The sequence below is a fragment of the Campylobacter concisus genome (genome assembly GCF_003048605.1).
In the GTDB taxonomy this organism is placed as follows: domain Bacteria; phylum Campylobacterota; class Campylobacteria; order Campylobacterales; family Campylobacteraceae; genus Campylobacter_A; species Campylobacter_A concisus_BM.
Map to the genome: position 1 here is coordinate 1 of NZ_PIRX01000006.1, position 115,343 is coordinate 115,343.

At 39.6% G+C, this 115,343-nt stretch carries 113 protein-coding genes, 2 tRNA genes and 1 pseudogene (1 of these 116 running past the window's edge); 47 read left to right on the forward strand and 69 right to left on the reverse strand.

Annotation, left to right across the window (positions count from 1 at the left end; genetic code table 11):
* The 7 genes from CVS86_RS05750 to CVS86_RS05780 form a co-directional block, all read left to right on the forward strand.
* A partial coding sequence (locus CVS86_RS05750; protein WP_107791269.1) for a DUF5675 family protein occupies positions 1–719 on the forward strand: 719 nt, incomplete at its 5' end.
* Positions 703–1,410 carry a hypothetical protein gene (locus CVS86_RS05755; RefSeq protein ID WP_087582868.1) on the forward strand — a complete coding sequence of 236 codons (708 nt, stop codon included), beginning with the start codon at positions 703–705 and terminating at the stop codon, positions 1,408–1,410. The genes CVS86_RS05750 and CVS86_RS05755, both read left to right, overlap by 17 nt.
* Positions 1,334–1,942 (forward strand): hypothetical protein, encoded by a 609-nt coding sequence (locus tag CVS86_RS09910; protein WP_199906525.1) that lies wholly within the window; start codon positions 1,334–1,336, stop codon positions 1,940–1,942. The genes CVS86_RS05755 and CVS86_RS09910 overlap by 77 nt, the downstream gene beginning before the upstream one ends.
* A gap of 201 nt (positions 1,943–2,143) precedes the next feature.
* The gene (locus tag CVS86_RS05765; RefSeq protein WP_107791270.1) at positions 2,144–4,006 is read left to right on the forward strand and encodes a hypothetical protein; all 1,863 of its coding nucleotides are present in this window, start codon (positions 2,144–2,146) and stop codon (positions 4,004–4,006) included.
* Between the two features lie 104 nt (positions 4,007–4,110).
* The gene (locus CVS86_RS05770) at positions 4,111–9,411 is read left to right on the forward strand and encodes a hypothetical protein (RefSeq protein WP_107791271.1); all 5,301 of its coding nucleotides are present in this window, start codon (positions 4,111–4,113) and stop codon (positions 9,409–9,411) included.
* A gap of 127 nt (positions 9,412–9,538) precedes the next feature.
* A tRNA-Phe gene (locus CVS86_RS05775) sits at positions 9,539–9,614 on the forward strand.
* Positions 9,615–9,644: 30 nt separating this feature from the next.
* Positions 9,645–9,735 (forward strand) — tRNA-Ser (locus CVS86_RS05780).
* A 446-nt stretch (positions 9,736–10,181) separates the two neighbouring features.
* Here the strand turns inward: CVS86_RS05780 and CVS86_RS05785 are convergent.
* Together CVS86_RS05785 and tupA are read right to left on the reverse strand one after the other, a co-directional pair.
* A complete protein-coding gene (locus tag CVS86_RS05785; protein ID WP_234399237.1) occupies positions 10,182–12,425 on the reverse strand; it encodes a molybdopterin oxidoreductase family protein in 2,244 nt (747 codons plus the stop codon).
* Positions 12,426–12,684: 259 nt separating this feature from the next.
* Positions 12,685–13,503, reverse strand: coding sequence for a tungstate ABC transporter substrate-binding protein TupA (tupA, locus tag CVS86_RS05795; RefSeq protein WP_002941321.1), 819 nt, complete (start codon positions 13,501–13,503; stop codon positions 12,685–12,687).
* A 72-nt stretch (positions 13,504–13,575) separates the two neighbouring features.
* On the opposite strand from tupA, the gene tupB reads away from it, so the two are divergent.
* The 10 genes from tupB (at position 13,576) to CVS86_RS05850 (ending at position 23,196) form a co-directional block, all read left to right on the forward strand.
* Complete coding sequence (tupB, locus tag CVS86_RS05800; protein ID WP_107791273.1) at positions 13,576–14,268, forward strand: tungstate ABC transporter permease TupB; 693 nt, start codon at positions 13,576–13,578, stop codon at positions 14,266–14,268.
* 9 nt (positions 14,269–14,277) lie between these two features.
* On the forward strand, positions 14,278–15,231 hold the full coding sequence (tupC, locus tag CVS86_RS05805) for a tungstate ABC transporter ATP-binding protein TupC (protein ID WP_107791274.1): 954 nt from the start codon (positions 14,278–14,280) through the stop codon (positions 15,229–15,231).
* Positions 15,232–15,476: 245 nt separating this feature from the next.
* Positions 15,477–16,172, forward strand: a complete 696-nt coding sequence (locus CVS86_RS05810) for a molecular chaperone (protein WP_103587428.1) — start codon at positions 15,477–15,479, stop codon at positions 16,170–16,172.
* Positions 16,162–16,335 (forward strand): twin-arginine translocation signal domain-containing protein, encoded by a 174-nt coding sequence (locus CVS86_RS05815; protein ID WP_021085020.1) that lies wholly within the window; start codon positions 16,162–16,164, stop codon positions 16,333–16,335. Before CVS86_RS05810 ends, CVS86_RS05815 begins: the two co-directional genes overlap by 11 nt.
* Positions 16,336–16,365: 30 nt before the next feature.
* A complete protein-coding gene (locus tag CVS86_RS05825) occupies positions 16,366–19,191 on the forward strand; it encodes a formate dehydrogenase subunit alpha (RefSeq protein WP_234399238.1) in 2,826 nt (941 codons plus the stop codon).
* Position 19,192: 1 nt separating this feature from the next.
* A complete protein-coding gene (gene fdh3B / locus CVS86_RS05830) occupies positions 19,193–19,834 on the forward strand; it encodes a formate dehydrogenase FDH3 subunit beta (protein ID WP_107791277.1) in 642 nt (213 codons plus the stop codon).
* Positions 19,835–20,055: 221 nt separating this feature from the next.
* Positions 20,056–20,838 (forward strand): formate dehydrogenase accessory sulfurtransferase FdhD, encoded by a 783-nt coding sequence (gene fdhD / locus CVS86_RS05835; protein ID WP_107791278.1) that lies wholly within the window; start codon positions 20,056–20,058, stop codon positions 20,836–20,838.
* Complete coding sequence (locus tag CVS86_RS05840) at positions 20,831–21,574, forward strand: winged helix-turn-helix domain-containing protein (protein ID WP_012140320.1); 744 nt, start codon at positions 20,831–20,833, stop codon at positions 21,572–21,574. Before fdhD ends, CVS86_RS05840 begins: the two co-directional genes overlap by 8 nt.
* 25 nt (positions 21,575–21,599) lie before the next feature.
* Complete coding sequence (locus CVS86_RS05845) at positions 21,600–21,788, forward strand: hypothetical protein (protein WP_002941192.1); 189 nt, start codon at positions 21,600–21,602, stop codon at positions 21,786–21,788.
* Between the two features lie 82 nt (positions 21,789–21,870).
* Entirely contained in the window at positions 21,871–23,196 is a 1,326-nt protein-coding gene (locus CVS86_RS05850; protein WP_107791279.1) for an aminotransferase class V-fold PLP-dependent enzyme, read from the forward strand.
* A 659-nt stretch (positions 23,197–23,855) separates the two neighbouring features.
* Here CVS86_RS05850 and hisG read toward each other — a convergent pair.
* The 5 genes from hisG to CVS86_RS05875 are packed head-to-tail and all read right to left on the reverse strand — an operon-like array spanning position 23,856 to position 26,982.
* Entirely contained in the window at positions 23,856–24,470 is a 615-nt protein-coding gene (gene hisG / locus CVS86_RS05855) for an ATP phosphoribosyltransferase (protein WP_012140323.1), read from the reverse strand.
* Positions 24,467–25,096: a type III pantothenate kinase gene (locus CVS86_RS05860; RefSeq protein ID WP_107791280.1), complete on the reverse strand. Its 630-nt coding sequence runs from the start codon at positions 25,094–25,096 to the stop codon at positions 24,467–24,469. Before CVS86_RS05860 ends, hisG begins: the two co-directional genes overlap by 4 nt.
* Entirely contained in the window at positions 25,083–25,415 is a 333-nt protein-coding gene (locus CVS86_RS05865) for a hypothetical protein (protein ID WP_012140325.1), read from the reverse strand. The genes CVS86_RS05860 and CVS86_RS05865 overlap by 14 nt, the downstream gene beginning before the upstream one ends.
* Entirely contained in the window at positions 25,412–26,419 is a 1,008-nt protein-coding gene (locus tag CVS86_RS05870) for an L-seryl-tRNA selenium transferase (protein ID WP_107791281.1), read from the reverse strand. The genes CVS86_RS05865 and CVS86_RS05870 overlap by 4 nt, the downstream gene beginning before the upstream one ends.
* Positions 26,419–26,982 (reverse strand): hypothetical protein, encoded by a 564-nt coding sequence (locus tag CVS86_RS05875; protein ID WP_103599528.1) that lies wholly within the window; start codon positions 26,980–26,982, stop codon positions 26,419–26,421. Before CVS86_RS05875 ends, CVS86_RS05870 begins: the two co-directional genes overlap by 1 nt.
* A 124-nt stretch (positions 26,983–27,106) precedes the next feature.
* On the opposite strand from CVS86_RS05875, the gene gatC reads away from it, so the two are divergent.
* The 10 genes from gatC to CVS86_RS05925 are packed head-to-tail and all read left to right on the forward strand — an operon-like array spanning position 27,107 to position 35,195.
* A complete protein-coding gene (gene gatC / locus CVS86_RS05880; RefSeq protein WP_021087429.1) occupies positions 27,107–27,394 on the forward strand; it encodes an Asp-tRNA(Asn)/Glu-tRNA(Gln) amidotransferase subunit GatC in 288 nt (95 codons plus the stop codon).
* Between the two features lie 3 nt (positions 27,395–27,397).
* A complete protein-coding gene (locus tag CVS86_RS05885; protein WP_002941386.1) occupies positions 27,398–28,531 on the forward strand; it encodes a type IV pilus twitching motility protein PilT in 1,134 nt (377 codons plus the stop codon).
* Positions 28,531–29,148: a CvpA family protein gene (locus CVS86_RS05890; RefSeq protein WP_021085046.1), complete on the forward strand. Its 618-nt coding sequence runs from the start codon at positions 28,531–28,533 to the stop codon at positions 29,146–29,148. Before CVS86_RS05885 ends, CVS86_RS05890 begins: the two co-directional genes overlap by 1 nt.
* Complete coding sequence (locus CVS86_RS05895; RefSeq protein ID WP_002941362.1) at positions 29,145–29,612, forward strand: Fur family transcriptional regulator; 468 nt, start codon at positions 29,145–29,147, stop codon at positions 29,610–29,612. The genes CVS86_RS05890 and CVS86_RS05895 overlap by 4 nt, the downstream gene beginning before the upstream one ends.
* A 4-nt stretch (positions 29,613–29,616) precedes the next feature.
* The gene (lysS, locus tag CVS86_RS05900; RefSeq protein WP_223154912.1) at positions 29,617–31,125 is read left to right on the forward strand and encodes a lysine--tRNA ligase; all 1,509 of its coding nucleotides are present in this window, start codon (positions 29,617–29,619) and stop codon (positions 31,123–31,125) included.
* Positions 31,122–32,366 carry a serine hydroxymethyltransferase gene (locus CVS86_RS05905; protein ID WP_103611679.1) on the forward strand — a complete coding sequence of 415 codons (1,245 nt, stop codon included), beginning with the start codon at positions 31,122–31,124 and terminating at the stop codon, positions 32,364–32,366. The genes lysS and CVS86_RS05905 overlap by 4 nt, the downstream gene beginning before the upstream one ends.
* Positions 32,366–32,908 (forward strand): DUF1882 domain-containing protein, encoded by a 543-nt coding sequence (locus tag CVS86_RS05910; protein ID WP_002941307.1) that lies wholly within the window; start codon positions 32,366–32,368, stop codon positions 32,906–32,908. Before CVS86_RS05905 ends, CVS86_RS05910 begins: the two co-directional genes overlap by 1 nt.
* Positions 32,909–32,917: 9 nt before the next feature.
* Complete coding sequence (locus tag CVS86_RS05915; RefSeq protein ID WP_103611678.1) at positions 32,918–33,775, forward strand: SPOR domain-containing protein; 858 nt, start codon at positions 32,918–32,920, stop codon at positions 33,773–33,775.
* Entirely contained in the window at positions 33,772–34,560 is a 789-nt protein-coding gene (locus tag CVS86_RS05920) for a shikimate dehydrogenase (RefSeq protein ID WP_107791282.1), read from the forward strand. Before CVS86_RS05915 ends, CVS86_RS05920 begins: the two co-directional genes overlap by 4 nt.
* 38 nt (positions 34,561–34,598) lie before the next feature.
* Positions 34,599–35,195: a hypothetical protein gene (locus CVS86_RS05925; RefSeq protein WP_107791283.1), complete on the forward strand. Its 597-nt coding sequence runs from the start codon at positions 34,599–34,601 to the stop codon at positions 35,193–35,195.
* Between the two features lie 57 nt (positions 35,196–35,252).
* Here CVS86_RS05925 and CVS86_RS05930 read toward each other — a convergent pair whose 3' ends face one another.
* The 7 genes from CVS86_RS05930 to gltX all read right to left on the reverse strand — a co-directional run bounded on the left by CVS86_RS05930 (position 35,253) and on the right by gltX (position 42,184).
* Positions 35,253–37,088: an aryl-sulfate sulfotransferase gene (locus CVS86_RS05930; RefSeq protein WP_103573127.1), complete on the reverse strand. Its 1,836-nt coding sequence runs from the start codon at positions 37,086–37,088 to the stop codon at positions 35,253–35,255.
* A gap of 294 nt (positions 37,089–37,382) precedes the next feature.
* Positions 37,383–38,057, reverse strand: a complete 675-nt coding sequence (locus tag CVS86_RS05935; protein ID WP_107791284.1) for an MqnA/MqnD/SBP family protein — start codon at positions 38,055–38,057, stop codon at positions 37,383–37,385.
* Positions 38,054–38,326: a barstar family protein gene (locus CVS86_RS05940; protein ID WP_107791285.1), complete on the reverse strand. Its 273-nt coding sequence runs from the start codon at positions 38,324–38,326 to the stop codon at positions 38,054–38,056. The genes CVS86_RS05935 and CVS86_RS05940 overlap by 4 nt, the downstream gene beginning before the upstream one ends.
* Entirely contained in the window at positions 38,323–38,829 is a 507-nt protein-coding gene (locus tag CVS86_RS05945) for a ribonuclease domain-containing protein (RefSeq protein ID WP_107791286.1), read from the reverse strand. Before CVS86_RS05945 ends, CVS86_RS05940 begins: the two co-directional genes overlap by 4 nt.
* 9 nt (positions 38,830–38,838) lie before the next feature.
* Entirely contained in the window at positions 38,839–39,465 is a 627-nt protein-coding gene (gene upp, locus CVS86_RS05950) for a uracil phosphoribosyltransferase (protein ID WP_004317747.1), read from the reverse strand.
* Between the two features lie 89 nt (positions 39,466–39,554).
* On the reverse strand, positions 39,555–40,808 hold the full coding sequence (locus tag CVS86_RS05955) for a malic enzyme-like NAD(P)-binding protein (protein WP_107791287.1): 1,254 nt from the start codon (positions 40,806–40,808) through the stop codon (positions 39,555–39,557).
* A complete protein-coding gene (gltX, locus tag CVS86_RS05960; protein ID WP_107791288.1) occupies positions 40,805–42,184 on the reverse strand; it encodes a glutamate--tRNA ligase in 1,380 nt (459 codons plus the stop codon). The genes CVS86_RS05955 and gltX overlap by 4 nt, the downstream gene beginning before the upstream one ends.
* A gap of 70 nt (positions 42,185–42,254) precedes the next feature.
* Here gltX and CVS86_RS05965 point away from each other — a divergent pair, with 70 nt between their 5' ends.
* Positions 42,255–43,085 (forward strand): peptidylprolyl isomerase, encoded by an 831-nt coding sequence (locus CVS86_RS05965; protein WP_107791289.1) that lies wholly within the window; start codon positions 42,255–42,257, stop codon positions 43,083–43,085.
* Between the two features lie 18 nt (positions 43,086–43,103).
* Here CVS86_RS05965 and CVS86_RS10250 read toward each other — a convergent pair whose 3' ends face one another.
* The 16 genes from CVS86_RS10250 to ileS form a co-directional block, all read right to left on the reverse strand.
* Positions 43,104–43,352 (reverse strand): hypothetical protein, encoded by a 249-nt coding sequence (locus CVS86_RS10250; RefSeq protein ID WP_234399239.1) that lies wholly within the window; start codon positions 43,350–43,352, stop codon positions 43,104–43,106.
* A gap of 18 nt (positions 43,353–43,370) precedes the next feature.
* Positions 43,371–43,712, reverse strand: coding sequence for a hypothetical protein (locus tag CVS86_RS10255; RefSeq protein WP_234399240.1), 342 nt, complete (start codon positions 43,710–43,712; stop codon positions 43,371–43,373).
* 81 nt (positions 43,713–43,793) lie between these two features.
* Positions 43,794–44,885, reverse strand: coding sequence for a succinyl-diaminopimelate desuccinylase (gene dapE / locus CVS86_RS05975; RefSeq protein ID WP_107791290.1), 1,092 nt, complete (start codon positions 44,883–44,885; stop codon positions 43,794–43,796).
* On the reverse strand, positions 44,885–46,795 hold the full coding sequence (locus tag CVS86_RS05980) for an EAL domain-containing protein (protein WP_107791291.1): 1,911 nt from the start codon (positions 46,793–46,795) through the stop codon (positions 44,885–44,887). The genes dapE and CVS86_RS05980 overlap by 1 nt, the downstream gene beginning before the upstream one ends.
* Before the next feature lie 90 nt (positions 46,796–46,885).
* Positions 46,886–49,087: an endonuclease MutS2 gene (locus CVS86_RS05985; RefSeq protein WP_199906526.1), complete on the reverse strand. Its 2,202-nt coding sequence runs from the start codon at positions 49,085–49,087 to the stop codon at positions 46,886–46,888.
* On the reverse strand, positions 49,084–49,428 hold the full coding sequence (locus tag CVS86_RS05990; RefSeq protein ID WP_103642542.1) for a hypothetical protein: 345 nt from the start codon (positions 49,426–49,428) through the stop codon (positions 49,084–49,086). Before CVS86_RS05990 ends, CVS86_RS05985 begins: the two co-directional genes overlap by 4 nt.
* Complete coding sequence (locus CVS86_RS05995) at positions 49,422–49,739, reverse strand: hypothetical protein (protein ID WP_107791293.1); 318 nt, start codon at positions 49,737–49,739, stop codon at positions 49,422–49,424. The genes CVS86_RS05990 and CVS86_RS05995 overlap by 7 nt, the downstream gene beginning before the upstream one ends.
* Positions 49,739–51,046 carry a UDP-N-acetylmuramate--L-alanine ligase gene (murC, locus tag CVS86_RS06000; protein WP_103621072.1) on the reverse strand — a complete coding sequence of 436 codons (1,308 nt, stop codon included), beginning with the start codon at positions 51,044–51,046 and terminating at the stop codon, positions 49,739–49,741. Before murC ends, CVS86_RS05995 begins: the two co-directional genes overlap by 1 nt.
* Before the next feature lie 86 nt (positions 51,047–51,132).
* A complete protein-coding gene (locus CVS86_RS06005) occupies positions 51,133–51,486 on the reverse strand; it encodes an MmcQ/YjbR family DNA-binding protein (RefSeq protein ID WP_107791294.1) in 354 nt (117 codons plus the stop codon).
* Between the two features lie 3 nt (positions 51,487–51,489).
* Positions 51,490–52,050, reverse strand: a complete 561-nt coding sequence (locus CVS86_RS06010; protein WP_107791295.1) for a DNA-3-methyladenine glycosylase I — start codon at positions 52,048–52,050, stop codon at positions 51,490–51,492.
* A complete protein-coding gene (locus tag CVS86_RS06015) occupies positions 52,047–52,841 on the reverse strand; it encodes a carbon-nitrogen hydrolase family protein (protein ID WP_107791370.1) in 795 nt (264 codons plus the stop codon). Before CVS86_RS06015 ends, CVS86_RS06010 begins: the two co-directional genes overlap by 4 nt.
* Complete coding sequence (xseB, locus tag CVS86_RS06020; protein WP_004317712.1) at positions 52,834–53,025, reverse strand: exodeoxyribonuclease VII small subunit; 192 nt, start codon at positions 53,023–53,025, stop codon at positions 52,834–52,836. Before xseB ends, CVS86_RS06015 begins: the two co-directional genes overlap by 8 nt.
* A 3-nt stretch (positions 53,026–53,028) precedes the next feature.
* Complete coding sequence (gene metX, locus CVS86_RS06025) at positions 53,029–54,135, reverse strand: homoserine O-acetyltransferase MetX (protein ID WP_107791296.1); 1,107 nt, start codon at positions 54,133–54,135, stop codon at positions 53,029–53,031.
* Complete coding sequence (gene guaB / locus CVS86_RS06030; RefSeq protein WP_107791297.1) at positions 54,135–55,583, reverse strand: IMP dehydrogenase; 1,449 nt, start codon at positions 55,581–55,583, stop codon at positions 54,135–54,137. The genes metX and guaB overlap by 1 nt, the downstream gene beginning before the upstream one ends.
* A gap of 4 nt (positions 55,584–55,587) precedes the next feature.
* Complete coding sequence (gatA, locus tag CVS86_RS06035; RefSeq protein WP_107791298.1) at positions 55,588–56,946, reverse strand: Asp-tRNA(Asn)/Glu-tRNA(Gln) amidotransferase subunit GatA; 1,359 nt, start codon at positions 56,944–56,946, stop codon at positions 55,588–55,590.
* Positions 56,947–57,045: 99 nt separating this feature from the next.
* The gene (gene ileS / locus CVS86_RS06040; protein ID WP_107791299.1) at positions 57,046–59,802 is read right to left on the reverse strand and encodes an isoleucine--tRNA ligase; all 2,757 of its coding nucleotides are present in this window, start codon (positions 59,800–59,802) and stop codon (positions 57,046–57,048) included.
* Between the two features lie 95 nt (positions 59,803–59,897).
* Here ileS and CVS86_RS06045 point away from each other — a divergent pair, with 95 nt between their 5' ends.
* The 3 genes from CVS86_RS06045 (at position 59,898) to CVS86_RS10265 (ending at position 62,092) form a co-directional block, all read left to right on the forward strand.
* Positions 59,898–60,995, forward strand: coding sequence for a CinA family protein (locus CVS86_RS06045; protein ID WP_107791300.1), 1,098 nt, complete (start codon positions 59,898–59,900; stop codon positions 60,993–60,995).
* A 243-nt stretch (positions 60,996–61,238) separates the two neighbouring features.
* Complete coding sequence (locus CVS86_RS10260; protein WP_413784223.1) at positions 61,239–61,856, forward strand: hypothetical protein; 618 nt, start codon at positions 61,239–61,241, stop codon at positions 61,854–61,856.
* Complete coding sequence (locus tag CVS86_RS10265) at positions 61,766–62,092, forward strand: hypothetical protein (protein ID WP_413784224.1); 327 nt, start codon at positions 61,766–61,768, stop codon at positions 62,090–62,092. The genes CVS86_RS10260 and CVS86_RS10265 overlap by 91 nt, the downstream gene beginning before the upstream one ends.
* A 222-nt stretch (positions 62,093–62,314) precedes the next feature.
* On the opposite strand, the gene CVS86_RS06055 is transcribed toward CVS86_RS10265, so the two are convergent.
* From CVS86_RS06055 to CVS86_RS06165, 23 genes are all read right to left on the reverse strand, one after another.
* Entirely contained in the window at positions 62,315–64,543 is a 2,229-nt protein-coding gene (locus CVS86_RS06055) for a hypothetical protein (RefSeq protein ID WP_107791301.1), read from the reverse strand.
* A complete protein-coding gene (locus CVS86_RS06060) occupies positions 64,540–65,058 on the reverse strand; it encodes a LolA family protein (RefSeq protein WP_107791302.1) in 519 nt (172 codons plus the stop codon). The genes CVS86_RS06055 and CVS86_RS06060 overlap by 4 nt, the downstream gene beginning before the upstream one ends.
* The gene (locus CVS86_RS06065) at positions 65,055–65,483 is read right to left on the reverse strand and encodes an acyl-CoA thioesterase (RefSeq protein WP_103643012.1); all 429 of its coding nucleotides are present in this window, start codon (positions 65,481–65,483) and stop codon (positions 65,055–65,057) included. The genes CVS86_RS06060 and CVS86_RS06065 overlap by 4 nt, the downstream gene beginning before the upstream one ends.
* Positions 65,480–67,090 carry a glycosyltransferase family 2 protein gene (locus tag CVS86_RS06070; protein ID WP_107791303.1) on the reverse strand — a complete coding sequence of 537 codons (1,611 nt, stop codon included), beginning with the start codon at positions 67,088–67,090 and terminating at the stop codon, positions 65,480–65,482. The genes CVS86_RS06065 and CVS86_RS06070 overlap by 4 nt, the downstream gene beginning before the upstream one ends.
* Positions 67,087–68,643: an AMP-binding protein gene (locus CVS86_RS06075; protein ID WP_103643014.1), complete on the reverse strand. Its 1,557-nt coding sequence runs from the start codon at positions 68,641–68,643 to the stop codon at positions 67,087–67,089. The genes CVS86_RS06070 and CVS86_RS06075 overlap by 4 nt, the downstream gene beginning before the upstream one ends.
* Positions 68,633–69,178, reverse strand: coding sequence for a hypothetical protein (locus CVS86_RS06080; protein WP_107791304.1), 546 nt, complete (start codon positions 69,176–69,178; stop codon positions 68,633–68,635). Before CVS86_RS06080 ends, CVS86_RS06075 begins: the two co-directional genes overlap by 11 nt.
* Positions 69,168–69,413, reverse strand: coding sequence for an acyl carrier protein (locus CVS86_RS06085; protein WP_103573561.1), 246 nt, complete (start codon positions 69,411–69,413; stop codon positions 69,168–69,170). Before CVS86_RS06085 ends, CVS86_RS06080 begins: the two co-directional genes overlap by 11 nt.
* Positions 69,414–69,415: 2 nt before the next feature.
* Positions 69,416–69,673, reverse strand: coding sequence for a phosphopantetheine-binding protein (locus CVS86_RS06090; protein ID WP_012140381.1), 258 nt, complete (start codon positions 69,671–69,673; stop codon positions 69,416–69,418).
* A complete protein-coding gene (locus CVS86_RS06095; protein ID WP_234399241.1) occupies positions 69,657–70,457 on the reverse strand; it encodes a lysophospholipid acyltransferase family protein in 801 nt (266 codons plus the stop codon). Before CVS86_RS06095 ends, CVS86_RS06090 begins: the two co-directional genes overlap by 17 nt.
* On the reverse strand, positions 70,393–71,061 hold the full coding sequence (locus CVS86_RS06100) for a beta-ketoacyl synthase chain length factor (RefSeq protein WP_107791306.1): 669 nt from the start codon (positions 71,059–71,061) through the stop codon (positions 70,393–70,395). Before CVS86_RS06100 ends, CVS86_RS06095 begins: the two co-directional genes overlap by 65 nt.
* On the reverse strand, positions 71,061–71,477 hold the full coding sequence (locus CVS86_RS06105; protein WP_107791307.1) for an excinuclease ABC subunit A: 417 nt from the start codon (positions 71,475–71,477) through the stop codon (positions 71,061–71,063). The genes CVS86_RS06100 and CVS86_RS06105 overlap by 1 nt, the downstream gene beginning before the upstream one ends.
* Before the next feature lie 12 nt (positions 71,478–71,489).
* Positions 71,490–72,743, reverse strand: coding sequence for a beta-ketoacyl-ACP synthase (locus CVS86_RS06110; protein ID WP_107791371.1), 1,254 nt, complete (start codon positions 72,741–72,743; stop codon positions 71,490–71,492).
* Entirely contained in the window at positions 72,743–73,462 is a 720-nt protein-coding gene (gene fabG / locus CVS86_RS06115) for a 3-oxoacyl-ACP reductase FabG (protein ID WP_103617250.1), read from the reverse strand. The genes CVS86_RS06110 and fabG overlap by 1 nt, the downstream gene beginning before the upstream one ends.
* Positions 73,455–73,898, reverse strand: coding sequence for a thioester dehydrase (locus tag CVS86_RS06120; RefSeq protein ID WP_107791308.1), 444 nt, complete (start codon positions 73,896–73,898; stop codon positions 73,455–73,457). Before CVS86_RS06120 ends, fabG begins: the two co-directional genes overlap by 8 nt.
* Positions 73,895–75,061, reverse strand: a complete 1,167-nt coding sequence (locus CVS86_RS06125; RefSeq protein ID WP_107791309.1) for a beta-ketoacyl synthase N-terminal-like domain-containing protein — start codon at positions 75,059–75,061, stop codon at positions 73,895–73,897. Before CVS86_RS06125 ends, CVS86_RS06120 begins: the two co-directional genes overlap by 4 nt.
* Complete coding sequence (locus tag CVS86_RS06130) at positions 75,048–75,425, reverse strand: hypothetical protein (RefSeq protein ID WP_234399242.1); 378 nt, start codon at positions 75,423–75,425, stop codon at positions 75,048–75,050. Before CVS86_RS06130 ends, CVS86_RS06125 begins: the two co-directional genes overlap by 14 nt.
* Before the next feature lie 25 nt (positions 75,426–75,450).
* Positions 75,451–75,972 carry a 4'-phosphopantetheinyl transferase family protein gene (locus tag CVS86_RS06135; protein WP_103639099.1) on the reverse strand — a complete coding sequence of 174 codons (522 nt, stop codon included), beginning with the start codon at positions 75,970–75,972 and terminating at the stop codon, positions 75,451–75,453.
* Positions 75,953–76,636: an ABC transporter substrate-binding protein gene (locus CVS86_RS06140; RefSeq protein ID WP_107791310.1), complete on the reverse strand. Its 684-nt coding sequence runs from the start codon at positions 76,634–76,636 to the stop codon at positions 75,953–75,955. The genes CVS86_RS06135 and CVS86_RS06140 overlap by 20 nt, the downstream gene beginning before the upstream one ends.
* 639 nt (positions 76,637–77,275) lie before the next feature.
* The gene (locus CVS86_RS06145) at positions 77,276–78,130 is read right to left on the reverse strand and encodes a TPM domain-containing protein (protein ID WP_107791311.1); all 855 of its coding nucleotides are present in this window, start codon (positions 78,128–78,130) and stop codon (positions 77,276–77,278) included.
* Entirely contained in the window at positions 78,130–78,723 is a 594-nt protein-coding gene (locus tag CVS86_RS06150) for a LemA family protein (protein WP_107791312.1), read from the reverse strand. The genes CVS86_RS06145 and CVS86_RS06150 overlap by 1 nt, the downstream gene beginning before the upstream one ends.
* Positions 78,724–78,832: 109 nt before the next feature.
* Positions 78,833–83,962, reverse strand: coding sequence for a retention module-containing protein (locus CVS86_RS06155; RefSeq protein WP_107791313.1), 5,130 nt, complete (start codon positions 83,960–83,962; stop codon positions 78,833–78,835).
* Positions 83,963–84,255: 293 nt separating this feature from the next.
* Entirely contained in the window at positions 84,256–84,663 is a 408-nt protein-coding gene (locus CVS86_RS06160) for a pyridoxamine 5'-phosphate oxidase family protein (RefSeq protein WP_107791314.1), read from the reverse strand.
* Positions 84,664–85,032: an L-arabinose ABC transporter gene (locus tag CVS86_RS06165; RefSeq protein ID WP_234399243.1), complete on the reverse strand. Its 369-nt coding sequence runs from the start codon at positions 85,030–85,032 to the stop codon at positions 84,664–84,666.
* A gap of 84 nt (positions 85,033–85,116) precedes the next feature.
* On the opposite strand from CVS86_RS06165, the gene CVS86_RS06170 reads away from it, so the two are divergent.
* Positions 85,117–85,638: an ATP/GTP-binding protein gene (locus tag CVS86_RS06170; RefSeq protein WP_107791315.1), complete on the forward strand. Its 522-nt coding sequence runs from the start codon at positions 85,117–85,119 to the stop codon at positions 85,636–85,638.
* Between the two features lie 17 nt (positions 85,639–85,655).
* Here the strand turns inward: CVS86_RS06170 and CVS86_RS06175 are convergent, their stop codons facing one another.
* Together CVS86_RS06175 and CVS86_RS06180 are read right to left on the reverse strand one after the other, a co-directional pair.
* Entirely contained in the window at positions 85,656–86,396 is a 741-nt protein-coding gene (locus tag CVS86_RS06175; RefSeq protein WP_107791316.1) for an EI24 domain-containing protein, read from the reverse strand.
* Entirely contained in the window at positions 86,393–87,088 is a 696-nt protein-coding gene (locus CVS86_RS06180; RefSeq protein WP_103569077.1) for a dUTP diphosphatase, read from the reverse strand. The genes CVS86_RS06175 and CVS86_RS06180 overlap by 4 nt, the downstream gene beginning before the upstream one ends.
* Before the next feature lie 129 nt (positions 87,089–87,217).
* Between CVS86_RS06180 and CVS86_RS06185 the strand changes: the two genes are divergently transcribed.
* Positions 87,218–87,406, forward strand: coding sequence for a hypothetical protein (locus tag CVS86_RS06185; RefSeq protein ID WP_103617241.1), 189 nt, complete (start codon positions 87,218–87,220; stop codon positions 87,404–87,406).
* On the opposite strand, the gene CVS86_RS06190 is transcribed toward CVS86_RS06185, so the two are convergent.
* Positions 87,403–89,772 (reverse strand): EAL domain-containing protein, encoded by a 2,370-nt coding sequence (locus tag CVS86_RS06190; protein ID WP_107791317.1) that lies wholly within the window; start codon positions 89,770–89,772, stop codon positions 87,403–87,405. The two genes, CVS86_RS06185 and CVS86_RS06190, sit on opposite strands and share 4 nt — an antisense overlap.
* Positions 89,773–89,836: 64 nt before the next feature.
* Here CVS86_RS06190 and CVS86_RS06195 point away from each other — a divergent pair, with 64 nt between their 5' ends.
* Complete coding sequence (locus tag CVS86_RS06195) at positions 89,837–90,376, forward strand: hypothetical protein (protein WP_107791318.1); 540 nt, start codon at positions 89,837–89,839, stop codon at positions 90,374–90,376.
* Between the two features lie 18 nt (positions 90,377–90,394).
* Here CVS86_RS06195 and CVS86_RS06200 read toward each other — a convergent pair whose 3' ends face one another.
* Together CVS86_RS06200 and ciaB are read right to left on the reverse strand one after the other, a co-directional pair.
* Positions 90,395–92,755, reverse strand: coding sequence for a putative bifunctional diguanylate cyclase/phosphodiesterase (locus tag CVS86_RS06200; protein ID WP_107791374.1), 2,361 nt, complete (start codon positions 92,753–92,755; stop codon positions 90,395–90,397).
* On the reverse strand, positions 92,748–94,592 hold the full coding sequence (gene ciaB / locus CVS86_RS06205) for an invasion protein CiaB (RefSeq protein ID WP_107791319.1): 1,845 nt from the start codon (positions 94,590–94,592) through the stop codon (positions 92,748–92,750). Before ciaB ends, CVS86_RS06200 begins: the two co-directional genes overlap by 8 nt.
* 90 nt (positions 94,593–94,682) lie before the next feature.
* Between ciaB and CVS86_RS06210 the strand changes: the two genes are divergently transcribed.
* Positions 94,683–95,096 (forward strand): acyl-CoA thioesterase, encoded by a 414-nt coding sequence (locus tag CVS86_RS06210; RefSeq protein ID WP_009295346.1) that lies wholly within the window; start codon positions 94,683–94,685, stop codon positions 95,094–95,096.
* A 149-nt stretch (positions 95,097–95,245) separates the two neighbouring features.
* Positions 95,246–95,884 carry a Crp/Fnr family transcriptional regulator gene (locus CVS86_RS06215; RefSeq protein WP_087582938.1) on the forward strand — a complete coding sequence of 213 codons (639 nt, stop codon included), beginning with the start codon at positions 95,246–95,248 and terminating at the stop codon, positions 95,882–95,884.
* Between the two features lie 7 nt (positions 95,885–95,891).
* Here the strand turns inward: CVS86_RS06215 and CVS86_RS06220 are convergent, their stop codons facing one another.
* The 3 genes from CVS86_RS06220 to CVS86_RS06230 are packed head-to-tail and all read right to left on the reverse strand — an operon-like array spanning position 95,892 to position 97,028.
* On the reverse strand, positions 95,892–96,359 hold the full coding sequence (locus CVS86_RS06220) for a molybdate transport repressor (RefSeq protein WP_107791320.1): 468 nt from the start codon (positions 96,357–96,359) through the stop codon (positions 95,892–95,894).
* Positions 96,360–96,370: 11 nt separating this feature from the next.
* Complete coding sequence (locus CVS86_RS06225) at positions 96,371–96,805, reverse strand: molybdopterin synthase catalytic subunit (RefSeq protein ID WP_009295363.1); 435 nt, start codon at positions 96,803–96,805, stop codon at positions 96,371–96,373.
* A gap of 1 nt (position 96,806) precedes the next feature.
* Positions 96,807–97,028 (reverse strand): MoaD/ThiS family protein, encoded by a 222-nt coding sequence (locus CVS86_RS06230; protein ID WP_107791321.1) that lies wholly within the window; start codon positions 97,026–97,028, stop codon positions 96,807–96,809.
* Positions 97,029–97,112: 84 nt separating this feature from the next.
* Here CVS86_RS06230 and nspC point away from each other — a divergent pair, with 84 nt between their 5' ends.
* Positions 97,113–98,252 (forward strand): carboxynorspermidine decarboxylase, encoded by a 1,140-nt coding sequence (nspC, locus tag CVS86_RS06235; protein WP_107791322.1) that lies wholly within the window; start codon positions 97,113–97,115, stop codon positions 98,250–98,252.
* A 283-nt stretch (positions 98,253–98,535) separates the two neighbouring features.
* Here nspC and CVS86_RS06240 read toward each other — a convergent pair whose 3' ends face one another.
* Positions 98,536–99,132, reverse strand: a complete 597-nt coding sequence (locus CVS86_RS06240; RefSeq protein ID WP_107791323.1) for a DJ-1/PfpI family protein — start codon at positions 99,130–99,132, stop codon at positions 98,536–98,538.
* A gap of 234 nt (positions 99,133–99,366) precedes the next feature.
* Between CVS86_RS06240 and CVS86_RS06245 the strand changes: the two genes are divergently transcribed.
* From CVS86_RS06245 to CVS86_RS06290, 10 genes are all read left to right on the forward strand, one after another.
* A complete protein-coding gene (locus CVS86_RS06245) occupies positions 99,367–100,314 on the forward strand; it encodes a formate dehydrogenase subunit gamma (protein WP_107791324.1) in 948 nt (315 codons plus the stop codon).
* 146 nt (positions 100,315–100,460) lie between these two features.
* Positions 100,461–101,063 (forward strand): sulfurtransferase-like selenium metabolism protein YedF, encoded by a 603-nt coding sequence (gene yedF, locus CVS86_RS06250; RefSeq protein WP_103570650.1) that lies wholly within the window; start codon positions 100,461–100,463, stop codon positions 101,061–101,063.
* The gene (selD, locus tag CVS86_RS06255) at positions 101,060–102,082 is read left to right on the forward strand and encodes a selenide, water dikinase SelD (RefSeq protein ID WP_199906527.1); all 1,023 of its coding nucleotides are present in this window, start codon (positions 101,060–101,062) and stop codon (positions 102,080–102,082) included. The genes yedF and selD overlap by 4 nt, the downstream gene beginning before the upstream one ends.
* Before the next feature lie 115 nt (positions 102,083–102,197).
* The gene (locus CVS86_RS06260) at positions 102,198–102,827 is read left to right on the forward strand and encodes an NAD(P)H-dependent oxidoreductase (protein ID WP_107791325.1); all 630 of its coding nucleotides are present in this window, start codon (positions 102,198–102,200) and stop codon (positions 102,825–102,827) included.
* A gap of 120 nt (positions 102,828–102,947) precedes the next feature.
* Entirely contained in the window at positions 102,948–107,000 is a 4,053-nt protein-coding gene (locus CVS86_RS06265) for a diguanylate cyclase domain-containing protein (RefSeq protein WP_234399244.1), read from the forward strand.
* Positions 106,993–107,853 carry an ATP phosphoribosyltransferase regulatory subunit gene (locus tag CVS86_RS06270; protein WP_107791327.1) on the forward strand — a complete coding sequence of 287 codons (861 nt, stop codon included), beginning with the start codon at positions 106,993–106,995 and terminating at the stop codon, positions 107,851–107,853. Before CVS86_RS06265 ends, CVS86_RS06270 begins: the two co-directional genes overlap by 8 nt.
* A 2-nt stretch (positions 107,854–107,855) precedes the next feature.
* The gene (locus CVS86_RS06275) at positions 107,856–109,106 is read left to right on the forward strand and encodes an adenylosuccinate synthase (RefSeq protein WP_021086041.1); all 1,251 of its coding nucleotides are present in this window, start codon (positions 107,856–107,858) and stop codon (positions 109,104–109,106) included.
* On the forward strand, positions 109,103–109,525 hold the full coding sequence (locus CVS86_RS06280) for a flagellar export protein FliJ (RefSeq protein WP_107791328.1): 423 nt from the start codon (positions 109,103–109,105) through the stop codon (positions 109,523–109,525). The genes CVS86_RS06275 and CVS86_RS06280 overlap by 4 nt, the downstream gene beginning before the upstream one ends.
* The gene (locus tag CVS86_RS06285; protein WP_107791329.1) at positions 109,525–110,088 is read left to right on the forward strand and encodes a MotE family protein; all 564 of its coding nucleotides are present in this window, start codon (positions 109,525–109,527) and stop codon (positions 110,086–110,088) included. The genes CVS86_RS06280 and CVS86_RS06285 overlap by 1 nt, the downstream gene beginning before the upstream one ends.
* A 71-nt stretch (positions 110,089–110,159) precedes the next feature.
* The gene (locus CVS86_RS06290; RefSeq protein ID WP_107791330.1) at positions 110,160–110,771 is read left to right on the forward strand and encodes an NAD(P)/FAD-dependent oxidoreductase; all 612 of its coding nucleotides are present in this window, start codon (positions 110,160–110,162) and stop codon (positions 110,769–110,771) included.
* Positions 110,772–110,885: 114 nt separating this feature from the next.
* Here the strand turns inward: CVS86_RS06290 and CVS86_RS06295 are convergent, their stop codons facing one another.
* From CVS86_RS06295 to CVS86_RS06325, 7 genes and pseudogenes are all read right to left on the reverse strand, one after another.
* Positions 110,886–111,077, reverse strand: a complete 192-nt coding sequence (locus CVS86_RS06295; protein ID WP_107791331.1) for a hypothetical protein — start codon at positions 111,075–111,077, stop codon at positions 110,886–110,888.
* A 127-nt stretch (positions 111,078–111,204) separates the two neighbouring features.
* A pseudogene (locus CVS86_RS06300) lies at positions 111,205–111,492 on the reverse strand (hypothetical protein); the annotation flags it as partial.
* Between the two features lie 307 nt (positions 111,493–111,799).
* Positions 111,800–112,438 (reverse strand): HAD family hydrolase, encoded by a 639-nt coding sequence (locus tag CVS86_RS06305; protein WP_107791332.1) that lies wholly within the window; start codon positions 112,436–112,438, stop codon positions 111,800–111,802.
* A 72-nt stretch (positions 112,439–112,510) separates the two neighbouring features.
* On the reverse strand, positions 112,511–113,524 hold the full coding sequence (locus tag CVS86_RS06310; protein WP_107791333.1) for an OmpA family protein: 1,014 nt from the start codon (positions 113,522–113,524) through the stop codon (positions 112,511–112,513).
* A gap of 154 nt (positions 113,525–113,678) precedes the next feature.
* Positions 113,679–114,068: a 30S ribosomal protein S9 gene (gene rpsI / locus CVS86_RS06315; protein ID WP_021084780.1), complete on the reverse strand. Its 390-nt coding sequence runs from the start codon at positions 114,066–114,068 to the stop codon at positions 113,679–113,681.
* Positions 114,069–114,070: 2 nt separating this feature from the next.
* Positions 114,071–114,499, reverse strand: coding sequence for a 50S ribosomal protein L13 (gene rplM / locus CVS86_RS06320; protein WP_002939292.1), 429 nt, complete (start codon positions 114,497–114,499; stop codon positions 114,071–114,073).
* Positions 114,500–114,579: 80 nt separating this feature from the next.
* Positions 114,580–115,343, reverse strand: partial view of a RecB-like helicase gene (locus tag CVS86_RS06325; RefSeq protein ID WP_107791334.1) — the 3' portion only. It continues 2,056 nt past the right edge of the window; 764 of the gene's 2,820 nt are visible here — the last part of the coding sequence; the start codon falls outside the window, past its right edge; its stop codon occupies positions 114,580–114,582.

The window sequence follows — 115,343 nt, forward strand, 5'->3', positions numbered from 1 at the left end:
ATTCCGCAAACAATCAAAACCCAAGCAACACAAACCAAACAGGTCAAACAAAGATAAACCAAGATACCAAGTATGGTATCAACCTACTAAGCAAAGATAATATGAATAGCTTTATAAACTCTTTTAACGAGTCAAAGAGCATAACAAGAGTAGATAAAGGTATGTGGGTGGATGGGGATGAGGGGGTTGGGGTTATTATCACAAATAGTAATGTAATTCGGATTACTAGAAAATGGGAATATAAAGCGCCTACTCACTCATCCAGTTCTACAGTAAGTGAATTTAAAATTAGCGATAGCGATTTAACGGGCTATATATTAGAACCATATGGCGAAACTACAAAACAATCTGGTCAGGACAAAAGAATACCTACAGGAAAATATAATCTAACGTGGCATGTTTCTACAAAATATTCAAAAGACAAATACTCTAAAAATAAGCGTGGAAATTTTTTAGAAAATGGATTTCCAAAATTATATAATAATGATGTTCCTAAAAGTAGAGCCATATTAATACATGTTGGTAGTAAAGGAGAGCATTCTGAAGGATGTTTACTGCCAGGGAGTGATATCGTTGTTAGTGAAATAAATAGGAAAAAGTATGTTACAGGTGTTTCTGGTAGCATAAACAAATTCTATCAGCTCATAGAATATATTGAGAGCAATGGAATAGATAATGTAAAAGTTATAATTGAGGAAAAATATGAAGACTATCAATAAAATAATTCTTTTTTATCTAGTGCTATTTATGTCGCCAGCTCTTTTTGCAGAACAAACTGCTAAACACTGTTTCAACGAATATTTAGATAGCAAGGCTCGTTTTATAAATGAAAACAAATTTGACAAATTTGATTTTTCTGGCATTATAGCTGACACTCGTACAAAATTTTTGGGCTATATCGGAGCTGATTATCAAAGACTTCATATAAATTTTAGTAGCGTCAAAAAGGTCTCAAAGACAAGATATATCGTATCTGGTGAGTACAAAATAACCACAGAGGCTCGCCCATTTAACGGCGAAATTCAAATAACCAAGATAAAAAAGTATGCAAATTTAAACTACGGCGTTGATGACTTTATGAAAGGCAAGATCAATGCCCAAGGCATAGCCTTAGCGAGCTATTTTTTAAAAGGCGATGGAGGTTTTCAAGCCAAAGGTCAAATGCTCATAAAATGGTACATTAATAGCGATCAAAGGCTAGCGTATGACGATATATCAGAAGATGAGGATATGTACGCAAATGATTTATTTTGCGGAGAGTGTAAGGTGGGCAAGGCGCAAACAAAACCATGCGCGTGGGGGCATTATAGGATACCAAACAGCGGCGATCTTGATGTGGGAGCTGGGGAGTTTAGTCCTAGTCCAAAATATCTTAACAACGGCTGGAGCGACTTTAACAAGGATGAGTAAATTTTCTATAAAAAGCTTTTTAATACTATCTCTAGTTTTAGGCTTTCTAAATTTAATAGCTAGCGAAAATTTGCCGCACATAACGAGTGTTGATGATATCAAGGTTGGTAAAAATTTGACTTTACAAAACGTCAAATACTTCTTAGACGGCGAAAAGGCAAGCTTTGTAAATTTAGACAAAACACAAATAATGACGCTTAATTTTTGCTGTGGAGGTAACGGCGAAATTCAAAGAATAAATGTCAAATTTTATGATAAAAATTTGACTAAAGACTATATAAATTTCAGCAAACTCAAAGAATTTACTACAAATTCTGGTATCAAGCTTGGCGACAAACAAGAACAAATTTTAAAAAAACTTGGCAAGCCAAACAACCTACTAGAGAAAAGTGACACAACTACTGTTACCTATACCACTGAACAAAATGAAAGCAAACTCTTGCAAGAATTTGACATGCCGCTCTACTATGAGAAATTTATCTTTTATGGCGGTGTTTTAAAAGAATATGAATTTGGCTTTGAGTATCCGTGATTTATATAGTTTTTAAAAACCAAAATAACCTACAAATAGTCCAAATACTCACCAAACAAGGATGAGTTTAAAGGTATCACTTTGACATAAAACAATGATAATATCTGGCGTGTCTTGCTACAATCCCCAAAAAAATAATACTTTAGCTATATATGTTTTAAAAATTTGTCCGATATGGCTTAGACTAAAACAAGGAAAGATATGAAAGAAAAAAAGCTGATCATAAAAGACATTCAGGGTGAAATTTACGTCATAAGCCAAGATGGAAGCATAAAAATGCTAAAAGATGGCGATGAAATTTACGCTGATCAGAAAATTTTTACTAAAAATTTAGATGCCAAGATCACTTTAGAAAATGGCGAGCAGGTAAATTTAAGCGCTCATCAAAGCATAAATTTAGATGAAATTTTAAAAATCTCAGCAAAAGCAGCCGAGGAGCAAAGCGATCACTCTAATGGCTTTGGCGCGAGCGAGGGCATATCTTTGAGCGCGGCTAGCTTTGTCACAAGCGGACATAGCGCAAATATCCATCAAATTTACAACCAACACAGATCTTTAGAGCCAAACGTAAGTAGCGCCCAGCCAAGCGAGCTAAAAAGCATCTCAGGCGCTTCTAGCACGCTGGTAGAAAAAAGTAGCACCGCTGTGGAGCCAAAAGAAGAGCCATTTATAGACACGATAAATAAGATGACTATCTCAAATCGTGGCTTAGATGCAAACATTTGGCTTTATGACTCAGCTAAAAACCATGGACGAGGGCTTGACTTTTACAATACAGAACCAACAACCAAAACCATGCTAAAAGAGTGGAGTGCAAATCACCACGTAAGTGCGACAAGTACATTAGATGACTTACGATACGGTACAAAAAGCGACGACACTATTTCTACTAAACCAGCAGATAAACGAGCAATACTAATGGACCGCACACCACTGGCAAATGAGCTCGCCATCATAGGACGATCCCCAGATAGTAATGCAACCACAGATAGAATAGGAGATACCATTGGAAGCTATAAAAATCCAGATAGAAAAAATGGTAATTATAATCTATATGAGTCAAAGATAGTAGCCGATGGCATAATCGCTAGCTTCGATGGTTGGATATATATTAGAAATCACTCACTTGTTAATGCATTTACTTTTTTTGACCTAAAAGAAAGACAAAACTATAAAATTGAATTTGATGGTAGAGAAATTTTTTGGAAAGCTTTTGCAGATTTAACAGGCACTTATGAAACTCCATATATAAATGATCTAGGCAGTAATGTTAATTTAACACAAGATGGAGGTTTTTATAAATTTCATGTCGAAACATCTGATGAGTTGTTTGAATACTCACTAAAGCTCAGTATAAATAATAATAGAGGTGGTTTTCTTTATACAGACGATGGTTCTATAAAACTAGTCAGCAACGCCTACATGGAGGCTCTTGCTCAAACTGGTCTTGTGACAAAAGAGAGCGATACCTTCTATAAGGCGATCAAAAGGACTGACGGTACGAGGTTTGGCGACAATGCAAGCGACTTTGATAAGCCATTTGATCTAAAATTTGAAGGCACAAAAGATGTTGGCAGCAACGATGATGATAGATTTATCTTCAACTCACACGATATCGACGCAAAAGGTGGCATAGACACGCTAGTTTTTACCCAAAACGTAGATCTAACAAAGATAAGTGAGCTAGATAAGCGCCTTGAGAGCTTTGAGCGCATCGAGCTTGACGGCACAAAGGCAGTGAAACTAAGGCTAAATGGCCAAAACATAAGCGACATGATAGACTCCAACCCTACCGAGGGGCCTGATGGTAAAGTAAGCCTAAATACCATCCTTAAAATTTCAGGCGATAGTGACGACGTGGTGCAGCTCGTTGGAAATTTCATAAAAGCTACAAGCGCCGAGGTAGCTACGCTAAATACAAAAAATAGCGTAATCGGAGCTGGTTATAACAAACTCGATGAAGTTGGGGGCGAAGCGGTCAATCAAGTCTATAGAGGCGAAAACAACGCTGGACAGACATTTTTCGTAGAGATAGATAAAAACGTGCATGTCGAGGTGATGTAGTAAATTTACAAGAGCTAAAGACCTCATCCCAAAAAGCCACCAAACTATATAAATTTTAAGAGATTTTCCGATATTACAATACACACTTTTACAGGGATGAAAAAATGCCAAATTTTGACGCCATAAGGATCGGCGTTATCAAAAAAATCAAGGGTGAAGCCATCGCCATAAGCAGGGACGGCACTATGAGAGTGCTGCACAAAGGCGATGAAATTTACCTTGGTGACGATATAAAAACGAGCGAAAACTCGAACCTTACCATTGTTTTTGATGACGGCGAAAAGGCTTATGTCGGCTTTAGCTCGGTATTTCACACGGTAAATGTCTTTGCTGAGCATAAAGGCGAGCTAGTCATCCCAAAAAATGCAAACATCCTTGAAAATCACAAAGAACACGCAAATGACGATGATCAAATCTCCCATCAAGAGCTATCTTCTCACGGCTCATCACCACATAACTTCGCCTCTGCTAGCAGTGGCGGCATCAAATTTGAACTAGGTGGCCACTACTCAAATATCTACGACTTCTACACTGGTTTGCGCGCTCTTGAAGCTAGGCATGACGAGGTCAAATGGCCAGTTGGCGAGGCAAAAATCGGCGGGGTCTCTTACGCTGGATTTGGCGGTCAAAACCTAAATTTTACACCTCCAGAGCCAAACATCGTGCTAAATTTTAACCTCACAAGCGACACTGGCGAGAAAAAGGGCTTTTTAGGAGGAGCTCAGCTAAACTCGCTACCAAAAACTCCTGATGGCAAAAAGATCATCACAAGCATAGACGCCCATATCCCAGACGTTGCTAAAAATGGCGACATCATCACGATAAAGACAAATATGAAAGGTGGCGGCAAAACTAGCAACTACAAAGTAAATACGATAACAAACGAGCTAATCCCAGTTGATAGCACTGGCACGCCCACTGGAGCGCCTGCTACACCTATCGTAAATGGCAAAGCAGAGATCACTGGAGTTGAAATTTTAAACCATGGCAAAACAACCGTGACAAGCTCATACACCACTGGTGGCAAGACATTTACCGCGCCACCAACTGCTTATGAGCTAAACGACACGCCAGCCATCTCAAAAGTGACAGCCACGCTTGATCTTGATAAAAATGGCGACGGCGTGATAGATGCGACCGAGCTAGGATATGGCAATGGCACGAAAACTAGCGGCATGAAATTTGTAGTGCCTGATGAGCTTAGCACTGGAGATAAGATCACGTTTAAGCTAAATGAGCCAGGCAAACCGCCAGTTGAGAAGAAATTTACACTAGATAAAGAAAATGGCACAGCCACTGACGAGGACGGCAATACCTATACATTTACGACCGATGAAAATGGCGCAGTTAGCTTTAGCGTGCCAAATATCGCAAACATCACAGCAGGAAGCAGCATAGAAACTGGCGTAGTTGATAAATTTGGCAACGTCTCAGCCACAAGCACTACGCCAAGTAGCAGCGTAAGTGACACAGTCAAAGTGACGCTAACAGCTGATAAAAACGGCGATGGGCTGATAAGTAGCGACGAGATAGGAGACGGCACTTCAAAGGTTGAGATAAATTTACCTCGCACTATAAAACCAAAAGAGAGCGTCACTATAAACATAGGTGGCTCGCCAAAAGAATTTGTCGTAAGTGACAATGGCACAAGCGTTTATGATAAAAATAACCCAAGCATAGTAGTGCCAATAGTTAATGGTAAATTTGAAGTGCCAGGCGTAAGCGTACCAGTGACACCTGGCTCAAGTGTATCTATAAACACAACAGTTAATGACGAGCATGGCACGCCAAAACCAAATGGCTCAAGCAACCAAACCACTCCAAGCGTCGTAGTAGCTCCTCCTGTAAAATCAGCCAAGATAAGCTTTGATAGTGACTTGGGCTCTAGCAATAGAACACCAGATGGCAAGATAGATACCTCAGAAAACAGATACAATGACGGCGACCCAACAAAGACAGAGGCCTCTATAAAAATCCCAAGCGTGATAAAAGAAGGCGATAAGATAGCCATCGATGTCACCAACCCAGACGGCAGTAAAACGCACAAGGTCTACACATACACTAATGGCAAGATAATCGCCCCTGATCACAATGAAGTGCCACTAAATGATGGTAAATTTAAGATCACAGTGCCAATAGAGCATGGCAAAACCACAAGCATAACGACGACCATGATGGACAAGGCTGGCAACAAAGGCGAGAGCGACACAAATGAGATAAAATTTAGCGACAGCCCAGTGGCGAAATTTGTCAAAGATGCTGACGGAGACGGGCTCATAGATGACACCACTGGAGCCATAACGACCTCTGATGTAAAGGTCTATCTCCCAAGTAGCGCGGTGCCAAAAGATGAGCTAAAGATAAGTATCCTAAATCCACTTACCAACAAACAATCAACCGTGAGCTACATCCTAGACGATGATGGCGTACATATGATAAACAAAAAAGATCCAAGCGATATAAAAGTGATAAGTGACGGCGCTATCACCATACCAGACGTGACGGTAAGTAGCAAGCGTCCGACCTTAGTCGATGCGACCCTTATAAAAGATGATGGAAGCGCAATCTCTGGCACTTCAAGTGGTAGGCTATTTGCCTTTGGAGTGCTTGACTATATAGACGATGTAAAGCTTGTTACAAAGATAGATAATGCTGATATCCACTCCGCAAAATACCTAAACGAAGAGGACTACGAGCACATCATCTCGACAAGCCAGTATGAGTCAAATCTGGCCCAAAAGATAAACTATAGCATCGCCCTTACTAATGACGAACAGCCATACATTAAATTTGGTATAAATAAGCCCGATACCACAAGCGACGGCAAAGGCTACGTGCTAATCGAGATAAAAGACGAAAACGCAAATGTAAGCGACAGCTTTATAGCCAAGATCGAAAACAACACCGTCATAGCAGACTTTGAAAAGGTTGGCAAAAAGCTAGATAGAACTCACCACATCATAGACGCCACCTACGTGGGAACTGACGGCGTGCCTCAAAGAGATGATAACCTAACTATCACAGTCGATCTTGACTCAAAGCCTGATAAGCTAATAGAATCTGACTTTGATAATATAAAAAACAGCTCTGGCAACTACGCTATAAATTTTAGCGGCAAAGGCGAAGCTGCAAACAATCCACACGATGAAAAATCAAAAGATGTAGAGGTCATAGACGCTGAGACGTCTGAGAAGACGACACTGACACTTGATAGAAATTTAAGCTACTCTGGAAGCTTTAACGTAGCGCAAAACACCGGTAGCAAAAACTACATAGTAGAAAGACTAGATGATGCAGGAAATTTAGCTGTTCAAACCGTGACTATGGTGGCAAACAAAGGGCTTGACGTTGATATGTGGTTTTTTGACTGCACAAATACAGAATTTTGGTCATACGATCCAGCAGTTACGACTGGTCCAAGAGCGGACAATATCTCTCCTGGAGGATATGGATACCACGTAGCAAATCACTATGAGGCATGGACGAAATGGGCAGGAACTGGCGTAAGTGCAACTACAACTTATAATGAGCTTTCTTTTCAAGGAGGCAAAGACTGGAAGCTAAAATCAACAAGACCACACGCAGGTGAGCTAAACACAAACGATATAGCAAAAGTAGGACACTCTCCAGAAGCAAGCGACACTGATCACACTGGGGCGCATTACAACCTAAATAAAACTGGAAACTACGTCCTTGAGGAGGCGGAGCCTATAGGAACTGATCTGATCATGAAAATGAAAGGTTGGATATACATAAAAGAAGATGGCCAATACAACATAGCAGCAAAGCACTTTCAAGATATGGTAGATGTAAAAATAGCAGATGAAAGTTTTGGAAAGTGGGCATATTGGTTTGGCTCAGGAGACAATGGCCCTCACGGAGGCAATCATATTTATAATCTAAAAAAAGGATTTTATAGGATAGAGGTTGATTATGTTGATAGGACGCAAGATACATTTTTAGACATAATGATAAAGAAAAGGTCACAAAATGCTAGCGACTATAAAATCATAGGCTCACAAGGAAGCGGCACGCACCTTTTTAGTGATAGCTACGTAAAAGCCCTACATGATAAAGGATATGTTAGCGATGAAAAAGATGGTCTTATAGCTGGTAAAAAGGGGTATAGAAGCTTAGTAAATCAAGAAAAAGATACAAGCAAGCCAGCAAAATATTTTGGTGATGACACGGATGACTTTAACAAAGTGATACATCTCAAACACAATAACGATAGCCTTGAAGGTAGTAACCTAAACGATGTATTTATCTATAATGGCAAGAATATAGACGCAAAAGGTGGCGTTGATAAGCTGATATTTGTTGAAGATACAAAACTAGAAAAGGTGAGTAATTTAAATGATAACCTAAAAAGCTTCGAACGCCTGCAGCTAGGCACAGAAAACCAAGCTGTTTCAATATCATTTAACACAAAAAATGTTCTTGACATAATAGACTCTAGAACAACAAAGATCACAGAGGGCGAATACTCAACTTTAACAACCGTATCTGGCACTGAAAGCATAAATACAGTTTTAAAGATACTAGGAGATAGCAACGATATCGTAAAACTAATAAACGATGGCACAAATAAATTTGAATTAGCAACAAACGAAGAGGTCACTTTGCTAAACTGGAAGCACAGCAAAGCCATAGGTGGCAGCTACAACAAAGTAGAAACTGATGGTAACGGACGTGTAAGAGAATTTCAACCAGATCCAACGCATAACCCAGATGTATGGAAAACATATAAAGATGCAAGTGGCAAACCGATCATCGACTCCTACGACACTCCAGTAAATCACGTCTATAAGGGCACATACACCGATGGAACTAGCACAAAAACATTTTTCGTTGAGATAGATAAAAATATCAAGATCACTCACGAAGGAGATGATCAAAACAATACCTTTACCTACGAAGGCAACAAGATAGACGCAAAAGGTGGCGTTGATACGCTCATCTTTACTGAAAATATCGATCTTAGCAAAGTGGCTGATCTAAATGATAAACTAAAGAGCTTTGAAACTTTACAGCTTGGTAGCAAGAGCACTCAGGCGGTCTCCATAGGACTAGATGCCAAAAGCGTGCTTGATATCATAGACGCACAAGTAACAGATGGTGGTCTAAAAAGCGTAAATACCGTGCTAAAGATCAAAGGCGACAATAATGACAAAGTGGCGCTAGAGGGCAAAGGCACTATCTTCACGCAAGCAACAGACAGCGAAGTGGCAGCACTAAATTTAAAGCATAGCGCTTCAGGTGATACGTACAACCAAGTGGCGATTGATGGTAGCGGACATGCGCTAAATCAAGTCTATAAAGGCGTATATGGTAGTGGAGCTGGCGCACAAACATTTTTTATCGAGATAGATAAAGATGTAAGTGTAGTAAATTTGGTGCATTAAATTTAACTTTTTTCAGGCTAAAATTTATAGTTTTATATTTAAATTTCTTAAAAACAAAAGCTTCTTGTAGATTTTTAAACTTAGTTTAAATATTTAAAATGTATAATCCAATTTCTTTTATCAAGGTGGTTGGATAGCTCAGTCGGTAGAGCAGCAGACTGAAAATCTGCGTGTCGGCAGTTCGATTCTGCCTCTAACCACCATTTCTTTTTAATAAAATTTTTCTTGAACGTGGACAGATGGGTGAGCGGCTGAAACCACACCCCTGCTAAGGGTGCAGCTCTTAATCGGGGCTCGAGGGTTCAAATCCCTCTCTGTCCGCCACCACTTATAAACAATCACAAACTTTTACCAACTTTTGCAAGCATTGAGCCACGATTTTAACGTTATTTTAAAGCCTTTATTTATAAAATTACAAACTATTATTATCATAACTTTTTAGCTGACTATTTGGCTGACTAGCTCAAAAAACAGCCAAAACATTCTGTCTTAGTCAGCTAAAAGAAAAACAACACCTAAACTCTCACGCCAGCTAGTGATCACAGAATTTAAAAGTTAAAGCCAACAAAGCTTTTAGCCGACGCATACAAGCTTTAAAAGTCTAAGAGCCTTGATAGATGTAAAAAATAGTGATAACACTTCATAGCAATTTTATATAACCCATTCTTACTATGAAATTTCATCTAGAAACAATAGAAAATTTTAGTTAATAAAAGTTGATTTGCTATGAAAATTTGAATTAAAAATTCAAGGGCATTGCGCCCTTGAAATTATGATCTAACAGGTGAAAGATAAGGTTTTTCAGAGTGCATAGACATCTCGTTTTGTTGTCTAAATGCTATATACTCTTCTTCGCTTAATTTTTTTATGTTAGCTATAGTGATCTTAAGAGGTGTGATACCTGAGAGCGGGTCGTGGTCTTGTGCGTTTGCAAGCTCGTTGCCGTCAGCCTCACTATAGTGGAAAGTCGTAAATATCGTACTTTCTCTAAGGTCAGGATTTACGCGAAGTTTAGCTGCGATCCTACCACGTTTATTCTCTACCATTGCGTAGCAGCCATCTTCTAACTCCCTCTCTCTTGCGATATCAGGGCTTACTTCGATTAGCGGACCTTCGATGCCAGCACCATACTCTAGCGGTGGGCACTCTCTTGTCATCGTACCAGTGTGGTAGTGATATACTTTTCTACCTGTTGTAAATAGGCAAGGATAGACCTCATCTGGTACTTCGCTCATCGCGCCTGAGCCTACTGGATAGCCATCAGGTATATGCATTTTGGCTTTAAATTCAGCCTCCATACTTGCACGCTTATCTTTATCGTCAGCGTAAAGTACTGGAGCTAGGCGGAATTTACCATCAGGTAGCATTGATTTGTGATCGGTATAGAGATCAGGTGTGCCTGGGTGATCTTCATCAGGGCATGGCCAGCTGATGCCACCTAGTTTTTCAAGCCTATAGTAGCTGATACCACCAAAGAATTTAGGCATTAGCTTTCTAAGCTCATCCCAAACCTCTTCTGCGCTTAAGAAGTCAAATCCCTCAAGTCCCATAGCTTTTGCGATGTTGCAAACTACTTTCCAGTCAGGCTCTACGCCAGCTACTGGTTCGCTTGCTTTTCTAGTTCTTTGAACGCGGCGAGATGTGTTGATAAATGTTCCATCTTTCTCACCCCAACCAGCTGCAGGTAAAACAACGTCAGCTTTTTGAGCACTTTCAGTAAAGAATAGATCTTGTACGATAAAGCAGTCTAGGTGGTGTGTAGCATGCACAAAGTGCTCTGTCCAAGGGTCACTCATAACAGGGTTTTCGCCGTAAACATAAAGCACTTTTAGCTCGCCACTATCCATCTTATCAGGTGCGTATGTTAGTTTAAAGCCAGGCACTGGATTAAGCTCGAAGTGCCAAACTTTTCGAGCTTGCTCTTGTGCGTAAGCGCTATTTACTGCACCTGCTGGGATGACATTAGGTAGTGCGCCCATATCACATGAGCCTTGAACGTTGTTTTGTCCACGGAGTGGATTTACTCCAGCGCCTTTTTTACCTAAATTTCCTGTTAGGATCGCTAAATTTGAAAGCGAGAATACATTTGATGTGCCGTCGCTAAACTGAGTGATACCCATAGTGTAGCAAATAGCAGCACTGCCAGCTTTTGCATACATCCTAGCAGCCTCAGTGATAAGCTCTTTTTTGACACCAGTCTCACGCTCAAATCTCTCAGGCGTGAAGTCTTTTACCGCCTCTTTTAGGTACTCAAAGCCCTCTGCATATTTTTCGATAAATTCACTATCTTGTAAATTTTCAGAGATGATGACGTTCATCATTGTGTTTAGTGTTTTGATGTTTGAGCCAACTGGAATTTGCAAGAATATATCGGCTTTTTTAGCCATATCGGTGCGTTTTGGATCCACGACGATCATTTTTGCACCACGCTCTAAGCCTCTTTGCATCTGCATAGCGATGATAGGGTGGCATTCGCTTGTGTTTGTGCCTATTAGTAAAAATACATCTGTATCAGTCGCAAATTCAACAAGATCGTTTGTCATTGTTCCGTTTCCAAGGGTGCTGGCAAGACCTGCCACTGTTGGAGCGTGTCAAAGACGAGCGCAGTGATCTACGTTGTTGCTTCCTAAAGCACGAAAGAATTTTTGAAATACATAGTTGTCTTCGTTGTTTGAACGAGCTGAACTAAAGCCCATGATAGAGCTTGGACCATATTTTTCAACGCTATTTTTAAAAGTCTTTCCTAAAAATTCATAAACCTCTTCAAAGCTAACCTCTTCAAGTTTGCCCTCTTTGTTAAACTCTCCGTTTAGTTTTCTCATCATTGGTTTAGTTAAACGTTTTGGAGAATTTACAAATTCCCAACCAAACATACCTTTTAAGCACAACTCGCCATCATTTACATGATGGTTCTCAGTCGGCTTTGCATCGACTATCCTACCGTTTTCTACGATAAGGTCTATGCCGCAACCAGTTCCGCAATACGGACAGGTTGTTTGAACAATCTTTTGCATAGATTTCCTTTCAAGTAATATTTCTAATAGTTCGGTTATTATATACCTTATAAAATAAAAGTAGTTTTAAAATTAATTATTTTATTTAAAAAAATTTTAAGTAATATGCAAATTTTGCATATTACTTTGACGCTGAATTTACGGAGCTTTTTATAGTTTTTTACCATATTTTAAATTTGATTTTTAGCTTAAGTGATTAAAAATAAATTTAAAAAATATGAAAATTTATAAAAAGATGGGCGATTGCTCGCCCTTTGAATTAGTTTTTGCGTGTGTTTGCGTCTGGAGTGAAAAGTGGCTTATCAAGAAGCTTGAAGTCGCCTATAAATTTCTGACCCTCTTCGCTTGTCGCCCATTTTATAAATTTCTCTGCATTTTCGATGTCAGTTTTAGGGCAGTGTTTTGGATTTACTGCGATTAGAGAGTAGAAGTTTTTAAGGTCGTTGTCGCCCTCGTTGATGATGACCATCTCAGGATGACCTTTTTGGTTTGCTTCATATTTAATGTAAGTACCGCGATCAGTAAATGTGACGCCTTTTTGCTCAGCAGCAGCATTTATCGTAGCTAGCATGCCTTGACCTGTTTGCATATACCAGCTATCTTTTTCAGGGACTTCGCCAGCGATCTTTTTCCAGATGCCTTTTTCTTTATTGTCTGTGCCTGATTTGTCGCCACGTGAAAAGAATTTGATACCATCTTTTTTGATAAGCTCGAAGCTTTGTTTGATATCTTTACCTTTAAATTTATCAGCGATTGATTTATCAGCGATAACGACGAAGTCATTGTACATTACGGCATTTCTTTTTAAGCCAAAGCCTTTTTCTACAAATTCTTTCTCAACTTTTGGTGAGTGAACGAAAAGTATGTCAGCGTTACAGTCTTCGCCAAGCTTTAGAGCTGCACCTGTACCAACAGCTGTCCATTTTATATCAACACCTGTTTTTGCTTTATAAGCTGGATAGATCGCATCAAGCAAGCCAGTGTTGTCTGTACTTGTTGTAGTCGCCATGATTAGTTCATTGTCAGCGCCAAACGCCAAAACTGCGGCTGCTAGTGAGCCTAAAATAATCTTTTTCATTTTTTCTCCTTTTTAGAAAATGTGGTATTATAGCATATTAAAATAATATGAATAAAAAAATAGGAATAATATTTGGATTTTTTACTTAATGGCTTTGCAGAAGCTTTTAATCTACTTTTAAACGGCAATCTTGAAACATATTCAGCCATCAAGGCTACCCTTTACACATCAAGCGTGTCGATACTTTTTGCTGTTATTGTGGGCTTCCCACTTGGTTTTATACTTGGCTTTTATGACTTTAAAGGTCGCAAAATTTTACGCCTTCTAAGTGACACAGCTCTTGCCATGCCAACGGTTGCGATCGGTCTTATTTTATACGCATTTATCACTAGAAACGGCCCGCTTGGTAGTCTAAATTTACTCTTTACACTAAAAGCGGTCATGCTAGGCCAGTTTGTGCTTGCCCTTCCTATCATCATCTCGCTTACTGCAAGCGTGGTTGAAAATATGGATAGAAAACACTATCTAACTATCCTAAATTTACGCCTTGCGCCAGCAAAGCTAGTTTTTTGCGTGCTTTATGAGCTACGCTACGCTCTCATGGTAGTTATCGCCACAGCCTACGGCAGGATCGTGGCTGAAGTGGGCGTTGCGATGATGATAGGTGGCAACATCAAGTATTTTACACGCACGATCACAACAGCCGTTTCGCTTGAAACAAACAAGGGCGAATTTGCCATGGGTATAGCACTAGCTATGGTCTTGATACTTATCGCATTTTTAGTAAATTTAGCGATCTTTGCGCTAAGAAAACTCGACAAATAGGAGCAAATTTTGATAAAGATAAGAAATTTACACCTAAGCTACGGCAAAAGCGAGATCTTAAATATCCCAAGCCTTGATATAAATACTAAAAAAATAACTGCTCTAATGGGTAGCAACGGCAGCGGCAAAAGCACGCTCATACGAGTGCTCTCACGCTTGCAAAGCCCAAATAGTGGGGAAATTTCACTCTGGGGTGAAAATAAACCAAGCCTTGAAATGCTGCGTAAAATTTGCGTTTTACTGCCTGAGCCTGCCCTTTTAAAAAGAAGTGTTAGAGAAAATTTCAAAGTCATCTTAAAAAGTAGAAATTTACTAAGCGAATTTGAGGAGCGAACTAGCGAAGCACTCGCTCTTGTAGGACTTGATGAGAAGTTTTTAAACAAGCGCCACTTTGAGCTAAGCTCAGGGCAGACGCAGCGCATCGCATTTGCTTTGGCACTTTCTTTAAGAGCGCCATTTTATCTGCTTGATGAGCCGACAAATAGCGTTGATATCGGCACTTCAAAGCTCTTTAGTAAGGCTATAAATTTGATGCACGAGAAATATGGCTGCGGCTTTGTCATCGCAAGTCACGACGAGAAGTGGCTTAGCATGCTAGCAAACGAGTGCGTGTTTTTGCACAAAGGCAGAGTCTGCGAGTTTGAATACAAAAATATCTTTGAGATAGAGGGTGGCGTGCTAAGCTTTGGCGATGATGCGAAGCTAAATTTACCTTCAAATTTTAAAGGTAAAAGCAAGATCACGATCAACCCAAGCAAGATAAAAATTTCTAAAACAGGTGGTGAGGGTCAAATTTCAGGGATTTTGCACTCGGCCTCGCTCTACATGGGCAATGAAAAGCTATTAAAGGTCAAAGTTGGCGACTTTTTGATAAAAATTTTTAGCCACAATGATGAAATTACAAAGATCGGCGAGCGAGTATTTTTAAAATTTAAAGATGGCTCGATGCTAGCTTTGGAGTAAAATTTACTCTCACTTTTTAAATTTAGCCCAAAAATAAAAATGGATATCAAAAAAGAGCTAAATTTTAATAATCCTGCTAAAAAATCATATCTTATATAACTCCCTAAAAATAGCATTTTTAAATATGCAATTAAGGCATATTTAAGCTTTTTTTAACTTTTCTAATTTATTTTATTTTAAGCCACATTAATAAGGCAATTAATTGTATAGTTTCAGTGTCGTTAAAAAACTATTTAAGGAAAAAGGTGAGCACAAAAGAAGAATTTGCAGCTGGCAGAAAACTTTACTACGCTACTTTCTCTAAATTCTTCGTATTTAGTGAAGATGAAAAGAGATTTGATGGCCTTAGTAAAATGCTTGATCTCATAGAAGAATACAGCCTAAACGATGAAGTCTCGCATGCTGTTGCAAAGATAAAAAGTAAATTTAATGAAAAAAGTCCAGAGAATTTGATCACCGAATTTGATGACATTTTTCACACTCCGCCAAGTCCGCTTCGAAACTCGCTCTCTTTTTACGATGAGGGTTATGAAGTGGGGCATGCTTGCGCTGATGTGCGTAAAATTTTGGCTAAGACAAACATCAGAAGAGATGAGAGTAAATTTAAAGAGAATGAAGATAACGTGGGCTTTGTCTTTACGCTTATGAACGAGTTTATCGGTAAATTTGACGAGTGCGAAGAGGAGCTTTTTAAAAATATTATAAATCCAAACATTGATGAGTTTATAGAGAATTTATATGAGCATAAAAATAGTGAAATTTACAAGGATGTGGCCGTTTTGCTAAACGAATTTATCGCGTTTGAGCGCGTGGCACTAAACTCACCAAAACCAGTCAAGATAGACCACAAAAAGAGCGATGGTCTTTCAAGATCTGAAAGTATAAGAAGAGAAAAAAATAGGATAAGAAAACTAAGAACGGAGGGTACATATGCAAAATAGACGCGAATTTCTAAAAAAAGTCGGTCTAGTTGGCGCTGTGGCAGCAAGTGGTGCGGTAGCAGCAAATGCTAATGAAAATTTAAAATCAGGAAAGAGTAAAAAGACCGAAGTGCTTTACAAAAGAAGCAAATACTGGGAACTTTACTACAAACAAGCAAAATAAAATTTGATAGAAATTTAAGAAAGGATGAAAATGTCTGAAGCTAGATTAAACACTACGCCAAACAACATCGGCCGTAGATCGTTTTTAAAAATGGCTGCATTAGCAAGTACTTGTGGCGCAGCCGGCTTTGCAGCAAGCAATGTCACAAGAGAAGTAACAGCTCAAGAGATGGCAAACCCATTTCCAGACTCAAAAATAGTAAAAACTGTCTGCACAGTTTGCTCTGTAGGATGCGGAGTACTAGCGGAGGTAGAAAATGGTGCATGGGTACGTCAAGAAGTAGCACAAGATCACCCAGTAAGTGCTGGTGGTCACTGCTGTAAAGGTGCAGACGTTATCGATATGGTGCGCTCACACTGCCGTGTAAAATATCCGATGAAAAAAGTTGGTGGCAAGTGGCAACGCATCTCTATGACGCAAGCACTTGACGAGATCGGCGCAAAGTTAAAAGCTTACCGCGAGAAAAACCCAGAGCAAGTAATGTTCTTAGGATCAGCAAAAGATAGCAACGAGCAGAGCTACTATATCAGTAAATTCTCTGCGATGTTTGGGACGAACAACCTAGATCACCAAGCAAGAATTTGACATAGCGCAACAGTCGCCGGTGTGGCGAATACGTGGGGTTATGGAGCTATGACAAATCACCTTGGAGATATCCAAAACGCGAAGTCTATCTTTATAATCGGCGCAAATCCAGCGGTAAATCACCCAGTTGGCTTTAGACACTTTTTAAAAGCAAAAGAGAATAATGGCGCAAAACTAATCGTTGTCGATCCAAGATACACAAGAACAGCTGCAAAGGCTGATTATTTCGCACAAATTCGCCCAGGCACAGACATACCATTTATGTATGGCATGATGAATCTCATCTTTGAAAATGGCTGGGAAGATAAGAAATTTATAGATGAGCGCACATACGGCATCGATGAGATCCGTAAAGAGGCTGCAAAATGGACACCAGAAGTCGTTGAAGATGTGACTGGAGTGAGCGCTGCAACGCTAAAAGAGATTACAGAAGTCTATGCTAAAAACCGCCCTGGTTCAGTCGTTTGGGCGATGGGTCTAACTCAGCACACAATAGGTAGCTCAAACACTCGTATAGCTCCAATCTTACAACTAGTTCTTGGCAACATGGGCGTAAGTGGCGGCGGATGTAACATCCTAAGAGGCCACGACAACGTTCAAGGCGCTAGCGACATGGCAAACGCACCTGATAGCTTGCCTGGATACTACGCTAAAAACGAAGCTACATGGAAATATTTTGCCAAAATGTGGAAGGTGGATTACGAGTGGTTACAAGGAAATTTCGTAAAACCAGAGTGGATGATGAAGCCTGGATTTACCCTAGCTCGCTGGTGGGCTGGTGTGCTTGATGGCAAAAATGGCAACGACGCTATTGAAAACGCAGGCGATAGCCTAAAAGCTCTTGTAGTTATAGGTAACGGCATAACATCTACTGCACAACAAGCAAAGGTTCAAGAGGGTCTTGATGGGCTTGAGCTTTTAGTGCTTATGGATCCATTTGTAAATGATGCTGGCGTTGTCACTAATAAAAAAGATGGAGTTTATCTTCTCCCTGCAGCAACTCAATACGAAACTAGCGGCACAGTCGTAGCTACAAACAGAAGTGGTCAATGGAGAAGCCAAGTATGTAAGCCACTTTATGAGAGCATGCCAGATCATGAAGTTTTATTTGAACTAGCTAAACGCATAGGCTTCTATGACGAGCTAACTCGCACTATAAGGGACGCTGATGGCAAGATAGAGTGGCCAGAAGCTGCTACCCGCGAGATAGCAAATATCGTAAAAAGCATCGGACTTACAGGCTGGACACCTGAGCGCTTAAAACGCCACCAAGAGAACTGGGATAAATTTGATGAAAAAACACTTATGGGCAAAGAGGGCACTGACGTAGCTGGTGAGTATTACGGCTTGCCATGGCCTTGCTGGACGGAAAAGCACCCTGGTAGTCCAAATTTATATGATATAAGCAAACCGGTAATGCAAGGTGGTATGGGATTTAGAAACCGCTTTGGCCTAGAGCACAACGGCGTTAATCAGCTTGCAGCCGATGGCTCTGCTCCAGAACAAGGCGTGATAAATGGCGGATATCCTGAGATAACTAAGAAAAATATCGAAGAGGTTCTTGGCATAAAACTTACAGATGAAGAGCGTGAAAAAATGGGCGCTACATGGGCGACTGATGGCAGTGGCATAATCGCTGAAAAATGTATGCAAAAGGGCATAGCTCCATACGGCAATGCACGTGCTAGAGCGATAGTTTGGACATTTGTTGATCAGATCCCTCAGCATAGAGAGCCGATCCACTCACAGCGTCAAGATCTTGCGCAAAAATATCCAAGCTTTGAGGATAAACCAAATCACTACCGCGTATATACGAAGTATAAGAGCTTGCAACAAAGTAAGGACTTCTCAAAAGAATTCCCTATCAATCTCATTACAGCTCGTCTCGTAAATTTCAGTGGTGCTGGTATGGAGACGCGTGCTAGCAAGTATCTATCACGCATTACGCCTGAGATGTTTGCCGACATCCACCCAGAGCTAGCGGCTAAACATGGCATTAAAAATTGGGATTTTGTTTGGGTTCATTCACCTGAGGGCACTAAGATTAAAGTTCGCGCAAGGATCGTGCCATCAGTTAAGCCTAATATGATCTTCTTACCATTCCACTGGGCTGGATATATGCAAGGTGTTGATATGACTGGAAATTTCCCTGAGGGGACAAGACCTTTTGCAGTTGGTGAGAGTGCAAATACCGTAACAAACTACGGATATGATATAGTCACTCAAATTCCAGAAACAAAAGGCGGTCTTTGCCGCATAGAAAGGGCATAATATGAGCGCATTTAACGATAACAATAGACTTAAATTTTACTGCGATACAGATAGATGTATTGATTGCAACGGCTGCGCAGTAGCATGTGATGAAGCTCATGAACTACCTATTGGCGTTAGAAGACGCCGCGTTATAACGCTAAATGAAGGTGTGCCAGGTAAAGAAATTTCAACATCAATCGCATGTATGCACTGCGAAGACGCGCCTTGTTCGCTTGTTTGTCCGGTTGATTGTTTCTACATCAGAGCTGATGGCATCGTGCTTCACGATAAAGATATCTGCATAGGTTGTGGATACTGCTTATATGCTTGTCCGTTTGGTGCGCCACAATTCCCTAAAGATGGTGCCTTTGGTGCAAGAGGCGTAATGGATAAATGCACCATGTGTGCAGGCGGCCCGCTACCAACCAATAGCGAAGAAGAGCGCGAAGTATATGGACAAGATAGAATTGCTGAGGGCAAGGTGCCAGTTTGTGCTGCGATGTGCTCTACAAAGGCTTTGTTAGTTGGCGAGTCAGATGTGATCGAAAAAATCTACAATGACAGAGTTGCTGCAAGAGGTTATGGCGAAAAGAACCTAAAACAAACTACTGTTTGGAAGATCGCTTACTACGCTGGCGACAGACTAAAACTAAAAGCGTAAATTTATAGGTGCTTTTTGCACCTATAAAATTTGTTATTTTCTCTAATTTTATACTTTAAGAAATATGCCTATTTTGCATATCAAATTTTAATTATAATAACGTTTATTTCGTATCAAAATGCATTTAAGCTTTTTGCTTTGTTTAAGCAAGTTTTTACTACAATCCAAAAAATTAAATTTAGCTTTTTGGGCTATCATTTGTGAAAACTTCAAGGAGCAAGATGGAACCGATTTATAAAACGCAGATCATCAAATATAAAGGCGAGCAAAAAGCGCAGGTTGATGATATCTTGGTGCGTGAGATCAAGCTTGAAATTTACATAAATGACAAAAAATTTGGTGCCGTTATGGCAACGCCAACTGATCAAAAGGCGCTTGCTGTGGGCTATTTGATCAGCGAAAACGTCATCACAAAGCCAGAGGACATAACAGAAGTTAAGCTCTCAAGCGACGAGCTAAGCGTCTATGTAAGCGCCAAAGTGAACGAAAAGCGCCTAGAGCAGTTTGACGAAGAAAAGGTCATAATAAGTGGCTGTGGCAGAAGCTCAACGGCAAATATCGACCCACAGGCGATGGCAGCAAGAGCCGTAAAAAGCGGAGCTAAATTTAACAAAGATATGATCCTTGCTCAAATGAAGGAGTTTTACACGCAGTGCGAGCTTTACGAGATGACTGGCTGCGTGCATACGGCAAAGCTTTTTGTAAGCGAAGATAAATTTTACATAGGCGAGGATATCGCTCAGCACAACACGATCGACAAAGCCGTTGGCAAGGCCGTTTTAGACGGAGCTAACTTAGCAAATTCATTTTTGATGGTGAGTGGCAGGCTTAGTTCAGAGATGGTCGCAAAGGCTGTTATGCACGGCATCCCAGCGCTTATCTCAAGGACAGCACCGACTAGCCTTGGCGTGGTGATCGCTCGTAAATTTGAGCTCACACTTTGCGGCTTTGCAAGGGGCGAAAATATCAACGTTTATAGCGGCGAAGAGAGAATTTATGAGTAAAAATTTAGAAGAGCTAATAAAACAAACGCTAAATAAAAGCGGCAAACTTGACTGCGGCACGGCTTTTAAGATCGCAAACAAGCTTGGCATAGAAGTCGGCGAAGTGAGCGACGAGGCAACCAGACTTGGCATCAAGATAGACAACTGCGAGCTTGGACAGTTTGGTGGCTTGGATAAAGACCGCGGTAAATTTACATTGTCACTAAAACTAAAAGAAATGAGCGACGAAAAGGGCAGAGTTTTTTGCAAAGATGCAAGGGATATGGCGGCAGCTAATGGCGGACTAAAGACCATGCGCTCGACGCTTAGAGACTACGGCTTTGACGTGAAGTACTGTCAGCTAGGCTGTTTTAAGGAAAAGAAAGGCAAAAAGATGAGAGTAAAGACAAAGACTTGGATAGAAAACGACGAGGGCGAGCTTATATTTGGCAAGGGTAAAACCGAAGTTTTAGACGTTATAGCCGAGGTTGGCTCGATATCAAAGGCAGCTGAAATTTTAGGCATGAACTATAAAAAATGCTGGTCGCATCTGCAAATTTTGCAAAAGAATTTAAAAGAAGATCTCTTTACGACCAAGCAAGGCGGCGGAGATAGCGCTGGCACCACGCTAAATGATAGAGCACATGAGCTCATAAACGCTTATAAACAGCTTCAAAACGACATCGAAGACTATGCAAATAAGCGCTTTAAAGAGCTATTTTTAAAACAAGACGAAAAGAAAAACGATAAAAAATAAACCAAATTTTTAATAAGGAGAAAACATGTATGTAAAACTAAACGACAGGACTTATCTAAACAAAGATAAGATTACTAGAATCAAGATCGATAGCGTTCAAGACGGCATTCGTATCCGTTTTTATGAGGGTGCAAACCAAGTTGCTAAGAGCCAAAGATTTGAGAGTGAAGCAAAAGCTAACGAGTGGTTAGAAAAAAACTTCTTAAACAAATAACGCAAGTGGGCGCCCTGCCCGCTTGTAACCTCACTTTATACAAAATTTCATTATAATCCCTGCATTTAAGCAAAGGAAAACTGTGCCAACCATAGATGAAGTAAGAAAAAATATCATTTTAAAAGATGGAATTTACTATTTTGACTACACGGCCTCAGGCCTTGCCTATGAGCCTATCGAAGATGAAATTTCAAAATTTTTAAAAACCTACGCAAACACTCACTCAGACAGCAGCTCAAGCGCCGTGCTAACGCAAAAACGCTACGAAAACGCAAGGGCTGAGTTAAAGGAGCTTTTGGGGCTTGATGAGAGCTTTTATCTAATAGCAACAGGTCAAGGCGCAACGGCTGCGATAAAGAAATTTCAAGAGATAATGGGAATTTATCTGCCGCCAACGACAAGAGCCTTGATCGGCGAAGCAAATTTAAGAAGCGTAAATTTACCACTTGTGCTGGTTGGACCCTATGAGCACCACTCAAACGAGATCAGCTTTCGCGAGGGGCTTTGCGACTGCGAGCGCACCTTGCTTGATGAAAACGGCGAGATAGACTACGTGATGCTTGAGAGGACGCTAAAACTAAACGCAAAAAGAAAGATCATCGCCTGCTTTAGCGCCGCCTCAAATGTCACGGGCGTAAAAACCGACTACAAGAGAATTTACTCGCTCGTTAAGAAATTTGGCGGAGTGGTGGCATTTGACTGCGCAGCAACCAGCTCGCATGAAATTTTAGACGCCGCCTATTTTGACGCAGCCTTTTTCTCGCCTCACAAGCTACTTGGTGGAGTTGGGAGTTGTGGGCTTTTAGCGATCAAAAAAGAGCTTTATACAAGTGATATACCAAGCTTTGCAGGTGGCGGCACCATCGCTCTTGCGACGCCATCAAAGCACCTTTTTATAAAAAATGCCGAGCAGCTTGAAGAGGCTGGCACGCCATCTATCTTGGGGCTGGTGCGAGCAAGTCTAGCCTACAACTTGCAAGCAAGTGTCGGAGTGGAAAATATCAAAGCACGCGAAGAGGAGCTGGCAAATTTCTTTGAAAAAGAGCTAGAAAATATCGAAGATATCACCATTTATGGTCCTAAAAATGCAGAAAAGCTGCCTATTTTTTCATTTAATGTGCGAGACATTTCGCCTTATGACTTTGCTGCAACACTTAGCAACAACTATGGCATACAAAGCCGCGCTGGCGTGATGTGCGCTGGGCCTTATGCTTTTGATCTGCTAGGGCTTAAAGAAAATAAAATTTTAGAGAAAAAGCCAGGTTTTGTAAGGGTGAGCATGCACTACACGCATACAAAAGAGGATGTGTTCTATCTCATAAACGCTATCAAATCATCTATCAAAAAACACCGTGAGCTTTGGGGCGAGGAAAAGGCGATGTATGAGATGTTTGGCGGGAAAATTTAGGTTAAATTTTTTGAGTTAAATTTAATATGTTTTAGAGATTAAGCGATTTATTTTTAAATACCAGCACAGATACAACTAGCTATATCATAATCACATTGAAATTTTAAACGCTTTGCTTTCAAATAGCTTCTGTAGAATTAGCTATGTTTTTTAAATTTAAACAGGCTTATCTATATCAAATTTAGTCAGTCTGAAATAAAAATTTAAAATTTATCATAGCAACCCAGAAACCTAACCGCAAAGCAAAGCATATCTGCTTTTCCTTTTAAATTTAACTTATAAATTTAGTTGTGGATATAACTTTTGATTTGCCTAAATTTTAACAGCAAAGTCTTTTAAAAATAGATTTTAAAATTTAAGCATTTTGTTTTTTAAACAGCCTCTGTAAAACTAGCTCTGTTTTTCAAATTTAAACTGGCTCTACATATATCAAATTTGGTTTTGAAATAAAATTGATCATGCCAGCTCATAAGCCTAACCGAAAAACATATTTGCACCCAACAAAATACATTCAAATTTAACTTTTAAATATAGTGGCAGCTACTGCTTTTGCCCTATCTTACTTAGCTTAAATTTTAGTAGCAAAGCTTTTAAAATTTGGATAAAGCTAGTGGCATAAATTTAATAATTTTTAAATTTAGAAGCCGAAATTTCAAATTTTACTTTGAAATTTCATCTTTTATCTTTTGATAAAGCTCCAAAATTTCATCTTTTTTGATGATGAAGCTATTTTTATTTGCAATCAAGTAAGCTGAGCTTTGCATGATATCACCAGCTACTTTTAGCCCATTTTGCTTCATAGTTGAACCAGTTTCGACCACATCGACGATCGCATCGCTTAGCCCAACAAGTGGCGCTAGCTCGATCGAACCATAAAGCTTGATGATCTTCACGCCAACGGCAAGCTTGGCAAAGTAGTTTCTAGTGATATTTGGCATTTTTGTAGCGATCTTTAGCTCAGACCTTGAAAAATCAAGCTCTTCTTCGTTTTTTATGCCGATACAGACCTTGCACTTACCTATTTGCAGATCAAGTAGTCTCACCACATTTGGCTTATGCTCTTCAAGCACATCAAGGCCGACCACACCGATGTCCGCAGCACCTTCGGTGACATATGTTGGTATATCTTGGTTTCGAACCATTAAAAATCTAAAATTTCCCTCTTCAAGGATAAGCTTTCTATCCTCAAACATAAAGCTAGAGCCAAAAATTTTTCTAAAAATTTCAAGTGTATCTTCTGCGATCCTGCCCTTTGGCAAGGCTACTGTTATCATTTTAAAATTTCCTTTTTCTCATCGATTATTTTTTGCATGGCACGAAAGATCAGCATCTTGTCGCAAATGGCATTTTTAAAAAATTTAGATAAAAAGTCGCCATCTCCGCCAGTAAAATATACTTTTTTGCTGCCTGCAAGCTTTGAAATGAGCGTGATAATGGGCTTTATGATGCCGTAACTCACAGCGTCGCTCGTCTTTTGAGGCAATGCATCGATGTCGATTTGTGAATTTAGTGTCACATCAAGGCGTGGTGAGATCGTTTTGTAGGCATTTAACATAGTTGCGATGCCTGGCAAGATGTAGCCGCCAAGATGAAGTGAGTTTGCCATTATATCGACGGTTATGGCACTTCCGGCATCTACTATAACGCCATCATTTATCATATAGCACCCTGCTTTTCTATCTACTCCAAGACCTTGATAGATCGTGTCTATCTCAAAGTAAGGCTCTAAATTTACAAACATTTCGTCATTATCTATCATGCGCAAAATTTCTTCATTTACGCAGATAAAATAGACCTTTTCGTCTGGCTTGTAGTTTTTAAATTCGCTAACTTTTATATGTGTGATCTTGCCATTTTGCAAAAAAGAGGCGTTGGTGTTGCCGATATCACACAAAATCATAACAGCTCCAGCCTTCTTCTTTGAAGTAGTTTAGGGATTTTGAGCAAATTTGAGAGTTGTAAAAGATCACACGTTTTTTGATCTTGGTTTGAAATTTCTCTTCAAATTTAGTGCAAATTTCATTTATCTCGCTGGCTTCTTTGAGCAAAAGCCTGCTCTTTGCACTTCTTAAAAAAACGATCTCGTAGAAATTTTTTGTATCAACACCAAAAAACGCTTCAAGCGAGCGTTTCTTGGTAAATTCGCTAAGGTCAAGCCTTTTTAGATCCCTTAGCAAGATCTTTTTAGCTTCAAAAAGCTCCCAAATTTTTTGGTTCATTGCCCTAGATTAACATACTCGTTATCGTAGTAAAATGCGCCATTACCCATGAAGCTTTTATCTTTTATCTCGTCGCTAAACTCATAAATTTCAGCTCCGCTAAGGTCTAAATTTGTCTTTATAACATAGCCTGTTTTTTCGATTACATAGAGCTTGTTGTTGATGATGGTTGCTGCTGAGAAGATAGCGAATTTGAAATTTACCTTATTTTTCTCTTTTAGCATAAGGTCTGTTCTTACGATCGTGCCATCTTTTTTAAAGATGTAAATTTCATCGTTATGAACTAGCACGTCTTTGATCTCGCCGTCATAATAGACTGTTTGGCTTGGGTTGATGACGATTAGTTTTTTGGCTGTTGCTGCGATTAGATTATCGCCCTCAACGCCTAAAAATATGATGTTGTTAAAGAAATTTTCAGAGCTTACGACCACGTCACGTAAAATTCTACCACTATCTTTTTGCACGATGTAAATTTTGCCATCAAGTGCTGGATAGACGATGAGCGAGCTCATGAAGTAAGGTGCCACAACTCTTGAATCAACCGCAGCGATGTCAGATGAGCTATACTCCATTAGCGTAGTAGCAGTGCTTATATCGATTAGATAGATGTGGTTTGATGCGCTGATAGCTGCAAGTTGGTTTTGATCAAGCGAAGCTGCTACGATCGCAGTTGGAAATTTACCGCTATAAACGCTGTGACCGCTAGGATCAGTCACGTTTAGGTCGCCATTTATGCTAGCTGAGATAACAAAGCCGTTGTTTTCATTTAAGAAGTTGAAATTTTCAGGCAAGATAATGCTTTTATTTAGCCCATTTTTCGTGATGATGTTGCCATTATCAAGCGTTGCGCCATTTGCATTTGCTGATTTGATGTAAGAAGGAAGATCTTTTGACAAAGATATCTCACCAGAAGTTTGCGCAGGCTCAAAATATTGTCTTTTTGTGCCGCATCCGCTTAGAACTAAAGCCAAGGCAAAAGCCAAGAATAGTGTAAGTTTTTTCATTATTTTATTCCCTGATAGTGTTTTAAATTTTTAACTAGAGTTTGAAGTTGTGAGTCAAGTGCGATCTTGTCAAATTCCACATTTGCCTCTTTGATTTTATTTTGTTTTAAAAGCTCAAAACCTTTTAAAAGTGCGTTGTATTCGCTTAAAATTTGAGTATTTGCATCACCAGTTTGTGAAAGGATGATATCTTTTACGATTGGATTTACTTTTAAATTTACAAGCTCGCTAATGCCTTTTGTATCGTTTTTATCGAGCATTTGTCCAAGTGAAAAAAGTGCATATAAGCTTGGCTCTTTCTCCTTTAAAACATTTAAAGCGCTTGCGTCATTTGGGTTTAAGATAAGCTTTGAATAGGCTAAATTTGCCTCCTCAACCCTGTTGTCGTTTAAAACCTTACTAGCGTAAAATCCGATGAGTGCGACGATAGCTGCAACGCATAGCACGATCAGCAAAGTTTTGTATTTCCTAAAAAAACGCTCTCCCTTGATCATACTCTCAAGAAACTGCTCTTGGGCGTCGATCTCTTTTTTTATCTCGGTTAAGTCTTCTTTTATAGCCAACGTTTTTCCTTGCTTTTGAAAAATTTTAATTCGCAGATTTTAGCATAATTAAATTAAAAGTAGCCCAAAATTAAAGCTTGAATGTGATATAATGCCTCAAAATCAATTAAAAGGTTGCTTAATAATGCAAATAGACGACACTCTCTTAAATAAACTAGAAAAACTCTCCGCATTACAAATTAATGATGAAAAAAGAGAAGAGATCAAGAAACAATTAAGCGAAATCGTATCTTTTGTCGATATTTTAAACGAGCTTGATCTAAGCAGCGATGAGGCCGTAGTTAGCTCTATAAAAGGTGGCACTCCATTAAGAGAAGATGAGCCACATTTAAGTGACGTTGTCGATGAAATTTTAAAGCACGCCCCTTCACGCGAGGGACACTTCTTTGCCGTGCCAAAGATCATAGAGTAAAATATGGATCTAATCGAACAACTAAGAGCGCAAAGCTCGGATGCCCAAACCAAAACATCAGAGAGCAATCTCTCTGGTGACATCCAAACGCTTCTAAAAACCGTTGTTTTTAATAAAGCCAGTGACCTCCACCTAGTCTCAAGGTCTGAGCCTCAAATAAGGATAGATGGCACTTTAAGGCCACTTGAATTTGGCGTGCTAAGTGGCAAAGATATAGAAAATTTATGCTACGCTCTAATCACAGATGCCCAAAAGAGCGAACTTGAAAATAATAAAGAACTTGACTTTGCTATTGAGCTTCCAAATATCGGCCGCTTTCGTGGCAACTACTACTACACGATGAATGGCGATCTAGCCGCAGCTTTTCGTATCATACCTATTGACATCCCTTCGCTTGATGATCTAAATGCACCACAAATTTTTAAATATATCATCAAACGAGAAAAAGGCCTTATCCTGGTTACTGGACCAACAGGCAGTGGTAAATCAACGACGCTTGCAGCGATGCTTAATGAGATAAATTTAAATTATAGAAAGCACATTATCACTGTTGAGGACCCAGTCGAGTTTGTGCACAATAACAAAAAAGCCCTATTTTCACATAGAAATATCGGCACCGACACGCACTCTTACTCAAAGGCGCTAAAATTTGCACTTCGTGAAGACCCAGATATCATACTTGTGGGCGAGATGAGGGATAGAGAGACGATCTCTACGGCTATTACAGCGGCTGAGACTGGACACCTAGTCTTTGGCACTCTTCACACAAACTCAGCCATACAAACTATAAATAGGATCGTTGATAGCTTCGATGGAAGCGAACAGCTTCAAGTAAGAAATATGCTTAGCGTTTCGCTAACTGCCGTCATCTCACAAAGTCTGATCCCAAAAATAGGCGGCGGAAGGTGCGCTGTACATGAAATTTTGATAAATAATATGGCGATTTCAAACTTGATACGCGAAAACAAAGTGCATCAAATTTACTCTCAAATGCAGCTAAATCAGCAACAAACTGGCATGAGCACGCAGACTCAAGCCCTGATGAAAGCGCTAAAAGAGGGCTTGATCACAAAAGAAAACGCGCTAGCCTACTCGACTAGCCAGCAAGAACTTCAAAATTTAATAGGAACTGTATGATGGATTTAGTAACTTGGTTTGACATTATCGTCATCGCCCTTGTCCTGATACTTGGTGTAAAAGGCATAATAAACGGGCTTATAAAAGAGACTTTTGGACTTATCGGACTTATCGGCGGTCTAGTTGTCGCTAGTAGATTTTCAGATGTAGCTGAGAGCTTCATAAGCAAAAATATCTATAAATTTGAAAATCCTTCATTTTTACAATTTGTCGCATTTATCGGACTTTGGCTAGTTTTTTGGCTAGTTTGTCTGCTAGTTGGCAAATTTTTATCAAAGATAGTTTCAGTAAGCGGCCTTGGCTTTTTAGATAGGCTTGGTGGATTTGTCATGGGAAGTGGCAAAATTTTCCTCACATTTTCAGCAGTCGTTGCCGTGATGTCAGGCACTTCGCTAAATAAAATGATCGAGCCATACTTTACAAACAGCAAGGTCTATCCGCTCCTACTTGAAACTGGTAGATGGATAACAAATATCGATGTGAAAAACATCAAAAATGAGCTAGATGAGATGGTAGTAAGACCAAAGGATACAAACAAGAGTGATGCATTTATATCAATGGATGCAAATGCGAGCACAAACACCGACACAAATGTCACTAAAGGGGAAGAAAAATGATAGAAAATTTAGAATATGATGCCTTGCTTGAGAAATTTAAAAGAGTTCTTCGCGACAACGGTTTAAAATATACAAAACAGCGTGAAATTTTGCTAAAAACGCTTTATAACAACGACGAGCACTTTACACCAGAGAGGCTATATCTTTTTATAAAAGAGACCTATCCTGAGCTAAATATCGGCATCGCAACTGTTTATAGGACGCTAAATTTACTAGAAGAATCAGAGATGGTAACATCTATCAGCTTTGGCTCTCAAGGCAAGAAATTTGAACTTGCCACAAAGCCACACCACGACCACATGATATGCAGAAAGTGCGGCCTTATCATAGAATTTGAAGACCCTATGATAGAAAAAAGGCAGATAAGCATCGCAAAAGAGCATGGCTTTAAACTAACTGGTCACATGATGCAGCTTTATGGAATTTGCGAAAAATGTTCAAAAAATAATATAAAGGGAAAGTAAGGTGATATTTGACAACCAACACGAAATTCAAAGATTAGAAAGCATAGATGAGCTTAGAAATTTAGGCATAAATCCATATCCACATTTTCTTAGAAGAGATATGAATATCTCTAAATTTAGACTTAAATTTAACTATATAAAAGATACAGAAGAGAAAAAAGCAGAGGGGCAGCTAGTAGGCCTTGCAGGCAGGATAAAGCTGATCCGTGACGCTGGTAAAGCGGTTTTTGCAAACATCGAAGACGAAAATGGAAATTTACAAATTTATTTTAGCAACAAGACGCTTGATCCAGAGTGGTTTAAAATCGTTAAAAAATATGTAGAAATAGGCGACATCGTCTATGTTAGAGGCTACGCTTTTATAACAAAAACTGGCGAATTTTCAATGCATGTAAATGAGCTTAGCTTAGCTACAAAATCGATAAGTCCGCTTCCAGAGAAATACCACGGGCTAGTTGATGTTGAGACAAGATACCGCCAAAGATACCTTGATATGATAATGAACCCTGAAGTTAGGGCTGATTTTAAAAAGCGCTCGGTGATTATAAGCACGATTAGAAGATTTTTTGAAGAAAAGGGCTTTTTAGAGGTCGAAACTCCGATGCTTCATCCAATAGCTGGCGGCGCAAATGCAAAACCATTTGTGACATTTCACAACGCCCTTGGAGTTGAGAGATACCTAAGGATCGCTCCCGAGCTATATCTAAAACGCCTTGTAGTTGGCGGTTTTGAAGCTGTTTATGAGATGAATAGAAACTTCAGAAACGAGGGTATGGATCTAACCCACAACCCTGAATTTACAAGCATAGAGTTTTACTGGGCATATCACAACTACCACGATCTAATGGGCATCACAGAGGATTTATTTAATGTCATTTTAGAAAAGCTTGGCATGGAAAAAGTGATAAATTTTGATGGCATGGAGATTGACTTTAGCAAGCCATTTAAACGCATAAGCTATAAAAAAGCCTTAGTTGAGATAGGCGGACTTGCTGAAGATATCGTAAGCGATAAGGCAAAAATTTTAGCAAAACTAAGAGCAGATGGCTTTGAAGCAAACGAAAAGCTTGACCTTGGCCACTTACAGGCTGAACTCTTTGACAACTACGTGGAGAGCAAGCTCATCCACCCAACTTTTGTCATCGACTATCCGATCTCTATAAGCCCACTTTCAAGAAGAAGCGACACAAATCCTGACGTGGCAGAGAGATTTGAGCTATTTATCGCTGGTCGCGAGCTAGCAAATGGCTTCAACGAGCTAAATGATCCAATCGATCAATACAACCGCTTTAAAGCGCAAATCGACGCTAAAAACGCAGGCGATGACGAGGCTCACGAGATGGATGAAGACTATGTAAAAGCCCTAGGATACGGCATGCCACCAGTTGCAGGCGAAGGCATAGGCATAGATAGACTTGTGATGCTTCTAACAGATAAAAAATCAATCCGCGACGTTGTTCTCTTCCCAGCGATGAGACCACTAAAAACTGAGACAAAGGAGAATGAAAAATGAGTTTGCAAAGCTACGATAAAGAAATTTTTGATCTAGTAAATTTAGAGCTAAAACGCCAGTGCGACCATCTAGAAATGATCGCTAGTGAAAATTTCACTTATCCAGAAGTCATGGAAGTGATGGGCTCAATCCTAACAAACAAATACGCCGAAGGCTACCCTGGCAAGAGATATTATGGTGGCTGCGAATTTGTCGATGAGATCGAGCAAATCGCGATCGATAGATGCAAAGAGCTTTTTGGATGCGAATTCGCAAACGTTCAGCCAAACTCAGGCTCTCAGGCAAACCAAGGCGTTTATGGTGCTTTGCTTAACCCAGGCGATAAAATTTTAGGCATGGATCTAAGCCACGGCGGACACCTAACTCACGGCGCAAAGGTGAGCAGCTCTGGCAAGATGTATGAGAGCTTCTTTTACGGCGTCGAGCTTGATGGTCGCATAAACTACGATAGAGTTATGGATATCGCAAAGATAGTAAAACCAAAGATGATCGTTTGTGGCGCGAGCGCATATACAAGAGAGATTGAGTTTAAGAAATTTAGAGAGATAGCTGACGCTGTTGGCGCTATACTATTTGCAGACGTTGCTCATATCGCTGGTCTTGTGGTAGCCGGCGAGCATCAAAATCCTTTCCCACACTGCGACGTCGTAAGCTCAACTACGCATAAAACTCTAAGAGGCCCAAGAGGCGGCATCATCATGACAAACAACGAAGAGTACGCTAAAAAGATAAACTCTTCTATCTTCCCAGGCATCCAAGGCGGTCCGCTAGTTCATGTCATCGCTGCAAAGGCAGTTGGCTTTAAGCACAACCTTAGCCCTGAGTGGAAAATTTACGCCAAACAAGTAAAAGCAAACGCTAAAAAACTTGGCGAAGTGCTAATAAGTAGAGGCTTTGAACTAGTAAGTGGCGGCACTGATAACCACCTAATCCTAATGAGCTTTTTAAACCGCGAATTTAGCGGGAAAGACGCGGACATCGCTCTTGGAAACGCTGGCATAACTGTAAATAAAAACACAGTCCCAGGCGAGACAAGAAGTCCGTTTATCACAAGCGGCATACGTGTAGGTAGTCCAGCTCTTACGGCTCGTGGTATGAAAGAGGCTGAGTTTGAGCTAATAGCAAACAAGATCGCTGACGTTCTAAGCGACATAAACAACGCATCTTTACAAGAGAAGATAAAAGCCGAACTAGTCGATCTTGCTCATAAATTTATAATCTACGATAAAGCGACATTTTGATGCAAAGTATCGACACATCTCTTATAAAAATTATCACGACCCACTACTACATCAAACGTGACACGATCGTAAATAAGATAGAGTACAAGGGCAAAATTTTCTTTGATAAATTTGAAAAGATCAACGAACCACTAACTTATAGTGTCATGAAAGAGCATGAGGAGGGCAAAGCTATAATCGCCCACTCGCTAATCAATGCAAGTGACAAGGTCGAAAATATAGTCTTTGACTACAACGGCAGAACTCCAGATAGGTTTTGGCATAGAGCGCAGCTTCTTTTAAGAGAAGAAGGCTTTATAAATTTCACAGCCTACGAGACCAAGACGCCAGGACATTTGCACCTTTATGTGCATAAAGGTCACACTACGCTAAATGAAGCTTGCACGCTTGCAAATATGCTAAGCGCAAAGCTCTCACAAAAGCTAGCCAAAGAGTGGAGAATGTTCCCAAATCAAGATATGCCAAAAGAATTTAACATCCTAACTTTGCCATATAACCTCTATCAAAAAGAGCGTGGGGCAAGTTGGTCAAAATATATGTAAGGAGAAATAATGGAAAACGAAGAGTTAAAAGATATACTTTTAGAAAAAGATGATGAGGCAAAGGGTGCAAAACTAAAGAAACTTCTTATGTTTATAGCAGCTCTTGTTATACTTTTTTTAATCATCATCGTAGCCATGAAGCTTATAAACTCAAGCGACTCAACACAAGCACAAAATGAAGCCGACTCAAGACTAGTTCTGCCTCCAGTGCCAGCAGAGCAGCCAGTCGATACGCAGGTGCCTGCACAAGATACAAATTCAGATGTTAAAAAAGGCGATACACAACTTTTCGAGCAAGTGCCTATCGTGCCTGAAAACAAGCAACAAGATGATTTTGAAGATATGATCAAAAAGCTAAAAGATAAAGAAGGCGCAAAATCAGCTCCTAAAACTGAAGAGCCAAAAGAGGTAGTAAAAGCTGTAGAGCATCCAGCTGAAGCGCCTAAAAAAGCTGAGGCAAAGGTAGAGGCTCCAGCCAAAAAAGCTGAAACAAAGCCAGCTAAAACTGAGGTAAAAACAGAGAAAAAAGCTGAAACTAAGCCCGAGAAGAAACCTGAAACAAAGGTAGAGAAAAAGGCTGAAACTCCTGCAAAAGCAGAAAAAGTAGAGAAAAAAGCTGAAACTCCAGCAAAAGCTGAGAGCGTCGCAAAAGGCTCTTATGTTCAAGTATTTGCAACTAGTAAATTTAACCCAAATGCCGACTATATGAAAAAAATAGCAGCCAAAGGTTATAGCTACAAAACTATAAAAGCTGGCGAGCTAACTAAAATTTTAGTTGGTCCATTTGATGAAAAAGGGCTACAAAAAGCTGTAAATGACATAAGAAAAGATGTCAATAAAGACGCTTTTGTCTTTAGAGCAAAATGAAAACCTTTGCAGTTTTTGGAGATCCGATAGCTCACTCGGTATCTCCAAGACTACACAACAAAGCCATTGCCGATCTAGCTCTTGATGCCCTATATACTAGGGTTTTGCTAAAAGATGGCAATGAGCTAATCAATAAATTTAAATCCTTAAAACTAAACGGCGCAAATGTCACGCTCCCGCATAAAGAATTTGCTCTAAATTTAGCCGATGACGCCTCAGAGGCAGCTCAAAAAATAGGCTCTGCAAACACTTTGGTGCTAAAAAATGAGAAAATTTATGCCTACAACACTGACGCACCTGGCTTTTTAAAAGCGATAGCAAATTTCAAAGAGGCAAAAAGCGCCATCATCCTTGGAGCTGGAGGCACCGCAAACGCCCTAGTCTACGCACTTAGATCGCAAAACATAGATGTTTGCATACTAAATAGAAGCAAGGCAAGACTTGATAAATTTAAAGATCACTATGAGTGCTTTAGCTGGGATGACTATAAAGAGCATAAATTTGATCTAGTGGTAAATTCGACCTCAGCAGGGCTAAAAGATGATCTTTTGCCAGCACCAAAAGAGATTTTAGATGGCATTTTAAAAAGTGCTAAATTTGCATTTGATGTTATTTACGGCAAGCAAACGCCATTTTTAAAAGAGGCAAAAAGCCAAAATTTAGCATGCAAAGACGGAGCTGATATGCTCTTGTACCAAGCGGTCTTGGCGTTAAATTTATTTTATAATGGCAGCCTCGATGAGAAAAAGATAGAAATTTCTATGCGAGAGGCTTTGAGTTTATAGGGTTTACAGAACCAGATCGTTCATTGAGTAAAATCAAAATGGAAAAATTATCAAGCTTAATAAATAATGCTCTAAAGCTTAACGATATAAATTTTAACTCCTTTAGCCATTCTAAAAACTGGATAGGCTTTTTTGAGATAGAGGATGAAAACTGGACCTCTGAGGTAGATACTGCGCTAAAACTTTTCGATAAATATTTTAATAAATTTAAAAATGAAGTATTTATCATAAGCGCTTTAACCTATGATGATACTAACTTGAACGATGAAGCGCTTGAAATAAAACAATTGCACGATAAATTTAAAAAGCTAGGCATCTTACAAGAGCCAAATGAACACTTTGATCTTGGTTTAAATAGTGAAATTTTGTTGCCTGCCATCTGCCTTAGGATAGATACTTTAAAATTTGATGAGATCAAATATCTAGCTAAACTACTCATGCTCTATACATACTCCTTAAATGAGTGGTGCTTTTTCATCTTTCCAAGCCTAAATTTAGCGCTTTATCCGCATGATGAGAGAGGAATTGGCTGCATCGGACTAAATGACGATACAAAAAATGGATTAAATTTTTTAGAGTTTTGTAAAAGAGAGAAAAATGCAAAGGTTGTTTTAAGAGAGCAAAATACCAACTAAATTTTAAAATCAAACAAAACTAAAAGCCTCCCTTGCCGAAGCAAAGGAGGGAAAAATTTACTTTTCAAACGCTTTTTGCAAGCTAAATGGAAACGCTTGATAGCCCATAGCATTTGTCATCTTTATCTCGATGCTAGGCTCTTTTGCGCCCCACTCAAACTCATCGATGTGCGGGCTAGGAAGTCCTACTGGGCGGCCTTTTGCGATGTCAAACTGCATACCAGCAACGGCTGAGTAGACCATAACGCTATCAAGGTCATCTTGATACTGCGTAAGGCTAGTAACTGAGCTATACCACTCTTTGCCGCGCTCTTTGCCGTACTCCCAGATCTGCTCAACGGTCTTTTTGTTCTCATCGATCTTATAAACGACCGCACGAGAGTACTTCATGCCAGCGATGGCTGGTTGCTCCATGCCCCTTGTGTCGCCATTGTCAAAGACACTTAGATAAATTTCGCCTTTTTTAGACTTGCTATCTATCCTAAATGCCGTGTGCTGAGTCCATTGCCAGTCAAAGCCACCTTTATCGCTCTCGTATCCTGGGCATTTTGAGTACTCATCTTCGCAGACGATCTTGTTGCCTTTGCTATCAACTGGCTGAAGAAGCTTATCTTTAAATTTATCGCTCCAGCCCTTGTGAGCACCCATGATCCATTTTACTTGTTTGTCACGGCCGATCTTTATAACTGCGTCTTGGTGGCGGCTTGAGATGATGATGCTATCGTCACTTGGATCGTAATCCACGCTATTTACGTGTGCCCAGTTACGTCCTGGACCTGCTCCTACGATATCGCCCCATTTATCGTGTGTATCCATAGACTGAAGTTCATCAGAGCTTGCTGTGTGGCCTGCTTTTTTAGCGTCTATGTTTAAGCAAACTGCACCTTGGTCAAGCGTTTTTAGCACGATATCGCGGTAAGGATCGAGGATTTCATATAATCTAAAGTCATCAACTACGTTGCCGTCGCGGTCAAGCTCAACGATGACGTCGCGCACTGTTCTTACGTTTTTGCCATCAGCCCTTTTGTAGTCGGCATTTGCCACGCGCAAGAAGTAGTGTCCGTTTTGTGCTACGTCCATCGAGTGAGAGAAGTCGTTGTAGCTAGCTGGTAGCTCGCGGTTGAAAATTTCTCTACCCATGATGTCATATTTTGCGTATCTTTGGCCATATCCCCAAGTCATCGCGCCGTCGTCATTTTGCTTAAAGCCCATCATTACACCAGCGTGAAATGGCTGTTTTAGGTCATAAATTTTACTTGGCTCAAGATACCATCTAACCTCGCCTTTTGTATCAAGGATGAAGTTATTTGGGCTGTAGTTCCACTCGATCGCACCGCCGGCTGGGTTGTTCCAAACGACTTTTGTGCCCTTGCCTGTTTTATTTACAAAGTTATTTACATAGTAGAGGCGGTTTGCAAATTTAGCGCTTGCTGGCTTAGTAACCTCGATCTTATCAAATAGCGCGCCCTTTTGATTTGGCGTGCCAGCACTCTCTAGGTAGATAGCTGGGGCGTAAATTTTATAGCTCTCTTTTATATGCTCAGTCTTGCCCTTGTAGCTCTTGTCGTACTCGACTTCAACGGTGTTTTGATAGTCAGGATACATACCAAAAACTGGGATGCCACCATGTGTGCGAAGATGCTTGTCAGCCACTTTGTAGCTTATCACCTGACCGCCTTGCTTTGGCACGATGGTTACTTTTGCATTGCTTAGTGTGTAGCCGCCATTTTTGATGACTGCTGTAAGTGGGGCAGTATCGTATGGATTTACCACTACTTCGCCGATCTGCCCAGTGATAGCGTAGTCAAGTTTAGCTCCGCTTGGACCGCCTATCGCAAAAGCGCTCGAGCAAAGCACAGAGGCTAGTGCAACACAACTCAAAGTCTTTTTCATAACATCTCCTTTAGATAAATTTTATAAACTCTACTCATAAAGCTTATAAAATTTAGAAAAAGCCTTGGCAAAAACCAAGGCTTAAATCAGTAAAAGGAATAACAAAAATGATTTGCTTTGTGTGTAATTGTAGTAAATCTTTATAACATAAATTTCACGCTAAGATTAATAATAGCTTAAAATTTAAAAATATATTTAAAATTTATTAAATAGCGTATCGAGCCTCGTTATCTTCGCCATTTATAAGGTCAAATATAATAAAAATGATGCTAGCAAATTTACCTAGGCTTATTACTACTTTACCTCTCTTAAAAACCTATGTTCTTTAAAAAATTTTCGAAGTGATTTTTGCTCTTTTGGGCCTATTTTGTAGCTTATAAATTTGAGATACCACTTGATATCTTGCTCGCTTATGTCGCGGCTTTTAGCGTAATTGGCTAATATATAATTTGGAATTTTTACATTTTTTTGCAAAAATTTTGCGACCAGTTTTTTGTAAAACGAGCCATTTTTTACGTAAGAAAATCTACCAAAAACAAATGGCAAATTTGTCTTTTCATGCCAAATTTGACCAAGGTCGTAAAAGCACTCTTTGCCCTCGCTTAAGTATGCCTTTAGCGCCCTGTCGCCTATGATCACCTCGCCATTTAGCTTAAGCACCTTGGCTAGGGTGTTTGAGCTAGCTGAGGCAGGGTCTGGTTTTGGGGCTGAGTTTTTGCGTACAAGCACGCTTTTGACATCTTTTTTGGCGACTATTCCAAAATTTAGCTTCTTTAAATTTGCCTTTTTGCTAGCTATGCTTGAGATCACCGCAGCGTCGATCTTTCTAGCGTTTAAGGCTCTGTTTAACTTGCTTGGCACGCCCTTTTTAAACTCTATCGCCTTTTTTATCTGAGAGCTTAGTGGGGCTGATTTTAAAAATACGTGAAATGGGAGTAAATTTAGATAATCAATCTTTCCAAATATCATTTTTCATCTTTTACAAGCTCAAATTTAACTAGCGCGTTTTCGTTGCAAACATCGCGAAATAGCTGGGTTAAGCTCTCTTTTGTGGCACTATCCAAAGCATTTTCGTTTTTTAGCTTTATAAGAGTTGGCTCATTTATCTCGCAAAGACAGTCAAAGAGCGCGTCTAAATTTTTGCCATAGTACTCTGGCAGGTCAAATTTCTTCGCAAAATACTCGTGCATCTTCTCTTTTTCGAGCATCTTTTTGGCATCTAAGATCACGCTTTTCATTGCATCCTCTTCTCATAAAGCAGGTAAAAATGCTCGTAGTGATCGGGCGTGTAGTAGATAAGCCCGTCGTTTGAGTATAAAATTCTCTCAGCGCCGCGCCTGCCGCCATTATAATTCACATCGCACTCAAACCACTTTCTACCATCAGCCTCAGGCAGCCTCTTTTCTCGGTTTGAAAATCTATCCCCACCGATGCTTTTGCCGCCGCTTATCTGCCATAAATTTCCGCTTTTTGCGTCCCAGCCAAGAGCCATTGCCTCTTTTTTAGTTATGAAATTCTTTGGTAGCTTGTTAAATTTATAGATATAAAGTGCGACCTCATCTTTTGAGGTGTATGAGCCCTCAGCCTCTAGTTTTAGGCTCTTTTGACCTTCTTTATTAAGCTGTTCAAGTAAAATTTGAGCGTTTTTGTTTGCCTCGCCACCCTCTTTTGAAAAAAAGAAAGTACCGATGATGATAGCAATGATAAAGGCAACTAGAGCTGGCAAAAGTCTTTTGTTCAAATTTAGCCCTTAAAGAGTGTTAAAAACTCTATCGCCAGCATCACCAAGACCTGGAACGATGTAGTTTTTCTCATTTAGTTTCTCATCGATCGATGCCGTATAGACCTCGACATCTGGGTAAATTTCACTAAATCTCTTTAGCCCCTCAGGTGCGGCGATGATAGAGATAAATTTGATCTCTTTAACTCCCTTCTCACGCAAGAACTTAACCGCATCTATCGCCGTGCCGCCAGTTGCAAACATAGGGTCGATGATGATCGCCATGCGCTCTTTTGCGTCTTTTGGAAGCTTTGCGTAGAAAAACTCAGCCTGCGCTGTCTCTTCGTTTCGCTGAAAGCCCAAAAAGCCAACGCTCGCATCTGGGATGATGGTAAAGACGCTATCAAGCATGCCAAGCGCAGCCCTTAAGATAGGGCATATCATCACCTTTGTAGTGAGCCTCTTTGCGTCTGCCACCGCAACTGGTGTTTGGACTTTGACATCTTTTACCTTTAAATTTCTAGTCGCCTCAAAGATCATAAGGTAGCTGATCTCATCAACTAGCATACGAAACTGAAAAGGCTGGGTGTTTTTATCACGTAAAATGGTTAATTTGTGCTCGATCAATGGGTGTGAGATGAGCTTCACGTTTTGCATTTTTTGTCCTTAAATTTACTGTTTTTACAAGGTTTGTCTTTTACAAAATGCCAAGAGGAGAATTTAGCCCAAAATTGGGCTAAATTTGATTAAAAACCTTTTGCAAGTTTGGCTTTGTAAGCCTCAACATCAAAATCTTTTACTCTCGCTACGCCATCTTCAACTGCAGCTTTTGCAACTGCTGAAGCGACGGCTGTTAGCACGCGCTTGTCAAATGGTTTTGGGATGATGTACTCTTTGCCAAATTTTAGCTCGCTAACGCCACTTGCTTTTAAAACTTCAGCTGGCACTGGCTCTTTTGCAAGCTGTGCAAGCGCTTTAGCAGCTGCCATTTTCATATTTTCAGTGATCTTTTTAGCCCTAACATCAAGCGCACCTCTAAAGATAAATGGAAAGCCCAAAACGTTATTTACTTGGTTAGGATAGTCGCTTCTGCCTGTGCCCATCATAACATCATCTCTTACAGCTACGACGTCCTCTGGGAAGATTTCAGGCACTGGGTTTGCCAAAGCAAAGATGATAGGCTCTTTGTTCATAGACGCAACCATCTCTTTTGTCACAACGCCAGGCTTAGAAAGACCTAAAAACATATCAGCGCCTTTCATCGCATCAGCCAAAGTCCTATCCTCAGTTTCAAGCGCAAATTCAACCTTCTCTGGAGTTAGGTCTGTTCTTTTTGAGTGGATGACGCCTTTGCTATCTATCATCACGATGTGTTTTGCGCCAAGTGCTTTATACATCTTTGCGCAAGCGATGCCGGCTGCACCTGCGCCGCTAACTACGATCTTTATCTTAGATATATCTTTGCCAGAAATTTCCATCGCGTTTATAATGCCAGCGCTTGTTATCATCGCTGTGCCGTGCTGATCGTCGTGCATTACAGGGATATCGACTGCTTCTTGAAGCTTTCTTTCGATCTCAAAGCACTTTGGAGCGCGGATATCTTCTAAATTTATACCGCCAAATGTCGGAGCAAGAGCCTTGCAAATCTCAACGATCTTATCAGGATCATGCTCATCTAGCTCGATGTCAAAGGCATCAACATTTGCAAATTTCTTAAATAGCACCGCCTTGCCCTCCATAACTGGCTTACCAGCGATAGCGCCGATGTCACCAAGTCCAAGAACAGCCGTGCCATCGGTGATGACAGCTACTAAATTTGCCTTATTTGTGTATTTATAAGCTAGTTCAGTGTCTGCATTTATCTCACGGCATGGCTCAGCAACGCCTGGTGTATAGGCCATTGAAAGGTCTCTTGAAGTCTCGCAAGGTGTCTTTACCCTGATCTCGATCTTACCGCCGATGTGGTAGTTTAGTGCCTCTTCTTTAGTTACATGTGTCATTTCTCTTCCTTTAATAAATTTTGTATTCTGTTTTTGATCTCGTTGCTACCTACTACTTCAAGCACTTCAAAGATACTTGGGCTCACGCTTGAGCCAGTTAGCGCTATCCTTAGAGCCTGAGCTAGGTCTTTTAGTTTTAAGCCATTTTGCTCTAAGAATTTATTAGTTAGCTCCTCATATCCCTTTGCGTCAAGGTCACGGTCTAAAATTTGAGCAAATTTCGCCAAAATTTCTTTGCTACTTTCATTTATAAATTTAACCCAAGCTTTCTCGTCATAGCTTTTTGGGGCGTTTATGATCGCATTTGCGCTGTTTGCCATCTCAATTAGTGTCTTTGACCTCTCACGGAGCGAATTTAGCAGTAGCTCACCCTTTACCAAAGCCTTAAAATCCACGCCAAACTCGAGCATATCGTGCGCTAGTCTCTCGTAAGGCAAAGTTTTTATATAGTGAGAATTTAGCCAGTCAAGCTTTTGAGCGTTGTAGGTGCTTGAACTTTTGTTGATATCGTTTGGATTGAAGTATTTAAGCATATCCTCGATAGTAAAAATCTCATCATCGCCGTGGCTCCAGCCAAGACGAACGAGAAAATTTAAGAGCGCTTCAGGCAAATAGCCCATCTTTTTATACTCCATAACGTCAGTCGCGCCATGCCTTTTACTAAGCTTTTTGCCGTCCTCGCCGTTTATCATAGCGACGTGATAAAATTTTGGCACCTTAAAGCCAAGTGCCTCGTAAAGAACGATCTGTTTTGGGGTATTTGAGAGGTGATCGTCGCCACGAATAACGTCAGTTACACCCATTAGCGCATCGTCTATCACAACTGTGAAGTTATATGTTGGCGTGCCGTCGCTTCTTGCGATGATGAAGTCGTCCAAGATATCTTCAACCTTAAATTTAACCTCGCCCTTTATGCCATCATGTATGACGATCTCGCCGCTAAGTGGGGCTTTTATACGGATAACTGGCTCGATGCCAGCTGGAGGTGTGCCAGTAAAATCTCTATATCTATTATCATATTTTGGGCGCTCTTTTCTAGCCTCTTGGCTAGCTCTAAGCTCTTCAAGCTCGTCCTTGCTCATGTAGCATTTGTAGGCTTTGCCCTCATCAAGCAGCTTTTTAACATACTCTTTGTAAAGATCAAACCTCTTTGACTGATATGTCACTTCGCCGTCGTGATCTAGCTTGCACCAAGCAAATGCCTCTTTTATGGCTTGTGTGGCTTCTTCTGAGTTTCGTTTTAAGTCAGTATCTTCGATGCGGAGCAAAAATTTTCCATTGTTAGCTCTTGCGTATAAATAATTATAAAGAGCTGTCCTAAGTCCGCCTATGTGTAGGTATCCAGTAGGCGACGGAGCAAATCTAGTAACTATCATTTTGTGCCTTATTTTTATGTTATAATTGCCCAAAATTATATTTACTAAATACTTAAATAAAGGTTTCATTATGAAAAAATTGCTCTTTTTGGCTGTTGGCGTGTTAAGTGCCTTAAATTTATATTCAGCTCAGATGATAAACGGCATCGCAGCTATCGTGGAGAACGAGCCTATCACGCTTTACGAGGTTTATAGTTTGAAGGAACAGCTAAAGACAACAGAGCAGGACGCTTTAAATTTGCTTATCAGAGATAGACTTGAAGATGCACAGATAAAAAACTTAAATTTAAGCGTGACACCTTTTGAGTTAAACGACAGGATCGAAGCGATCGCAAAGCAAAATGGTATGACAAATTCGCAGTTTAGAAGCTCTATCCAAGCTCAAGGCATGGACTTTTTGGACTTTAAAAACAACCTAGAGCACAAGATGCTTCAAGAAAAACTTTATAAAAGCATAGCTGCTGAGGCTGGCAAAAATATAAATGAGCAAAAAGCAAAGGCGTATTTTGACGCTAATCCTGATAAATTTAAGGTCTTTAGCACCGCTAGAGTCGTAGTTTATAGAGCAAAAGACCCCGATCTGCTTGAAGCTCAAAAGACAAGCCCGAAGCTACTAGACGGCGTGCAAACACAAGAGGTCAGTTTGGACTACCAAAGCATAGATCCAAGGCTTGCCGCTATCATCTCAGGCACAAATAACGGCGACTACACACAGCCTTTGCAAGGACCTGACAGCTTTGATATGTTTTTGGTAAAAGAGAAGATCGGCTCATATACACCAAGCTTTGCTGATGTAAAAGATAGCGTTATAAACGAGCTTTACCAAGGCGAGCAAGAAAAATTAATGAGTGATTACTTCGAAAAACTCCGCGCAAAAGCAAAAATTCAAATTCTAAGATAACTTCAAATTTAGCCATCTTTAGTGGCTAAATTTCTCCAAAAATTTAACTTCAAAATTTATAAGCAAAAACCTACAAAAGCAGTCAAATTTAATTACGATTTTTTGGTAAAAATTCAACGTAAATAGCGTAGATATGAGGGTTGTTACGGCATACGGGGCAAAAGGTGTGATGCCAGCTCCCATCTGCACTAGGTGTTTGCCAGGGCAGCCGTAGCTTAGGCTAAAGCAAAGACCAGCGAGTGTCATGCCAAGAAAATTCCAAAGCATATCATTGTGAGCGATAGGTTAAGTTTCAAAGCCAAATTTGTATTGATTTAGCACCAAATTTGTTACGCTTGCGCAGACGATGATAGAGATGACGCCATAAAACATCGAAAAGTCACGCTCGAAAATTTTGCTTATTGCGCCAACTGAGCAAAATTTACTTCTTTGCATAAATGCGCCGATGATGACACAAATAAACGAGTTAAATAAATTTGCATGCTGTGAGCCTGGACCTTTTTCTGAGCTAAATAATGCGCCATTTTCGCCAAGTTTTAGACCAAAGATAAGTGCTATCAAAAATAAAATAGCAATGATAGTTGGCAAAAGTCCTATCGCCTTTGTAGTAGTTTCGCTCTCAGGCAAAACGTAGCCATTTTTTGAAAATTTATTCTAAAAAAACGCTAGAAATGGCGATTAAATTTAACTATTTAATAATAAAAGAGATTAGCGGAAATTTTCTATAAGTTCTTTAAAAACTTCATAAAGTTTATTTACTTCGCTAATGCTGACACGTTCGTTTTTGGCGTGTATGCGATCGTTTATTACACCAAATTCTATCGCGTCTACGCCAAATTCGGCAAAGTGTCTTGCATCGCTCGTGCCGCCCTTTGTGTTTAAAAGTGGCGTAACGCCAGTGATCTTTGTGACAGATGCCATTAAATTTCTTACGATCTTACTATCTTTGTTTGTTAAAAATCTCTTCGAGCTTTGCTTTATACTAAGCTCGTAACTAAGCCCATCTAAAACGCTTCTAAGATAGCTCTCAACGTCATTTGCGTCAGTTAAATTTGAGTTTCTAACGTTAAACATTATGCTAAGCTCGCTTGGCGTGACGTTGCAAACTTGCATGCCACCACGAATGTCCGTCACCACGATCTTGCTTGGGCTAAAAAACTCGCTCCCTCCGTCCATATCGTGATCAGCTATCTTACTTAAAAGTGGAGCTATTAAATTTACTGGATTTACACATTTTTCTGGGTATGCCACGTGGCCTTGAACGCCCTTTATCACGATCTTGCCATTTATCGAGCCACGTCTGCCGACCTTTATGCTATCGCCAAATTTCTTATCACAAGTTGGCTCAGCCACGACGCAAAATTTTGGCAGATCCCCTATCTCACGCAGATATTCAAGTGCCAAAGGCGTGCCATAAGTGCCATCGCCCTCTTCGTCACTTGTTAAGATGAGGCTTAGCTTGCCATCAAATTTAGCCTCTTTAGCAGCACAAACAAAGGCAGCCACGCCGCTTTTCATATCCTGCGCGCCCCTTGCGTAGATGTAGCCATCTTTTTCAAGTGGGCTAAATGGTTCGCTCTCCCAGCCATCTCCTGGTGGCACGACATCGACGTGTCCTGCAAAGGCTAGATGCTCGCCGTCTCCATAAATTTTAGAAAGTATGAGATTTTTTGTGCCGTTTTTTTCTATAAATTTAGCCTCAAAATCAGGCAAAAATTTAGCGATAAACTCCAAGCTGTCTGCATCATCTGGCGTGATAGAGTGAAATTTTAAAAGCTCTTTTAAAAAGCTAACTACCACTAAAACGCCTTTTTAGAAGGAAGTCCCAAGTAAAATCCCTGGAATTCGTCGATGCCTATCTCCTTACAGACGTTAAAGATTTCTTTAGAATGAACATACTCTGCGATCGTTTTTATGCCAAGATCCTTTGCAAATGCCACGATCGCGCTTGCGATGGCGTATGAGTCTTTATTGATATCAATGTCTTTGATGATAGAGCCATCGATCTTCACGTAGTCTGGCTTGATTTTTATGATGTAAGAGAAATTTGAGTAGCCAGAGCCAAAGTCGTCGATCGCTATCATAGCACCCATGCTCTTTGCTCGCTCGATAAAGACTGAGACGCGCTCAGCACTCTTTAGCTCCTCGTCTTCAACTATCTCAAAAACTATCCTGCCAGCGACATTGTGCTTGTTTAGTAAATTTAAAACCAGCGCAGAGACGTCGCCATCTATCATATCTCGGCTGCTTAAATTTATAGAAAGAACCAAATTTGGATCTTCAGTGAGGTGCTCAAAGCACTTTTTAATCAGCTGTTTTTCAAGGTCTGCGTAACGCTTGATACGCTTTGAGATATCCAAAAATACGCTTGGTGAGATGACGTCGTCGCGGTCTAAAATTCTTATTAAACATTCATATTTTATAGGGATCTTTTTCTCGTCAAATATCGGCTGAAAATACGGCACGATGTTGTCATTTATCGTAGCGTTTTGGATAAGCTTTGAGCGCTCGATCTGATTTGCGTATTCATCTTTTTGACTTAGCCCTTTAAAGTAGCAAACATAGTCTTTATCAAGCGTCTTAGCTGATTTTAGCGCGATGGTCGCCTTTCTTAAGGTCTGGTCGCTATCAAGCGCAAAGCCTATGGTGTTGTGAATTTCTATATCATCGACCTCTACGCCGTTTTCATCTTTTATGCTAAGCATCCTGCCTTTAAAGATATCTAGTAAATTTTCAGCAAGCTCTTCGTATCTGTCAATAAAGTCGTTATTATCTTCAACCAAAGCAAATCTGTCCGCCTCGATACAATAAGCCTTCATATTCTCATTTTTTGCAAATTCTTTGATGAGATTTGCCATCTGTTTTAGTATCTGGTCACACACGTATTTGCCGTAGTAGTCGTTCATCTTGCCAAAATCATCGATATCCATAAGTATCACTTTTGGATATTTATACTCGCTCACATCTTTTATGAGTGCTGCCTTGTTAAAAAGTCCAGTCATCGGATCGATGTATAGCCTCTCTTTTAGTTCAGCGATCTTAATAGTGCTCTCTTCTTTTACTTTTAGATAGTCAAATTTGATGTTTAGATACTTAAATACAAACCAAAGACAGACCGCAAGCCCCAAAAATAGACCGATCGAGCTTAAGATCAAAGTGACAGTCATGTTTTTCATCAGCCACTGAAAATAAAATGGGTCGCTAGTGCCAGTTATCCTTTGATCTATATGCGCTTTAAAGCCTAAAATATATTCATTTACTGCGACAAACATACATACTTTAGCACTATTTTCTGGCAAAATTTCAGCCTTGAAATAATTCTTTTGAAAATCATGTGAATAGATGTCGCCACAGCTCTTGTCTTCGTAGTCTTTATTTACGAGGCTTTTGTCTGACGATGCCTCTATCTTAAAGCCATTTTTGCCATTTTCTTTTAGTAAAAAGACATCACCAAAGGCGGCATTGCTTATGTAATTTTGAAAATCTAAGACACTAAATTTACTTATATTTTTAAAGTAATTCACATATTGATCTGTTAGATACTCAGTCTTTTTTTTGAGGCCAAAGTTGTTTGTAGAGAGCGCATTATTGTATTTATATGAATAGACAGTTAAATTTTCAATTACAAAGAAAGCAAAAAGCAAAACCACGACCAAAGTGACGGTTTTAACCATACTAAAGTGCTTTTTTTGCGATTCGTCGCTTGGCATAAAGTTTAAACTTCCTTTCTTAAATTTTTCTAATAGATTATATCTAAGCTAAATAAAAAATTTCTTTCATTTTTTAATTAAAAATTTAGCTCAAAGTTTAACGATCTTTGCACCATATCCGCCTTGATTTGCCGGTGCATCATGAAATTCTTTTACGCTTGGATGCTCTTTTAAGAAATTTTTAACAGCAAAAGCGAGCTTGCCAGTGCCGATGCCGTGAAATACGCTAACCTCATCAAATCCCATAACAAGACTATCTGAGATAAATTTATCAAGCTTTGCTATCGCCTCGTCAGCTCTCATGCCGTGCAGATCAAGCGAGAGCGAGGCAGTTTTTGGCTTATCTACACTTAAACTTACGCCACCTTTTTTAGGCAAGACTACTTCGTTGCCATTTTTTCTTAAAAGCTCCAGTGGCACGCGCAGATTTATACCATTTGACTCGATCATAGCGTCATTTTTAGAGATGCTTAAAACCGTGCCTTTTATATTTTCATACTTTACTCTATCGCCTACTTTTAGGCTCTCACGCTCAGTTTTCTTAGGCTTAACGATAGCGGCTTTTTTCTCATTTGCCACATTTAGCGCCCTTTGTTTATCTTTTATCTCTTTGAAATTTATAACAGCTTTTGCCGCATTTATCGCTTCATAATACTCTTTTTCAAGGCGCGAAATAGTCGCATTTAGCTTGATCTCATTTCTCTCTTTTAGCTCTTTTTGCTCTTCAAGCAAGCGCTCCAGCCGCTCCTCTTTTGCCGTGACCTCTTTTATCCCCTCATCAAGCTTGGTTTGTAAATTTAGCGTCTTTGTGATGATCTCGTTTAAATTCTCTTTATCTTCGCCGTAAATTTTCTTTGCCTGCGCCACTAAATTTTGAGATATGCCGTATCTTGCCGCCGTTTCAAAGGCGTAAGACTTGCCGATCGTGCCCTTTAAAAACTCAAATTTAGGTCTTTGAGCTGCCTCATCGTAAAGTGCCGCCACTAGCTCAACCTCTGGGTTTTTAGCTAGCAACATCGCAAGGCGCTTGTGGTGGGTCGTGATGATCATTTTGATATCTTGAGTGATGAGACGCTCTATCATGACGCCATACAAGCTCGCAGCCTCCTCAAAGTCGGTGCCAAGCTCGATCTCGTCGATGCCGATGATGATCGATTTTTTAGTAAAAAGCTTTGCAAAATGCACCATCCTGCCAGCAAAGGTCGAGATGTCGTTTTTCACACTTTGCGGATCTTCTATGATCGCGTCAAATTCTTTAAAAGAGCCGATCGTTGAGCGGTTTGCGTCGATACGCATAGGCAGCAGATACTTTGCAAGCAGCGTGGCTGAGATGATTGATTTTAAAAGCATCGACTTACCGCCAGCATTTACGCCGGTAATGAGAAGCACCTTTTTGCTAAAATCCACACTCACACTCTTTGGGTTTTTTAGCGCTGGATGGGCAAATTTCTCAAGTTTGATAACGTGTGAGCTATTTGGTAAAACAAACTCATAGTCACGCGATCTAGCCAAATTTACACGAGCTTGATATGCGTCAAACTGATCAAAAGCGTTATTTATAAATTTCAAAAAGAGCAGGCTCTTGCTCATCTGCAGGCTAAATTTCTTGCAGTGCTCAAAAATGATCTCCTCTTTTCTATCAAGCAGCTCGCTTTGCTCCTTTTTTAGGCGCTCGGTGCTTGCAGGTGCGACGTAGAAGTAGCCGCCCGAGCTTCTAGCGATGACGGTGCCTTTTAGGGCGTGATTAAAGCCGCCACGCACCAAAAGTGCCTCTTGCGAGTTGATGTAGTGCGTCTGGGTATCGACTAGATAGGGCGTGATGTGCTTTGAGTAGATGAGCTTTTTAAGCTCGGCGTCGATCTGGCGCTTTTTCTCGCTAAACGCCTGCTTTATAGCGTAAAATCTCTCATCCACGCTGTCGCTAAACTCGCCGTTTTCATCAAAGCTGTTTGCCATCTGGCTCATCGCTTCAGGAATTTCAACCTTTGCGATCCACTCACCAAGCCTGCCTTCAAATTTTTGCTTTTTTAGATATGAAAAATACTTAATGATCTTTGCAAACTCGTAAATTTCGCTGATGTGAAGCACTGCTTGCTTGCTAAGTCTCATAAGTGCATCATCAAGCTCTTTTATCTCGTCGGGTGCCTTAAAATCATACTTTGAAAGCTCGTTTATATTTTCAAAGTGGATTTTGCTGTCGCCTTGTAAAAATAGCGGTTTTTGCCTTGCTAAAAATGAGTTAAATTTCTCTAAATACTCGTTCAGATCGAGCTTTGCAAATATATCGTTCATTGCTCGCAGCTCGTTATAGGCACGATGACGCCTGAAAGTTCGCTAAATTCTCGTTTTGGCAAAAATGACGCCGTGCCAAATTCGTAGTTAAATTTCTCAGCGCTCACGTTGTATTCGCCACATTTTAGTGTTTTACCCTGCTTAAAGTCAGTCACTAGCTTTGAGATGGCGTCCTCGTTTTTTGATAAATTCTCTTCATAAAAATATACACAAACAAGGATCGCTACAAGCACCGCGCTAACGAGCGCTTTTATACTTTTGCTGATCTTTTCATCTTTTATCGCCCAGATCGCTCCAAAAAGCAGCATCACGCCAGCGATTATTATCAAATTTCTTACCATTTTACGCCTTTATACTTTGCGATGAGCTCCTTGTAAATCTCAGCATGAGGCTTGATCTTTTCTAAAATTTCAGCTCTAACCTCGCTGATATCTTGCTTTTCAACCAGCAAGCAAACGGCTAGATACGGGGCATTTGGCAGCATATCTTTTATCTGAGCGCTATTTAGCTTTTGTGACCTTGCAAGGGCTATTAAAATATCTTTTTTGCCTAAATTTATAAGGCTAGAAATTTCATCCTCGCTTAGCTCTTTTTCTTTTATCTCTTTTAAAATTTCATTTTCATCTTGAGGCTTAAAACTACTTAGATCCATTAATATCCGCCTCTTAGTTGCACGCTGATATCGCCCGCTCCAAAGCCAACTACGATGCCGTCACTTAGGCGGTTTTTCACGCCAAATTCATCTGTAAATTCTATCCCCTCTTCAACCCTCTCGACCTTGTCTGTAAAGATCGGGTTATACTCGCTAAATTCGCTCTTCATATCAACTTCGATAGGATTTTCTCCAGCTGCATAAACTGGCAAGATGACAAGCTCATCAACGCCTTTAAAGCACTCTTTAAAGCCAGGTAAATTTGTGCTAAGTCTTGTGTAGCGGTGTGGCTGAAATATCGCTGTGACGCTGTTTATACCTAAAATTTTGGCGTATTCAAAGACTGATTTTAGCGTCGCTTTTATCTCGGTTGGATGGTGCGCGTAGTCGTCTATTAGGACGAAATTTTTATTTGCACTAAGTATATCAAAACGCTTTTTGATGCCTTTAAAATTTAGTAAATTTTCTCTTATATCTTTAAGCGGCGTCTCGTGCATCGCAGCAAGGATAGCCAAAGATGCGTCTATAGCGATGTGCTCGCCCATGCCAAAGGCTTCAAATTTGCCTAAATTTTTAAGGTTAAAACTGGTGTATGGCTGATAGTCTCTTACAACCATCGTAAGCTCGGTGATATCGGTGCTTGGATAAAGCCTGATCGCGTCAAGCTTAAGCGTGCTTAAAAACTCGTCCTCAGCGTTTATCACTCTAACTTTTGCACGCTCCAAAAAGCCCTTGTAGGCTGCGTAAAATTTAGCTAGATCGTAGTCGTAGTGCTCCATGTGCTCTGGCTCTGCGTTTGTGACGATGGCTAGATATGGGTTTGAGTTTAGAAAGCTAGAATCACTCTCATCAGCCTCAAATACGACGTTGTCGCTTTTGGCGTAGCGCATATTTGAGCCAAACTGCTTTGAGATGGCGCCGATGATGACTGAGCCTTCTATTAGGCTTGCTAGCATCGCTGAAGTAGTACTTTTGCCGTGCGCGCCAGCAACTGCAAAAACGCACTTATCTTCAAGCACATAAGGCAAAATTTCTTTTCTTGAAAAGCACTTTATGCCCTTTCTTCTAGCCTCCACTAGCTCGATATTATCCTCTTTTATCGCAGCTGAATAGACCACAAAATCTTGGTCTTTTATCGCCTCTTTGCAGTGCGGCGTGATGACCTCGATGCCTTCATCTTTTAGCTCAAGCGTCGTCTTGCTCTCTTTGATGTCGCTGCCGCTTATCTTGTGGCCTTTTTCGTGTAAAAATCTAGCGATGGCTGAGATGCCGATGCCACCGATGCCTATGAAATGGACTTTTTTGATCTCGTTGTTTAGCTCTTGCAAATTTTATCCTTAAGTTTTTCGTGATTTTAACAAAAACTACTAAATTTAAGGCTGAAAAATGGCTTTTATTTGCTTAAGCTAAAGCTCTCTTCTATCAGGTCAAAAACGGTTTTTTGCGAGATTTTGGAGTTTAAATTTACGCTTATCCAGTGCTTTTTATTCATGTGATATGCTTTAAAAATTTGCTGCTCATCAACTAGCACCATGGCTAGATCTGGGCTACATTTTAGATTTAAAACCTCGATCATCTCGTCACTTTCAAGACCAAGCTTGCTATCGCTTAGCTGCATAAGTAGCGCAAACCACTTCTTGTTTTTCTTGTGACGAAAGACGCTAAATTTTGGATATTTTGGAAAAATTTGCTCACCTAAAATGCCAAATTTCTCTTTTATATATTTTTTAATCTCGCTTCGTTTCAAATTTCACTCCGAAATTCCTTTACAAAAGCACTCATTTTCGTGATCATCAATGACGCCAACGCCTTGTAAAAACGAGTAGATGATCACAGCGCCTACAAATTTAAAGCCACGCTTTTTCATATCTTTTGAGATGCGCTCTGAGAGCTCGCTACTTGCTGGCATGTCCTTAGCGCTTTTTATGTCGTTTATCACGCGCTTGCCATTTGTAAATTTATAGATGTAGTTATAAAACGAGCCAAACTCGGCACAAAGCCCTAAAAAAGCCTTGGCATTTTTTGGCAAAGAGTAAATTTTAAGGCGGTTTTTGATCGCTCGATCGTCGCTTAAAAGACTTTGAAGCTTTGCCTCGTCATAGCTAGCGATCTTTTTTGCGTCAAAGCCGTCTAAAATTTGAGCAAGCCCAGCTCTTTTTCGTAGCACATAGTCCCAGCTAAGGCCTGCTTGAAAGCCCTCTAAAATGAGCATTTCAAAGAATTTCTTATCATCTTTGACCACCCTGCCCCACTCATAGTCGTGATAACTCTTGCTAAATTCGCTCTTTTTGGCCCAGGCGCAGCGTTTCATCTTTTAAATTTAGCCTCTATCTGCATAAAGCCCCAGGTGCTTCTAGCCTCGCTAAGCTCCTTTTTACTAAGCTCATCTATCATCATCTCTTCATTTTTGCCAAGTCTGTTCTTAACCTCGCCAAATGGGCTAATGAGCATCGAGTCGCCGTAAAAACTCCATTGCTCGTCCTCACTCTTGTGGCTCCCCACGCGATTTACGCGAAGCACATAGAGGTTGTTTGTAAAGGCTCTAACCTTTAAAAGCTCCTCCCAGCGCGCCTGAGAAAAAAACGTGCAAGCCGTTGGCACAAGCACGATATCGACCTTTTTAGCGCTCATATAAGCCCAGCAAACGTCAAAGTGCGCCTCGAAGCCAAACATGACGCCAACCTTAAATTTATCGTAGGTAAAGATAGGTAAATTTAGCTCCTCGCTTGCGTTGCTAAAAAATTTTGCCTCATTCCAATGCGCGTAAGGCATGAGAATTTGCTGGTCATATAGCTTTACTTGCGTTTGGCTAAATTTAGCTAGGCTCTTATAAATTTCTTTGCCTTTTAAATTTATGATAGGTGCGATGATGTTTAGATCATACTTTTTTGCCATCGCAAATAGCGCCTCTTTTTTGCGCTCGCTCTGCTCTTTTATGAGGCTTTTTGGCATGGTGGCAAGCTCTTTAAAAAAGCTATTTAGCACGTATTCGCCAAGGACAACCAGCCTTGCGTTTTCGTCCGCGCAAATTTTAAGGTAATAATCAAGCCTCGCCTCGCTTAAGGGCTGCGTTGGTAGCTGAAGGGCACAAATTTTACTCATCATCCACCTGCTTTATGCTAAGTTTTGCATTTTCTAAAATTTCTCTTGCTTCATTTAAGAGCTTTTTGCCCTGCTCGTGCAGCTTTATGCTGTTTTCTAAGCTCACATCATCTTTATTTAGATCGTTTAAAATTTTATCTGCAAGGGCTAATTTCTCTTCAAAACTTTGCTCTTTTTGCTCCATTTTCTATCCTTTTAATATATTTTTTATATATCCATCAAATTTTTCTATCTCGACCAAAAAGGCGTCATGGCCGTAGTTGCTATCTATCTCTACAAAATTTGTCTTTGCGCCTCTGCCCATCTCGCAAAGTGCGTCGTAAATTTCTCTCATGCAGCACGGCGGAAAGAGTAGATCGCCTTTGAAAGCGATTAGATGCAGATTTGCTTTGATCGGCGCAAGGGCGTCTTTTAGGCTATCGTAGTGCCTTGTGCAGTCAAAGATATTCATCATCTTTACGATGTATAGGTAGCTTAGCGGGTCAAACCTTTTTGGGAAGTTGTAGCCGTTATACTCCATGTAGCGATCGACCTGAAAATGTCCAAAAAGATCGTAAAGGCCGTCGGTTTCGACGTAGTTTCGTCCAAATTTTTTATCCATGCTATCAGGGCTTAAGAAGCTGATGTGCCCTGCCATCCTGCCGTAAGCCATGCCTTTTAGTCCATTTTTTCTTATAAATTCTGCGTCGTATTCGCCGTTTTTGAAATTTTCATCGTTTAAAATGGCTTCGATGGCGATTTTATTAAACGCTATCGCCCAAGGCTTAGTCTGATAGGTGCTTGCAAGCATTATGATATCTTGCGCAAACTCTGGAAACTCGATAGCGTAGCAAAGTGCCTGCATACCGCCAAGACTGCCACCTATCACAGCTCTTGCCCTTGTGATACCAAGCTCGCCAAATAGCCTCATCTGCGCCTTTACCACGTCGCTTATGGCAAGGACTGGGAAATTTAGCCTATACTCTTTGCCGCTACTTCGATCAACGCTTAGCGGCGAGGTCGAGCCAAAGCACGAGCCTAAGATATTTACGCAAATAACGTAAAATTTATCCGTATCGACCGCCTTTTTGCTGCCTATTAGCCCGTCCCACCAGCCAGCTTTCTCATCGCCTGCGTATGTGCCAGCTGCGTGGTGTGAGCCAGTTAGGGCGTGGCAGATTACGATAACGTTGCTTTTATCAGCATTTAGCGTGCCGTAAGTCTCATAAATAAGCTTGAAATTTGATAGCATACGGCCACTCTCAAGATAGAGTGGCTCGTTAAATTTAATAGTTCTAGTTTGCAGGTCTAACACTAATTAACTTTGTAGTTTGGTGCCTCGTGAGTGATAACTACGTCATGGACGTGGCTCTCTTTTAGTCCTGCGCTTGTTATCTCGACAAATTCAGCTCTTTCTTGAAGAGTTGGGATATCTTTTGCGCCGACATAGCCCATAGCGCTTCTTAGGCCGCCTATTAGCTGATGGATTACATCTTTTATGCTGCCAGCAAATGGCACACGGCCTTCTATACCTTCAGGCACAAGCTTGTCTTGAGCGGTGCCTTCTTGAAAGTAGCGGTCCGAGCTGCCCTTTGTCATAGCGCCTATTGAGCCCATGCCACGATATACTTTATACTGGCGACCTTGGAATGTTATAAGCTCGCCTGGGCTCTCTTCGCAACCTGCAAGTAAGCTACCTGCCATAACGCACGCTGCCCCTGCTGCAAGGGCTTTTGCCACGTCGCCTGAGTATTTTAAACCACCGTCTGCGATAACTGGGATGCCATATTTCGCTGCTTCGCTTGCACAGTCGTCAATCGCTGAAATTTGCGGTACACCAACGCCAGCAACGATCCTTGTGGTGCATATTGATCCTGGTCCGATGCCCACTTTTATGCCGTCCGCTCCTGCTTCTGCTAGGTCTTTTACGGCTGCTGGGTTTGCGATATTGCCAGCTACGACATCGACTTTAAAATTTGCCTTTACCTCTTTTAAAGTGTCGATGATGCCCTTTGAGTGGCCGTGAGCTGAGTCAATGACTATGACATCTACGCCAGCATCAACAAGTGCTTTGGCACGGTCTATCTGACCCACGCCAATAGCCGCAGCCACGCGAAGTCTGCCATAGCTATCTTTGTTTGCGTTTGGATACTCTTTGCGTTTTTTTAGATCTTTTATGGTGATAAGGCCGTCAAGTCTGCCGTCTTTATCGACGATAGGAAGCTTCTCAACTCTATTTTGAGAGAAAATTTTCTCCGCATCATCAAGCGTGCAGCCCTTTGGTGCAGTGATAAGCGGTGCTTTTGTCATGCGGTCTTTTACCAAAACGCTCATATTTGTCTCAAATCTCAAATCGCGGTTTGTTAAAATTCCTATTAGTTTGCGGTCTTTGTCGATGACTGGAACGCCTGAAATATGAAGATCCGACATAAGGCTTAGAGCTTCAGCCACGGTCGCTTCTGGATTTATAAAGATAGGATCGATGATGACGCCACTTTCACTTTTTTTAACGCGCTTGACCTCTTTTGCTTGGCTTTCGACGTCCATATTTTTGTGGATGACGCCGATACCGCCGAGCCTTGCCATCATGATAGCAGTTCTATGCTCAGTCACCGTATCCATCGCAGCAGAGACGATCGGGATATTTAGCGTGACATTTTTGCTGATCCTGGTTTTTACATCAACTTGCTTTGGCAAAATTTCAGAGTATTGCGGCACAAGAAGCACATCCTCAAATGTTAAAGCTCTCTTTACTATCTTCATATTTTTATCCTTTTATTAAATTTTCTAGGCTCTTAGCACCATTTATCAAGGTCTGTTCGTCCCACGCTTTTGCGATGAGCTGGGCGCTCACATTTAAATTTTGATCATCTTTGCCAACTGGCACAGAGATAGCTGGTAGGCCTGCTAAATTTACGCTGATCGTGTAGATATCGCTTAGATAGGCTTGAAGCGGATCGCTGTGTGCTCCAAATTTATAAGCTGTGCTTGGAGCAACTGGCATGAAGATAAGGTCATTTTCTTCTAAAATTTTCTCATATTGAGCTTTTATATGCGCTCTTGCTTTTTGCGCTTTGATGTAGTAAGCATCGTAGTATCCGCTACTTAGCACAAATGTACCAAGTAAAATTCTCCTCTTCACCTCTTCGCCAAAGCCCTCTGAGCGCGAATTTACATATAGTTCTTTTAAATTTCTAGCATCTGCGCGTCTGCCGTATCTTACACCATCGTAGCGGCTTAAATTTGCGCTTGCCTCTGCGGTTGCGATGATGTAGTAGGCAGCGACGTCATATTTTGAGTCTTCAAAATTTGTGTAAGTTACGCTGTGTCCGTGTGATTTTAGCTTTTCAATAGCTAAATTTAAAGAAGCTTTTGTCTGCTCACTTGCGTTTTCTACGTAATTTTTGATGACACAAATTTTTAGTTTTTTCTCGCTATCTATCTTATCGCTAATGCTCACAAACGGCACATCTGCGCTCGTGCTATCTTTTGGGTCGTGTCCAGCGATAGCATCATATAAAATGGCAGCGTCTTCTACGTTTTGAGCGATAGGTCCTATTTGATCAAGGCTGCTTGAGTATGCACCAAGGCCGTATCTACTCACTCTGCCGTAAGTTGGCTTAAGTCCCACACATCCGCAAAATGCCGCTGGTTGGCGGATCGAGCCACCAGTATCGCTACCAAGTGCGGCTACTGCAAGGCCAGCTGCGACTGCTGCTGCTGAGCCGCCGCTACTGCCACCTGGGACGTGAGCATGATTTAGTGGGTTTAGTGTTTTGCCGTAAAATGAGCTCTCAGTCGTGCTTCCCATCGCAAATTCATCCATATTTGTGCGGCCAAATGGAGCTAAATTTTTGCCAAGTAGCTTTTCGATGACAGTTGCATTATAAGGTGCTACGTAGCCTTGTAAAATTTTAGAAGCACACGTGATGTTCCAGCCTTTTACTTGGATGTTGTCTTTTATAGCGATAGGTACGCCCTCGCCTAGTTTTGCGATATCTAAATTTGCTAGCTGCTCGACATAAGCACCAAGCTCTTTTTCTTTTATGATCTTCGCCTCAAGCTCGGCTCTTAAATTTCTTATCTCTTCAGCTGAAAATTTCAAAGCTTCTTTTAAAGTTACCACTATTTTTATCCTTTAAATTTATTAACCAAAAATATGCCAAACAAGCTAGCAACGACCACCGCAGCGATCGTTGCGACTATAATAGTTGCGCTTACTGGCTCACTTAGCACTTATGACCTCTTCACATCTTGGGCATAGCGCGTCTTCTTTGCTAGCGTTAAATTTCCAGCATCTTGGGCATTTGTGAAGATTGCTTGCTATGATCTTAAATTTATCACCCTCAAGCTCAAACTCGGCTAGTGGCTCGCTATCATCATAAGCTCTAACTGAGCTTACCATGTAAAGATCGGCCACTTCGCGCTCGTCGTAGCTTGTGATGTTGTGGTTTGTGGTCTCTAGGCTTAGCTCCAGAGTTGATTTTATCTTTTTGTCCTTCTTAAGAACATCCACGATCTCGTTAAATTTCTCCCTGCTAGCAAAAAGTAGCTCATCTTCAAAGCTAAGATCAAATTTTATTGGCTCATAGACTAGATCAAACGCGTCTTTTGCGTCGCCTTTGATGATCTTTGGAGCGTAGTCCATCACCTCATCAACTGTGTAAGTAAGCGTTGGAGCGATGAGTGGCAAAAGTGCCTTTGTGATGATCGCCATAGCGCTTTGAGCTGATCTTCTTCTTGGAGCGTCTTTTGCGTCGCAGTAAAGTCTATCTTTGCATACATCAAGATATACGCCGCTAAGATCGGCTGATAGGAAATTTAAAAGGATGTTAAAGCCCTTTGAAAAGTCATAATTTTTAAAGCAAGCGCTCGCCTCATCAAAGACCTTTTTAGCGCGTGCTAATATCCATTTATCAAGGATGTTAAACTCTGTATTTAGGCTCTCAAGGTCATTTACGTTTGCTAGTAAAAAGCGTATAGTGTTGCGGATTTTGCGGTATTGCTCGCTTATTTGCTTTAATATATCTTCGCTTATCTTTAGGTCACTTGAATAATCACTCATACCAACCCAAAGGCGTAAAATTTCTACGCCGTGAGTCTTAGCCACGTCTTGTGGAGCGATGACATTGCCCTTACTCTTGCTCATCTTCTCACCCTTAGCATCAACAGTAAAGCCGTGAGTTAGGATGCTCTCATAAGGTGCATGAGAATTTATGGCTGTGCTTACTAGAAGCGAGCTTTGAAACCAGCCGCGGTGCTGGTCTGAGCCCTCAAGATACATGCTTGCAGGGTATTTGCCAGCGTCGTAGTTGTCACTTTGCAAGACCGCATGCCACGTCGAGCCGCTATCAAACCAAACGTCAAGGATGTCCATAACTTTTTCTAAATTCTCAGCCTTGTATTTTGAGCCCTTTGGTAAAAGCTCGTCTATGCTTAGCGCCCACCACGCATCAGCGCCTTTTTCTTTGAAAATGCCTGCGATGTGGTCTAAAATTTCACTATCAAATATAACTTCTTTTGTCGCTTTGTCTCTGAAAAACGCGATCGGTACGCCCCAGTCACGCTGACGAGAGATACACCAGTCTGGGCGATTTTCTATCATAGAGCCTATTCTTTTTATACCAACGCTTGGATAAAATTTAACCTTTTCAAGCTCCGCACGTGCTGTTTGTCTAAGCGTTTTGCCGCCTAGTTTTGCCTCGTCCATAGCTATAAACCACTGCTTTGTAGCTCTATAAATGACAGGCTTATGCGTTCTCCAGCAAAATGGATAAGAGTGTCTAAATTTAGAGACGCTAAGTAAGCTTTTGCCAAGTAGCTCTAAAATTTTCTCATTTGCTTTAAAGATGTGCATACCGACAAACTCGTCTACCACGTCACTTCTAAATAGTCCGTGATGTTTTATGCTCTCATCGTAGCAGCCACCGTCATCAACTGGCATCAAAATTTCACTAAAACCATATTTCAAACATACGTAGTAATCGTCCTCGCCGTGTCCTGGAGCTGTGTGAACAAGTCCAGTGCCGCCGTCCATCATAACGTGATCGCCCAGTAAAAATCGCGACTTTCTGCCGTTTAGCGGATTTATCGCGTGAGCGTTTTCAAGTAGGCTTGATTTAAACTCTTTTTTTATCTCGCCCTTGCTTAGGCCACTCTGCACAACGCTTTCAAGCAGAGGCTTTGCAAAGATCAAATTTTCAGCTGTTAGGACGTAAATTTCATCTGGATTTAGGCTTATAGCTTGATTTGCTGGAAGCGTCCAAGGCGTAGTCGTCCAGATGGCAGCGCTTGCCTCTTTTACGCCAAGCTTTTCTAGCGCGTCGCTATCAAGACCAAAGGCTACATAAATAGAATAGTCCTCTTTTTCCTCATACTCAACCTCAGCCTCAGCTAGCGCCGATCTAGCTGCCCAGCTCCAATAAACTGGCTTGCTTCTCTCTACTAAAAGCCCCTTTTTAGCGATCTCGCAAAGCGCTTTGTAGATGTCAGCCTCAAACTCAAATTTCATCGTCATGTATGGATTTTCAAAGTCGCCGATGATGCCAAGGCTTTTAAATTCATTTCTTTGAATATCTATAAATTCTCTCGCGTGCTGTCTGCAAAGCTCCCTGATCTCGACCTTGCTAAGCTCTTTTTTCTTATCGCCAAGCTTTACTTCGACTTGCTGCTCGATAGGCAAACCGTGGCAGTCCCAGCCTGGCACGTAACGGACATTTTCACCGTAAAAATAGTGCGTTTTTGTAATGATATCTTTTAAAATTTTATTTAACGCGTGACCGATGTGTAGGTGGCCGTTTGCATACGGAGGGCCGTCGTGGATGTTGAAGTTTTTAACCGCATTTTGGCGATTTTTCTTCATTTTTTCATAAACCTTGCGCTCTTCGTACCATGATTTTAGTCTTTGTGGTTCATTTTGTGGGAGATTTCCGCGCATCGGGAAATTTGTCTCTGGGAGTAAAAGTGTCTCTTTGTAGTCCATTTTTTACCTTGATTTTAAAATTTGCTAATTTTACACCTGTGCTGGTTAAATCACACTGAAAAATAGTATAATGAGGCAAAAAAAGGAGCTTAAAAATGAGACAAAGTATCTTGATAATAGGCGAAGATCTTGAGATAAATAGAGAATTTCTAAACTACATTTTTCAAAGTTACGAGGATCATTTTGGCGAGCTTGGAGTGGTCAGTTTTGCTCCAAAAAATAGCAAAGAGCTGCCTTTTATCATCGAAAATTTATCAAAAGATTACGACTTTGTAAGCATTTTTGGCTCGGATGAAAATTTTGCCATCGCCGCAAAGATCGTAGCGACGCTAACTGGGGGCTCGCTCGAGCTAAAAGATAGCACGACACTTGCGCTTAAAGATAGCTTAGACTACTCTAAAAATAGCTTTTTAGCCAGTCTAAATAACGCTCAGATAAATCTCATAAAAGCTAATCCAAATGAAGAGCTAGGCGAGTTTCTCACCGAGTACGAGCCTGATTTTAGCTACTTTCATCTAATAGACATCGATGCAGATAGCGCGAAGATCCTTATGCTACCACTTGCTAAAACTTATGAAGTTGATATCACTCTTGCACAGATCCTGCCAAATTTGATACTAGTAAGGGCAAAAAGCAATAAATTTGGCCAGATCGAGAGCTTTTTACAAGGGGTAAAAACGCTATTTTCGCAAAAATTTATCCCGCAAAAAGATGTGATCAAATTTGTAGCAAAAAAGCTCATGCAAAAGGGGCTTAAAATTTCATTTGCTGAGTCTTGCACGGCTGGGCTTGCGGCGGCTAAATTTGCAAGATATGGCGGCATCTCAGCTAGCTTTGATGGCTCTTTGGTGACTTATGCAAATCACATAAAGCACGAGTGGCTGGGCGTTGAGGATGAAATTTTAGATACTTACGGAGCTGTGAGCGAGCCTTGCGTAAAAGCAATGGTAAAAGGCACGCTAAGCACGACAAATGCGGACTTTGCGCTTGCTATAAGTGGCATAGCAGGACCTGGTGGGGGCACAGCTAGCAAGCCAGTTGGCACGGTATATGTCGCAGCTGGCGATAGAAGCGGCAACATCGAGGTTGAGAGGCTACTTTTTAAAGGAGATCGCAACTACGTTAGAGAGCAAAGCGTACTAAGCGCCTATCTATGCCTACTTCGTCTAAAAAGCGAGATATTTTTCGCGTAAATTTTATCTTTCTAAAAATAGCACTAAATTTAACCGGCCAAAAACGTAGAGGTGATCTTAAAAGCCAAATTTAGGTGGCTAAAAATGTTTAAAAAAGATACTTCTACTCTCCATTGGTGTGTTATTTGCATGTTATGCGACGTCAGCTGAGATAAAAGCTTTGAGTGCAGAGCCAAATTTTGGTAGATACGACAGCAAGCAAGTCGCCACAAAAGATAGGCAGAACTTGATAAATACGCCAAAATGGGCGGCTACGTCATCTATGTGGATGGGCTCATAGACCTTAGCAAAGGCAAGATCCCACAAAATGGCAATAGCGATGGGCTGGATAAATTTATAAGTGAGATTAGCGGTGGCGAGTTTAGCTCTTATGCCAAATTTATGCAGGCTTACGGTGCTTCATGTCGTGCAAATTTAGACGGTTCGCAAGATCCAAAGTTAGCAGCGCTTCGCAAAAATTTAGCCAACGAGTGGAAAAAGCTCATCGTAGTGCCGGTAGCTAGCAATACCAAGGTAATCGGCTTAGGCGAAAACTCAGGCATAAAAGGTGGCTCATTTTTACTAAAAAATATCCGAAATATCGCTATCCGCAACATATTGATTGAAGATGCTTTTGATCCATTTCCAGATATACAAAAAAATGACGGCTTTAATGCGCAATATGACGGCGTCAGCATAGAGTCAAGCAAAAACATCTGGGTAGATCACTACCATTTTAAGGACATGGTTGAGCTTAGCCATGTGCATTTAGCAGGCGGAGAGCTTACCAAATGGCAGACTTACGACGGAACTGTGCGAGAGATAGTGCAGCTATCACGATCTCGCACAATATCTTTGGAAACCACGACAAAACGATACTAATAGGCTCAAAAGACTCAGATGGCAGTAGCGAAACAAGGACGATAACACTCGCTTACAACATTTTTGACAACTGCGCACAACGCCTGCCTATGGCACGCAATGCAAAGGTGCATGTCTATAACAATTTTTACGACTCAAAAGATGGCTTTTATAACCAAAAATACGCTGTTGGCGTGCGTTTTATACGCTCAAAACAACTACTTTACAAATGGCGTCAAGATAAGCTACAAATGTAACAAAGACACCATTTTTGAAAGCGGCAAATAGAGCTTTCTAAAAAAGGTAGCGTTTGTGAAAAGCTAACTAAGCCACCATTTGAGCCACCATATAAATTTGAACTCATTCAAGCCTCAAACGTCCAAAACGATGCAAAGAAAAACGCAGGCAGTAGCAAACTAGCCGTTATAAAATAAAACCAAAGCCCTAAGCTAGCCAAAATTTGAGGTATGAAAACAAAGCTAAATTTTTATATTTTTACAAGATAAAACGCTAGCACATAGCCCATATATCAGCACGCAAAGGCTAACGCTTAGTCCAAAGACGCTAAGAGCGGTGGTCTGGCTAAACGAGAGTGTGAAAAACGAGATAAAACTCGTGATAAATGCGCAAAATATCCCATAAACTCGCTCTTTTTCGCTAAGACTCTCATTTAGCGCAAATATCATGTAATCAATCCCAACAGCGCTTGCAAGGATGAGCCCAAAGACGCCAAAAATGCTTAAATTTACGCCAAAAACGGCAAGGATAAAGAGTGTAAGAAGCACGCCAAAGATGATGACGCCCATCACAAGTGCCGATATAAGCGCACTAAAATAAACCCACAGCAGTAAAAACGCGATCACAAGCGCTGCTATTTTTAGCTTTAGAGCTAGCTCTTTTGCCTGCGTTAGGCTCTCATTTAGTGATCTAGTGAAATTTAGGCTAAAAGCGTTGTAGCGCTCTAGCACCTCATCACTTTGCGCCCCTTTTACAAAGCCACTCGCGTAAGCCACACTTGCATTTTCATCAAGGACAAATTTCTTAAAATCCTTCATAGATTTGAGAGCTAAAATTTCACCAACACCAAGCTCTTTTTCGCTCAAAACCTTTAAAATTTCACTTCGCACTTCATCTTTGCTAAAGCCAAATTTCTCATAAATCGCGTAAATTTGCTCATCGTCAAGTGCCTTTTTAAAGGCCTCTTTTAGCTCATTCTGCTCGCTTTTACTTAAAAACATATCGCTTAGCGAGCTCTCATCTTTTATCAAATTTCTCTTTTTTAGCTCATCTAAAAGGCTCTTTTCGTTTCCTAAAATGTCGCCGCTAGATCTTGTCACTATCATCGTGTTTTGGTTGTTGCCAGTTAGACTTAAGATATAAGAAGAGTCCGCTAGCAGGCTCTTTGGCATATTTGAGTAGTCTTTTACGTTTTCGCTTTTTGATAAATTTTTAAGGTCAAATCCAAGAAAAATAGTTAGTAAAACAAGCGAAACCGCTAGAAATTTAGCCCCCAAATGCCTTGCAACCGCGCCTGAGAGCTCGCAAAATTTAGTTAAGAACGCGTCAAAAACCTTTGATCTATAAAATTTCACCCCCTCAAAGACCAAAGGCATAAAAAAGTAGCTAGCTAAAAAGGCAGCAACTAGCGCAAATGCCGAAAAGAGCGCCACTTCTTTAAGTAGCCTAAGATCAGAAAAAGTAAAAGCTAGATAGCCACTAAGCGTGATAAGTAGGCCTAGCAAGAAAATTTTTAGCATATTTTTTATGCTGCTAGCCCTGATCGCTTCGCCCTCGTTTTTGCTAAGCCAGTGCAAAATGTAGTCAAACATGAGGCCAATGAGGCTCGTGCTTATTAAAATAGTAAGGATATTTAGTTCATTTAGGCAGAGCAAAGTGCCTGCAAATGCCACGCTAAAGCCAAATGCAGCTATAAATATCACATAAAAAATTCGTAAATTTCTAAAAGCAAGTATCAAAAACATAGCGGTCAAACTAAGCGAAACAGCGCTCACATAAAGGCTCTCGCTCTCATTTTTTTGCTTTGAAAATGCCTGATAAAGGGCGCTTGAATGCACAAAAAGCTCATTTTGCCCAATTTTTAGCGCTTCTAGCTCATTATAAAAATTTATTAGCCCCTCGCTCGAAGCTCCCTTTTTTAGCTCGCCTTTTAGCAAGAAAAAGCTCTTTTTGCCGTCTTTTACCTCAAGCATGAGATCTGCTAAATTTAAGCTCACATTACCATTTTTTGCGCTAAAGCCGCTACTTAGCGAGAAAAAATCATCATTTACATTTAAAAGTCTAAAACTAAAGCTGTTAAAAATTTCCTCTGCGCGTTTTTTGAAAAAGGCGTTTTTATCGTTTTTTAAAAGCTCTAAATCACCCCTACTTAAAAGTGCGATCTTTGAGCGGTTGATGTCACTTTTTATATCATTTAAATTTACGTCAATCTTCGCCTCAAAGCTCTTAAAAAGAGAGCTTTTTAATGCTAAGCTTTGGATGTTTTTGGCTAGCTCTTTGGAATTTACTAGCACTAAAAAATTTGACGCCATCTCATCTTGCACCTCTTTTAGCACCTTTGCCTCTTTGGCGTCTTTGAAATTTATCAGCGAAAAGATGTCGGTTTGGACGTTTTTTAGGCTCGCAAGCGAATATCCAAGCGAGGCTAAAAAAACAAAGATAAAAGCCAAGATCGTGGCTAGTTTTTTCATTTTATACTAAACTCATTTAGTGTTTTATCGCCACTTACCTCATCAAGCTCGATCTTTTTTACCGCCTCATCGCCACTTATCTTTATGGATTTAAAAATTTGTTTAAAGAGTAAATTTTTAGGGTTTAGCTCTATACTCCACTCTTTTAGGCTGCCGCTTGTTTTTATATCAAATTCTTTTCTAAGCTCGCTCTCATCGAGGCTGATGATAGCAAGAAAGAGCTTCTCGTCAAAATTTGCCGTTGTCTTTTCAAGTTTGCCATTTTCGTTTTTAAAAATGCCATCTTTATTTATAAAAACCTTTGAAACTACAGGCTCAAGCGTATCCCAGTAAAGTCCGCCCTTTTCAAGCTTAAACTCGCCCGTGCTTTTTATGCTTTTGTTAAAGCCAGCCAGGCTCTTTATCTGCGTGAAATTTCCGCTTACGCCATCTGTTCTTACTATATTTTTAAGCTCAGCTAGCTCATAGCCAAAGCAAGATATAAAAATGGCTAAAAAAAGAGCTATTTTTCTCATCTTTTCTCCTTTTCATTATAGGCTTTAAGCGCCTTTTTTAGGGTGTCTGGCATCTCAAAGCAAGTTTGCAAGCTATTCATCTCAATGACAGCTTGCGCGGTATTTGCCTCGCTTAGTTTTTCGCCCTTTTCATTTTCTATAAGGTAGTGAAATTTCAAAAAAGTTTCACACTCGCTAAGCGTCGTAGTGACCTTTATGACGTCGTTAAAAAAGGCTGGGCGGACGTACTTTACGTCAAGCTTTACGATAGGAAAGGCGTAACCATCTTTTTTCATAGCGATGTAGTTGTATCCTAGCTTATCAAGTAGCTCGCAGCGCGCTATTTCTAGGTACTTGACGTAGTTGCCGTGCCACATCACCTCCATGCTATCAACGTCAAAAAACGCCACTTTAAACGTACTAACGTGTGAAATTTTCACTCTCATCTCCAAAAATCAAAAAAGTTAAACCACTGCGACGGGCTCTTGCAAGCCCTTGCTTCAAGCTGCCTTACATAGCTTTGCACGTATGGCAGGACGCTTGCCTTGCGGTCGCGACCTAGTTTTATCTCATCAGCAATATCGCTTAGTTCGATGTCAAATTTATCGCCATTTTTTACGCACCAAAGCGCGCTCATTTTTACTCCCAAAATCCCAGCTAGCAAGTATGGGCCGTAGTTAAATTTAGCCTCCTTGCCAAGAAAGCTAAGCCTTATAAATTTATCTCCATTAAGCGGTGTCCTATCGCCCATTATGCCGATATTTACGCCATCTTCAACCGCCTCTTTTAGCTCAAGCATAGCAGCCGCGTCGAGCTTTTCAACGCTGATTAGTTTGATCTGCCCCTTGCTGATCTGCTCTAAAATTTTATAAAAATTCTCACTTCCCTTGCTATAAACCAAGATGATCATGCGAAAATTTGGCGATCTAAGTGAGAGCGCCTTACAAATTTCTACATTTCCAAGATGGCTTGTAAGCACGATCCTGCCACGCTTAGAGGCTTCAAACTCATCTTTTATGCTATTAAATTTACTAAACTCTAGTTCGCTTTCAAGCACACCATTTTGCCAGATACGAAATTTATCACATATTGCTATACCAAAGTCATAAAAGTTACTAAAAACGCTAGTTTCCGGCTTTTTGCCGCTAAATTTCTCTACATTTAAAAGAAATTCTCTTATATTTTTTCTCTCAACTTTTGAAAAGACGTAGTAAAAGCAAACGACGATGATAACGATAGGTTTTATGAGAAATATAGGCAAATTTCTAGTTAAAAATAGGCTAACTCTAAGAAAAAATTCGTTCGATCTCTCGCCCTGTTGCCACCATATGTACTTCTCTTTACCAGTGATCTTGCCAAGCAAAAATGGCACTAAACTAAAAAAATATCTTGCATGCATGAGGCTTATTAGCGCGTTATCTTTTAGCATTTTAAAGTGCGAAACACCGCCAGCCTCGTATCTTACTTTTAGTGCTATCCACTTGATCTCTACGCCAGATCTTATGGCATTTACCAAGATCTCCATGTCAAATTCCATCCTATTTGAGCTGCTTTGGAGGGTCGCGTTCTCAAGCTCTTTTAACGGATAAATTCTAAAGCCACACATCGCGTCTTTTATGTCAAAATTTAAAGAGTTGATCTTGACCCAAAAATTTGTGATCTTTCTGCCATAAAACCTCGACTTTGGCGCGTCTTCGCCGTAAATTGGATCAGCCATGATTAGATCTCTTGGATATCTTTTGCTAAGCTCCAAAAACTCCGCCACCTCACTTATGTCATGCTGAAAGTCAGCGTCGATCTGAAACGCGTGCGTGTAGCCATTTTGCAAGGCGTGCCTAAAGCCATCTTTTAGTGCAGCTCCCTTGCCGCCGTTTTGCTCTCTTGTTAAAATTTCTACGTCAAATTCGCTCAAATTTTGTAATGCCTTTTTTGATGCCTCGTTTGAGCCATCATCGACTATCAAAATGTGTAGATTGTATCTTGCAAGCGCCTCACAAAGGGCTTTTATCTTCTCTGGATGGTTGTAAAATGGTATGAGAAAGAGCGTCTTCATAAGCCCAGCTTTATCCTACCGCCAGCACTCTTGGTGCCGTTACAAAATATCTCAAAGTAAATCTTCTCATCTCTTTGCGAAATTTCTATGCAAAGCTCGTCATTTGGCCTTACAAATTTTAAAAATTTCAAATTCTCCACCACATATTGATCGCCTATTTCTACGCCAAGCTCTCTTGCAAATTTAAATACAAAATCAAGTTGCACAAAGCCAGGCAAAAGCGGTAAATTTGGAAAATGCTCCATAAAAATGCCAAGTGCAGGGCTAAGCTTTGTCTTAAATTTATAAATGCCCTCTTCGCTACTTTTATCCCAAGAAAGCTCCTCGTTTTTTTCTAAAAGTAGCTTAAAATTTGCCTTTAAAAACTTGCCCTGAGCGTTTTTACAAAGAGAGCTAACGATCTTAAAATATCTAACACTATTTTTAAACTCAGGCCTTAAAAGCTCATTTAGCCTTGCTACAACGCCCTTTTTACCGCTATCTCTAAAGAGTTTCACACCCTCGTCGCTAAGCTCCAAAAGCGCAGCTAGACGCTTAAATTTAGGATGCGTGTCGCAGTAGCAGTCTTTTATAAGCCCGCTTTCAAACATTTTATTTTCGATACTTATTAGATTGACCCTTTTGTCATTTAGCTTAACGATCCTATCGATCCTGCCTTTTAGCGTGAGCCTGCTGCCATCTATCTGCGCCCAGTCGCTAGTTTGGAAAAACTCGCACCACGGCGAGCTCACATTTAACGCCTCATCCTCGTTTAAAGCAGCCTTTACCTTACTAAAAAGTAAAAGCTCATCACCTAAATTTCTAGCAACTATGCCAGTTTCGGTGCTACCATAAATTTCAATTATCCTAGCGCTACTTAAGCTTTCTATCTTTGCTCTTAGCTCGCTCTTTAATGCAGATCCCGCACAGATAATATTTTTTAGCCCTGAAATTTCAGCTGCTCTTGGGCTAGAAACTAGCGTTTGAAGCAGGACTGGGCTTGTTACAAAGCTTAAATTTGTAAGGTCAAGCTCAAAGATCGCCTCTGGGTAGTTTAGCTCCTTGCTAACGGCCTTTGCGCCAGAGATGAGTGGCAAAAAGACTTTAAATGTAAGGCCAAACATATGCTGGTGCGAGACGCTAGCAAAAAATTTATCCCCCTTATTAAATCCAAGCTCATCTTTTAAAAATAGCCCCTCATCTATCATCGCGCCAAGTTTTTTTGGGATATTTTTGCTATTTCCTGTCGAGCCTGAGGTCTGAAGGAAAAATGTAGAATTTTGATCAAATTTTAGCTCCATGCTCTTGCTAAAGTCTAAAAAATCACCAAAATTTTCATCATTAATGACAAATTTATCACCACTATATATCGGCTTTGCAAGCAAGATAGGTTTTACGCCAACCCCAAGCGCTCCAAAAAAAGCTGCGCAAAAGTCAAAGCTCTGGCTTAAATAAATTTCTATCTCGCTTAAATTTTTCTCTTTTAAATTTGCCCCAAAAGTAGCCGCATACTCGTAAAGATCCTTGTTTATATCCACAAATTTAAATGCCTTTAGACAATTTTTAAAATCCATTTTCCCTCTTTAAAATAAAAATTTTACGATATAAAATTTCGCCAAAAAACAAAACTCCCATCAAGATATAAGATACAAATGAGCAGTAAATGCTCCAGTAAATTTTATCCTCAAACTGCGCCAAAACAAAGGCAAAAGCTGCGTTAAAAACAAAAAACCAGCACCAAATTTTAGTTAGACCTCTTGTGTAGCTAACGACTTTTTCATCTATATTTTTCTCTTTTAGCCTAGCAAGCCTTGTTATGACCGCCTCGCCCTTTAAGCTGTAAAAAAATACCGCCAAAAAGCCAAGACTTACGATACTTGGGTATAAAAGCGCTAAATTTACACTTCTAAAAATAGCACAAACCGCAAAAAATAGCCCAGCCGCTAAGCAAACCTGCCTTGTTTTACCGCTTTCAAAATAAGCCCTAGCCAGCCAAAGAGCGCAAAGAGCGCAAAAGATAAATATTGCACCCTTTTGCCAAAAAAATAGCACCAAAGGGTAGGCGATGCTTGCTAAAACTAGCGCTACTTTTACTATCTTATGCTTCAAATTTCTTTGCAACGGCTTTTACGATATCATCAAGCGTTTTTACGTTTTTAAAGTCCTCTGGCATCAGTCTATAGCCAGTTTGGCGCTTGATGTAATCAATCATATCAATAGCATCTATACTATCTATCTGCAAGTCCTCATATATCCTAGTTTCAGGCTTTATCTTGCCCTCGTCTATCTCAAAAAGCTCGATCAAAGCCTTCTTTAAAATTTCAAAAATTTCTACTTCGCTCATTGTTATTTCCTATTTTCGTAAATGTATTTTGCAAGAGAAGATACGCTAAAGAATATCTCTTTTAAATTTGCTGTCTTTGAGTCAAGCACGAGGCCATATTTTTTCTGCACAGCTAGCCCAAGCTCTAGTGCATCGACGCTGTCAAGCCCAAGACCCTCGCTAAAAAGCGGTGCGTTCTCGTCGATATCGCTTGGCTTCATATCCTCTAAATTTAAGCTTGTGATGATCAGCTCTTTTATCTCATTAACTAGTTCTTTCACTAAATTCCTCCTTATAAATTTTACTTATCTCTTCGTGTAGCGCCCTGGCCCTTACGGGGCTTGGCCTATCTTTTAAAAACTCACTAACTTCAAATTTCTTTAGCTCTTTAAAGACGTACTTTATCTTTTCATCTGGCGTTTTGTACCATGGCTCATTTTTTCTAAGGCTTCTTGGAGCCATATTTATACCCACGCAAACCACGTTAGACGCGCCTTTTATGCCCATATATGCGGCCGCTTTATGAAAGATGATCTCCTCTTTCGTGCGTGTGCCCTCTGGGAAAATGAGCAAATTTTCGCCGCTTTTTAAAACATCTACGCTTTTTTGTAAAAATTCCTCGTTATTTGTGTTTGGTATGTAGTTGCACGCCCTAATAGCCGCAAATAAAAATATATTTTTGCCAAGCTCGCCCTTTACGATGCAGTTTATCCTTTTAAATTTTGAAACCAAAAAGACCACATCAAGCAGCGAAGGGTGGTTTGCAATGACTAAATTTGAGCCGCCATTTAGCTTTGTAAGCTCAAATTTATAGTCCAGATACCCACAAATTTTAGTAACTTTTATAAAAAATCCCCAAGAAACTCTAACTATATCTCGGCATAAATTTTGCATAAATTTAAATTTATTTAGCTCAAGAAGCACGACTGGCACGAGCAAAAGGTCGCCACTTATGCAAATTAGCGCAAAAAAGAAAAATAAAAATCCAGCTCTTAAAATTTTAAGGCTCATAGCTAAAATTCCAAGACGAAAAATGACTGCTACTTTGCCATGTTTTTGCCTCATTTGGGTCAAAATTTACAATGAAGCTTTGCAGTAAATTTTCTGAAATTTCTTCTTCTTTTTCCACTCTTTTTAGAGTTAAAACTCTCTTATCTTTTGCCTTTGAGACGACAAGAGCTAGCATAAATGATGGCTTTTTCTCATCAAAATAGCTCTGCGATATCGACTCATGATAGGCAAGTATGAGCACCTTTTCATATCCGTCATTTAGCCTCAAAAACGCAGCTTGCAGCGCATCTTCTACTGGGCTAAATGATGAGATGGCTAGAATTTCATTGTGATTTTTAGCTTCGATGCTAAGAAGCGACGAGATAGCGTTATGCACAGAGAGCGAAAACGACGTTGGCGATACTGGCTCAGCCTTTGCAAGCGCAGTTTCTAGCTCAAAACAGCGATTTATCTCGCCCTCATAAGAGCTAAAAATGACTGGCATATTGATACTCTCAAAACTACTAAGCAGGCTAAAAGCGCACTTTGCAGCACTACTTAGCCTTCTTCTTTGCATGGGCGGGATCTTTGCTAGATCAAATTCTTTTTTGTATCTAGCTAGATCCTCGCTGATCTCGCCATAAGCTATAGCGTCATAAAAATCAACTTGAAATTTCATTATTTCGCGATGTCGCCTCTTAGTGTGACGCCAGACATCAAAGAACCGCTGCCGCACTCAAACTGAGTTTTAGAGTTAAATGGCTGTTTTTTGTAATATCCAGTCAAATTTACAACCTTCGTGCCACCCTCTTTAACCGCTCTTTCTTGAAATGACTTTAAAGCAGAGAGAAGTGCGATCTGGCAAGCCTCTTCGTCGCTTTTGTTAAAGCCATTTGTCTTTTTGTTTGACGTTAGATCTCTTACGATCACCTTGCCAGTGTATCCTGTGCCAAAGCTGATGCTAACGTTTGGTAGCAAAAATTCTTTAGCCTTTGGGCCGTTTAAGAAGTCTAGTGAGTGGTACTTCACGTCATCTCTAGCGCTAAGGCTTGAGGCAAATGCCAAAACGGCAACTAATGAAACTAATCTTTTCATTTTCTATCCTTTTTAAAATTTGTTATCTACTCTTTTAAATATCAAAGATGTATTTACACCGCCAAATGCAAAGTTGTTACTCATCACAAAGTCCGTCTTTATCGGTGTTGGCTCCTTTAAGTAGTTTAGCTTTGCACACTCAGGATCAGTTACGTTTAAATTTATAGTTGGGAAAAATAGCTCTTCTCTCATCATCATTATGCTAGCGATAGCCTCCAGCCCGCCACAAGCGCCAAGCGTGTGACCTAGATAGCTTTTAAGCGAACTAATGGCGATGCCATCTCCAAAAAGCTCGTTTGTAGCGATACTTTCAGCTATATCGCCATGTTTTGTCGCGGTAGCGTGGGCATTTACGTAGCCTATGCTTTTTGGCTCTAGTTTTGCCGCGCGGAGTGCTAGGCTCATCGCCGCTTTCATCGTAGCACTTTGTGGTCTAGTGATATGCGTGCCATCACACGTAGAGCCAAAGCCAACGACCTCAGCGTAAATTTTAGCTCCTCTTTTTAAGGCGCTCTCTTCACTTTCAAGCACTAAAAATCCAGCCCCCTCACCAAGCACCAAGCCATCTCTATCTTTTTCAAACGGCGTTGGTGTCAAATTTGGCGCGTGGTTTTTGACGCTGGTCGCATAGAGCTTATCAAAGACGTATGCCTCGCTCACGCAAAGCTCCTCAGCCCCACCAGCTAGCATCATATCTATATTGCCATTTTTTATGCTCTCATAAGCGTAGCCAATGGCGTGTGAGCCGCTAGTACATGCCGAAGATGTAGGGATGATGCGCCCTTTTAGCGAGTAAAATAGCGCGATATTTGCCGCTGTGGTGTGAGGCATCATTTTTATGTAGGTATTTGCGTTAAAGCCGCTATCCATGTCTAAAACTAGCTTTGCCATGTCAAGGATAGAGTCGGTGCTACCAGTGCTTGAGCCACTAGCTACGCCCATCCTGCCATCTTGCACGCTTGGGTCTAAATTTGCAGCCTGCAAGCCTTCGCCATTTAGCAAACCAGCATCTTTTAAAGCAAGCCCAGCTGCGTGCACGCTATAACATGAGACCTTACCAAGGCTTCTTAACTGTTTTCTGTCCCACTCCTGCGGGTGTTTGTAGTCTATGATAGGAGCTGCTAGGCGTGTGTTTAGCTCTTTATAGCTCTCCCACTCGCTCATATATCTCACGGCATTTTTGCCTGCAAGAAATTTAGCTCTCATCTCCTCCCAGCTGTTGCCAAAAGCACTGACTGCGCCGATACCTGTGACAAATACACGCATTAGCAAAGTCCTCCATTTACGCCGATGACCTGCCTTGTGATGTAGCTAGCCTCGCCACTTAGTAGAAATTTAACAAGCCCTGCCACCTCGTCTGCCTCGCCAGCTCTTTTTGCAGGTATGGCCTTTAGCACTTCGTCTAAGAAGTCGCTATTTAAAATTTCTTCACTCATATCTGTCTTTATAAGCCCAGGTGCCACGCAGTTTACTGTTATGCCCCTGCTGGCAAGCTCGACTGCAAGGGCTTTACTAGCTCCTATGATGCCAGCTTTGCTAGCTGAGTAATTCACCTGACCTCTGTTACCAATAACCCCTGAAACAGAGCTTAGCGTCACTATCCTAGCTGGCTTTCTAGCCCTTATCATGGGCATTAGCGCTGGCCTTAGGACGTTGTAAAAGCCGTTTAAATTTACATCTATCACATCAAACCACTCTTCGTCACTTAGCCCAACAAAGGTATTATCCCTTGTTATGCCAGCGTTTAAAATAACGCCGTAATAGACGCCATTTGCCTCCATGTCGGCCTCTATGGCCTCTTTTGCCGCAGCAGTGTCAGCCACGTCAAATGTCATAAATTTAGCCCCAAGCTCACTAGCCATCTTTAAAAGCTCATCGCTCTTACTTCTTGCGTGAAGCACCACTTCGTATTCGCCAGCAAGACACCTAGCAATGCTAGCTCCTATGCCTCTACTTGATCCAGTTATCAATACTCTCTTACTCACTAAGTGCCTTTTTTACAAATTCTTTATCAGGGCTCATCACGTTTAAAACCGCCCTTGCGCCAAGCTCACCATTTACAAAAAGCTCGCTGTCATAAACGCCAAATCCGCTCTCATCTTGAATGGAGCACTTTGAGACGATCACTATCTCATCGCCCACTTTAAAATATGGTCTAAAAATTTCAAATTTTCTACTGCCAAGCAAAAAGCCAAATATCGCCTTCTCACCCCTTAGCTCACGCATCTTTGAGTCGTAAATCCCAAGACTTTGAGCCATCATCTCTATCGCCTTTTGCGTCATAAATTTACCATCTTCTAAAAAGGGGTTTTGCTCATTTATCACGCTTCTTACCTTTATGCTCTCGCAAGGGATAAATTCTAAAATTTCATCGATCAGGGTTATGGCGCTGCTATGCGGCAAATAATCACTTATCATCATCTCACTCTTTTAAATATTATCGCGGCGTTATCTCCGCCAAAGGCAAAAGATAGCGATATCGCTGTTTTTACGTCAAATTTCGTGCCGCTCTTTACTAAATTTATAGCCTCCAAGCTCTCATCATACTCGCCGTCATAAACGTGTGGTGGCAAGGTACTATTTTCCTCCATGCAAAGCATGGCGCAAATGGCACTCTCAATAGCTCCAGCGGCCCCAAGCGTATGACCGATCTGTGGCTTTAGCGTGCTTGCAAAGGTGGTGCCAAGCGTTAAATTTACAGCTTTTGCCTCCATTTTGTCATTTGCCTGCGTGCCGGTGCCATGCAAATTTACATAGTCCACGCCACACATGCCAGCTCTTTTTAGCGCGCTCTCTATGCAATTTACCGCCATTTTAGCGCTAAAATCAGGCTGCGTCATGTGAAAAGCGTCGCAGTTTGAGGCTGAGCTAGCGACTACGACGTTTGAAATTTCATCACGGCTTAGTAAAAATAGCCCAGCTCCTTCGCCGATATTTATCCCCTCTCTATTTTTAGAAAAGGCCTGACTTGGGGTGCTACTTAGGATGCTAAGCGAGTTAAAGCCATTTATCGTAAGCGTATTTAGGCTATCGACGCCGCCACAAATGACCGCGTCACAAAGCTCGCTCTCAATGAGCCTTTTTGCCTCAATAACCGCCTTAACACCAGAGGTGCACGCAGTCGATACGCAGTAGCTTGGACCGCTAAGCTCGTAAAAGTCGCTCACAAACTCAGCCACGTTTGCAAGGCAGTTTCTGTTTATGCCAAACCTGCTTTTATCAAAAAATCCAGTCGCGATATAGCCTTTAAATGGCTCGAAATTCTCCTCAACACCGCTTGTTGTAGTGCCAAGAACTACTCCCACACGGCTTTTGCCATATTTTTTGATAGCTCTTTTTATCTCAGCATCGATCTCTAGCATCGTGCTTAAAAGCAAAGCATTTGTGCGAGTTTTGAAGTGCTCTTTGGTTTTATTTGAAAAGCTAGGTAAAGTGCCATTAAATTTACCCACCAAAAACTCATTTTGCGGGTGAAATTCGCAGCTTTTGCTTAAAAATCTCTTGCCACTTAAAAGTGCGCTTAAATTCTCATCACTACTGCTACCTGCGGCGCTGATAATGGCTGGTTTGCTAACGTAGATCAACGCTTTTTACCTCATAAATTTGATCATTTATCATAAATTTTTGCTCATTTTTTTCATCTTTTATCATCTCAAGCACCTTGATAAAAAGCTCGTTGTAGGCGCTATTTGGTGGCAAGAAGCCTAAATTTGCAAACGTGCCGTCCTTTAAAACTCGCCTAGCTTCTGGTGCGCCAAGTGCGTTTACAAGGCTAAATTTATACTCATTTTCACTATTTTGCACATAGAGCATTAGCGGCCCTTTTGGTGAACTAACCTCAAATGCCTTTAAGCTAAAATCCGCCAGCTTTGGCGCATCAAATTTCTTCGCACAGCCAAGAGCTAGAAGCGTTACTGCAAGGATCATAGCTATCTTTTTTACAAGCACTTTTTGCCTTTTTAGTGTTCTAAAATTATAAAAATTTAACAATTATATCTTTGCAATGCTTAAATGCAAGGCAAATGATAAATAGATTATTAATAATCAAGTATCTTCTCTCCATCTCGTCAAATTTAGCGCTAGCAAGATCATTAAAGGCTAAATTTTTGGCTTTTATCACAGCCTCTTTTGCGGTGTAAATTTCATAAAATTTTTGCATTTTATCTTTGGAGTTTGCGTAAATTTCGCTCTCTTTTTTGCTAAAGCAAAATTTGATTACACCGTCAAAATTTCGCTCCTTTATCTCCTCCACATCAACGCCAACTTTTTCTTTTGAGATAGCTAAAACAGCGACATTTTCTTTGTGAGAGAGGCAAATTTTGCCCCGTTTTTTTGCTTTAAATTTTAAATAGCGAGAGAGTTTGAATGAGTTTGAATTTACTAAATTTGGATATTTTTTTAGTTTTCTACGCTCTTTTTTATCTAGCATTTTGGGGCTAAATTTCTCAGCCTCAAAGCCGATAAAAAGATAAATTTCACCCCTTTTTATAGGCATTTTCAACTCTTTTTTTATACTCTTTTGCGCTTTCAAGCGCCCTTCTAAACTCGCCACTAACCGCCCTTAAAGTGTCATTTTGAAGCTCGGTCTCATCTTTAAATGATCTAATCCTTGGCGTAAAAGCGACCTCATCATCTCTAAAATCAGCCTCTTTTAGATCAAAATTTAAATTACTTATTTTGCTATTTAAGATATGCAAGGCACATTTTCTTGGTCCAAAGATGAAATTTCGCTCTTTTAATGCCTTTAAACTCCTTACCAAAATGCCACCATAAAGCGCTGGCTCGCTCTTAAAAGAGATGTCAAAACCAAAGTTGTGAAAGTAAATTTCGCCCGCTTCGCACGATCTTTTGTAGGTGTTTGCATCAAAGCATGTGTAAATTTCAAGCTCGCTAAATTTATACTCCACGCCGCTTACAACGAGGATCTTGCTTTGCATCAGTTCACGTAAAAAGCCCTGAAATTTTGCATCAAGATACGCCTTAAAACCTGCTATTTTAAGAAGCTCATCCCTTTGGCTCTTATCTAAACTTTTAAAACCATCTCGCCTTAGTGCTTTAAATTTTTCTTTATCAAAACAACTTTGCTCTAAAAACCCACTAAGCATTGCCACTAGATCAAATTTAGCAAAATGGCTTTTAAGCAACTCACCTGATAGCATTTTTGCTCCTAATTTTTTGGCATATTTTAAGAAATTTAGCTTTTATATGCAAATGTTGGGTCTAAAATCCATAAAATGATCCTTTGTTCTACAAAGAAAAATGGCAAATTTTAAAATTTCATGAACGAGTAATTTCGGCTCTAAAATTTGAGCTAAGCTGTAAGCGAAGCCAAATTTTAGTAGTCAATTCTTGCGAGTGAATGGAATTTTAAAATTTGCGAAATAGCAAATTTCTCTTTTAAAAATACAGACCTTAAATTTAAAAACTCTTTTATCCAAAAGGGAGACAAGGGGGCTCGAGTTACGGTCTGCTTGCAGTTGCGAGCCTGTGAAGCAAAAGAGCCCCTTTAACAATCCCTTCCCTCAATCACGACAACGTTAGAAGAGGCATGCTTTAGTGCTTCACACTGCATGCGGTTTATCATCTGGCAAGTGTCAGGCAAATTTTAAAATTAGAGCTGGCATATCACGGCTCTAAATTTAGTGGCGAATAGTTATGAACCCTAAATTTAATAAGTTGCTAAGGCGAGCGAGTAAGATTTTAAAATTTTCAGAATAACTTAGTTAAATTAGATAGGCGTCAAGTAAATTTTAAAATTTGCAAAGGGTAGTGAAATTTACTTCTAAAGCAGGCAAATTTTACCAGCTGCCGCTAGCTCCGCCTCCGCCAAATCCACCGCCGCCGCCACTAAAGCCGCCTCCTCTACCACCTGAGCGACCGCCACCATTTGAGCCTGAATTATCGCGTCTAAAGCCCATTGGCAAAGAGTCACTTTGGCTATTTCTCTTAAAAACGTCTTTTAAAATAAAGAAAAATACCGCAAATATAAAGGCAAATGCGCCAAAGATGATAAGGTAGTTTTGCACGCCAAATCCCTGCTCAAGTGCGGTTGATACAAGTCCAGCAAAGCACGTGCTAAAGCCAGTTCGCATAAAAAATTTGCCAAAGATCACGGAGGCAAAACAAGAGAGCATGCCAGCAAAAAAGGCAAATACGCCAAAAGGCAAGTCACTAAGGCCGGATTTACTACTAAATTCCTCGCCGCTAGCTGCTTTTATGATCGCTAAAACGCCCTCTTTCACGCCTTCGCTCATCTTTCCATTTTTAAACCGAGGTATCATCACACTATTTATGATCTCGCTTGCTACGGCATCAGTTAGCACCCCTTCAAGCCCGTATCCAACCTCGATGCGGACCTTTTTCTCATTTGGAGCGACCACCAAAAGCACGCCGTTGTCACTCTCTTTTTGACCTAGTTTGTAGCCTCTAGCGATCTCAAGAGACAGCTCTTCAATGCTCCTGCTTTCAAGCGAATTTAAAGTCACTATGGCGATTTGCGTGGTGCTATTTTGCTCGAAATTTTGCACTAAATTTAGAAGCTCATCTCTTTCGTTTTGTGAAAAGATATGAGCCTCATCGTTGATCTGCTCATTGAAATTTAGAGCAAAACAAAAGCTAAATGCAAAGAGAAGAAGGCTAATGATTTTTTTCATTATTTCTCAAACGAAACTTTTGGGTTTTTCATATCTTCGCTGCTAACCTCGATGCCTTGTTTTGGCTTCATCTCTGGGTAGAAAATGCCTACTATAAATTTACCTGGAAAGCTTCTAAGAGCTACGTTGTACTCTTTTACAGCCTCGATGTAGTCGCGCCTTGCTACGCTTATGCGGTTTTCTGTGCCTTCAAGCTGACTTTGAAGTGAGAGGAAATTTTGATTTGCTTTTAGCTCTGGGTAGCTCTCGCTAACAGCCATTAGCCTGCCAATTGCGGAGCCTAGCTGACCTTGAGCTGCCATAAATTCTTTAACCTTTGCTACGTCGCTAAGGCTGCTTGCGTCGATGCTTACTTGCATGCTCTTACTTCTTGCGTTTGCCACGTCTTCAAAGACCTTTTGCTCGTGAGCTGCGTAGCCTTTTACAGTTTCAACTAAATTTGGCACTAGATCGGCTCTTCTTTTGTATTGATTTAGCACCTGTGACCACTTCTCGTTGGTGTTTTCATCAAGCACCACAAATGAATTTGCGTATTTGAAAGCGCCAAAAACAAGTGCTGCTATGACCACAACTATGGCTATTAAATTTTTCATATTTTCTCCTTTAAAAGGGGTGATATTAGTAAAATAAGGCTTAAAAAATGATGTGAATTGAGGTTAGGTAAGTGAAGTGAGTGCTTAGAGTGCACTCACTTTTTTGGGATTATAGGTCTGTTTGGACTTTATCGTCTATTTGTATATGGATAGTGTGTCCATCTACTTTATCAACACTTGAGTAGCCCTTAAAGCCACTATCTGCATGTATAGAAGGATCTTTTTCTAACTCCCACTTACCTTTGATATCCACTTTATTGGTTGCGTCACCTTTTATCTTAAGGATAGTGTTTAGATTATCAGTGATATCAAAGATTGCATTTGCATCAAATTTGATCTCAGAGTTGCCTTTAAGTTGGATATTTTCAAAGCTTTCAACTTTAGCATCAAGGCCATCCACATTACTAAAATCAATCGTTTGTCCATGTCCATCAACTATTAAAGTGTCACTATTGTTATCACCACCTTTCATAGTTGTGTGCTCATTGTATTCAGCTGTAACTGCCTTAGGCGATATAGAAAGTGTCTCAGCTGGAAGTTTAGTCTCTAAGCCATCATGAGTTTTATACGTAGCATCAACTTTTAGATCATATTTTGATATTGGATTGATATCAAGCACCTGCTCAAATGTACCATTTGTTATATCTTCACCTGATATAGTATGCGTTTGTGTCTTAACTTGCGCATGGTTATCTGGATCAGTATATTTGATCTCAACTGTATCGCCAGCTCTTGCATCTTCGTTCAGATAGACTTTTATAGGAGTCTTATCTTCGTTTTGAGAATTCTCATAACTTTGCAACGCACCATCTCTGCTTGCATCTTCTGTAAATTGAATACCTCTTACAACATCTATCTCAGCATGTGCTTTATCTTCTTTACTTACGCTATTATTAAATGCATCAGTTAGAGTTATTTTTGCTTTTGTCTCTTGTCCTACTGCGATAGCTGCATCAAGCTCAAGAGGATCATTTGCAGAGACATGGATAGGTGTAGCAGAGCCTGCCTCTTTTAGTGTTATGTTGCCATTAACATCTTTGTCTATAACTTCGTAATGTTTAGTTGCTTGAGAGTTATCAGGATTTGTTATCTCAACATCTATCTTATCGCCTTTTATCACGCTTCCTGGAAGAGAAACTTTTACTTTTGAAGTATTGCTATCTGACTCATCTCTTGTGATAATGCCATTATCATTTTTATCAGCAGCTATGCTTATGTTTAGTCCTGCTTCGCTTAATGGAGCAAGTTGTGCTTTAGCCTCAGAAGAAGTTGCAGACATATCGCCAGCAGCATTTGTTATGGTTGCAGTTGCACTAGTCTCTCGACCTGGGAGCATTTTAACATCACCAATTTCGATAGTATTGTTGTGTAAAGGATGAGAAACGCCAGCTGCATCTACTAGTGATATATCACCATTAGGAGCTTTTGAAACTGTAAAAGATTCAGTTCTAGGTGTTGGATCACCAGGTTGGTTAATTTTAACTTCTATTTTATCACCATCTATAACATTATATGGCACTTGAACGCTTATAGTTGTTGATTTTACGTCACCATCAGATACAGCTTCATCTCTATCTATCTTGCCATCTCTGCTTGCATCATCTTCTTTAAATTCAACCTTTAAATTTGTAGCATCAAATGTTTCTAGCTTAGCTTCAGCTGTTTTTGTTTCTCCGTTTATAGTAGCTTCTACTTTAGCTGGATGATCTTTGTCTATATGAACATTAGGAATTTTTAGCTTATTACCTGCCTCAAGCGTGACAGGAGTATTAGTTGATGTGTCTTTTATAGTAATGTTTGTACCATCATTTGAAACAACTTCATAAGATTTAGGAGTTCCTCCATCTACATTAACAGTTATAGTATCACCTACATTTACACTTGTTGGTATCTGAAGCGTAGCTGAAGTTGTATTTAGTTGTCCATCTTTCATAGCTTCTTCTCTATCTAGCCAACCATTTCTATCTTTATCTTCATCGATAAGTAGTCTAAATCTTGTTCCAGTTCCAGCACCAGTGTCAAGTATGATATCACTCTTTGTTTCTACTTTATCAGCACCAGTACTATCAGTTACTTTAGCAGTGATGATAGTCTCTTCGCCATTTTGTAAATTTGTTAGAGGATATTTAACTGCATTGCCATTTACTATTAGAGGAGCGCCTCCATTATCATTTGTAACAGTAACAACGCCATTATTTTTGTTTATCGTATAAATTTCCTCAGGTGCACTATTATTACCTGTTTTACTGTTTATTATGAGCTTATCACCATCAACAAAATTTGAAGGTAATTTAATGGTTGTCATCGTAGTGGTTCCGGTTGCTTCTGCATTACCCAAGATACCGTCACCATCATCTGCATCAAAAGTTATCTTCATATCATCGTGAAGTTTTTCAAGAGTGTTGTGATTTTGTGCTTCAGCTTTTTTACCACCGCTTGCATCAGTAGTCTCCGCAGATACATTTATAGGTTCGCCTGCAATGATCTTCACATTTGGAATTTCTATCTCGTTTTTATCACTTGCGGTTATAGAAGTGTGAGTAGAAGTATCTTCTAGTGTGATCTTACCATGATTATCTCTACCAGTAACCTTATAATTTTTAGTCTCAGTTGAAGAGCCATTATTTATTGTTACATTTACAACATCACCAGCTATAACATTATTTGGCACTTTTACTGCGATTGTAGTCTTAAGTAGATCATTGTCGCCATCTTTACTCTCAGCTCTTGTCAAAGATACGTTGCCATCACCATCTTCTACAAATCTTACAGCCATATCGTTTATGCCAGCTATCGTAACACTGCTTGAGCCTTTAGCATGTTGGATGCTACCGTCACTATCTACTATCTCAGCTGTTACTTTAGTTTCTTCGCCAGTTGCTGTTTTGATACCAGAAATTTTAAAACTTCTGCCATCTGTTTCTGTATTTATTTCATTACCAGCACTATCTTTTACAAAAAACTTACCATTCGCGTCTCTTCCAACAGTATATTCTTTTGTTCTAGGAGTCTCATTTGGCTCATTTATGGTTACAGTTAGTTTATCTCCACTTACTGCATTTTTAGGAAGCTTAATGGTAACTGTTGTACTGTTGAGATCATTATCACTGATAGCTTGCTCTCTAGTCATAGTCTTCGCACCATGAGCTTCTTCGAAGATAACTTCAGGCGCTTTTACATACTCTAAGCTAGCTGAAGCCTCTACGGAAGCTATAGGAGCGTTCCTGTTTGGATTTATATGGGTGATACTAGCATTTATGGTTGTGTCTTCTCCATGTCTTACGCTAAAACCTTCAACATTAATAGACCATAGATTAAGTGCCTCTTTTAAAGGAGTGTAATTAACATCACCAGAAGAGGTATGCTCTACTACACTTGTTATAACACCTTTTTCATCTACATGTATAGTAAAGTCTCTAGTAGTATTTTCAAATTCTGTTTTACCATTAGAATCTTTTAAAAATGCTTTTCCTTCAGGGTCATTAGGATCTAGCTTAGGAGTTTTTATAGAAAGTGTAAGCTTATCACCATCATCAACTCTGTTTGGCAATGTGATCTTTGCAGTTGTATGATTTACTTTTTCATCACCTAGATCTTCATTTACTCCATTAAAGTTTCTATCTATCTTAGAAACACTTTCTTGTCTTGAAATTTCATGAAGAGTTTTTTGTTCTGATAGTGTTATGGCTAATCCAGTATCAAGTGGATATACATTGTCTGTATCTGACTCTGCACTTTTTTGAGTACCATCAGCAGCTACTACGTGAACGCTTGCATATGTTCTTACACCAGGGAATATATCAAGTGGCACACCAGTTACTTTATGATCTCTAACCATTTCTGGAGTTAGTTCTAGTGTGTATGTTTTTTCATGAGGAGCCGATGGGTTGTTATAATTTAACGGATCAGTATAAGTTATAACGATCTTATCACCAACTACTACATCTTTTGGAAGTGTTATATCCACTGGAGTGCTTCTGTAATTACCATCTCGTCCATTTTCAAGATCGCTTAATCCAGTATCATTGTCAAGATCTTCAGTAAATACTAAAGTCGGTCTTACATCTGGAGTAACCTTGTCAGTTGCTATATCGCTCTTCCAAGTGTTAGAATTTGTACTATCAGTAACATAAGCATCTACTTTTGAAATTTTACCCTCAGCAACTGGCATATTGTCTATCTTGTAGCCATTATTGATTATATTTTGATCGATAGTAACTTCTCTATTTTCAGTAGTACCATCTGGTTTTGTTAGAGTAATGTGAAGTTTATCTCCAGGGATAACATCACTTACTTTTATAAGTACTGGTGACTCATTTTGTTTGTTGTCATTGTTATTTTCTGTGTAAGTTAAAAATCTATCGTTATTTCTATCTTCTGTAAATTCAACACTTACGCTTGATTTTGTAGGAGTTACGTGATCTTCACTGCTGCCGCCAGTGTTACCTTGGAAATTTGTAACGCTTGCTTCTACTTTTGAGTTTTTACCTGGCTCTACAGGCGCATCTATTGGATAGCCATTAGTTATGATAGATGGAGTGATGGTTATGTTTGTTGTAGTTTCATTACCATTTGGATCAGTTACAGTGACTTTTAGTATATCGCCAGCTCTTACTGTGCCATCATTTGGTACAGTGATAAGAACTTTAGATGTATTTATATCTGTATCATTTCCATGCTCAACTCTACTTAAGGTGCCGTCGTTGTTAGTATCATTTACAAAAGTTACAAGCGGTGCACCTGGGATTATAGTATCGTCGCCATCATTGCCATCTCTGTAACCACCTACTGGGTTATCATATGAAGCAAAAGCTCTGTTTGTATCAGTTAAATTTCTATAAGTTTCATTGATGTTTGAATAGTGACCGCCTTCAGCAAATCTAGCTTCTCCAAGGCTAACGCCATCTCCACCACCAGCAGCAGCATTACCGCCAGCAGCAGTCTCTTCAAGTTTTGTTAGATCACCGCCGTTTAAAATAGCATTTTGCAAAGCGCTTATATCAGCTAAGCCCTCAGCACCTATCGTATTTGGATTTAAAGAAAGCGTGTCACTACCTAGTACAGTTAGCTCTTTGCCGTTATTTGCAACAATAGTTACTTTGTCGGCTGCATCGCTAGTTTTGACACTCTCACCCATATAAACGATGTCGCCAACTTTTAGCTCTCTCTCGTTTCCGTTTTGATCAACTGCGACCGCCTTGCCACTTAGCGATTTTACTACACCCGCTTCTTTAGCCATAAAACTCTCCTTAATAATTTTTTCGGCGATTATATAATAAGAGTGAGGCTGGGGATATTAAGTAAAATTTGGGTAAATTTAAGTTTATTTTTAGTTATTTAATACTCTTTTATCACACTTTAATATTTTTAAAATTACCCCTAAAAAAGGCATTTTGTGTAACTTTTGTGTAAAAAATTTTAAAAAAAATTTTTATATGGTACATGTACCTTTCGTTTCATAAAAGCGTTATTCTGAACGCCTTAAGAAAGAGCATCTTTTAAGCTAACACGAAAATATTATGCGATTTTTAGCTACTTTTGCCAAAAAATTTTCTTGCCAAAACCTAGAGTGTTGCTTGTAAATTTAACCTTTTCAAGGCTTATAGACCAAATTTTTGGATCCATCGCTTTTGCGTAAAAAAATCTTTTAAAGTAAATTTCTCGCTCACTTGTGCTAGCCTCTCTCATCACTCCTTGAAACTGCACGCCCTCTATCTTGCCAACGATCTTCGTATCAAGAGCGACCGTGCCAGCAACGAGCTTTGAGTTTTTTAAAAATTTGATATGCGAACTATCGTCTGAGCTAGCTAGCAAAAGGCAAAAATTTACCTCATCAAAGGCGTAAAACGCGCTAAAAGCGTAAGGCTGCCCATCATCATCAATGGTGCAGACACTTGCAAGATGCATCTTTTTTAAAAATTTAACTATCCTCTCATCCATCTAAATTCCCCTAAAAATGTCAAGAATAGCTTGAAATTTAAAGATAACAACAAGCAAGATAACGACCCAGATCAAAAAGATGATGAGCTCGGTGAGATTAAATTTATCCTTTGCCACTTTTTTAAAAACTATCATCGTTAAAAATGCTCCCAAAAAGCCGCCAACTAGCGAAAAGTAGTGGATCGCATTTACCTTTACAAAGCTTGGCAAAAGCCCTTTGAAAAACAGTGAAAACATCAAAATGGCAAGCAAATTTGCAAGTATCAAGTAGTAGCCAACGACTGGCAAAACTGGGCAAAGCTTAGCAAAAACGAAGCTTAAAACAGTGATAAGCATCAGCAAAAAGATCCTAGTCCCAAAACAACACATCGCCCGTCCTTTTTCGACGCATTTTACAAAATTTTGCTTTATGAAATTAAAAATTTGCCGATTTAGCCTCAAAAGGATTTAAAAATGCAAACAAATTTTTACTCTCAAGGAAGCTACAACAACATGAGCTTTTCGATGAAGACTAGCTCAGGCGATGAGATAAGCTTTTCGATGTATGACAACAAAAGTTTGGAGTTTTCTAGCCAGAAAAATGGCACTTCAAGCCAAAAAAGTCTAACTCTCACTCATGAATACGGCTATGAGTTTTTATATAAAGGAAACGGCATAGACGAGCAAGATATGAAAGAGATCGAAGAGGCGATGAAGCAAATTCGCCCACAAGTTGATGAGTTTATGAAAAATGTCAAAGAGGGCGACAAGATCGCAGGTAGCAGCCAAAGCATAAGCGAGCTTTCAAACAAGATCAAACAGATGTTGCCTGACGCAAAAGACCTGGATCACAAAAATTTCATAAATGATAATATGCTAAAGATGTTTGACGAACTTTTAGCTAAAAATGACGCTAATAAAAATCTACTAAGCGCGACAAAAAGGCTATTTGACACATTGCTTGATGAGAGCAAAAAAGTATCTTACTACGCATAAATTTAGAGCTTTTGGCTCTAAATTTTAACTAGCGCCTCTCTTTGATAAAAGAGGTGCGACAAGACTATCACAAAATAAAGCTGAAAAAATAATCCCACAAGCGGCACAAGCGAGATGAGATAAAATAAAAGTGTAAAAACTATAAATTTAACCCCACCACCTTCAAGCAGTGCTAGCTCGAATTTATCACTATCAAGCGTGTTTGAGCCAACGTCTATGAGTAAAAGCTTATAGTAGATGTAAAAAAACGGCACGTTGATGATGAAAAAATTTACAAATGGCACAAACAAAAGTGGCAGGCAAACGAGCAAGATCCCAAGAAATTTCATGATCTCAACCATCATCACCTTTAGCACTCTAGCCGTGCTAGCCTCACTTTTAAGCACGTAGTTGTAGTGCCTTTTGTTTATCTCTTTGGCTACAACTGGCGTTAAAAAGCCAGCTACGACTAGGGCGATCACGATGCTAATGATGATCGTTAAAAAGGTGCTTAAAACATAAAAAAGTATGCTAACTATCCACTTTGTAGCGCTAAAGCTTAAAATTTTAATAGCTATAAAAGATAGCGTCGAGTTTGACTCTAAAAAGGCGAAATTTTCGTTTTTTGCGCCATCACTTAAAAGATCAAATATCTCACCACCTCCCCAGATCGTAAGCCACGCAAGGCTTGCGATGCTAAGAAAAAGCGGCAATATAGATAGCGTTATAAATTTGGCTGTAAAAAAGTCTTTAAAACCAAGGCGAAGAAGATTTATCATTTTACCTTTTTGTACTCGCGCTCAAGTGCAGCGTAAATTTCATCTATCGTGCTAACGCCATTTGATAAAATTTCACTCATCACTTCGTTATCTTCGCGTCCGTTCCAAATTTTCTTATAGCTTCCCTCTTTGTAGCCGTTATTTTGGCGGAAGCGATTTAGCACGTTTTTAGCGATGTAGCACTCATAAAGTGAGTATAAATTTACGCCACATTTTAAAGACATTGAGAAATAAATTTTGAAGATATCAAAGATATCATAGTCAAAGCCGCTGCACTCATGTATGAGCATCTCAACGTCGTTCATGATCTCATAAATGCTCTCATCTTCAACCTTTAACGGCTCTTTGCAATAGTCGCTAAAGCCGCTTGACTGGCAGATATCATCAGCCAAAGTCTCAACATCGCCAAGCTGTTTTGCCTTATAAATTTGTAGTGCTAGGCTCATTATAAAGTGCCAAATATCGACAACCTCGATGCGTAAATTTTGCTCATCAGTCTTAGCATCTATGCTCTTCCAGTGCTTCCAAGCAAAGCTATCAATGAGCTCAGCGCACTCCATATATATGCAGCGCCTCCAGCTGATTAGCTTATTTTTATTTGTATAGCCATTTTCCCAACCAAGCCCGTTTGTCTCGTCATTTAGGCTTTGTTGCATCTTTAACATCTCTAAAACAATAGTTCTTTCATCCATTTTTAAACCTTTTAAATTTTAAATGATTATAACAAAAAACAATTAATGCTTAAGCGACAAGCTTGACCCAAATCATCTTAATGCAAGCTTACAAGATGTAAAATCACCCAAAATTTCAAAGGAGAAAAGATGAGAGAGAAAGATCTAGTAGTTTGCAACGTTTGCGGACTAAAAAGCAGCGATGATAAAAATGCAGTTTTCATCCACGCTCACAAAAACGGCGAAGAGGTCGATATCTGCACAAGCTGTATCCCAAGCGTGATACATGGCTCAGGCATAGTCGTAAAATCAAACGAAGAGATAAAGGCTGAAATTTAAATATCAGCCACCATGTGAGAATTCTGCCTTAAAGAATTCTCAAACTCCTCCGCACTCATCGGACGAGATAAGAAATATCCTTGCATTTCATTACAATTAAGCTCTTTTAAAAGCTCTTTTATCTCGTGGCTTTCCACGCCTTTTGCTGTCACTTTTAGCTTCATTGATTTTGCTATATTTATGATAGCAGCGACTACTTGCATATCTTTTTTGTTGATTACTGACTGAGCAACAAAGTCATTTGCTATCTTTATGCGATCGATCTTATACTTTCTGATATAGACAAATGACGTATATCCAGATCCAAAGTCATCTATACAAACATCTATGCTATTTTTCTCCAAAAGTGAGAAAATTTTATCAAGCGTCTCTTGGTCGTTTTTCCAGATATCTTCGCTAAATTCAAGCTCAAACTGCTTTGGATTTAGGTGGTGCGAGTTTAAAGTTAGCATAAATTCATTTACAAATTTTTCAGATGTGCTTTGAATTTGTGCTACGTTTATGCTTATTTTTGGCATTTTTAGCTTTTTGTTTTGCCATCTTACGGCTTGTTCTACTGTTTTTGAGACAGAAAGCGTGCAGATGTCGTTTAAGATGTCGCTATTTAAGCTAGCTATATCCATAAACTCGCCAGCTTCTTTTTGTCCATACTCTTTTGACTGCCATCTAAGTAGCGCTTCTACGCAGATGATCTTTAAATTTTTAATGTCATAAATCGGCTGAAAATATACCTCAAAATCCTCTTGTAAATTTGCTTTTTTAAGAGCTATCTCTATGTTTGAGCTTTGTTGTATTTCGCTATCTATCTCATTATTATAAACCATCGGGTTTTTGGCTGGATTTTGCTTAGCGTAGTACATCGCCATATCAGCTTTTTTGATGATATTTCTAGGATCGCTGATGTTATCTCTTGTGACAACGTGGATACCAACGACACTCTTGATCGCAAAGTGATACTTATCTATTTGCAAAGGTTTTTCTATCGTATCTCTTAGCTCCATACCAAGCTTCATGCGTTTAGTGTGGCTATTTTCTTCCATTTTTGAAAGCACGATGAACTCATCAGCGCCGATCCTTGCGGTAACCTCTTGTCTGTTGCACGCTTCACGTATGCGCTTTGCTATCGCTTTTAAAATTTTATCGCCAACCTCATGTCCATAAGATGTATTTATATTTTTAAAGCGACTTATATTTATATAATAAACTGCGATCTCCTGCTTCTCGCCCAAAATACTACACATACCTTTTAGCTCATTTAGCAAAGAGTCTCTGTTGCCAAGAGAGGTTAGATAGTCTTTTTCAGATACACCCTCTAAGCTTAAATTTATCATCTCAAGTTCGTTTGTCTTTAGGTGTTTCTCTTTGTTTTTAGCATCATGTAAATTTTGCTCTGCGTTATATATCTCTTCGCTTTGATCAAGCACTTTCATAAAATAGCTAATAACCGCTCCAGCTACAACAACAAAAATTATAAGTAGATCAACATAAGATGAGAGGTCAGCTTTTATTAGTATTAGTGCAGCTGAGATAATAGGCACAAGCTTAGATGTTGTTTTTATGCCAACATCTGCTGCGCTTATACGCTTGTTATCACCCCTTAAGTAAAAAGCCCCGAGCATTAAGAGAAAAAATGGCACAAGGTAGATAGAGTGCAGAGTAAAATCATGCCCTTTGTTTATAAGCTCATTATAAAAAACATATAAATTTAATAGCGTAAAAATCGCACTTGCGATTATCAAGAAAAAGCCGCTATGTCTAATATAAAGATGGTTGCTATTAAAAATTTCACTAAGAGCGATGAATAAAATAGATAAATTTACAAAAATAGCAATGCTAGCAGCAAGCTCACTAGGGCTTTTAGGATGGATCAATATATCAAAATCACCCATATCACCAACAATGCAATAAGCAAGCGTGAAAACTAGCAAAAGCACATTAAAGCTATCGGCTAGAACTATGATCTTTTTATCGCTAGCTATAAATTTGACCACAAAAAATATACCAACAGCGGCCAATAGTAAAAACATAGGGAGCAGATCGAAAAAATCAAGATAAGAAATTTGCTCTTTGCTTCTTAAAAGAAAGTCTTCATTGACACTTCTAATGGCATCAATAATCGTCCAAAGAAAGACCCCAAAGCATGCAGCAAGCCAGTGCATAGCTTTAAGCTTTGATCTATTCATAGAGATGTAGATACCAAGAACTACAAGACCAAAGCCAAAAAATATCAACAAATTTTCAAAAATTTTATAGTTTAAAATGCCGGCAAACTGAGAAAATATAAAAAGAGCTATAACGGCATAGAAAATTTGTTTTTGTCTTACGATAAGTGACGAATTTGACGTAAAAAAAATGTTTCTCTCCATTGTTTATTCTGTTTCAAACCTTATTTTTAGTTATAATTTTGCAAATTTTTCTTTAAGGTTAATCATGAAATGTAATATCGTCTTATCTGGAGAAAATTTAATAGACTACCAAGCATTTAATCTATTTTTCTCAAAAAAGGCTAGAAAACAGTATTTTATAAATGTTTTTATGATTTTTACGGAGGCTATTATAGCTGGATTTGTCGCTGATATGCTTTTAAAAACCAAAATTTTTACTATTATAGGCATCATTTTTGCTATTTTTTGGATCATTTTTTATCCATTTTTTTTAAAAAATAGACGAAAATCGGTGCTAAAAAGCTTAGAAATTTCAGACTTTAAAAAAGAGATGATCTTTGAAGTAGATGAGAAAAATTTGGCATTTTACGAAAATGAGCCAAAAGAAAATGAAATTTTTGACATAAAAGATGTAAGTGAAATTTACGAGCTTAAAAATATCTTTGTCATCTTTATAAATGAAAAAATCCACCTTGTCTTACCAAAAAATAAAGAAACTTCAGAACTAGTAAAAGCGCTTATAAAAGAGAGCAAAAAAGAGCTACTACTTTTTGAAAATTTAGACTACAAAATCGTTATGGGCTAAGCTTGTAAATTTACAAGCTTAGATGTGATCAAGTGTGCTTCTTATGAGCTCTTCAAAATCTTTAGCGCTCATCGGCTTGCCCCAGAAATAACCTTGTATCTCATCGCAGCCTAGCTCTCTTAAAATTTCAAGCTGAGTTTCATCTTCAACACCCTCAGCGATCGTCTTTAGCTCGATATTTTTAGCTAGCGTTATAACGCTTTTTACAACGTCTCTATCGATCTCATTTATAGCGATGTTATCAACTAACTCTTTTGCGATCTTTAGCCTATCTAATGGATACTTTTTGATGTAGTTCATCGATGAAAAGCCAGTGCCAAAGTCATCGATCGAGATGCTCATGCCTTTATCTGAAAATTTCTTTAAGACTGTTTGCATGATCTCTTCGGCATTGACGAGGCTTGCCTCTGTAAGCTCGATATCAACACACTTTGGATCCATACCAAATTCTTCAACATAGCCAAAGATATCCGATGCAAAATTTACATTATCAACCTGTTTTGGCGAGATGTTGATGCCAACTTTTAGGCTGATGCCATACTTTTTGTTCCAGTAGCTCATCTGCCTTATGGCCTCTTTTGCCACCCATATTCCTATTGTATTTATGATAGAGCTTTGCTCGGCAACTGGGATAAATTTAGCCGGACTTACAAAGCCTTTTACTGGAGAGTTCCATCTTATAAGAGCCTCAGCGCCTATTATCTTTTTACCATTTAGTAGATACTGCGGCTGAAAATTTAGGCTAAATTCCTCATCAAAATTCATAGAATTTAGCAAAATTTCTATATAGTTTTTCTCCTGAATGATCTCTTTTATATCATCGTAAAAGACATATTTTGTATTAACATCTCTTTTTGCTGCACCAAGTGCCGCTCCAGCTTGCATGATAAGATCATCAGCTAAAATTTCACTTGTTTGCGTTGAGCTAACGCCAACCTTTGCTCCAAGAGCTATCTTATAATCGCCAACTGAGATTTGCTCGGCTATGATGTTTAGCAGATAGTATAAAAATTCTCTATAATGCCCCTCATTTTTTTGCTTTAAAACTATCATAAAGTCATCGCCGCCAAACCTTGAGACGATAGCGCCCTCTGGCAAGATCGCTTTTATATTTTTAGAAAATTTCAAAAGCACCTCATCGCCCACGTAGTGGCCGTATGAGTCATTTATAGCCTTAAAGTGGTTGATGTCGATGTAATAAATATCTATCTTTTCGCCAAGCGCTTTGGTCTTTATCATCTCTGATAGTTTGCTTAAAAATGACTGTCTATTTAAAAGCCCAGTGAGTGAGTCAAATTCGCTAAGCTGCCTTAAGCGCTCGTTTTTCTCTTCAAGCTCTTTTAAGCTATCTTGGATCTCTTCGTCAAGTTGAGCGATGATATGCCTTTCAGATCTAGCTAAATCCCTCATAGCAACTGTACTTGAGATACTATAGATTAGCGCTGCATAGGCTAGCAAAACCATAAGTAGAAAAACTATCCAAACTGAGTAAATTTTATCTGTATTAGCAGCTCCTAAAAAGAGTAAAGATACGATAAGCAGGGTGATAAATTTATATATAAGCGCCCTTATATAGTCTTTTCTATAGCTTCTTATCTTGATATTTGCCTCGTTTTCCTTTAGATGCAAGCAAGCTACAAATATAATAAAAAACGCAACTTTAAAGAAAAACTCGTAATGAACATTTGTGCCGCCATGTGTCAAAAAGGCCTTTGATGAGTAGTATGCGTCGCAAATGCAAATGATAAGCAAGGCTAATAGATATAAAAGTAGGCTAACTCTTTTATAGCTAAAAACTGGTTTTTTTGATACAAAATTTAGTGAAAATGCGACAACAAAGACAAAGCAAAAGATAAAAATATCCATTATGATGTATGAAAAGCTAGTCACGAATTCTTTATTAAGCGCTACTGCTAGACTTCTATCAAAAACTACAAACCAAAAAAAACTAACCGTAATAAGCATCAAAGCAAGCGCATCTACCACGACTTGCTGCCATATCACTCTTTTTAAAATTCTTGCAAAAAAAGCAATAGCAGATACAAGAAACATAAAAAATGGGATCAAATATAAAATTTGCATAAGATCCGTGCGGGAGATGTTTCCTGGCATAAGAAGCGATCTATCATAAAGCAATAAAAGGATATCTGCTAACGCCCAGCTCGCTATAGCTAAAAATATATAGGTCCAGTATGAGTTTAAATTTCTACTACTTTTTAAGAAAAAGAACAAAAACAAGGCGATCACTACATCAGTGCCGACTGATGTAGCCGTCAGATAAAACTGATCCCCCAGATAAATAGCAAAAAAATAAGCAATAATCAGGGCAAATATAAATAAAAAAGAGCCGTTGTGAAAATTTGTTATCCTATCAAGCACGGCCACTCTCCGCTTCCTGGTCTAGCTTTTGCCACCTTTGCCACTCGCCGCTATCATCGACGTCGTTGCCGATAGCCTCGTACCTAGCGTAAAAATGCTCGACAAATTTTTTGCACTCTTCATCTTTTGGCAGATAGCTCTGCTCATCTTTTTGGCAAAATTTCTCCAAAAACGTGCTCGCATCAGCTTTTTTGGCGTATGTTTGCGCTAGCTCGAAGTAGTTTTGCAAACAAATTTCTTTAAATTTAGCGTAAGCTTGCTCACTCATATCCACGCTTAGTTTGCCGTCAAATTTAAGCACTCCAGCCCTAAAAAGCAAGCTAAGATGTATGAGCCCCTCGCAGTAATAAGCCCTCACCTCATCGACCTTTCGCCACGCGATAAGCCCAACCGCACGGGCTATTAGCTCGTGAAAGACGGCCATTTTATACTCCGCCTCTTCGTGCAAGAAGAAATTTACCAGCCCGCCAGTCGTCGCCTTGTACTCTTCTATAAATTTAAAGACGCCACTTTTATTCATGCTCATCTCCGTATCAAGCCCGATAAAGAGGATGTGGCCAAACTCATGGCCGATCGTTGAAATTTCATATACTTTTTTCCAAATTTTTGGCCTTAAAAATAAAATCTCTCTACCAAAATCCAAAAATTCCTTGCTAAAAATTTCAGCCCCAAGCTTCATAAAAGGCTTTGCCTTTGCGCCCTCATAGACATGATTTACAAAGGCAAAAATTTTCTTGCCACATTTTGCACTCACACTCTCATCATTTGGCACGACTTGAGCGCTAAAAAGCCCGTTTAGCTCCGCTGCGTAATAGATCATCGGCACGCTTATATAAAGCTGCGTTCTAGCGATATTTTCGCTAACTGCCTTGTTTGTCGCGGCGTTATCAAATTTGATCTTTTTACAAACGCTTTTGTAAGTTTTTGCCACTTTTTCTTTAAATTTAAGCTCGTCAATGCCCTCGCTATCAACCAGCCTGATGTCCCACTCAAGCGCGACTGCGTGCGTGTAGGCATCCTCGTAGTACTCTAGCGGATGGCCCGGCTGAAGTGCGCCTTTTACATCCATCCACGCTATCTCAGCCTCTTGCCAAGCGTTTATCACCTTTGCATTGTCCTCTTCGCAAAAGGCATTCTGCAGCTTTTCAAGGTATTTTACATAAGATTTTTGTTCGTCATTTTTGGCTAAATTTCTTAAAATTTCAAGATTTTTTACAAAGACTTTTTTAAGCTCTCTCACCTCATCTTTAAAGGCAAGCGCGTAAGGCAAAAAGCTAAATTTCTCGCCATCTTTGCAAACTGTGCCGTAAGTTCTATCAGCTCTTACGCCGTTACTATCGCACTGAAACAAGCCATTTTTAGTGATAAACTCATTTGCTAGGCTTAGATCTTTAAATTTAGCTTCAAACTCTTTATTTGTAGTATCTATTATCTTTTCTTGCCATGAAATTTGCCACGCATTTAGACTAAGCCCAACCTCGTGCATAGCCTCAACAAAGGCTTGAAAAAATGGGTCTAAAATTTGCTCATCACGTGCCTTTTTTATAAGCTGGGCGTGCAGATTTTCATATAAATTTCTAACGTAGCCATAGATCAAATTTAACACGCGTTTTTGCTCGTCCTCGCCTAAATTTAGCCTTTTTAGCTCATTTTGAAGTGGATCAACTTTAAGATCAACTATCCTTCTTGCAAGGGCTAGTTTTTGGCTTGGTGTGCCAGTAAGGCCGCAAATTTTCACAGCTTCAGTTATGATCTTGTCATCTAAATTTTTATAAATCGCGTTTAGCTTGGATTTTTGCTCTTTTGTAAGTTCGTTTAGTCTTTTAAAATCATTCATATTTTCATCCCTTAAAGTTGCAGGATTTTAGCATAAAGCCATTAAAATTTGCTACAATTTACCAAAAATTTAAAATCTAAAGGGCAAAAAATGGACATTTTAAAGGACTTTGGCGAGCCACGCATAAAGCAAGTTATGCTACCAAAAGATACAAACTCAGCTGGCAATATCTTTGGCGGCTGGATAATGAGTCAGATCGACCTTGCAGGTGCGCAGGCTGCTAGAGAAATTTCGCCTGAGCGAGTTGTGACAATTTCGATGAAAGAGATCATCTTTAAACAACCAGTCTTTGTTGGCGACGTGCTAAGCTGCTACGCAAAGATCATTGCAGTTGGCAAAACATCGATAACAACACAGATAGAAGTAACTGCACTTAGGCTAAATGACGGTGGTTTTAGAGAGACTATACACGTCACAAGCGCGACTGCGACCTATGTTAGTGTGACAAAAGATGGGCACAAAAAACCGATAGATGAGAAGATAAAAGAGCTGCACGGCTTTTAAAATTTGGTTGCGATTTATGCAGCCAAACCCCTAAATTTATCACTATTTTTAAAAGAATTTGAAAAAAATTAACTTCAAAAAAGATAAATTTCAACTTATTTAAATGCTTTATAAAGTAAAATCAGCCCTTACACTTTTTTGGGAGAAAGATGAAAAAATCACGCTTAGGGCTTTTACAAACACATATTTTAGATATCTTAACACAAGATGAGCTGGAGAAATTTGAGTTTAAAGAGCTGCCAAAGACAAGCACGATCTACACCGAAGATATCGAGATCATCATTTTAAAAAGCGGCTCAGCAAAGCTCTCATTTTTTGAAGATGGCGAGGAATTTATCCTTTATCATTTAGAAAAAAACAACATCGCCATACTCGATGACAACTGCGCCTTTGAAGTGCTTGAAGATGCCCAAATTTACGTTATTAGACTAGATGAGATAGGTGAAATTTTGCACAATCAAAAAGCCGCGAGCGAGATCCTAACAACCACACTAAACACCATCATCGTGCAGCGCCAGATCACAAAGTCGATACTCTTTGAGGACGCAAAGGGCAGGATCGCAAATTTCTTGATCGAGCTAGCAAATGAGCAAGATCTAAAACAAAATGGCTACCGATATGTGTTTTTGCCGTTTTCTCTAAAGGTGCTTTCAAGCTTTGTTGGTCTCAAGCGCCAAAGCGCCTCAACAGCCTTTAATGAGCTTATCAAAGACGACATCATCAGAAAGATCACACCGCACGAATTTCTCATCATCGACCACGAAAAACTTGAAAGTTACACGAATTAAAAAGCTTTTACGCCCTATCTTTAAATTTAGTCAGCCTATCTCGAAGCTCTTTTGAAAGTGTGAATTGCGAAAGCTCATATCTGTCAAAAATAACGATCATATCATCACCAAGTGCCTGCACTAGGCCAAAACACGCATCTCTATCGAGGCGATTTTTTCTAAATTTAACACTTAGCGCATCGACCTTTTTCTTATCGCCAAAGCTCTTAATGGCGATCTCGTCGATATCTTTGAAGAAAAATTTGATATTTTTTGAGCCTTTTTTTATGACAAATCCATCATCATCTATCTCAAAAAAGTTGTTTTGCAAGATCTTTCTCACGCAAAAAAAGGTTGAAATGGCGCCAACGATGACACCAAAAAGAGAGGGCGTGCCAAGATCAAGATAAAAGTAGCTAGCGACGCTAAAGACAAAGAGCCCAAGCCCAAAGGCTAGCGCCCAAAAAACATCTTTTTTACTCTCTTTGGTTATCATTTTTGCCCTTTTTATGCCAAAAGTCCAGCGCCATTTATCGCTTGGCTGCGCTCTTTGGCGTAAATTCTCTCGCCATTTATCACGTCATATTTCCAGATCGGTGCATTTGCCTTAAAGTCCTCGACAAACTCGTTTATAAGCCTTAGCGCGACCTTTCTTTGAGGGCTAACAACACCTGCTACATAAGAGCTCGTATGCACTGGTACATCGCCTTTTGAGTGAGCAAAGAGCACGTAAGCATTTTCTTTTTTGGCTCGCTCTTGCCAAGCATCTAGCCATTTTTTAAGGATCGGCTCATAGATATCAAAGCTAAGCGCCGAAATACCGCCCTCTTCTCTTACTATGCCCACAAAAGTGATGAGCGCGCCGCAGTTTTTATCTTTAAATTTATCATACCACTCGTTTGTGATGCTTTGAACGTCCAAGCTGCCATTATAAATTTGCATCTTAGCCTCCACAAACTGGTGGCAATATAGAAATTTTATCGCCTGATTTAAGAGCGAAATTTATATCGCTTACGATCTCGTCATTTACAGCCACAGCGCAGATATTTAGCCACTTTTTAAGCTCTTCTTTCTCACTTATTGCCGCTTTTACCTCGCCTAAATTTTTTGCTTCTACTTTTATACTCTCAAGCCCGATAGGCCCAAGAAATTCGATCTCTACCACATTTTATCCTTTGAAATTTTTGCTGATTTTACTTAAAAATAAATTTAGATATACTTATTTGAAAATTTACAAAAGAGATAGAAGATGAACGAAATTTTAAAAAGCATAAAAACCCCAGCCTACGTCTGCGAAGAGGCAAAAGTTCGTAAAAATTTGGAGCTTTTAAAGTATGTAAAAGAGCAAAGCGGAGCTAAAATTTTAGTAGCGCTCAAAGGCTTTGCATTTAGCGGAGTGATGGATATGGTGGGCTTATATCTTGATGGAGTGACTTGCAGCGGGCTTCACGAGGCCAAATTTGCGAGCGAATACGTAAAAGGCGAGATCCACACGTATAGCCCAGCCTTTAAAGATGAGGACTTTGATGAAATTTTAAAAATTTCAAAGCACATCACCTTTAACTCTTTTACTCAATGGCAAAAATTTAAAGGCATTGCCCTTCAAAATGGCATCATCTGCGGCCTAAGGGTCAATCCAGAGGTCTCACTTGCGCCAACTGATAGCTACAACCCATGCGCTAAATTTAGCAGGCTTGGCATCACGAGGGCAAATTTTAAGCCAGAACTTCTTGATGGCATCACTGGGCTTCATTTTCACGCGCTTTGCGAGGAGAGTGCGAGTAGCTTGCAGGTCGTGCTGGAGGCATTTGAGGAGAAATTTGGCGAGTTTATATCAAAGATGAAGTGGATAAATATGGGCGGCGGCCACCACATCACGAGGGCTGATTACGACGTGGAGCTACTTATAAAGATAATTAGGCGCTTCCGCGAGAAGTACGGCGTAGAGGTCTATCTGGAGCCTGGCGAGGCTGTGGGCTGGCAGACTGGCTTTTTGATAAGCAGCGTGCTTGACATCGTGCATAACGAAAAAGATATCGCCATACTTGACACCTCGGCCGAGGCGCACATGCCAGATACCGTGCTCATGCCTTACCGCCCAGCCGTTAGGGGTGAGAGTGAAAATGGCAAATTTACTTATAGATTTGGCGGCAATACCTGCCTAGCTGGCGATATAGTGGGGCTTGAAGCGGGCGACGCGGAGTATAAATTTGATAACGAGCTTAAAATTGGCGACCGCGTCATCTTTGAAGATCAAATTCACTATACTATCGTGAAAAATACGACATTTAACGGCATAAAACTGCCTGATTTAGTGCTTTTAAAAGAAAATGGCGAGATAAAGATGATCCGTGAATTTGGATACGAAGAGTATAGGCGCAGAAACTAGGCTAAAATCTATTTTTAAAGGTAAATTTGGCTTTTTAAATTTAGGTCAAATTTATCTGGCTTGCAAATTTTGCTAAAAGGGCTTTGAGCTGGCTAAATTTAAAAATTTATCTTGAATGTATTTTTGTTTTCAAAATTTAAACTTATTAAATTTGGCAAATTTAAAGCTAGGCTCCAAACTGATTTAAATTTATTATCTATAAAATTTAGCTCAATACTTTTGTAAAGCTATCTTGGCTTGCTGTCATTATTAAATTTAGCAAATTTCTGACTTTATCTAAAATTTAATACCCATAAATTTTGGCAAATTTATCTATCTTTGAGCTTTTTTGCCACTTGTATTCGGTCTCATTTGCGATCTTTTGGGCTAGTTCTTTGCCAAAATGATCACTGATAAAGCCAAGCGCCATATCCATACCAGCAGCCACGCCTGAAGCTGTGTAAAATTTACCTGCTCTTACCCACCTAGCGCGCTCTTGCCACTTTACAGCTTCGCCGCAACTTTTTACCCACTCAAGCGATCTTTTATTTGAGGTAGCCTTTAGTCCGTCAAGCTCTCCGGTGCGAGCGATGAGCGCTGAGCCAGTGCATACACTTAGGCAAATTTGAGATGCCAAAACGCACTCTTTAAGCCTCAAAATAAACTCACTATCATTTACAAGTGCCCTAGTGCCCTGACCTCCAGGGAGTAGCAAAACGCTCTCTTTTGGCATCTTGTTAAGTTTTTTGGTCTTTATAAGAAAGCCTTGCTTGCTTCTTTTCATCCCGCCATCAAACGAGACGTAGCTTATCTTCATTTCAGGCACCCTTGCTAAAAACTCCACTGGTCCCATGAGATCAAGCGTCTCATAATCATCAAATATAAGGCAAAAAAGATGCATAGTGCAGTCCTTTTTCGGCTAAAATTTGGCTTTATTTTAGCTAAATTTTCAGATCAAAAACGATAAAAATTAACAAAACTTAAATATTTTTTATAAAATTTTTAGTAATCTTTTTTGCTAAGGTTTGCTTGTGATTAGCTCTGATATAATAGCCACAAAACGGCATAGCTGTGTGATTTTAGCATATTTAACCAAAGCTTAAATCATTTAAGCTTTAGCAAATAAAGGAATAAAATGACGAGAATTCTTACTCTACTTTTTACATTGTCCGTTGCGGCAATGGCCATTGAGGGACCAACTGGCGTCAATCAATATGACAGCACCATTTGGGCAGCACAGAGGATAGAAAATATCAAGCCTTATGAGCATGGCTGGGGCCCGATATTTACTTTTATACAAGGCAACGACTACTTCGCGATAGCTGCACTTTCTATCATTTTAGCTGTTATCGGCGCGTTCGTGCTACACTTCTTGATCATCGGACCAAAACACTTTAGTCATGATGGCAAAAAAGTATTTGCGTTTTCGCTAATCGAACGTATAGCTCACGGCTTAGCTGCGATCTCTTGGATCATCTTGGTGCCAACTGGTATCATCATTATGTGGGGTGCAGAGCTTGGCGGTGGCACATTTGTGCGTTTCTGTAGATACTTGCACGATATAGCGACTATTATATTTGCTATTTCTGTGCTTCCTATGTTATTTGCTTGGACTATCAGAATGCTTCCAGCTGTTTATGACATCAGATGGATGATGATAGTTGGTGGTTATCTATCAAAGAAGAAAAGACCAGTCCCAGCTGGTAAATTTAACGCTGGTCAAAAAGCATGGTACTGGATCGCTATCCCTGGTGGTATCGTGATGATCATCACTGGTGCGATCATGTACTTCATGGATTTTAAAGAGCCAGCAGTTGCTAGTTGGTTTGGTATCCAACAAATCGATCTTTTGAGATATAGTGTAGTTATCCACAACTGCCTTGGTATCGTCTGTGCGGTATTCTTCTTAGTTCATATCTATATGGCTGCGATCGCTATACATGGCGCTATCTGGTCAATGGTCACTGGATACAAAGAAGAAGAAGAGGTTTATGTACTTCACCACTACTGGTATCAAGAGCTTGTTAAGGAAAACAAGATCCCAGTATCTGACTACGAGAAATCTTACACAAATTTAAAATAATCAATCTTGACCTTGCGACTTACGCAGGGTCAAACTCTCTTTTATAGCAAATTTCACAGTACAAATCCTTTTAAAAAATTAATATTTTTTAGCTATAATCCAAAATCAGTTTCAAGGTTTGAAATACTAATCACAAAGGAAAAACAATGACAAGAACAATTGATTGCAGAAATTTAGAGTGTCCAAAACCAGTCATCATGACTAAAAACGCGCTTGAGGGTTTAAATGAGGGAGAGAGCCTAGAGATCATCGTAAATGCCCTAGCTCCAAAAGAAAATATCTCAAGATTTTTAAAAAATCAAAATATAGAATTTAGCCTAGAAAGCAACGGCAATGAGACTAAAATTTTAGCCATCAAGGGCAAAAGCGCACTTGAGCTTACAAATTTTGACGAATTTGTCTGCGATATAACACCAAAAAACGAAAAAGTGCTCTATCTAAACGAAGAGCGCGCAGGTAGCGGCGAAGTTGGCATAAATTTGCTATCAAAATTTCTAGGCGCACTTCTTCAAGTAGAGAAAAAACCAAAGATAATCATCTGCGTAAATAACGCCGTTAAGATGACCACAAACCGCGCACATCCAAGCTTTAAGCCACTTAAAGATCTTGAAGCTGCTGGCGTTCAAATTTTAAGCTGCGGAAGCTGCTTGGAGGCTTATAAACTAGTAAGCGATCTTGCAGTTGGCGAAATTTCAAACGCTTATGAGATCATCGACATACTCTCAACTCACGAGCAAATCAAACTATGATCTATCACGACAAAAAGCTTACGCAGTTCGTTAAAGCCGCTGGTTGAGCTGCTAAGCTTGACCCGTCGGGTCTTCACAAAACGATTAGTAGTTTAAATTTATCTCATCCAAACCTGCTCTCAAGCATCGGCTCAAACGAAGATGCGAGCGTTTTTAAGCTCTCAGACGATCTTGCACTCGTTCAGACGCTTGACTTTATCACGCCAGTAGTCAATGACCCATTTATCTACGGTCAGATCGCTGCTGCAAATAGCCTAAGCGACGTCTTTGCAATGGGTGGCGAGGTGATAAACGCCCTAAATATCGTGGGCTTTGATAGCTGCAACCTTGCACCTGAAATTTTAGGCGAAATTTTGCAAGGCGGAGCCGATAAAGTAAGAGAGTGTGGCGGCGTCATCGTTGGCGGACACACGATAGAGACGCAGCAGATGTATTATGGACTAAGCGCGACTGGCAAGGTGAGCCCACAAAATTTCTGGGCAAACAACACAGCAGAAGTTGGTAACGTTTTGATCCTTACAAAGCCTCTTGGTAGCGGTATCCTAAGCACAGCGATCAAAGCTGATCTACTAAGCATGGAGCAGGTAAATGAGGTCGCAGGCATCATGGCTCAGCTAAATTTCTACGCTCTAAAAGCACTAAGTGGCATCAAAGTTTATGCGGCAACCGATGTGACGGGATTTGGATTTTTAGGGCATTTAAGCGAGATGTTAAACGACAAGATCAGCTTTAATGTCTTTGAAAAAGATGTGCCAGTGATCGCAAGCGCGAAAGAATTTGCCGATATGGGCATCATCCCAGAGGGAAGCTATAAAAACCGCGAATTTGCAAAGCATTTTGTGAGCAAAGAGGCTGATATCGTGCTTTTTGATGCGCAAACTTCGGGCGGACTTTTGCTAGCTGTTAGCGAGAACGATGCGAGCCTAGCTCTAAAGCGCCTAAAAGAGGCTGGCTATGAGCGCTCAGCCATCATCGCAGAGGCGATACAAAAAGGCGAGTTTGATATATTTTTAAACTAACTCTAGGCTAAATTTAGCCTATTTTAAGGCCAGCTAAAGTCTGGCTAAATTTCTTTTAATTTACCTAACCGCTTTATAATTTCAAAAATTTAACAAATTTAACAAAGGAGATATGATGAACTATCTTGAAATTTTAAAATTTCGTCACGCTTGCAAAATTTTTGATGAGAGCAAAAAGATCGGAGCTGGCGAATTTGACTTTATCCTAGAGGCTGGCAGACTAAGCCCAAGCTCGACTGGGCTTGAGCAGTGGGACTTTTTGGTCGTGCAAAATAAAGAGCTTAGAGAGAAGATAAAAGCTGTTTCGTGGAACCAAGTTCAAATCACCTCTTGTTCGCATTTGGTTGTTATTTTAGCAAAGATCAAAGAGGTAAAATTTGGCAGCAACTACGTTGATAAAATGATCGCTAAAAGGGCTGATAAAGATCCTGAAGCTATCGCTGCAAGGCAGAAATTTTATCACGACTTTTTGCTATCAAATTTCAAAAACGACGATGAGCTAACCTTTCAGTGGTCGCACGAGCAGTGCATGATAGCTGCGACAAATATGATGAACGCAGCCGCTAGCCTTGGGATTGACAGCTGCCCGATAGAAGGCTTTGACAGACACGCTTTAAATGAAATTTTAGGTCTTGATGAGAGCGAAAAAAGAGTGGCTATCGTAGTGCCATTTGGCTACCGTCTAAATCCACAACCTGAAAAACTACGCAGACAAAGAGCCGAAGTAGTTACTTGGATCTACTAAGTCACGGGGCAAAACGCCCTGTGATCTCTTTAAATTTAAACAAAAAGGCATTTTATAAGCTAAAAAAAGTAAATTTGCGTTAAAATCATGGCTAGTTTTAAAAAGCGAGGCTTAAATTTAATGCAAAAAAATAGCGCTAAACCAGTTTTGCAGATTTTTAAGAGGTTCTATGTAAAGATAGCACTACTTCTTTTTGCCTTCATCTTTCTTGCACTTTTTGTCATATTTGCTGGCATAAACGATATAAAATATGAAATTTCAACGCTAAATTTAATCACTAGAAACAATATCGTCAATACATTTGTAGAGGTAAAAGACAATATCACCACAAAGGCAAGACTCATTGCAAACGGCGTAGAGCCATTTTATGAAGATACTGTTGTAAGTAAATTCTACGCCGCTTTTTACGTGATAGCAAAAGATAACTCCTTGCTTTATGAGCGTAAATTTGATGATGCCTTTGAGCTTCATAGCTACGATATTTCGTGGTTTTCAGATATCAAAGCAGGCGAGTTTAGGCTCTCTGATAGATTTTATAAAAATAGACGCTTTAAAGATATCTACATAGCTTACGGGCTAAAAAATGGCAATAAAATTCTCGTTCAGCTAAATCAAAATCTTTTAAAAAACAAGGTCGATACAGGCTACAATAAAAACCTTGCCGCATACGTCTTTTTGGTCGATAAAGATGGCAACCTCTCAAGAGATGAGTTTTATAGAAAATTTATAAAAGAGGACTTTAACAAATACATCTCGCAAGGTAGCGAGTTTAAAACTGACAAGATAATTTTTATACTAAAGGATATGAATTTTTACAAGATCAGCTACCTAGAGGAGCAAAAGCTATTTGTCATAACAGGCTCTAGCAGGCAGGCGCAGATCTTTATCCAGCTAGTTCTAGTCGTGCTTTCGTTCTTGTGTTTTGTCGCATTTAGCATACTTTGGCTACGTGATAACTCATATATAAAAGATAAAATTCTCTCTCCATTTATTAGAATCGCTCTTTTTGCGGCAGATAAAAGTAGACTGGCTGATGAAGAATTTGACATAAAAGAATTTACCTCGCTAAATAACAGCATCAAAAAACTCTACGAAGATAGAGATAAAGCTTACGAGACGGCACAAAGCTACGAGAGTAGATTTGGCTATGTCTTTGAAAAGAGCTTTTTAAAGATCGTGGTCTATGACGCTTATACTGGCGTCATCACGGACATTAGCAACGCTCTTTTAGAAAATCTAGGCTACAAAAAAGATGACGTAGCAGATCTAAATATCAAAGAGCTACTTGAAGATGAGTCTAAAAATTTAGCAGAAGATAGAGAAAACGCTATCAATAATGATATATCTTATGAGGCTAAGCTAAGGCGTAAAAATGGCGAGATAATCGACGTTTTAGCAACCCAAAGTAGCTTTGAGCTAGAAAACACAAGGCTAAATTTCATACTCATAAAAGATATCACTCAAGAAAAGATGACGCAAAGAAATGACGATATCATCAAAAGCTACGTCTTTTTATCGCCAAATGTCATCGCGATCGCTTCGGCACAAGAGCCATTTTTGATCATCCAAAGCACAAACAATGTCGAGAAAATTTTTAACGTCCAAAGCCAAGGTCTCATAAATTTAGAAGATATCATCGCAAGCGAGGACTTTGATAGCTTTAAAGCTGCCGTGCTAGCAAGTAAAAAAGCCTTTTTACAAGCAAGCTTTAAAAATGAAGAGCTAAATTTCATAGCAAATATGACAAACGCTTACGGCAAGAAAATTCCATTTAAGATAAAGGCTAAATTTATCGATGCAGACGAGCAAAAGGTCATCTACTCATTTACCGATCTTAGCGACATGCTAAAGCTTCAAGAGAGATTTGAAAAACAAAGCAAAGAGAGCAAGGCACTGCTTTGGGCGAGTGAGGCAAATGTCTTTACTTGGGATAAAAGAAGCGATATGCTCAACATCTCAGACGAGCTAAGTAAAATTCTTGGCACGCAAAGCACTCTAAATTTCGAGCAAGCAAAGTCGGTCTTTGTCGATGAGTTTGATAGTTTTTATAGCTTTTTTGAGAGCTTAAGAGATGCTCAAACATACATCAAAGATATCAAGCTTTACAGCATAGATAAAGAAATTTTACACTTTAGACTAAGGGCAAAAGCGCTTGAATACGACGAATTTGGCGAAGTAAGCTTGATAAAAGGCACATTAAGAGACCTTAGCCTAGAAGATAGCTTCTTTGTCTGCCAAGACCTGCTTGCAAAAATTTTCTCATTTAGCAAAGAAGAGGTCGTATTGCTTGATGAGGAGATGAGGGTTATTGACGCAAATGACGCATTTTTTGAAAGTGCGGGCGCAAAAGATAGCGTATATCTAAAGGATATCACCTTTATAAAGCAAGGCTTAAGCGATATAAAACACCAGATCATAGAGACTATAAACCAAGGCGGCTCGTGGAGTGGCAAGGTTTGGAGCGAAAATAATAAAAACAAAAGCAAGCTTGAAGTCATAGAAATTTTACCGCTTATCGATGCGAACGAGAAAAAAACTGGCTACATCATGCTAGCAATGCTTGCAAATAACGAAGCACAAAATGAGAAATATCTAGAATTTATCGCATATCACGATCCGCTTACAAAGCTACCAAATAGATTTTTACTCTACAACAAGCTAAATTCTCTCATACAAAAAAATGAACAAAAAATAGCCGTCATCTACCTTGATATGGATGATTTTAAGAGCATAAACGACAACTTCGGCCACCAAATAGGCGATAAATTTTTAGTAGCTATCTCTGAAAAGATAGGCGCTATGTTTAATGGCAAAAATATCTTTGCAAGGATAGGCGGAGATGAGTTTGTAGGCGTCATAAACTACGAAAATTTAGGCGAAGTCTATGAGATAGCGCAAAATATGCTAAGGCTAGCTTCAGATGAAGTAAAGATAGACGAGCTAAAACTAAAAGCAAGCGCTAGCATAGGCATAGCCTTGGCCGATAGTGAGCTTGGGGCTGATGATGTGCTACAAAGAGCCGACTGGGCGATGTATCAAGCCAAGATAAGCGGCAAAAACAGAAGCTATACATTTGATGCGAAAAAAGATGTCTATTTTAAGAGCCAATACGAAGATGGTTCAAAAATTTTAAAAGCGCTTGACGCTGGCGAGATGTTTTTAGAATTTCAACCAGAGATCAGCTTTAGCACGGGCGAGACTTTAAGTTTTGAAGCGCTTATTAGATGGAGAAAAGATGGCGAGATCATCTATCCAAGCGACTTTTTACCACTTATAAAAACAAGTAGCGCATCGAGTAATATCGCTTTATTTACGATAAAAGAGGCGCTTTTAGCAAGAAAAATGTGGCTAGAAAATAGCATAAGCGCAAAGGTTCGCGTAAATTTAAGCGTTAAAAAGCTCTTTACAGAGGAGTTTTGGCATAAATTTAAAGCGATATTTGATGAGGATAAAAGCCTTGATCCAACTGGGCTTATCATCGATGTTATCGACGCTGCAACAGCTACAAATTTAGAAGTTTTAGAAATTTATGTGAGAAAATATAAAGAGCTTGGCATACACTTCTCGCTTGATGATTTTGCCTCATACTCAAGCTCGATAGAAGCTCTTGGCATGCTAAAGACAAACCGCTTTAATATAGATAATAAATTTTGCAAACATATCTTCAGCTCAAAAGAGGCGCTTGAGAGTATAAATATGATAAGGTTTGTGGCTGATAAATTTGGACTAAATACGACTATAAAAAATATCGATGATAAAAGAACGCTTGAGTTTTTGCTTGGTCTTGGATTTGATAAATTTCAAGGCAATATTTTCTCATTAGCGCTTTTGGCAAAAGATGCAGCTTCATTTAAATTTGAAAGACCTAATCTACACATAAAAGATTATAAAAATAGTGAAAATTTCGAGCTTTTCAAAGGATTAGTCGTACTAAAAGAGCTTGCAAATGAAGTGATAGCAAATTTAAATCAAGACGACAAACTAGCACAAAGCCTAAAGCAAAAAATAGAAGATGAGATAAAAAATATAGGTAAATATAATCAAGAAATTTCTATAAATTTAAGCAAACTAGCAAGCAGTAGTGATAGCGGCGAACTCTATAATCTAGCCGTATCCATCATCAAAGAGTGCGATATAAATTTAGGTTTTAGTAAGGAGATAAGAGTTGAGTGATGTAAATGTTTATGAGCACGAGATCCCAAACGGAAGCAAACTTTACTTTGCAAAAAGTGCAAAACTAAAGAGAAAAATCGAGCAAAAAGCGAGTGAAATTTTAGAAAATGAAGGTTTTAGCGAGATCGTAACGCCGTTTTTTTCGTATCATCAACATCTAAGCGTGGATGCAACAAATCTTCTTCGCTTTAGCGACAGTCTAAATCACGAGATAAGCCTAAGGGCTGATAGCACGGTTGATACCGTTAGGATCGTGCTTAGAAGACTTAAAGCAAACGAGCCAAAAAGGTGGTTTTACATCCAGCCAGTCTTTCGCTACCCAAGCCAAGAAATTTATCAAATAGGCGCTGAACTTATCGGCGAAAACGACATTTTAAAGAGCATAAACATCGTTGCAAAGCTCTTTAGCGAGCTTGAGATCGGCGCTTGTTTGCAACTTAGCAACATGCAAATCCCAAGGATAATTTGCGAAATTTTAAACTTAGAGATAGAAATTTTTGAAAACTCATGGCTAGAAAAAATTTTAGCCCAAAACGTGCCATGGCTTAGCAAACTAGCCCTTTTAAAGGACGCTAGCGAGCTTGATGAGATAGTAAATTTAGTCCCTGATAAGCTAAAAGAGGCGCTAAAAAATTTACAAAACGTAGCCAAATCACTAGAATATAAAAATTTAAGAATAGTTCCGCTATATTACTCAAAAATGAGATATTATGATAGTTTATTTTTTAGATTTTTAAAAGACAACGCCATCTTAGCAAGTGGCGGAAACTATGAAATAGACGATATTTCAGGCAGCGGATTCGCTGTTTATACTGATGCATTGATAGAAGAAAAAATTAATTTAAGGAAGTAAGAATGAGAAAGGCTGATTTAGTAGTTGGTGTTCAATGGGGTGATGAGGGCAAAGGCAAGATAGTTGACATGCTAGGACTAAACTATGACATGATTTGTCGCTCTCAAGGTGGCCACAACGCTGGTCATACGATCTGGGTCGATGGCGTAAGATACGCACTTCACCTTGTCCCAAGCGGAATTTTGCACAAAAATATCATAAATATCATCGGCAACGGCGTCGTTGTCTCTCCAGAGGTGCTCATCACTGAGATGGCGCAATTTGACAACTTAGAGGGCAGACTTTATATAAGCGACAAAGCTCACTTAAATTTAAGCTACCACAGCCAAGTCGATCAAGCAAAAGAGCGCTTAAAAGGCGAAAAAGCGATCGGAACGACTGGCAAAGGCATCGGACCAACATACGCAGACAAGATAAGCAGAAGCGGCCACAGAGTTGGCGAGCTACTTGAGCCAGAGCGCTTGTGTGATGCTTTGATGCACGATTTTGAAACAAATAAATGCGTATTTGACGCACTTGGTGTAAAGATACCTGAAGAAAATGAGCTACTTGAAGAGCTAAAAAGATATAAAGAGGTGCTTGCTCCATTTATCGCAAACACTACAAATTTAGTTTGGAAAGCGCTAGATGAAGATAAAAAAGTCCTACTTGAAGGCGCTCAAGGCACACTTTTAGACATAGATCACGGCACATATCCTTATGTAACTAGCTCAAATACCATAAGCGCTGGCGCTTGCACAGGCCTTGGACTAAATCCAAAAGAGATAGGCAAGGTAATAGGCGTCATCAAAGCATATACAACTCGCGTAGGACACGGACCTTTCCCAACTGAAGACAAAGGCACAAATGGCGATAAGATGTGTGAGATCGGTAAAGAATTTGGCACAACAACAGGCCGCCGCAGACGTTGTGGCTGGTTTGACGCAGTAAGCGTAAAATACGCTTCAAGGCTCGATGGCGTCGATACTTATGCGCTTATGAAGCTTGACGTACTTGATGGTTTTGAAGTGGTAAAAATTTGCAAAGCCTATCAATATAACGGCGAGACGATCGACTACGTGCCAACAGACCTTGAAAACGCAACGCCTATCTATGAGGAGCTTGCGGGCTGGGACAGTGTAAAAGGCATCAGTAGATATGAAGACCTGCCAGCAAACGCAAGAGCGTATATTGAGCGCATCGAGGAGCTAACTGGCGTGAAGGTTGGCTATATCTCAACAAGCCCTGAAAGAAGCGATACGATCATTAGATGAAAAGTAAATTTACCTCCGTCGTCCGCGTCAAAAAGCAGGAGATGGATAAGGTAGAGGCTAAGCTCGTCGTTGCTAGGCTAAATGTAAGAAATGCTGAAGAAAAAATAGCACTCTTAAGGGCCAAACTTAACGAGTTTAGCCTGCCAAAAAGTGGCAACATAGGCGAGCTAAGAGAAAATTTAGAGCTCATAAATATAGCAAGAGCCGAACTAAACGCGTGCAAAGAGAGCTTAGAGATAGCAAAAAAAGAGGTCTTGCACTACGAGCACAAATATAAAAATGCAAATTTAGAGTATGAAAAGATGAAATATCTAGAAAAAGAAGATTTTAAAAAAGAGATAAAACGCATACAAAAGGCTGAAGCACTGGCTCTTGATGAGTTTGCGGTTATAAAATTTGCAGCCAAAAGCGAGGCGTGATGAGAGCTGTTTTACTCTTTTTTATGGTCATAAATTTTGCATTTTGCTTTGAAGTGCCAGTTGATTGCACTCAGATCTTTGAAGCTAGAAAAGAGGAAATTTCAAAGGAGCTTGAGGTCATCGATGAGCAGCGCCAAGCCCTAGAGGTCTTTCGAGCAAGCTCGGCTGCGGCTTATGAAGAGAACAACAAAAAGCTCGCCAAAAAAGAGGCTGATCTGAATGTGACGATGAAAGTGATCGAGCAAAAACGCAAAGAGATCGACGAAGTTGTCGCTAAAAATGAGAAAATTTTAAAAGAGCTTCGCACGATGACAACTGACAAAGTCAATGAATCTTACGCCAAAATGAAAGATGGCGCAGCAGCCGAAGTGCTCTCGCAAATGCCAAGGTCAAACGCTGCTACCATACTTTACGCCCTTGATGCAAAAAAGATCTCAACCATCATGGCTAAGATGGATCCAAAGGTTGCCTCTGAAGTGACTGCACTACTTCAAAAAGGGCCTCCATTTGTAGATGAAAAGGGCGATATGCCAGCTCCAGCTGGAAGTATAAATATGCAGTAAATTTAATTTACTGCCAATCTAAAAAACTAAATTTAACTGATAAATTTAACCTATTTGCTAACTCATCTCTTATTTTTACCCCTGCTCTTGTTGGCTTTAGCGTGCAAAAAGATGAGTTTTGGTTTAAAGAGCTTAGTGGCATTAGTCTAAGTGCTGATGTAGCTATAAATACCAAAAATGAGAGCTATAAATTTAATGGTGATCTACTTTTTACACATAGAGGCATAAGCGGCCCAGCGATACTAAATGCCTCACTTTTTTGGCAAAAGGGTCTAATTTGCATAAATTTTCTGCCTAAATTTAGTGAGAAAAACTTAGTAAATGGCAAAAAGCAACTTAGCTCGGTTTTGCCTTTACCAAAGAGATTTGTGCTGGAGTTTTTAAGAAATTTTGATTTAAAAGATAGAGCGTTTTATGAATTTAGTGATGATGAAAAAAGCATCATAAAAAGGCTTTTTGCATATCATTTTGCTCCAGCTGGGACATTTGGCTTTGAAAGGGCTGAAGTTACAAAAGGTGGCGTAAAAACTAATTTTTTAGATGAAAATTTAGAGTGTAAAAGTTTAAAAGCGCTTTACTTTATAGGCGAAGTTTTAGATATCACTGGTATGCTTGGAGGATATAATCTGCATCTAGCCTTTGCAAGTGCTTTAAAGGTAGCTAGCGCTTTAAAAAATAACTAATCAAGAAGTGAATTTAGCTAGTGGCAGCAAAGACTGCCACTAAAATTATTGTTTCTCGCTTAAGCTCACAATCTCACAAAGTTTCTTATCTGATTTATAAATTCTGTTCTTATTTTAAGCAGGGATGAATGTTTGAAAATATCTTAAATTTCCTATCTCGACAATGACACCTTGAAAATAAGAATGTGTAAATTTCTCATTTTGCTCACTCTTGCTATCGCCTATTTTAGCTAAATTTTTATCTTTAAACTCGCAAAGTCCCCAAAGCCCAGCTCTAATCTTATAAAATTCTTTATTAGTCTGCACTATCCGTCTTATACTAGCAAATGGAGTTTTACTACCCCAAGTGCTAACATCAGTTTCATGGTAAAGATCAAAAAGGTTGCCATACCACCAAGGTTAGCTAACGCTTCTATTACACACTCTTTTTAATTCATCTCTCGCTTAGATACTCTTGTAAGCTTTTTACCTCAAGCGCTTTGCCAGTTTGAACTGTGCTTAACGACTTAGCAGCTGCAAGTGCTGCACGGATAGTTGTGAAGTATGGGATTTTAAATCTAAGCACATTTTGGCGGATCTTTTTGCCGTCATCTACGCTTGATTTTGTATCGCTTGTGTTTATAACAAGTGCTATGTCGCCATTTTTTAGTCTATCTTCGACGTTTGGTCTGCCCTCGCTTATCTTATAGACAAACTCAGCCTCCACGCCAGCTTCGCTTAAGTGCTATGTCTATAAATTTCGGCTCTTTTTCAATGCCTACAAAATTCCTACCTAATAAATTCTAATACGAGCATATTAGTTGGCATATTTTGCTAGCAAATTTATCTAAAATAACAAATTAAATGCAGAATTTACTAAAAACAAGACTTTTTTAGTTTAATCAAATAGTAGCAGGTATTCTTGATATGAAATTATAAAATTCTTTTTTATCTATATAAAGCATTTTGCAATAAGTTAAAACAAAAATTTATGAATAAATTTAAGTTTAAATGGTATCAGACTCAGGAGCCTTAATAAACTTTCACTATTATGCTTCTTTGATAAAGCTGACAGCATCATGTGGATTTGCAAATATATGCTCACTAAACTGCCTCAAATCAGACTCTTTGCCATATCCGCATGTAAGGCCAACACCCGTTATAAGAGCAGCCTTAGCAGCCTTTAGATCCATGATGGTATCGCCAACCATAAAGGCATTATCTTTTTCTTTATCTAGTCTCTTTAAGGCTAAATTTATAGGTTCTGGATCTGGTTTTGGATTAATAACATCGTCTCGTCCAACAACCGTTTTTATAAATTTCATAACGCCTAAATGCTCTAACAAAATGATAGAAAATTTTGATGTCTTTGTCGTAACAACACCAATATCAGCAAACGTGCTAGCTTCTTTTAAAGCATCCATAGCATGCTGTAAAAGCACAGTCTCGTCTAAATAGATCTTCTCGTAGCAAGCTTTATACTCTTTTACATATTCACCTATTAAATTCTTTTTAGCGCCGAGTTTTTCAAACATTATTTCAAGCGGATATCCTACTAGAGATTTTAGTACATCATGATCAGGCTCTTTCTTGTCGTGAGCTAAAAATGCTGCATCAAAACCTTTTAAAATAGCAGAAGTAGAGTCTATAAGTGTGCCATCTAAGTCAAAAAGTATAGTTTTTTTCATGATAATCTCCGCAGAAATAAAAAAAGGCTCAGCCGAAGCCAAGCCCTAAAGAAGTAATTTTAAATAATAAAATTATTTATTGAAAGTAGCTTCAACACGTCTGTTTTGAGCGCGACCTTCTTTAGTTTTGTTTGTAGCGATTGGTTTAAGTTCGCCGTAACCAACTGTAGAAATTTTAGCTTTTTCTACGCCGTAACCAGCAAGAACCTCAGCCACTGCTTTTGCTCTTTTTTCAGATAGTTTTTGGTTGTAAGCTTCCGCACCTACACTATCAGTGTGACCAGCAAGTACAACTTTATAATCTGGGTGTTCACCCATAAAGTCAGCTACTTTTTTGATCTCAGCTGCATATTTTGGTCCAACTTTGTAGCTATCAAATGCGAAGTTAACATCTAGGTCTCTAAGAACGATAACTTTCTCGCATCCTCTTTCGTCAACAACTACACCAGCTGGAGTGTTAGGGCATTGATCGATATCATTTGGCACACCGTCATTGTCATCATCAAGAACTGGAGCTGGAGCTGGAGCTGGAGCTGCTGGAGCTGCTGCTACAACTGGAGCTGCTTTTGAATCAAGACCTATGCCAAAGCCTAGTGAATAGAATAGGTTGTGATCAGCGTGCTCAAATTTGATAGCATCTCTTGCCTCTGCTTTAAGAGCAAATCTATCAGTTACTTGGTATCTTAAACCAAGACCATATTGACCAAAACCGCCATCTTCGTTTTTAACAAAAATAGCTGGAACATCTTCATAACCAGCACCGATTAAACCATATAGGCTAACTGGTCCAAAGTCAACGATATTTTTTACAAGGTTAGCGTGATATCTAAGAGCTCTACCCTCTCTTACAACGTTACCTGTTCTCTCTTTTAGTTTTTGAGAGTAATCAACACCAAGTTCAACTTGATCAAAGAAGAAATCTTCAAGGTTTCTAGCCGCTCTAATACCAACAAAATTGTGGTCTTTTACACGTAAATTTCCTTCTGGATGAACACCACCGATAGTTGGAGTGATCTCATAGTTGTATGCTGCGTTAGACGCAAAAACCGCTGTTGCGGCAACCATAGCTAAAGCAATCTTTTTCATAATAGAATTCCTTTCAAATAGGGATTATTTTAAAGTGGTTTCATTTTAACTAAAAAAATATAAACCAACTCTAAATTCTAATTTAATTAATAATGTAAATTCGAAATTTACACAACCTAAATTTTGCAAATGCAAAAGCACTTGCAAAAAACCATTAACGTTTAGAGAATTGTGGGCTTCTTCTAGCCTTTCTTCTACCAAATTTCTTACGTTCAACAACACGAGAATCTCTAGTTAGTAAGCCTTTTGGTTTAAGTGCCGCTCTAAAATCAGCATCCATATCAGCCAAAGCACGTGAAATGCCGTGCCTTAAAGCCTCAGCTTGTGCTGAATAACCGCCACCTAAAGTTGTAGCTACTACGTCTATTAAACTCTCTTGTTTTGTTACTAAAAGTGGTTGAATAACTTTAAGCTTGATAGCCTCGTGACCGCCAAGCCAAGTGTTAAGATCCATACCATTTACTACGATTTTACCGCTTCCAGCTTTTATCCAAACCTTTGCTACGGCAGTTTTTCTTTTACCAGTTGCATAAACTTTTGCCATAATTATTTTCCTTCTTTTTTAGCTATTTGTGCCGTATGAGGATGCTCACTGCCAGCATAAACTTTTAGTTTTTTTATCATCTCTCTTCCAAGTTTTGTCTTTGGAAGCATGCCACGAACAGCTAATTTAAATAGTTTTTCTGGCTTATTTGCTATCAAATCGCCAAATTTCTCGCTCTTTACGCTGCCAAAATATCCTGAGTGTCTGTGATAAAGTTTATCTTCAGCTTTGTTATTACCAGTAAATTCTACTTTAGAAGCATTTATGATGATAACATAGTCGCCACAATCTACGTTTGGCGTGAAGCATGGTTTGTTTTTGCCACGAAGTATAGTTGCTACCTCAGTTAGCAATCTACCAAAGCGCTTACCAGCTGCATCAACTACGATCCAGTCTCGCTTAACTTCGTTTGGCTTTGTTATTTTTGTCATTTTCTTACCTTTGCCAAGTTAATTTTTGAGTTGTGATTGTATTTAAACAATGCTTTGACAAAGCTTAAATTAAGTAGCATTTAAACTTCAATATATGAAATTTTGCCCTCAATAGCATAGAAAATGATGGCGATTATACTATGTTTTTCATAAAATTTAGCGAGCGCATCTTTATACTCTTTTACCTGCTTTTTGTTCTCTTCTATGTTTTTATCTGTCGTTTTATAATCAATCACACAAATTTCACGCTCATTAAAGCAAAAAAGATCCATCTGCTTTAGCTCATTTTTCACTTTAAACGGCTGCTCTTTATAAATTTCTTTGCCTTTTATGCACTCTATAAATTTTGGCTCTCTTATAAGCATTTTTGCCCTAAAAAAAGCATCTTCAAGTGCCTCAAGCGACAAAAATTTATGAAATTTATTTAGCATCAAATTTTTAGCTTTTTCTAGTGAAATTTCATCAAATTTCTCGCTCATCTCAAGCAGATAGTGAAACGCCAGACCAAAATATATCGCACTTAAATTTTTTCCACTCGTCTTTTGCTCTCTTGCCTCTACCTCTTGCCTCTCTATCTTTAAAATTTCAGGCATTTTCTCATCTTTTTTTAGCTCTTTTTGCTCAGTTTTACTAGGCAAAATTTTGCCAAAGCTAAACTCTTTTAGATCAAGGTAGTCATTTGCTTCGCTCTTGTCGCTTCTTGTGTAAAACGAGAAAAAGCTTGGGCTGTTTCCGCTTGGGACGGCTTGTTTGATAATGATGAGCGACTTTGTTGCCCTTGTGAAAGCGACGTAAATTTTATTGATATTTTCTTGCTTTTCAAGCTCTTTCATCTGCTCTAAAA

Coding starts and splice junctions, on each gene's coding strand:
- CVS86_RS05755 (WP_087582868.1), top strand. CDS start 703: ATGAAGACTATCAATAAAATAATTCTTTTTTATCTAGTGCTATTTATG.
- CVS86_RS09910 (WP_199906525.1), top strand. CDS start 1,334: ATGTGGGAGCTGGGGAGTTTAGTCCTAGTCCAAAATATCTTAACAACG.
- CVS86_RS05765 (WP_107791270.1), top strand. CDS start 2,144: ATGAAAGAAAAAAAGCTGATCATAAAAGACATTCAGGGTGAAATTTAC.
- CVS86_RS05770 (WP_107791271.1), top strand. CDS start 4,111: ATGCCAAATTTTGACGCCATAAGGATCGGCGTTATCAAAAAAATCAAG.
- tupA (WP_002941321.1), bottom strand. CDS start 13,503: ATGAAAAAGATTATTTTAGGCTCACTAGCAGCCGCAGTTTTGGCGTTT.
- CVS86_RS05815 (WP_021085020.1), top strand. CDS start 16,162: ATGCAAAATAGACGCGAATTTCTAAAAAAAGTCGGTCTAGTTGGCGCT.
- fdh3B (WP_107791277.1), top strand. CDS start 19,193: ATGAGCGCATTTAACGATAACAATAGACTTAAATTTTACTGCGATACA.
- fdhD (WP_107791278.1), top strand. CDS start 20,056: ATGGAACCGATTTATAAAACGCAGATCATCAAATATAAAGGCGAGCAA.
- CVS86_RS05840 (WP_012140320.1), top strand. CDS start 20,831: ATGAGTAAAAATTTAGAAGAGCTAATAAAACAAACGCTAAATAAAAGC.
- CVS86_RS05845 (WP_002941192.1), top strand. CDS start 21,600: ATGTATGTAAAACTAAACGACAGGACTTATCTAAACAAAGATAAGATT.
- hisG (WP_012140323.1), bottom strand. CDS start 24,470: ATGATAACAGTAGCCTTGCCAAAGGGCAGGATCGCAGAAGATACACTT.
- CVS86_RS05860 (WP_107791280.1), bottom strand. CDS start 25,096: ATGATTTTGTGTGATATCGGCAACACCAACGCCTCTTTTTTGCAAAAT.
- CVS86_RS05865 (WP_012140325.1), bottom strand. CDS start 25,415: ATGAACCAAAAAATTTGGGAGCTTTTTGAAGCTAAAAAGATCTTGCTA.
- CVS86_RS05870 (WP_107791281.1), bottom strand. CDS start 26,419: ATGAAAAAACTTACACTATTCTTGGCTTTTGCCTTGGCTTTAGTTCTA.
- gatC (WP_021087429.1), top strand. CDS start 27,107: ATGCAAATAGACGACACTCTCTTAAATAAACTAGAAAAACTCTCCGCA.
- CVS86_RS05885 (WP_002941386.1), top strand. CDS start 27,398: ATGGATCTAATCGAACAACTAAGAGCGCAAAGCTCGGATGCCCAAACC.
- CVS86_RS05890 (WP_021085046.1), top strand. CDS start 28,531: ATGGATTTAGTAACTTGGTTTGACATTATCGTCATCGCCCTTGTCCTG.
- CVS86_RS05895 (WP_002941362.1), top strand. CDS start 29,145: ATGATAGAAAATTTAGAATATGATGCCTTGCTTGAGAAATTTAAAAGA.
- CVS86_RS05905 (WP_103611679.1), top strand. CDS start 31,122: ATGAGTTTGCAAAGCTACGATAAAGAAATTTTTGATCTAGTAAATTTA.
- CVS86_RS05910 (WP_002941307.1), top strand. CDS start 32,366: ATGCAAAGTATCGACACATCTCTTATAAAAATTATCACGACCCACTAC.
- CVS86_RS05915 (WP_103611678.1), top strand. CDS start 32,918: ATGGAAAACGAAGAGTTAAAAGATATACTTTTAGAAAAAGATGATGAG.
- CVS86_RS05920 (WP_107791282.1), top strand. CDS start 33,772: ATGAAAACCTTTGCAGTTTTTGGAGATCCGATAGCTCACTCGGTATCT.
- CVS86_RS05925 (WP_107791283.1), top strand. CDS start 34,599: ATGGAAAAATTATCAAGCTTAATAAATAATGCTCTAAAGCTTAACGAT.
- CVS86_RS05930 (WP_103573127.1), bottom strand. CDS start 37,088: ATGAAAAAGACTTTGAGTTGTGTTGCACTAGCCTCTGTGCTTTGCTCG.
- CVS86_RS05935 (WP_107791284.1), bottom strand. CDS start 38,057: ATGATATTTGGAAAGATTGATTATCTAAATTTACTCCCATTTCACGTA.
- CVS86_RS05940 (WP_107791285.1), bottom strand. CDS start 38,326: ATGAAAAGCGTGATCTTAGATGCCAAAAAGATGCTCGAAAAAGAGAAG.
- upp (WP_004317747.1), bottom strand. CDS start 39,465: ATGCAAAACGTGAAGCTCATCTCACACCCATTGATCGAGCACAAATTA.
- CVS86_RS05955 (WP_107791287.1), bottom strand. CDS start 40,808: ATGACACATGTAACTAAAGAAGAGGCACTAAACTACCACATCGGCGGT.
- gltX (WP_107791288.1), bottom strand. CDS start 42,184: ATGATAGTTACTAGATTTGCTCCGTCGCCTACTGGATACCTACACATA.
- CVS86_RS05965 (WP_107791289.1), top strand. CDS start 42,255: ATGAAAAAATTGCTCTTTTTGGCTGTTGGCGTGTTAAGTGCCTTAAAT.
- CVS86_RS10250 (WP_234399239.1), bottom strand. CDS start 43,352: ATGCTTTGGAATTTTCTTGGCATGACACTCGCTGGTCTTTGCTTTAGC.
- CVS86_RS05980 (WP_107791291.1), bottom strand. CDS start 46,795: ATGCCAAGCGACGAATCGCAAAAAAAGCACTTTAGTATGGTTAAAACC.
- CVS86_RS05985 (WP_199906526.1), bottom strand. CDS start 49,087: ATGAACGATATATTTGCAAAGCTCGATCTGAACGAGTATTTAGAGAAA.
- CVS86_RS05990 (WP_103642542.1), bottom strand. CDS start 49,428: ATGGTAAGAAATTTGATAATAATCGCTGGCGTGATGCTGCTTTTTGGA.
- CVS86_RS05995 (WP_107791293.1), bottom strand. CDS start 49,739: ATGGATCTAAGTAGTTTTAAGCCTCAAGATGAAAATGAAATTTTAAAA.
- CVS86_RS06010 (WP_107791295.1), bottom strand. CDS start 52,050: ATGAAACGCTGCGCCTGGGCCAAAAAGAGCGAATTTAGCAAGAGTTAT.
- CVS86_RS06015 (WP_107791370.1), bottom strand. CDS start 52,841: ATGAGTAAAATTTGTGCCCTTCAGCTACCAACGCAGCCCTTAAGCGAG.
- xseB (WP_004317712.1), bottom strand. CDS start 53,025: ATGGAGCAAAAAGAGCAAAGTTTTGAAGAGAAATTAGCCCTTGCAGAT.
- guaB (WP_107791297.1), bottom strand. CDS start 55,583: ATGAAGATAGTAAAGAGAGCTTTAACATTTGAGGATGTGCTTCTTGTG.
- ileS (WP_107791299.1), bottom strand. CDS start 59,802: ATGGACTACAAAGAGACACTTTTACTCCCAGAGACAAATTTCCCGATG.
- CVS86_RS06045 (WP_107791300.1), top strand. CDS start 59,898: ATGAGACAAAGTATCTTGATAATAGGCGAAGATCTTGAGATAAATAGA.
- CVS86_RS10260 (WP_413784223.1), top strand. CDS start 61,239: ATGGGCGGCTACGTCATCTATGTGGATGGGCTCATAGACCTTAGCAAA.
- CVS86_RS10265 (WP_413784224.1), top strand. CDS start 61,766: ATGGCAGACTTACGACGGAACTGTGCGAGAGATAGTGCAGCTATCACG.
- CVS86_RS06055 (WP_107791301.1), bottom strand. CDS start 64,543: ATGAAAAAACTAGCCACGATCTTGGCTTTTATCTTTGTTTTTTTAGCC.
- CVS86_RS06060 (WP_107791302.1), bottom strand. CDS start 65,058: ATGAGAAAAATAGCTCTTTTTTTAGCCATTTTTATATCTTGCTTTGGC.
- CVS86_RS06065 (WP_103643012.1), bottom strand. CDS start 65,483: ATGAGAGTGAAAATTTCACACGTTAGTACGTTTAAAGTGGCGTTTTTT.
- CVS86_RS06070 (WP_107791303.1), bottom strand. CDS start 67,090: ATGAAGACGCTCTTTCTCATACCATTTTACAACCATCCAGAGAAGATA.
- CVS86_RS06075 (WP_103643014.1), bottom strand. CDS start 68,643: ATGGATTTTAAAAATTGTCTAAAGGCATTTAAATTTGTGGATATAAAC.
- CVS86_RS06085 (WP_103573561.1), bottom strand. CDS start 69,413: ATGAGCGAAGTAGAAATTTTTGAAATTTTAAAGAAGGCTTTGATCGAG.
- CVS86_RS06095 (WP_234399241.1), bottom strand. CDS start 70,457: ATGAGGCAAAAACATGGCAAAGTAGCAGTCATTTTTCGTCTTGGAATT.
- CVS86_RS06100 (WP_107791306.1), bottom strand. CDS start 71,061: ATGAAATTTCAAGTTGATTTTTATGACGCTATAGCTTATGGCGAGATC.
- CVS86_RS06105 (WP_107791307.1), bottom strand. CDS start 71,477: ATGAAAAGATTAGTTTCATTAGTTGCCGTTTTGGCATTTGCCTCAAGC.
- CVS86_RS06110 (WP_107791371.1), bottom strand. CDS start 72,743: ATGCGTGTATTTGTCACAGGTATCGGCGCAGTCAGTGCTTTTGGCAAC.
- CVS86_RS06120 (WP_107791308.1), bottom strand. CDS start 73,898: ATGATGATAAGTGATTATTTGCCGCATAGCAGCGCCATAACCCTGATC.
- CVS86_RS06135 (WP_103639099.1), bottom strand. CDS start 75,972: ATGCCTATAAAAAGGGGTGAAATTTATCTTTTTATCGGCTTTGAGGCT.
- CVS86_RS06140 (WP_107791310.1), bottom strand. CDS start 76,636: ATGCTATCAGGTGAGTTGCTTAAAAGCCATTTTGCTAAATTTGATCTA.
- CVS86_RS06145 (WP_107791311.1), bottom strand. CDS start 78,130: ATGAAAAAAATCATTAGCCTTCTTCTCTTTGCATTTAGCTTTTGTTTT.
- CVS86_RS06150 (WP_107791312.1), bottom strand. CDS start 78,723: ATGAAAAATTTAATAGCCATAGTTGTGGTCATAGCAGCACTTGTTTTT.
- CVS86_RS06155 (WP_107791313.1), bottom strand. CDS start 83,962: ATGGCTAAAGAAGCGGGTGTAGTAAAATCGCTAAGTGGCAAGGCGGTC.
- CVS86_RS06160 (WP_107791314.1), bottom strand. CDS start 84,663: ATGGATGAGAGGATAGTTAAATTTTTAAAAAAGATGCATCTTGCAAGT.
- CVS86_RS06165 (WP_234399243.1), bottom strand. CDS start 85,032: ATGTGTTGTTTTGGGACTAGGATCTTTTTGCTGATGCTTATCACTGTT.
- CVS86_RS06170 (WP_107791315.1), top strand. CDS start 85,117: ATGCAAACAAATTTTTACTCTCAAGGAAGCTACAACAACATGAGCTTT.
- CVS86_RS06175 (WP_107791316.1), bottom strand. CDS start 86,396: ATGATAAATCTTCTTCGCCTTGGTTTTAAAGACTTTTTTACAGCCAAA.
- CVS86_RS06180 (WP_103569077.1), bottom strand. CDS start 87,088: ATGGATGAAAGAACTATTGTTTTAGAGATGTTAAAGATGCAACAAAGC.
- CVS86_RS06185 (WP_103617241.1), top strand. CDS start 87,218: ATGAGAGAGAAAGATCTAGTAGTTTGCAACGTTTGCGGACTAAAAAGC.
- CVS86_RS06190 (WP_107791317.1), bottom strand. CDS start 89,772: ATGGAGAGAAACATTTTTTTTACGTCAAATTCGTCACTTATCGTAAGA.
- CVS86_RS06195 (WP_107791318.1), top strand. CDS start 89,837: ATGAAATGTAATATCGTCTTATCTGGAGAAAATTTAATAGACTACCAA.
- ciaB (WP_107791319.1), bottom strand. CDS start 94,592: ATGAATGATTTTAAAAGACTAAACGAACTTACAAAAGAGCAAAAATCC.
- CVS86_RS06210 (WP_009295346.1), top strand. CDS start 94,683: ATGGACATTTTAAAGGACTTTGGCGAGCCACGCATAAAGCAAGTTATG.
- CVS86_RS06215 (WP_087582938.1), top strand. CDS start 95,246: ATGAAAAAATCACGCTTAGGGCTTTTACAAACACATATTTTAGATATC.
- CVS86_RS06220 (WP_107791320.1), bottom strand. CDS start 96,359: ATGATAACCAAAGAGAGTAAAAAAGATGTTTTTTGGGCGCTAGCCTTT.
- CVS86_RS06225 (WP_009295363.1), bottom strand. CDS start 96,805: ATGCAAATTTATAATGGCAGCTTGGACGTTCAAAGCATCACAAACGAG.
- nspC (WP_107791322.1), top strand. CDS start 97,113: ATGAACGAAATTTTAAAAAGCATAAAAACCCCAGCCTACGTCTGCGAA.
- CVS86_RS06240 (WP_107791323.1), bottom strand. CDS start 99,132: ATGCATCTTTTTTGCCTTATATTTGATGATTATGAGACGCTTGATCTC.
- CVS86_RS06245 (WP_107791324.1), top strand. CDS start 99,367: ATGACGAGAATTCTTACTCTACTTTTTACATTGTCCGTTGCGGCAATG.
- yedF (WP_103570650.1), top strand. CDS start 100,461: ATGACAAGAACAATTGATTGCAGAAATTTAGAGTGTCCAAAACCAGTC.
- CVS86_RS06260 (WP_107791325.1), top strand. CDS start 102,198: ATGAACTATCTTGAAATTTTAAAATTTCGTCACGCTTGCAAAATTTTT.
- CVS86_RS06265 (WP_234399244.1), top strand. CDS start 102,948: ATGCAAAAAAATAGCGCTAAACCAGTTTTGCAGATTTTTAAGAGGTTC.
- CVS86_RS06275 (WP_021086041.1), top strand. CDS start 107,856: ATGAGAAAGGCTGATTTAGTAGTTGGTGTTCAATGGGGTGATGAGGGC.
- CVS86_RS06280 (WP_107791328.1), top strand. CDS start 109,103: ATGAAAAGTAAATTTACCTCCGTCGTCCGCGTCAAAAAGCAGGAGATG.
- CVS86_RS06285 (WP_107791329.1), top strand. CDS start 109,525: ATGAGAGCTGTTTTACTCTTTTTTATGGTCATAAATTTTGCATTTTGC.
- CVS86_RS06305 (WP_107791332.1), bottom strand. CDS start 112,438: ATGAAAAAAACTATACTTTTTGACTTAGATGGCACACTTATAGACTCT.
- CVS86_RS06310 (WP_107791333.1), bottom strand. CDS start 113,524: ATGAAAAAGATTGCTTTAGCTATGGTTGCCGCAACAGCGGTTTTTGCG.
- rpsI (WP_021084780.1), bottom strand. CDS start 114,068: ATGGCAAAAGTTTATGCAACTGGTAAAAGAAAAACTGCCGTAGCAAAG.
- rplM (WP_002939292.1), bottom strand. CDS start 114,499: ATGACAAAAATAACAAAGCCAAACGAAGTTAAGCGAGACTGGATCGTA.